Source organism: Acidocella sp. MX-AZ03, assembly GCF_027626035.1.
In the GTDB taxonomy this organism is placed as follows: domain Bacteria; phylum Pseudomonadota; class Alphaproteobacteria; order Acetobacterales; family Acetobacteraceae; genus Acidocella; species Acidocella facilis.
In genome coordinates, this window is sequence record NZ_CP110774.1 from 1,281,413 (window position 1) to 1,387,247 (window position 105,835).

At 64.2% G+C, this 105,835-nt stretch carries 142 protein-coding genes, 3 tRNA genes and 7 pseudogenes (2 of these 152 cut by a window edge); 48 read left to right on the plus strand and 104 right to left on the minus strand.

What is annotated here, in order from left to right; translation table 11 throughout:
• The 29 genes from GT370_RS07155 to GT370_RS07285 form a co-directional block, all read right to left on the minus strand.
• On the minus strand, positions 1-1,168 hold the 5' portion of the coding sequence (locus tag GT370_RS07155; protein WP_008492471.1) for a hypothetical protein. It extends 953 nt beyond the left edge of the window; only the first 1,168 of its 2,121 coding nucleotides appear in the window; it begins with the start codon at positions 1,166-1,168; its stop codon lies beyond the left edge, outside the window.
• A 120-nt stretch (positions 1,169-1,288) separates the two neighbouring features.
• Positions 1,289-1,606: a phage tail assembly protein gene (locus GT370_RS07160; RefSeq protein ID WP_240376488.1), complete on the minus strand. Its 318-nt coding sequence runs from the start codon at positions 1,604-1,606 to the stop codon at positions 1,289-1,291.
• Positions 1,607-1,617: 11 nt separating this feature from the next.
• Positions 1,618-2,124, minus strand: a complete 507-nt coding sequence (locus GT370_RS07165) for a phage major tail tube protein (protein WP_008492469.1) — start codon at positions 2,122-2,124, stop codon at positions 1,618-1,620.
• 11 nt (positions 2,125-2,135) lie between these two features.
• On the minus strand, positions 2,136-3,557 hold the full coding sequence (locus tag GT370_RS07170) for a phage tail sheath subtilisin-like domain-containing protein (RefSeq protein ID WP_008492468.1): 1,422 nt from the start codon (positions 3,555-3,557) through the stop codon (positions 2,136-2,138).
• A 78-nt stretch (positions 3,558-3,635) separates the two neighbouring features.
• The gene (locus tag GT370_RS07175) at positions 3,636-4,565 is read right to left on the minus strand and encodes a hypothetical protein (RefSeq protein ID WP_008492467.1); all 930 of its coding nucleotides are present in this window, start codon (positions 4,563-4,565) and stop codon (positions 3,636-3,638) included.
• Position 4,566: 1 nt separating this feature from the next.
• Positions 4,567-5,142: a phage tail protein I gene (locus GT370_RS07180; RefSeq protein ID WP_008492466.1), complete on the minus strand. Its 576-nt coding sequence runs from the start codon at positions 5,140-5,142 to the stop codon at positions 4,567-4,569.
• The gene (locus GT370_RS07185; RefSeq protein WP_270184124.1) at positions 5,132-6,037 is read right to left on the minus strand and encodes a baseplate assembly protein; all 906 of its coding nucleotides are present in this window, start codon (positions 6,035-6,037) and stop codon (positions 5,132-5,134) included. Before GT370_RS07185 ends, GT370_RS07180 begins: the two co-directional genes overlap by 11 nt.
• Positions 6,037-6,375 (minus strand): GPW/gp25 family protein, encoded by a 339-nt coding sequence (locus GT370_RS07190; RefSeq protein WP_008492464.1) that lies wholly within the window; start codon positions 6,373-6,375, stop codon positions 6,037-6,039. The genes GT370_RS07185 and GT370_RS07190 overlap by 1 nt, the downstream gene beginning before the upstream one ends.
• A 109-nt stretch (positions 6,376-6,484) precedes the next feature.
• Positions 6,485-8,173, minus strand: a complete 1,689-nt coding sequence (locus tag GT370_RS07195; protein WP_144052621.1) for a hypothetical protein — start codon at positions 8,171-8,173, stop codon at positions 6,485-6,487.
• A 1-nt stretch (position 8,174) separates the two neighbouring features.
• Complete coding sequence (locus tag GT370_RS07200; RefSeq protein WP_270184125.1) at positions 8,175-9,752, minus strand: hypothetical protein; 1,578 nt, start codon at positions 9,750-9,752, stop codon at positions 8,175-8,177.
• On the minus strand, positions 9,745-10,110 hold the full coding sequence (locus tag GT370_RS07205) for a hypothetical protein (RefSeq protein WP_008492462.1): 366 nt from the start codon (positions 10,108-10,110) through the stop codon (positions 9,745-9,747). Before GT370_RS07205 ends, GT370_RS07200 begins: the two co-directional genes overlap by 8 nt.
• Before the next feature lie 42 nt (positions 10,111-10,152).
• Positions 10,153-10,206 (minus strand): hypothetical protein, encoded by a 54-nt coding sequence (locus GT370_RS21335; protein ID WP_442865535.1) that lies wholly within the window; start codon positions 10,204-10,206, stop codon positions 10,153-10,155.
• Between the two features lie 8 nt (positions 10,207-10,214).
• Positions 10,215-10,574: a phage baseplate assembly protein V gene (locus tag GT370_RS07210; protein WP_270184126.1), complete on the minus strand. Its 360-nt coding sequence runs from the start codon at positions 10,572-10,574 to the stop codon at positions 10,215-10,217.
• 115 nt (positions 10,575-10,689) lie between these two features.
• A complete protein-coding gene (locus tag GT370_RS07215) occupies positions 10,690-11,250 on the minus strand; it encodes a hypothetical protein (protein WP_008492459.1) in 561 nt (186 codons plus the stop codon).
• Entirely contained in the window at positions 11,226-11,792 is a 567-nt protein-coding gene (locus GT370_RS07220; RefSeq protein WP_008492458.1) for a prophage LambdaW5, minor tail protein Z-like protein, read from the minus strand. The genes GT370_RS07215 and GT370_RS07220 overlap by 25 nt, the downstream gene beginning before the upstream one ends.
• The gene (locus GT370_RS21340) at positions 11,789-11,908 is read right to left on the minus strand and encodes a hypothetical protein (protein WP_442865506.1); all 120 of its coding nucleotides are present in this window, start codon (positions 11,906-11,908) and stop codon (positions 11,789-11,791) included. The genes GT370_RS07220 and GT370_RS21340 overlap by 4 nt, the downstream gene beginning before the upstream one ends.
• Positions 11,905-12,120, minus strand: a complete 216-nt coding sequence (locus GT370_RS07225; RefSeq protein WP_270184127.1) for a hypothetical protein — start codon at positions 12,118-12,120, stop codon at positions 11,905-11,907. The genes GT370_RS21340 and GT370_RS07225 overlap by 4 nt, the downstream gene beginning before the upstream one ends.
• On the minus strand, positions 12,120-12,479 hold the full coding sequence (locus GT370_RS07230) for a hypothetical protein (protein ID WP_008492456.1): 360 nt from the start codon (positions 12,477-12,479) through the stop codon (positions 12,120-12,122). The genes GT370_RS07225 and GT370_RS07230 overlap by 1 nt, the downstream gene beginning before the upstream one ends.
• Positions 12,476-12,655, minus strand: a complete 180-nt coding sequence (locus GT370_RS07235) for a hypothetical protein (protein WP_039884666.1) — start codon at positions 12,653-12,655, stop codon at positions 12,476-12,478. The genes GT370_RS07230 and GT370_RS07235 overlap by 4 nt, the downstream gene beginning before the upstream one ends.
• Before the next feature lie 52 nt (positions 12,656-12,707).
• Entirely contained in the window at positions 12,708-14,027 is a 1,320-nt protein-coding gene (locus tag GT370_RS07240; RefSeq protein ID WP_270184128.1) for a phage major capsid protein, read from the minus strand.
• Between the two features lie 47 nt (positions 14,028-14,074).
• Complete coding sequence (locus tag GT370_RS07245) at positions 14,075-14,674, minus strand: HK97 family phage prohead protease (protein WP_270184129.1); 600 nt, start codon at positions 14,672-14,674, stop codon at positions 14,075-14,077.
• Complete coding sequence (locus tag GT370_RS07250) at positions 14,671-16,137, minus strand: phage portal protein (RefSeq protein WP_008492454.1); 1,467 nt, start codon at positions 16,135-16,137, stop codon at positions 14,671-14,673. The genes GT370_RS07245 and GT370_RS07250 overlap by 4 nt, the downstream gene beginning before the upstream one ends.
• Positions 16,138-16,259: 122 nt before the next feature.
• Positions 16,260-16,823 (minus strand): hypothetical protein, encoded by a 564-nt coding sequence (locus tag GT370_RS07255; protein WP_008492452.1) that lies wholly within the window; start codon positions 16,821-16,823, stop codon positions 16,260-16,262.
• Positions 16,801-18,693, minus strand: coding sequence for a phage terminase large subunit family protein (locus tag GT370_RS07260; RefSeq protein ID WP_270184130.1), 1,893 nt, complete (start codon positions 18,691-18,693; stop codon positions 16,801-16,803). Before GT370_RS07260 ends, GT370_RS07255 begins: the two co-directional genes overlap by 23 nt.
• A gap of 157 nt (positions 18,694-18,850) precedes the next feature.
• Complete coding sequence (locus tag GT370_RS07265; RefSeq protein ID WP_008492450.1) at positions 18,851-19,384, minus strand: terminase small subunit; 534 nt, start codon at positions 19,382-19,384, stop codon at positions 18,851-18,853.
• A 268-nt stretch (positions 19,385-19,652) separates the two neighbouring features.
• A complete protein-coding gene (locus GT370_RS07270) occupies positions 19,653-20,171 on the minus strand; it encodes a glycoside hydrolase family 108 protein (RefSeq protein ID WP_008492449.1) in 519 nt (172 codons plus the stop codon).
• Between the two features lie 7 nt (positions 20,172-20,178).
• Positions 20,179-20,502 carry a hypothetical protein gene (locus tag GT370_RS07275; RefSeq protein WP_008492448.1) on the minus strand — a complete coding sequence of 108 codons (324 nt, stop codon included), beginning with the start codon at positions 20,500-20,502 and terminating at the stop codon, positions 20,179-20,181.
• Between the two features lie 60 nt (positions 20,503-20,562).
• Positions 20,563-20,880: a hypothetical protein gene (locus GT370_RS07280; RefSeq protein ID WP_008492447.1), complete on the minus strand. Its 318-nt coding sequence runs from the start codon at positions 20,878-20,880 to the stop codon at positions 20,563-20,565.
• Positions 20,877-21,152, minus strand: a complete 276-nt coding sequence (locus GT370_RS07285; protein ID WP_144052619.1) for a hypothetical protein — start codon at positions 21,150-21,152, stop codon at positions 20,877-20,879. The genes GT370_RS07280 and GT370_RS07285 overlap by 4 nt, the downstream gene beginning before the upstream one ends.
• A gap of 115 nt (positions 21,153-21,267) precedes the next feature.
• On the opposite strand from GT370_RS07285, the gene GT370_RS07290 reads away from it, so the two are divergent.
• The 3 genes from GT370_RS07290 to GT370_RS07300 all read left to right on the plus strand — a co-directional run bounded on the left by GT370_RS07290 (position 21,268) and on the right by GT370_RS07300 (position 22,525).
• Entirely contained in the window at positions 21,268-21,585 is a 318-nt protein-coding gene (locus GT370_RS07290) for a hypothetical protein (RefSeq protein WP_008492443.1), read from the plus strand.
• Positions 21,582-22,142 carry an arabinofuranosidase catalytic domain-containing protein gene (locus tag GT370_RS07295; protein ID WP_270184131.1) on the plus strand — a complete coding sequence of 187 codons (561 nt, stop codon included), beginning with the start codon at positions 21,582-21,584 and terminating at the stop codon, positions 22,140-22,142. Before GT370_RS07290 ends, GT370_RS07295 begins: the two co-directional genes overlap by 4 nt.
• A 161-nt stretch (positions 22,143-22,303) precedes the next feature.
• Positions 22,304-22,525 (plus strand): hypothetical protein, encoded by a 222-nt coding sequence (locus GT370_RS07300; RefSeq protein ID WP_270184132.1) that lies wholly within the window; start codon positions 22,304-22,306, stop codon positions 22,523-22,525.
• A gap of 37 nt (positions 22,526-22,562) precedes the next feature.
• On the opposite strand, the gene GT370_RS07305 is transcribed toward GT370_RS07300, so the two are convergent.
• The 4 genes from GT370_RS07305 to GT370_RS07320 are packed head-to-tail and all read right to left on the minus strand — an operon-like array spanning position 22,563 to position 24,035.
• Positions 22,563-23,057, minus strand: coding sequence for a hypothetical protein (locus GT370_RS07305; RefSeq protein WP_008492441.1), 495 nt, complete (start codon positions 23,055-23,057; stop codon positions 22,563-22,565).
• Positions 23,045-23,407: a hypothetical protein gene (locus GT370_RS07310; RefSeq protein ID WP_270184133.1), complete on the minus strand. Its 363-nt coding sequence runs from the start codon at positions 23,405-23,407 to the stop codon at positions 23,045-23,047. Before GT370_RS07310 ends, GT370_RS07305 begins: the two co-directional genes overlap by 13 nt.
• Positions 23,404-23,721: a hypothetical protein gene (locus GT370_RS07315; RefSeq protein WP_270184134.1), complete on the minus strand. Its 318-nt coding sequence runs from the start codon at positions 23,719-23,721 to the stop codon at positions 23,404-23,406. The genes GT370_RS07310 and GT370_RS07315 overlap by 4 nt, the downstream gene beginning before the upstream one ends.
• Entirely contained in the window at positions 23,718-24,035 is a 318-nt protein-coding gene (locus GT370_RS07320; protein ID WP_270184135.1) for a hypothetical protein, read from the minus strand. Before GT370_RS07320 ends, GT370_RS07315 begins: the two co-directional genes overlap by 4 nt.
• 362 nt (positions 24,036-24,397) lie before the next feature.
• Between GT370_RS07320 and GT370_RS07325 the strand changes: the two genes are divergently transcribed.
• Positions 24,398-24,922 (plus strand): hypothetical protein, encoded by a 525-nt coding sequence (locus GT370_RS07325; RefSeq protein ID WP_270184136.1) that lies wholly within the window; start codon positions 24,398-24,400, stop codon positions 24,920-24,922.
• 326 nt (positions 24,923-25,248) lie between these two features.
• Here the strand turns inward: GT370_RS07325 and GT370_RS07330 are convergent, their stop codons facing one another.
• From GT370_RS07330 to GT370_RS07375, 10 genes are all read right to left on the minus strand, one after another.
• Positions 25,249-25,674 (minus strand): hypothetical protein, encoded by a 426-nt coding sequence (locus tag GT370_RS07330; RefSeq protein WP_270184137.1) that lies wholly within the window; start codon positions 25,672-25,674, stop codon positions 25,249-25,251.
• Positions 25,674-26,345 carry a YfbR-like 5'-deoxynucleotidase gene (locus GT370_RS07335; protein ID WP_270184138.1) on the minus strand — a complete coding sequence of 224 codons (672 nt, stop codon included), beginning with the start codon at positions 26,343-26,345 and terminating at the stop codon, positions 25,674-25,676. Before GT370_RS07335 ends, GT370_RS07330 begins: the two co-directional genes overlap by 1 nt.
• 3 nt (positions 26,346-26,348) lie before the next feature.
• Complete coding sequence (locus tag GT370_RS07340) at positions 26,349-26,606, minus strand: DUF2312 domain-containing protein (RefSeq protein ID WP_008492435.1); 258 nt, start codon at positions 26,604-26,606, stop codon at positions 26,349-26,351.
• Between the two features lie 195 nt (positions 26,607-26,801).
• Positions 26,802-27,032, minus strand: a complete 231-nt coding sequence (locus tag GT370_RS07345) for a hypothetical protein (protein ID WP_008492432.1) — start codon at positions 27,030-27,032, stop codon at positions 26,802-26,804.
• Entirely contained in the window at positions 27,029-27,229 is a 201-nt protein-coding gene (locus GT370_RS07350) for a hypothetical protein (RefSeq protein WP_008492431.1), read from the minus strand. The genes GT370_RS07345 and GT370_RS07350 overlap by 4 nt, the downstream gene beginning before the upstream one ends.
• Positions 27,226-27,363, minus strand: a complete 138-nt coding sequence (locus GT370_RS07355; protein WP_168118372.1) for a hypothetical protein — start codon at positions 27,361-27,363, stop codon at positions 27,226-27,228. Before GT370_RS07355 ends, GT370_RS07350 begins: the two co-directional genes overlap by 4 nt.
• On the minus strand, positions 27,363-27,566 hold the full coding sequence (locus GT370_RS07360) for a hypothetical protein (RefSeq protein WP_008492430.1): 204 nt from the start codon (positions 27,564-27,566) through the stop codon (positions 27,363-27,365). The genes GT370_RS07355 and GT370_RS07360 overlap by 1 nt, the downstream gene beginning before the upstream one ends.
• Before the next feature lie 2 nt (positions 27,567-27,568).
• Complete coding sequence (locus tag GT370_RS07365; protein ID WP_008492429.1) at positions 27,569-27,784, minus strand: hypothetical protein; 216 nt, start codon at positions 27,782-27,784, stop codon at positions 27,569-27,571.
• 436 nt (positions 27,785-28,220) lie between these two features.
• The gene (locus GT370_RS07370) at positions 28,221-28,604 is read right to left on the minus strand and encodes an NUMOD3 domain-containing DNA-binding protein (protein ID WP_008492428.1); all 384 of its coding nucleotides are present in this window, start codon (positions 28,602-28,604) and stop codon (positions 28,221-28,223) included.
• Entirely contained in the window at positions 28,604-28,834 is a 231-nt protein-coding gene (locus GT370_RS07375; protein ID WP_205619721.1) for a helix-turn-helix transcriptional regulator, read from the minus strand. The genes GT370_RS07370 and GT370_RS07375 overlap by 1 nt, the downstream gene beginning before the upstream one ends.
• Positions 28,835-28,884: 50 nt before the next feature.
• Here GT370_RS07375 and GT370_RS07380 point away from each other — a divergent pair, with 50 nt between their 5' ends.
• From GT370_RS07380 to GT370_RS07430, 11 genes are all read left to right on the plus strand, one after another.
• Positions 28,885-29,340: a hypothetical protein gene (locus GT370_RS07380; protein WP_008492427.1), complete on the plus strand. Its 456-nt coding sequence runs from the start codon at positions 28,885-28,887 to the stop codon at positions 29,338-29,340.
• A gap of 100 nt (positions 29,341-29,440) precedes the next feature.
• A complete protein-coding gene (locus GT370_RS07385) occupies positions 29,441-29,944 on the plus strand; it encodes a hypothetical protein (protein ID WP_008492426.1) in 504 nt (167 codons plus the stop codon).
• Positions 29,945-30,049: 105 nt separating this feature from the next.
• Complete coding sequence (locus GT370_RS07390) at positions 30,050-30,292, plus strand: hypothetical protein (protein WP_039884664.1); 243 nt, start codon at positions 30,050-30,052, stop codon at positions 30,290-30,292.
• Positions 30,289-30,981 (plus strand): hypothetical protein, encoded by a 693-nt coding sequence (locus GT370_RS07395; RefSeq protein WP_144052617.1) that lies wholly within the window; start codon positions 30,289-30,291, stop codon positions 30,979-30,981. Before GT370_RS07390 ends, GT370_RS07395 begins: the two co-directional genes overlap by 4 nt.
• The gene (locus GT370_RS07400; RefSeq protein WP_008492424.1) at positions 30,981-31,208 is read left to right on the plus strand and encodes a hypothetical protein; all 228 of its coding nucleotides are present in this window, start codon (positions 30,981-30,983) and stop codon (positions 31,206-31,208) included. Before GT370_RS07395 ends, GT370_RS07400 begins: the two co-directional genes overlap by 1 nt.
• Positions 31,209-31,251: 43 nt before the next feature.
• A complete protein-coding gene (locus GT370_RS07405; protein ID WP_008492422.1) occupies positions 31,252-31,548 on the plus strand; it encodes a MarR family transcriptional regulator in 297 nt (98 codons plus the stop codon).
• A gap of 12 nt (positions 31,549-31,560) precedes the next feature.
• Positions 31,561-31,800: a hypothetical protein gene (locus GT370_RS07410; protein WP_008492421.1), complete on the plus strand. Its 240-nt coding sequence runs from the start codon at positions 31,561-31,563 to the stop codon at positions 31,798-31,800.
• Positions 31,797-32,048 carry a hypothetical protein gene (locus tag GT370_RS07415; protein ID WP_008492420.1) on the plus strand — a complete coding sequence of 84 codons (252 nt, stop codon included), beginning with the start codon at positions 31,797-31,799 and terminating at the stop codon, positions 32,046-32,048. The genes GT370_RS07410 and GT370_RS07415 overlap by 4 nt, the downstream gene beginning before the upstream one ends.
• Positions 32,045-32,794, plus strand: a complete 750-nt coding sequence (locus GT370_RS07420; protein WP_270184139.1) for a DNA polymerase III subunit beta family protein — start codon at positions 32,045-32,047, stop codon at positions 32,792-32,794. Before GT370_RS07415 ends, GT370_RS07420 begins: the two co-directional genes overlap by 4 nt.
• 29 nt (positions 32,795-32,823) lie before the next feature.
• Positions 32,824-33,195, plus strand: a complete 372-nt coding sequence (locus tag GT370_RS07425; RefSeq protein ID WP_270184140.1) for a hypothetical protein — start codon at positions 32,824-32,826, stop codon at positions 33,193-33,195.
• 3 nt (positions 33,196-33,198) lie between these two features.
• The gene (locus GT370_RS07430; protein ID WP_008492418.1) at positions 33,199-33,426 is read left to right on the plus strand and encodes a hypothetical protein; all 228 of its coding nucleotides are present in this window, start codon (positions 33,199-33,201) and stop codon (positions 33,424-33,426) included.
• 26 nt (positions 33,427-33,452) lie between these two features.
• Here the strand turns inward: GT370_RS07430 and GT370_RS07435 are convergent, their stop codons facing one another.
• Positions 33,453-33,584 carry a hypothetical protein gene (locus tag GT370_RS07435; protein WP_270184141.1) on the minus strand — a complete coding sequence of 44 codons (132 nt, stop codon included), beginning with the start codon at positions 33,582-33,584 and terminating at the stop codon, positions 33,453-33,455.
• Positions 33,585-33,709: 125 nt separating this feature from the next.
• Between GT370_RS07435 and GT370_RS07440 the strand changes: the two genes are divergently transcribed.
• Positions 33,710-34,840 (plus strand): DNA cytosine methyltransferase, encoded by a 1,131-nt coding sequence (locus GT370_RS07440; RefSeq protein ID WP_270184142.1) that lies wholly within the window; start codon positions 33,710-33,712, stop codon positions 34,838-34,840.
• Positions 34,841-34,964: 124 nt separating this feature from the next.
• On the plus strand, positions 34,965-35,201 hold the full coding sequence (locus GT370_RS07445; protein ID WP_008492414.1) for a helix-turn-helix transcriptional regulator: 237 nt from the start codon (positions 34,965-34,967) through the stop codon (positions 35,199-35,201).
• 308 nt (positions 35,202-35,509) lie between these two features.
• Here GT370_RS07445 and GT370_RS07450 read toward each other — a convergent pair whose 3' ends face one another.
• The 11 genes and pseudogenes from GT370_RS07450 to GT370_RS07505 all read right to left on the minus strand — a co-directional run bounded on the left by GT370_RS07450 (position 35,510) and on the right by GT370_RS07505 (position 42,022).
• Entirely contained in the window at positions 35,510-36,730 is a 1,221-nt protein-coding gene (locus GT370_RS07450) for a tyrosine-type recombinase/integrase (protein WP_008492413.1), read from the minus strand.
• A gap of 168 nt (positions 36,731-36,898) precedes the next feature.
• Positions 36,899-36,991 (minus strand) — tRNA-Ser (locus GT370_RS07455).
• A gap of 313 nt (positions 36,992-37,304) precedes the next feature.
• The gene (locus tag GT370_RS07460; RefSeq protein ID WP_144052616.1) at positions 37,305-38,177 is read right to left on the minus strand and encodes an N-formylglutamate amidohydrolase; all 873 of its coding nucleotides are present in this window, start codon (positions 38,175-38,177) and stop codon (positions 37,305-37,307) included.
• 12 nt (positions 38,178-38,189) lie between these two features.
• Positions 38,190-39,649: pseudogene (locus tag GT370_RS21345) on the minus strand (oligosaccharide flippase family protein).
• 57 nt (positions 39,650-39,706) lie between these two features.
• Complete coding sequence (locus GT370_RS07475) at positions 39,707-39,880, minus strand: ArsB/NhaD family transporter (protein WP_270184144.1); 174 nt, start codon at positions 39,878-39,880, stop codon at positions 39,707-39,709.
• Positions 39,881-39,885: 5 nt separating this feature from the next.
• The gene (locus tag GT370_RS07480; protein ID WP_270184145.1) at positions 39,886-40,200 is read right to left on the minus strand and encodes an SLC13 family permease; all 315 of its coding nucleotides are present in this window, start codon (positions 40,198-40,200) and stop codon (positions 39,886-39,888) included.
• 26 nt (positions 40,201-40,226) lie between these two features.
• Positions 40,227-40,439 (minus strand): hypothetical protein, encoded by a 213-nt coding sequence (locus GT370_RS07485; protein ID WP_270184146.1) that lies wholly within the window; start codon positions 40,437-40,439, stop codon positions 40,227-40,229.
• A 62-nt stretch (positions 40,440-40,501) separates the two neighbouring features.
• A complete protein-coding gene (locus GT370_RS07490; protein ID WP_270184147.1) occupies positions 40,502-40,732 on the minus strand; it encodes an SLC13 family permease in 231 nt (76 codons plus the stop codon).
• Entirely contained in the window at positions 40,729-40,923 is a 195-nt protein-coding gene (locus GT370_RS07495; protein WP_270184148.1) for a hypothetical protein, read from the minus strand. The genes GT370_RS07490 and GT370_RS07495 overlap by 4 nt, the downstream gene beginning before the upstream one ends.
• Entirely contained in the window at positions 40,920-41,066 is a 147-nt protein-coding gene (locus GT370_RS07500) for a hypothetical protein (RefSeq protein WP_270184149.1), read from the minus strand. Before GT370_RS07500 ends, GT370_RS07495 begins: the two co-directional genes overlap by 4 nt.
• 11 nt (positions 41,067-41,077) lie before the next feature.
• Complete coding sequence (locus GT370_RS07505) at positions 41,078-42,022, minus strand: MFS transporter (RefSeq protein ID WP_270184150.1); 945 nt, start codon at positions 42,020-42,022, stop codon at positions 41,078-41,080.
• 152 nt (positions 42,023-42,174) lie between these two features.
• Between GT370_RS07505 and GT370_RS07510 the strand changes: the two are divergent.
• Positions 42,175-43,007, plus strand: a pseudogene (locus GT370_RS07510) (undecaprenyl-diphosphate phosphatase).
• Positions 43,004-43,765 carry a GDSL-type esterase/lipase family protein gene (locus GT370_RS07515; protein ID WP_008492407.1) on the plus strand — a complete coding sequence of 254 codons (762 nt, stop codon included), beginning with the start codon at positions 43,004-43,006 and terminating at the stop codon, positions 43,763-43,765. Before GT370_RS07510 ends, GT370_RS07515 begins: the two are co-directional and overlap by 4 nt.
• A 90-nt stretch (positions 43,766-43,855) precedes the next feature.
• Here GT370_RS07515 and atpC read toward each other — a convergent pair whose 3' ends face one another.
• The 6 genes from atpC to GT370_RS07545 all read right to left on the minus strand — a co-directional run bounded on the left by atpC (position 43,856) and on the right by GT370_RS07545 (position 49,442).
• Positions 43,856-44,272, minus strand: a complete 417-nt coding sequence (atpC, locus tag GT370_RS07520) for an ATP synthase F1 subunit epsilon (protein WP_026439990.1) — start codon at positions 44,270-44,272, stop codon at positions 43,856-43,858.
• A gap of 3 nt (positions 44,273-44,275) precedes the next feature.
• Complete coding sequence (gene atpD, locus GT370_RS07525) at positions 44,276-45,709, minus strand: F0F1 ATP synthase subunit beta (RefSeq protein ID WP_008492404.1); 1,434 nt, start codon at positions 45,707-45,709, stop codon at positions 44,276-44,278.
• A 10-nt stretch (positions 45,710-45,719) separates the two neighbouring features.
• On the minus strand, positions 45,720-46,595 hold the full coding sequence (locus GT370_RS07530) for a F0F1 ATP synthase subunit gamma (RefSeq protein WP_008492403.1): 876 nt from the start codon (positions 46,593-46,595) through the stop codon (positions 45,720-45,722).
• A gap of 4 nt (positions 46,596-46,599) precedes the next feature.
• A complete protein-coding gene (gene atpA / locus GT370_RS07535) occupies positions 46,600-48,132 on the minus strand; it encodes a F0F1 ATP synthase subunit alpha (protein WP_008492401.1) in 1,533 nt (510 codons plus the stop codon).
• 1 nt (position 48,133) lies between these two features.
• Positions 48,134-48,697, minus strand: a complete 564-nt coding sequence (atpH, locus tag GT370_RS07540) for an ATP synthase F1 subunit delta (RefSeq protein WP_008492399.1) — start codon at positions 48,695-48,697, stop codon at positions 48,134-48,136.
• Between the two features lie 220 nt (positions 48,698-48,917).
• Complete coding sequence (locus GT370_RS07545) at positions 48,918-49,442, minus strand: DUF2889 domain-containing protein (RefSeq protein ID WP_270184151.1); 525 nt, start codon at positions 49,440-49,442, stop codon at positions 48,918-48,920.
• A gap of 63 nt (positions 49,443-49,505) precedes the next feature.
• Here GT370_RS07545 and GT370_RS07550 point away from each other — a divergent pair, with 63 nt between their 5' ends.
• From GT370_RS07550 to GT370_RS07560, 3 genes are all read left to right on the plus strand, one after another.
• Positions 49,506-50,288 carry an MFS transporter gene (locus GT370_RS07550; RefSeq protein ID WP_270184152.1) on the plus strand — a complete coding sequence of 261 codons (783 nt, stop codon included), beginning with the start codon at positions 49,506-49,508 and terminating at the stop codon, positions 50,286-50,288.
• A complete protein-coding gene (locus tag GT370_RS07555; protein WP_270184153.1) occupies positions 50,288-50,557 on the plus strand; it encodes a hypothetical protein in 270 nt (89 codons plus the stop codon). Before GT370_RS07550 ends, GT370_RS07555 begins: the two co-directional genes overlap by 1 nt.
• A 61-nt stretch (positions 50,558-50,618) precedes the next feature.
• The gene (locus GT370_RS07560; protein WP_270184154.1) at positions 50,619-50,879 is read left to right on the plus strand and encodes a hypothetical protein; all 261 of its coding nucleotides are present in this window, start codon (positions 50,619-50,621) and stop codon (positions 50,877-50,879) included.
• A gap of 31 nt (positions 50,880-50,910) precedes the next feature.
• Here GT370_RS07560 and GT370_RS07565 read toward each other — a convergent pair whose 3' ends face one another.
• Positions 50,911-51,177 carry a hypothetical protein gene (locus GT370_RS07565; RefSeq protein ID WP_008492396.1) on the minus strand — a complete coding sequence of 89 codons (267 nt, stop codon included), beginning with the start codon at positions 51,175-51,177 and terminating at the stop codon, positions 50,911-50,913.
• Between the two features lie 400 nt (positions 51,178-51,577).
• On the opposite strand from GT370_RS07565, the pseudogene GT370_RS07570 reads away from it, so the two are divergent.
• Positions 51,578-52,608 (plus strand): annotated as a pseudogene (locus tag GT370_RS07570) (aspartate-semialdehyde dehydrogenase).
• Positions 52,609-52,718: 110 nt separating this feature from the next.
• Here the strand turns inward: GT370_RS07570 and GT370_RS07575 are convergent.
• Entirely contained in the window at positions 52,719-52,943 is a 225-nt protein-coding gene (locus GT370_RS07575) for a DUF1127 domain-containing protein (protein ID WP_039884660.1), read from the minus strand.
• Positions 52,944-53,046: 103 nt separating this feature from the next.
• Between GT370_RS07575 and GT370_RS07580 the strand changes: the two genes are divergently transcribed.
• Positions 53,047-53,946 (plus strand): LysR substrate-binding domain-containing protein, encoded by a 900-nt coding sequence (locus tag GT370_RS07580; RefSeq protein ID WP_008492393.1) that lies wholly within the window; start codon positions 53,047-53,049, stop codon positions 53,944-53,946.
• Between the two features lie 21 nt (positions 53,947-53,967).
• Here GT370_RS07580 and GT370_RS20775 read toward each other — a convergent pair.
• Positions 53,968-54,677: pseudogene (locus tag GT370_RS20775) on the minus strand (SIMPL domain-containing protein).
• Between the two features lie 157 nt (positions 54,678-54,834).
• Here GT370_RS20775 and GT370_RS07595 point away from each other — a divergent pair.
• Positions 54,835-55,542 (plus strand): hypothetical protein, encoded by a 708-nt coding sequence (locus GT370_RS07595; RefSeq protein ID WP_008492390.1) that lies wholly within the window; start codon positions 54,835-54,837, stop codon positions 55,540-55,542.
• Between the two features lie 9 nt (positions 55,543-55,551).
• Here GT370_RS07595 and ispD read toward each other — a convergent pair whose 3' ends face one another.
• Both ispD and rph read right to left on the minus strand, forming a co-directional pair.
• Positions 55,552-56,229: a 2-C-methyl-D-erythritol 4-phosphate cytidylyltransferase gene (gene ispD / locus GT370_RS07600; RefSeq protein ID WP_008492389.1), complete on the minus strand. Its 678-nt coding sequence runs from the start codon at positions 56,227-56,229 to the stop codon at positions 55,552-55,554.
• Positions 56,230-56,392: 163 nt separating this feature from the next.
• Entirely contained in the window at positions 56,393-57,106 is a 714-nt protein-coding gene (gene rph, locus GT370_RS07605) for a ribonuclease PH (protein ID WP_008492388.1), read from the minus strand.
• Between the two features lie 51 nt (positions 57,107-57,157).
• Between rph and hrcA the strand changes: the two genes are divergently transcribed.
• Entirely contained in the window at positions 57,158-58,225 is a 1,068-nt protein-coding gene (hrcA, locus tag GT370_RS07610; protein WP_008492387.1) for a heat-inducible transcriptional repressor HrcA, read from the plus strand.
• A 79-nt stretch (positions 58,226-58,304) separates the two neighbouring features.
• On the opposite strand, the gene GT370_RS07615 is transcribed toward hrcA, so the two are convergent.
• The 11 genes from GT370_RS07615 to GT370_RS07665 form a co-directional block, all read right to left on the minus strand.
• Positions 58,305-59,450, minus strand: coding sequence for a trypsin-like peptidase domain-containing protein (locus GT370_RS07615; RefSeq protein WP_333490029.1), 1,146 nt, complete (start codon positions 59,448-59,450; stop codon positions 58,305-58,307).
• The gene (locus GT370_RS07620; RefSeq protein ID WP_270184158.1) at positions 59,444-59,863 is read right to left on the minus strand and encodes a hypothetical protein; all 420 of its coding nucleotides are present in this window, start codon (positions 59,861-59,863) and stop codon (positions 59,444-59,446) included. The genes GT370_RS07615 and GT370_RS07620 overlap by 7 nt, the downstream gene beginning before the upstream one ends.
• A gap of 200 nt (positions 59,864-60,063) precedes the next feature.
• Positions 60,064-60,933: a universal stress protein gene (locus tag GT370_RS07625; RefSeq protein WP_008492384.1), complete on the minus strand. Its 870-nt coding sequence runs from the start codon at positions 60,931-60,933 to the stop codon at positions 60,064-60,066.
• Between the two features lie 67 nt (positions 60,934-61,000).
• Positions 61,001-61,594 (minus strand): NAD(P)/FAD-dependent oxidoreductase, encoded by a 594-nt coding sequence (locus tag GT370_RS07630; protein WP_270184159.1) that lies wholly within the window; start codon positions 61,592-61,594, stop codon positions 61,001-61,003.
• On the minus strand, positions 61,498-62,256 hold the full coding sequence (locus tag GT370_RS07635; protein ID WP_270184160.1) for an NAD(P)/FAD-dependent oxidoreductase: 759 nt from the start codon (positions 62,254-62,256) through the stop codon (positions 61,498-61,500). Before GT370_RS07635 ends, GT370_RS07630 begins: the two co-directional genes overlap by 97 nt.
• Positions 62,257-62,402: 146 nt before the next feature.
• Complete coding sequence (locus GT370_RS07640) at positions 62,403-63,752, minus strand: glutamine synthetase family protein (RefSeq protein WP_008492382.1); 1,350 nt, start codon at positions 63,750-63,752, stop codon at positions 62,403-62,405.
• A gap of 53 nt (positions 63,753-63,805) precedes the next feature.
• On the minus strand, positions 63,806-64,396 hold the full coding sequence (locus GT370_RS07645) for an extracellular solute-binding protein (protein WP_270184161.1): 591 nt from the start codon (positions 64,394-64,396) through the stop codon (positions 63,806-63,808).
• A complete protein-coding gene (locus GT370_RS07650; protein WP_270184162.1) occupies positions 64,350-64,865 on the minus strand; it encodes an extracellular solute-binding protein in 516 nt (171 codons plus the stop codon). The genes GT370_RS07645 and GT370_RS07650 overlap by 47 nt, the downstream gene beginning before the upstream one ends.
• A complete protein-coding gene (locus GT370_RS07655) occupies positions 64,865-65,701 on the minus strand; it encodes an ABC transporter permease (RefSeq protein WP_008492380.1) in 837 nt (278 codons plus the stop codon). Before GT370_RS07655 ends, GT370_RS07650 begins: the two co-directional genes overlap by 1 nt.
• On the minus strand, positions 65,698-66,612 hold the full coding sequence (locus tag GT370_RS07660) for an ABC transporter permease (RefSeq protein ID WP_008492378.1): 915 nt from the start codon (positions 66,610-66,612) through the stop codon (positions 65,698-65,700). The genes GT370_RS07655 and GT370_RS07660 overlap by 4 nt, the downstream gene beginning before the upstream one ends.
• 33 nt (positions 66,613-66,645) lie before the next feature.
• Positions 66,646-67,716 (minus strand): ABC transporter ATP-binding protein, encoded by a 1,071-nt coding sequence (locus GT370_RS07665; RefSeq protein WP_270184163.1) that lies wholly within the window; start codon positions 67,714-67,716, stop codon positions 66,646-66,648.
• A 227-nt stretch (positions 67,717-67,943) separates the two neighbouring features.
• Here GT370_RS07665 and GT370_RS07670 point away from each other — a divergent pair, with 227 nt between their 5' ends.
• Together GT370_RS07670 and GT370_RS07675 are read left to right on the plus strand one after the other, a co-directional pair.
• On the plus strand, positions 67,944-68,522 hold the full coding sequence (locus tag GT370_RS07670; RefSeq protein ID WP_008492376.1) for a cupin domain-containing protein: 579 nt from the start codon (positions 67,944-67,946) through the stop codon (positions 68,520-68,522).
• Entirely contained in the window at positions 68,522-68,929 is a 408-nt protein-coding gene (locus GT370_RS07675; RefSeq protein ID WP_008492375.1) for a GFA family protein, read from the plus strand. The genes GT370_RS07670 and GT370_RS07675 overlap by 1 nt, the downstream gene beginning before the upstream one ends.
• Positions 68,930-69,052: 123 nt before the next feature.
• Here the strand turns inward: GT370_RS07675 and GT370_RS07680 are convergent, their stop codons facing one another.
• Positions 69,053-70,495, minus strand: coding sequence for a glycoside hydrolase family 17 protein (locus tag GT370_RS07680; RefSeq protein ID WP_270184164.1), 1,443 nt, complete (start codon positions 70,493-70,495; stop codon positions 69,053-69,055).
• 193 nt (positions 70,496-70,688) lie between these two features.
• Between GT370_RS07680 and GT370_RS07685 the strand changes: the two genes are divergently transcribed.
• Complete coding sequence (locus GT370_RS07685; protein ID WP_008492373.1) at positions 70,689-71,120, plus strand: CoA-binding protein; 432 nt, start codon at positions 70,689-70,691, stop codon at positions 71,118-71,120.
• Positions 71,121-71,211: 91 nt separating this feature from the next.
• Here the strand turns inward: GT370_RS07685 and GT370_RS07690 are convergent, their stop codons facing one another.
• Complete coding sequence (locus GT370_RS07690) at positions 71,212-72,072, minus strand: EAL domain-containing protein (RefSeq protein WP_270184165.1); 861 nt, start codon at positions 72,070-72,072, stop codon at positions 71,212-71,214.
• Between the two features lie 205 nt (positions 72,073-72,277).
• A tRNA-Lys gene (locus GT370_RS07695) sits at positions 72,278-72,353 on the minus strand.
• 267 nt (positions 72,354-72,620) lie between these two features.
• Here GT370_RS07695 and GT370_RS07700 point away from each other — a divergent pair.
• From GT370_RS07700 to GT370_RS07725, 6 genes and pseudogenes are all read left to right on the plus strand, one after another.
• Positions 72,621-73,450: pseudogene (locus GT370_RS07700) on the plus strand (ABC transporter permease subunit).
• A 2-nt stretch (positions 73,451-73,452) separates the two neighbouring features.
• Positions 73,453-74,724 carry a high-affinity branched-chain amino acid ABC transporter permease LivM gene (gene livM / locus GT370_RS07705; protein WP_008492368.1) on the plus strand — a complete coding sequence of 424 codons (1,272 nt, stop codon included), beginning with the start codon at positions 73,453-73,455 and terminating at the stop codon, positions 74,722-74,724.
• Between the two features lie 3 nt (positions 74,725-74,727).
• Positions 74,728-75,555: an ABC transporter ATP-binding protein gene (locus GT370_RS07710; protein WP_008492367.1), complete on the plus strand. Its 828-nt coding sequence runs from the start codon at positions 74,728-74,730 to the stop codon at positions 75,553-75,555.
• Entirely contained in the window at positions 75,552-76,271 is a 720-nt protein-coding gene (locus tag GT370_RS07715; RefSeq protein WP_008492366.1) for an ABC transporter ATP-binding protein, read from the plus strand. The genes GT370_RS07710 and GT370_RS07715 overlap by 4 nt, the downstream gene beginning before the upstream one ends.
• Before the next feature lie 75 nt (positions 76,272-76,346).
• Positions 76,347-77,201 carry a branched-chain amino acid ABC transporter substrate-binding protein gene (locus GT370_RS07720; protein ID WP_270184166.1) on the plus strand — a complete coding sequence of 285 codons (855 nt, stop codon included), beginning with the start codon at positions 76,347-76,349 and terminating at the stop codon, positions 77,199-77,201.
• Complete coding sequence (locus tag GT370_RS07725) at positions 77,198-77,452, plus strand: ABC transporter substrate-binding protein (RefSeq protein WP_270184366.1); 255 nt, start codon at positions 77,198-77,200, stop codon at positions 77,450-77,452. Before GT370_RS07720 ends, GT370_RS07725 begins: the two co-directional genes overlap by 4 nt.
• 110 nt (positions 77,453-77,562) lie before the next feature.
• Here the strand turns inward: GT370_RS07725 and GT370_RS07730 are convergent, their stop codons facing one another.
• The gene (locus tag GT370_RS07730; protein ID WP_008492364.1) at positions 77,563-78,702 is read right to left on the minus strand and encodes a GNAT family N-acetyltransferase; all 1,140 of its coding nucleotides are present in this window, start codon (positions 78,700-78,702) and stop codon (positions 77,563-77,565) included.
• A 58-nt stretch (positions 78,703-78,760) separates the two neighbouring features.
• Here GT370_RS07730 and pepN point away from each other — a divergent pair, with 58 nt between their 5' ends.
• The 3 genes from pepN to GT370_RS07745 are packed head-to-tail and all read left to right on the plus strand — an operon-like array spanning position 78,761 to position 82,724.
• Positions 78,761-81,346, plus strand: coding sequence for an aminopeptidase N (gene pepN / locus GT370_RS07735; RefSeq protein WP_008492363.1), 2,586 nt, complete (start codon positions 78,761-78,763; stop codon positions 81,344-81,346).
• An 11-nt stretch (positions 81,347-81,357) separates the two neighbouring features.
• Complete coding sequence (locus tag GT370_RS07740) at positions 81,358-82,044, plus strand: glutathione binding-like protein (protein WP_008492362.1); 687 nt, start codon at positions 81,358-81,360, stop codon at positions 82,042-82,044.
• Positions 82,041-82,724 carry a glutathione S-transferase N-terminal domain-containing protein gene (locus GT370_RS07745; RefSeq protein WP_008492361.1) on the plus strand — a complete coding sequence of 228 codons (684 nt, stop codon included), beginning with the start codon at positions 82,041-82,043 and terminating at the stop codon, positions 82,722-82,724. Before GT370_RS07740 ends, GT370_RS07745 begins: the two co-directional genes overlap by 4 nt.
• A 163-nt stretch (positions 82,725-82,887) precedes the next feature.
• Here GT370_RS07745 and GT370_RS07750 read toward each other — a convergent pair whose 3' ends face one another.
• The 9 genes and pseudogenes from GT370_RS07750 to GT370_RS07790 form a co-directional block, all read right to left on the minus strand.
• Positions 82,888-83,223: a hypothetical protein gene (locus GT370_RS07750; protein WP_008492360.1), complete on the minus strand. Its 336-nt coding sequence runs from the start codon at positions 83,221-83,223 to the stop codon at positions 82,888-82,890.
• The gene (locus GT370_RS07755) at positions 83,220-83,663 is read right to left on the minus strand and encodes a GNAT family N-acetyltransferase (RefSeq protein WP_008492359.1); all 444 of its coding nucleotides are present in this window, start codon (positions 83,661-83,663) and stop codon (positions 83,220-83,222) included. Before GT370_RS07755 ends, GT370_RS07750 begins: the two co-directional genes overlap by 4 nt.
• Positions 83,660-84,226: a glycosyltransferase gene (locus GT370_RS07760; RefSeq protein ID WP_270184167.1), complete on the minus strand. Its 567-nt coding sequence runs from the start codon at positions 84,224-84,226 to the stop codon at positions 83,660-83,662. The genes GT370_RS07755 and GT370_RS07760 overlap by 4 nt, the downstream gene beginning before the upstream one ends.
• Positions 84,130-84,675, minus strand: coding sequence for a glycosyltransferase (locus GT370_RS07765; RefSeq protein ID WP_270184168.1), 546 nt, complete (start codon positions 84,673-84,675; stop codon positions 84,130-84,132). Before GT370_RS07765 ends, GT370_RS07760 begins: the two co-directional genes overlap by 97 nt.
• 7 nt (positions 84,676-84,682) lie before the next feature.
• Positions 84,683-87,333, minus strand: a pseudogene (locus GT370_RS07770) (valine--tRNA ligase).
• A 132-nt stretch (positions 87,334-87,465) separates the two neighbouring features.
• Positions 87,466-87,729, minus strand: a complete 264-nt coding sequence (locus GT370_RS07775) for a DUF2497 domain-containing protein (RefSeq protein ID WP_270184169.1) — start codon at positions 87,727-87,729, stop codon at positions 87,466-87,468.
• A 4-nt stretch (positions 87,730-87,733) separates the two neighbouring features.
• Positions 87,734-88,354, minus strand: coding sequence for a hypothetical protein (locus GT370_RS07780; protein WP_270184170.1), 621 nt, complete (start codon positions 88,352-88,354; stop codon positions 87,734-87,736).
• Between the two features lie 103 nt (positions 88,355-88,457).
• Positions 88,458-89,960: a TolC family outer membrane protein gene (locus tag GT370_RS07785; protein WP_008492355.1), complete on the minus strand. Its 1,503-nt coding sequence runs from the start codon at positions 89,958-89,960 to the stop codon at positions 88,458-88,460.
• A 117-nt stretch (positions 89,961-90,077) separates the two neighbouring features.
• Positions 90,078-90,647, minus strand: a complete 570-nt coding sequence (locus GT370_RS07790; protein WP_270184171.1) for a protein-L-isoaspartate O-methyltransferase family protein — start codon at positions 90,645-90,647, stop codon at positions 90,078-90,080.
• Positions 90,648-90,806: 159 nt separating this feature from the next.
• Here GT370_RS07790 and GT370_RS07795 point away from each other — a divergent pair.
• The 9 genes from GT370_RS07795 to GT370_RS20790 all read left to right on the plus strand — a co-directional run bounded on the left by GT370_RS07795 (position 90,807) and on the right by GT370_RS20790 (position 93,982).
• A tRNA-Cys gene (locus tag GT370_RS07795) sits at positions 90,807-90,880 on the plus strand.
• Between the two features lie 102 nt (positions 90,881-90,982).
• Positions 90,983-91,408, plus strand: a complete 426-nt coding sequence (locus GT370_RS07800; RefSeq protein ID WP_270184172.1) for a hypothetical protein — start codon at positions 90,983-90,985, stop codon at positions 91,406-91,408.
• Between the two features lie 66 nt (positions 91,409-91,474).
• A complete protein-coding gene (locus tag GT370_RS07805) occupies positions 91,475-91,627 on the plus strand; it encodes a hypothetical protein (protein WP_270184173.1) in 153 nt (50 codons plus the stop codon).
• The gene (locus tag GT370_RS07810) at positions 91,624-91,890 is read left to right on the plus strand and encodes a hypothetical protein (RefSeq protein WP_270184174.1); all 267 of its coding nucleotides are present in this window, start codon (positions 91,624-91,626) and stop codon (positions 91,888-91,890) included. Before GT370_RS07805 ends, GT370_RS07810 begins: the two co-directional genes overlap by 4 nt.
• Positions 91,887-92,369, plus strand: a complete 483-nt coding sequence (locus GT370_RS07815; RefSeq protein WP_270184175.1) for a hypothetical protein — start codon at positions 91,887-91,889, stop codon at positions 92,367-92,369. Before GT370_RS07810 ends, GT370_RS07815 begins: the two co-directional genes overlap by 4 nt.
• Positions 92,370-92,481: 112 nt before the next feature.
• Complete coding sequence (locus GT370_RS07820) at positions 92,482-92,664, plus strand: hypothetical protein (RefSeq protein WP_008492350.1); 183 nt, start codon at positions 92,482-92,484, stop codon at positions 92,662-92,664.
• 72 nt (positions 92,665-92,736) lie between these two features.
• Positions 92,737-93,033 carry an MFS transporter gene (locus GT370_RS20780; RefSeq protein WP_333490030.1) on the plus strand — a complete coding sequence of 99 codons (297 nt, stop codon included), beginning with the start codon at positions 92,737-92,739 and terminating at the stop codon, positions 93,031-93,033.
• A 32-nt stretch (positions 93,034-93,065) separates the two neighbouring features.
• Entirely contained in the window at positions 93,066-93,302 is a 237-nt protein-coding gene (locus GT370_RS20785; RefSeq protein ID WP_333490031.1) for a hypothetical protein, read from the plus strand.
• Positions 93,257-93,982, plus strand: a complete 726-nt coding sequence (locus tag GT370_RS20790; protein WP_333490032.1) for an MFS transporter — start codon at positions 93,257-93,259, stop codon at positions 93,980-93,982. Before GT370_RS20785 ends, GT370_RS20790 begins: the two co-directional genes overlap by 46 nt.
• A 189-nt stretch (positions 93,983-94,171) precedes the next feature.
• On the opposite strand, the gene GT370_RS07830 is transcribed toward GT370_RS20790, so the two are convergent.
• Genes GT370_RS07830 through GT370_RS07850 form a run of 5 tightly spaced genes read right to left on the minus strand, consistent with a single transcriptional unit; the run spans position 94,172 to position 98,303 of the window.
• Positions 94,172-95,107 (minus strand): hypothetical protein, encoded by a 936-nt coding sequence (locus GT370_RS07830; protein WP_270184176.1) that lies wholly within the window; start codon positions 95,105-95,107, stop codon positions 94,172-94,174.
• Between the two features lie 10 nt (positions 95,108-95,117).
• Complete coding sequence (locus GT370_RS07835) at positions 95,118-95,912, minus strand: glycosyltransferase family 9 protein (RefSeq protein WP_270184177.1); 795 nt, start codon at positions 95,910-95,912, stop codon at positions 95,118-95,120.
• The gene (locus GT370_RS07840; RefSeq protein WP_270184178.1) at positions 95,876-96,490 is read right to left on the minus strand and encodes a tetratricopeptide repeat protein; all 615 of its coding nucleotides are present in this window, start codon (positions 96,488-96,490) and stop codon (positions 95,876-95,878) included. Before GT370_RS07840 ends, GT370_RS07835 begins: the two co-directional genes overlap by 37 nt.
• Positions 96,487-97,908: a tetratricopeptide repeat-containing sulfotransferase family protein gene (locus GT370_RS07845; protein ID WP_270184367.1), complete on the minus strand. Its 1,422-nt coding sequence runs from the start codon at positions 97,906-97,908 to the stop codon at positions 96,487-96,489. Before GT370_RS07845 ends, GT370_RS07840 begins: the two co-directional genes overlap by 4 nt.
• A gap of 44 nt (positions 97,909-97,952) precedes the next feature.
• Positions 97,953-98,303: a hypothetical protein gene (locus GT370_RS07850; protein ID WP_270184179.1), complete on the minus strand. Its 351-nt coding sequence runs from the start codon at positions 98,301-98,303 to the stop codon at positions 97,953-97,955.
• A 196-nt stretch (positions 98,304-98,499) separates the two neighbouring features.
• On the opposite strand from GT370_RS07850, the gene mbfA reads away from it, so the two are divergent.
• Positions 98,500-99,456, plus strand: a complete 957-nt coding sequence (mbfA, locus tag GT370_RS07855; protein ID WP_008492343.1) for an iron exporter MbfA — start codon at positions 98,500-98,502, stop codon at positions 99,454-99,456.
• 96 nt (positions 99,457-99,552) lie between these two features.
• Here mbfA and tenA read toward each other — a convergent pair whose 3' ends face one another.
• From tenA to GT370_RS20805, 9 genes and pseudogenes are all read right to left on the minus strand, one after another.
• Positions 99,553-100,212, minus strand: coding sequence for a thiaminase II (gene tenA, locus GT370_RS07860; protein ID WP_008492342.1), 660 nt, complete (start codon positions 100,210-100,212; stop codon positions 99,553-99,555).
• A 2-nt stretch (positions 100,213-100,214) separates the two neighbouring features.
• Positions 100,215-100,928, minus strand: a complete 714-nt coding sequence (locus GT370_RS07865) for a helix-turn-helix domain-containing protein (RefSeq protein WP_008492341.1) — start codon at positions 100,926-100,928, stop codon at positions 100,215-100,217.
• 58 nt (positions 100,929-100,986) lie between these two features.
• Positions 100,987-101,886 (minus strand): bifunctional methylenetetrahydrofolate dehydrogenase/methenyltetrahydrofolate cyclohydrolase FolD, encoded by a 900-nt coding sequence (folD, locus tag GT370_RS07870; protein WP_442865536.1) that lies wholly within the window; start codon positions 101,884-101,886, stop codon positions 100,987-100,989.
• Between the two features lie 33 nt (positions 101,887-101,919).
• Positions 101,920-102,779 (minus strand): annotated as a pseudogene (purU, locus tag GT370_RS07875) (formyltetrahydrofolate deformylase).
• Positions 102,780-102,831: 52 nt separating this feature from the next.
• The gene (locus GT370_RS07880) at positions 102,832-103,020 is read right to left on the minus strand and encodes a hypothetical protein (RefSeq protein WP_270184180.1); all 189 of its coding nucleotides are present in this window, start codon (positions 103,018-103,020) and stop codon (positions 102,832-102,834) included.
• Complete coding sequence (locus GT370_RS07885) at positions 103,017-103,322, minus strand: hypothetical protein (RefSeq protein ID WP_270184181.1); 306 nt, start codon at positions 103,320-103,322, stop codon at positions 103,017-103,019. Before GT370_RS07885 ends, GT370_RS07880 begins: the two co-directional genes overlap by 4 nt.
• Positions 103,315-103,752, minus strand: a complete 438-nt coding sequence (locus GT370_RS20795) for a glycine cleavage T C-terminal barrel domain-containing protein (protein WP_333490033.1) — start codon at positions 103,750-103,752, stop codon at positions 103,315-103,317. The genes GT370_RS07885 and GT370_RS20795 overlap by 8 nt, the downstream gene beginning before the upstream one ends.
• Positions 103,713-104,438 carry an aminomethyltransferase family protein gene (locus tag GT370_RS20800; protein ID WP_333490034.1) on the minus strand — a complete coding sequence of 242 codons (726 nt, stop codon included), beginning with the start codon at positions 104,436-104,438 and terminating at the stop codon, positions 103,713-103,715. Before GT370_RS20800 ends, GT370_RS20795 begins: the two co-directional genes overlap by 40 nt.
• Positions 104,357-105,835, minus strand: the 3' portion of a protein-coding gene (locus tag GT370_RS20805; RefSeq protein WP_333490035.1) for a 2Fe-2S iron-sulfur cluster-binding protein. The gene runs 267 nt beyond the window's last position; only the last 1,479 of its 1,746 coding nucleotides appear in the window; its start codon lies off the right edge, out of view; it ends in the stop codon at positions 104,357-104,359. Before GT370_RS20805 ends, GT370_RS20800 begins: the two co-directional genes overlap by 82 nt.

Genomic DNA, 105,835 nt, shown 5'->3' on the forward strand with positions numbered 1-105,835 from the left:
CTGCGGTGCGGCCCATGATCGACCCGATGGCATCTTGGATGGCCTGCGGAGAGGTGATGCCGTGCGCCGCGAGGTTCGGCAGCAGCACATCCTTCATCCACTGGTAGGGGTTGCTCAGATATTCCGCAGACCCTTTCAGCGCCCCGGGATTGAGGTATGCGGCCTGGCCGACCTTGTCGAATTTGACCTTCGACCGGTCGCCGATCAAGCCGTATTTCAGCATGTTCTCTGCTGCGCGCTTCGTGGTGTGCCCCTGGTACATCTCGCTGTAGGCGGTCATGAGCGCGGTGCCGACGCGGTGGCCGCCCATCTCCTGGATCAGCGGTTCCATGCCGTAATAAAACGCCTGATCAGTCATCCCTTTAACGGCGATGCCGCCCGTGGCGATGGCATCACGCCATTGATCGGCCGTGACCTTGCCGCCGGTGGCATTGATCACCTGCTGGATCATGTTGGCTTGGCGGTTAAATTCGCCCTGGTCTTTCGTGCCGCCGCGGAGCTCGATCACCTTCAGCATATTCATGAAGGCATCTTCGTTCTGGCCGGCCTGCTCCGAGCCGAAAAGTGCACCATTGGCAAACTTCATCTTGGCCAACATGGGCAGAACCATCTTGGCATCACCCAGGTCTCCGAATACCGACAATGCGTCCGTAATCAGGCCGAGGCGGTCCGACTTGCTGGTGCCGAAGATATTCTGCCGGGCCGAAAAGGCGGCGGCCTGGGAATTGACGCCAGGGCCCATACCCAGCGCTGCCAGGCGCGCCTGCTGCTGCTGGTAGGCCTTCGCAGCGTTAACGGTGGAAAACACCGGCACGCCGATGGCGGCCGCGCCGATGCCGGCCTTAACGCCGAGGCCGGCGATGTTGCTGCCGATATTGTTCAGCCGCTGATAGCGCTCCTGCGCTTCATTCAGTTTGGTCTGTGCCCGCCGCGCGTTCTCGAGCTGAGCGGTGAGGCGCTGGTAAGAGCTCTTCAGGCCTTCGACATCACCCCCGGAAAGAGCGGTTTTCTTGATTTCCTGATTTAGCTTCTTTTGCTCGCGCGACAGCTTATCGACAACCTTGCCGATCGACGAGAGCCCTTCCTTCGTGCTGCCCAGGGCCAGGCGCAAGCTGGAGGAGATCGCGCCTCCGATGACCAACTTGGCTTTAAATTCACGCTCGGCCATTTATCGGCAGCCCTTCCAGCCACCAGACAAACCGGCTGGCGCGCATCTTCACGATTTCCGCTTCTGCCCATCCCGTGAAATGGGCCAGTGCCAACACCCCGTCGCGGATGGTCTCGGGTGTTAGTCGGTAAAAACCCCGAGCGAGGCCTGCAGGCGCGCGTAGTCACGAAGCGGAAGCTTGGCGATATCAGCGGGCGAAACCTCGCAGAGGTTGGCGAAGAGGCTGATCTCCTTGCGCGCCTCGCTGCCCTTCATCTCTTCCACCGTCAGCTGATCGTCTACGGTCACCTCGCGTACCCGCAGCACCGTGGTCTTCGAGCCCGACAGATCCAGTGCGCGGGAGAGCACCACATCGACAAAGCCGTCGCCTGGCTTGAGCCAAGCAGGCAGATCCTTCTTATCTTCGTCAGCCCCTGCCGGTTTCGTTATCTTCGCCACCACTCACCTCCTCACATGCCGAGCGCGGAGCGCATGGCGCTCAGCACGTCTTTGCCGTTGATCACCTGGATCATGTTCAACACGTCGATTTCGTGAATCACCGAAGTGCCGTGCTGCAGCTTGTAATAGCTGGCGGACACCTGCACCTTCAGCTCGGCCACTCTGCCGGGCTTGCTGGTACCCGGGTCGATCTCCTTGATCTTGCCGCGGATGGTGTGAACCACCGGCGTGACGGTGCCGTCGTAAGACTCCAGCACCTCACGAATGATGAACGGCACCGCGGCGCCCTCGGTAATGCCGAAGCTGCCCAGGACATTCGGGTCATAGGAGACCATGGTGAAATCCATCATCAGCTTTTCCATGCCCATGGTCAGCTCGACGGGCGCCTCCATGCCGCCGCCACGGAAATCCTCCGTCTGCTGGGTCAGCTTAGGCGCGTTGACTTCCGTCACCTGCCCGGCATAACCCTTGCCGGACACGAACAGATTAAAGTTTTTCCGAATATCACTCGCGGCCATCCGCCAGCTCCTTAGAAGATGTTGGACTCGTAATCATCCGTCAGATGACTGGTGAAGGTCACGCGCTCGGCCGGGCTCGGCACGGTCTGGTCATAGTCAAACTTGATCTGGCCCGCCGCGATCTGCGCATTCGAGTTTTCGTCCGGGTCCAGCCAGAAGCTGCCACCCAGCACCGCACCCAGCGAGATCAGGGTGCGCATGAAATTGTTGCCTTCCTCGAGGACCGTATCGACGAAGCCCTTTGTGATGGGCTGATCGACCGCCCAGAGATTGGCGGCGGCGATGCTGTCATTGATGATGTCGCGCGACCGAACCACGGCCAGGAACGCCAGCGCGCTGTCGGTGGACAGGGTGCGGTTGCCCCAGGTCCGGAAGCCGTTCATCCGGATGATGGTCGCCACATTGGCCGCGTTCAGCAGGTTCGCGCCGCTGCTCGCATCGCCCATGGTGAAGTCGATGGGGCGCCCCAGCGCCAGCACCGGCGAGAGCGGCTTGTTCGACGGCGAGTACCAGAACCCATAGGTGCTATCGGTCCAGGCGATGATGCCCGCGATGGTGGGGCTGGCGGGACGGGTGATATTCTGCGCCGTCGCCTGATCCAGCTTCGTCACCCAGGGGTCGACCAGATAGACGCGCTCGCTGTCGAAGTCGCCCGCCATCGCAATCGCATCAGCGTCGGTGGTGTTCGGGCCGTCCTGCACGATGATGGCGCGCAGGCGCGCCGCGATGGAAATCATCTCCGCCACCACGGCATTACCGACCGTGCCCACGGTCGCCGTGAACACGGCTGCCGTGGTGGGGGTGCCGGCGGCAGCGGGGAGCTTGAAGGTCGGCGCAGCGGTATAGCCGGAGCCCTCGGCCGTGGTACCGACCTGGGTGACGACGCCAGCGACGACGGTGGCTGTGGCGGCCGCGCCGGCACCGGTCGTATCGCCGGTGGCGTTCGTCACCGTGAGCGGATAGGTGCCGTCGGTATAGCCGGCGCCCGCATTGGACGCGACCAGCGAGGCGATGCCGGCGCTGGTGCGCTGATGGGTAAAGCCGGGGGCGATAAGGATGCGCGGCTTCTGGCCGAGCGCGGCGTTGGCATAGACGAACTGCTGCGCGCCGGCGATGATGTTGGCCTGGGTCTGGGCATCGGTGGTGCCGACATCCACCCGCACCACCACCACCACCGCGCCGATGATATCGAAAATATCCTGCAGGGCGCCGGGCAGCGTGCCGTTATCGGCGCTGACGCTCTTCGAGTAGAGCGATTTGGTCAGGCTGGCCGAGCCGTTATTCAGCACCGGTGTGTTGAGCGGGTAGACCGTCGGGTCCGCGTTCGGGGCGGTTCCCACCACGCCGATCACGTTCGAGCTCACGATGGTGATCGTCTTGGTGGTGCTGGTATCGTCGACCACTTCGACGCCGTGAAGGAAATTCGTACCCATGCGGTCTCGCCCCGGTTATTGCATCCGAGACAGCATCATCCGCCGCGCGCGTCCGTTCCTCCCGGGGGCGGCGCCAGATTAGTCGTGAGGGATAAACAACCCCCAGAACCCTACGCCCACGTCAGAATTCGTGGTGCCGTTGTTGGCCGTGAGCGTTCCCTTTAGCTGAACTCCGGCTGTCACGGAAATGATCGCCGTGCCCACTCCCATATTGCTGGATGTCCAGAAGCTGCCCGCCCCAGGGCCCAAATTATTACCCATGATTGTGCCGCCGCTCGTAATCCCCAGCGAAAGGGAGTTAAGCACGGTCGTGCTGGAGACCGCCTGACAATTCAGCATAATCGTCCCGTTCTGCGGGGGCGTGAAGCTGATGTTCAAGGAGCGGGACCCGCTCGCGCCCGGCACCATATAGCCAACCAATTGTCCAGATTGGCTGAAGTCAGATAGGAGCGCCGCAATAAACCTGACCCAGTTGGTCGTAGCGACGGCGGAAGAATCATCAGGAGCGGGCGGCGTTATCGAGCGTTGAATGCCCCCTGGATTTTCCACCAACACATAGCCGCCGTTCCCGCCATTGACCTTGGTGCTATACCGCAGCCGCGCTTGGCCTGTGATCTCGCCCCCGGCCAGCGCATTCATATCCGCCCCAAAAATGGGCAGCGGCGGGATTGCGGTGGTGCCCGCGACAGAGCCGTCGCACGGCGTGAAAGTCGCCGGGCCTGTATTGGCGGCTGTGGCGCGGAAAGCAAAGCAGGCACCATCATTAATCGGCGCGGTAGCAGCTGGGGTGTAGTTCGCGATGATCGCGTTTGCTTTCCCTGCCGCCGTGGCGTATTGGCTGGTGAAGCCAAGCAGCGCGATTACCCGATTGTAAAGCCACCGGGTTCTATTTGCAAAGCTCTTGCCCTGTGTGTTCATCACACCGTTGACGCCGCCGAGGGCGGCGTCCGTGGTCTCGAGCTGGTATATGCCCGCATCAAAGCTGTCGGATTCGGAGAGGTTCGCCATGTTATCCTGCCACGCCTAAATTGTAGGAGCCGTCGAGCAGCACCGTGCCGTTGAGAATGAAAGCCGCCTGGGTGAAATCGAGGCCCAACAGGTAGCAGCGCGCTGGCTGCGTTGCGGCGAGTATCCGCTTAACCTGATCCGCTTGGCTGTTGGCGATCGGTGCAGACAGGATCACGCGGTAGTATGGCCAGTTCGCCGGGTTGCCGAGGTCATGGGAGCCGTCAAGCATCACTGTTCCATCAAGGTTCCACACTGGATCGCCCTCAATGATCTGCGCATTCGGGTATCCGGCGACGGCCAGCGCGGTCTCCATCGAGGCGAGCGTGCCTTTGATCTTGTGGTTCGCGATGCTCGCCGCCACCACCGCGCGCTTGACCGCCTCCGGCCATGTGCTGTCCCACTCATCGACGCGCCAGGCCCATGCCAGCCAGGGCAGCAGTTCGAGCGGGCAGGTCTGGGCATTCCAGAGCGCGCCCGCGACCACCGGCACAGCCCCGACGCGCGCCGTCGCCTGCTCGAGCGCGCGCTCGCCCGCAGTGGCGTTGGGCGGCAGCAGGGTGGCAACGTCAGACACCATAGCCCCCGAAGGTCAGAGTGATGCCGGTGCAATAGCTGGCCTGAAGATCGGTGATGGCCAAGTCGGTCGTGATGCCAGGCGCCGCCAGCACCGCATCGACCACGCCGGTCACCATCAGGGCGGAGATCACGCCGACGACATAAACCGGCAGACCCACCTTGTGCCGGGCCGTGGCGTAGGCCTGGGCAGCAGCCTGGGCGTTCGCCAGCACAGTCGCCTGGTCGGCCGTTGACGCCAGCGTGAGCGTTGCGACGATCGAGTATGAGACGATGCTGGCGCTCTGCACCTGCACGGTATCGCAGAGCGGCCGCACGCTGGTGGAGTTGAGCGCGGCGCTGACGGCGTCGAGCGTGGCCTGCGGGGCGCCCCCGGTGCCCGTCTGTGATAGGACGGTCACCAGCACCGTGCCCGGCTGTGGACTGGTCACGCTGGCATCGAGGACATCGCCGGATGCCGACTTGGCAAAATAGAGATAGGCCCCGCTCGGCCCGGCCGAGGAATAGCCCTCAAGCGAAAGCTGAATGCGCGCCCGGAAAGCGCTATCGGTTTCCATGACAGCAGCGGTCGGCGGGATGGTGGTGTTATTCGCCGGCGTGATCGTCAGGCGCGTTACGCCATAATTCACGCCGATTTGATCGAGGTCACCACCCTCTGCGTAGGCCAACATCAGCCCCACCGAGGCGTCATTCATCTGCTGGCGCAGCAGCGTTTCCCGATAGGCCACGACCTCGAGGATCTTATAAGCCGGGTCGGATTCAAGCAGCGCGGTGAAAGTCGGATCGCGCGCCTGCAGGTCAGCGAGCATGGCTGCCAGGACGGTCTCGAAATCGATCTGCTGGACCACCTGGGGTGCCGGCAGCGCCGAAAGGTCGATGGCCGAAAGGGTGACCGCCATTAGGTTGTCACGCTGATGCCGGGCAGCGCGATCTGCTGCCCATTGGGCAGATACTGCCCGTAGAGATCGAGGGTGAGCACGCCAGGCGCAGCGGTAGCCTGCACCTTCAGCACGAGGATACGGGGCTCCCAGGTTTGCAACGCGCCGACCGTCGCTGAATAAATTTGCGCCAGCGTCGAGCGGTTCAGAGGCGCGTCGATCAGTTTATAGAGATCGCTCCCGTAGGTCCGGCGCTTCACCCGGCTGCCCAGCGGGGTGCTGAGAATATCACGAATGGACTGGCGCAGATGCGCAATATCCCCGAGGGCCTTGCCCGTGTTCGCGTCCGTGCCGATCATGCCTCACAATCGGCACGCTGCCCCCGACTATCCTCCCGGGGCTATAGCGCGTGGCGTGTGGGGATCGAATTAAAAACCTTCTTGCTCAATGAAAAAATCCATTCACGTCCTATTGCAAAGGTATCGCCGAAATAACGGGAGCAGTTCCCGACCAAGTAATCGTCAATGTGTCACTTTTCACTACATTGATGTTCGCAGTCGGCACTCCGGCCAAGGTATTGACCACCGGCACGTTCACGGTAGTCCCGTTCCTGGTAATGGTCACGGCAGTCAGACCGGCCCCTTCAATTAAAATTTGCGCAGGAGAGTTTATCGAAAAACTATCCGGAGATGATCCGGCAGCAGTCTGTTCGATGTTTTCCCCTCCTCCCCCAATGTGAATATATTGGCAAGATCCACCAGCAGGATCAAAAACACTAATGCCGGTGTTATAGGGCGCGCCCCCTGCCGGAGCATCCAGGGTGTAATAAATGCGCCCGTTTAGATCGAGCTGCCCGGCTCCGGTTCCCAGGTTGTACGCGAAGCCCTGATACTGGAATGCATCAGATGATGCCACGGTAATCTCTGTATCCAGCCAACCCATTACTGTAGCGCTTGGATTAGGGCCTGGGTCATTTGCATTTCTGCCGATAATATATCTGCAGTTTTGTGCTAGGTTTTTGGGCCAATGCTGAACGTGATCTCCGCAAAAAATGGAGTACGCAATTACGCAATTTTGCACGTAATTACCATCAAGAATCGAATGCACGCCGGGCGTGATTCCGTTGTATAGACCCTGCGCGTAGCATTGCCTGGCCACCGACATGCAGCTATTGCCCCCAAGCGAAATCGCGGTCTCGTTTGCATTTGTCGGCAGGGGGGACAAATCGCTGATAGTAGGCGTATAAACAGAAATACGATCGTAGATCGTATTTTGCACGCCCTGGCCTCCGATTACGATATATCCGGATAGCGAGGGGACTTCAAACGCAAGGTCCTGCATAATCAGATTTATGGCGGTTATATTTGCAGTATTCGAGTTGGCATAAAACTGCCCGTATCCAACGCCTTGGATGACCGATCCATTTGTCGACGCGTTGGGGCAAATGTAAGGAAAGACCAGCACGGCACCGTTCTTGGCTGGCGCAGCGCTAAGCACTTCACGGAAAAACCCGACCCCTACCGGGCCAGAAAACTTCACCGTAACATCCGACCCGAATGCTACGAGAGGAAGCGTGAGTATTGCGTTTGTGACATTTGCGTTTTGCGGCGCCCCCCCGACCAAATACACGCCGGCATCCAACATAATTTCAGCGCCGCCAATAGATACCGCGTAATTTATTGCAGCTTGAATAGCAGCCGTATCGTCGTGGGTGACGTTGGCGCCCGAAACAGATGCCGAGGCTGCCTTCGATAGGGTGAGTAAATTCGTCCCGGCTCCAGACACGATCTCCGCAATCAGGCGCGTTCCGTCCCCATCCGTACCCGCGCCGTCAACCCGAACATATTGCCCGGGTTGAAAATCAATTGGCGAAGAAAGCATCAAAACATCGCTACCAGATGCAATGCTGCCGGTGGTCGCTGCCGCTGACCCGGCTGCCCCGAATTGCGCGACATTAATCCTGGCCCTGTATATCGCCTGCCCCGCAGGACGAGATAGGGTTCCTAGGTAGGGGACGATATTTAGCGCAGACGCATTTCCATTTTCGTCCAGAACCGCCGCGCCACCAGCACCGCCTGCCGGGAGTTTTGCAGCTGCGCCAAGGCCTAGAACATTGCTAGGGTCGGACAGATCCGCGTTAAAAATTTTATTTGCCATGTCAGCCTAGAAAAGTGAGGGTTGCGCCGTCGGACAGAGTCAATTCCGCAGTAAGGGTCATCGGGCCAACCCAGAAGTTTGAGCCAGCCGGCAACGTAGTTGCTGCCGATACGGTTCCTGGAGAGGAAAAAAATCCCGCCATAAATCCGCCCGAAATACTGACGCCGTTTGCGTCCTGCTTTGAAAGGTCACCCAAATCGCCAACGGCTGCGGCTGCCGCCGTAGCGACTGAAGAGGCTTCCGCGGCCTGGGTGCTTGCTGCGCCGGCCACGGACTGTGCTGCCGCTGCCGCCACGCTGGCCGCACTCGCGACAGAGGACGCCGCACCGGCGGTAGAGATTGCCTGCGCCGCCTGCGTGCTCGCCGCACCGGCCAAGGACTGTGCTGCCACTGCCGCCACGCTGGCAGCACCTGCGGCGGACGAGGCCGAGCTCGCCGTTGAAGCCGCCTGCGCCGCCTGGGCGCTCGCTGTGGCAGCCACAGATTGCGCTGCTGACGCCGCCACAATGGCCGCGCCAGCCACCGATGATGCCGCGCCGGCCGTGGAGACCGCTTGCGCCGCCTGAGTGCTGGCCGCCCCAGCCACGGACTGCGCCGCCACCGCCGCCACGCTGGCCGCACCCGCGACAGAGGATGCCGCGCCGGCCGTGGATACCGCTTGCGCTGCCGCCACGCTGGCTGCGCCGGCGACCGAGGACGCCACCCCGGCGGTGGAGATGGCCTGCGCCGCCTGAGTGCTGGCCGCCCCAGCCACGGACTGCGCCGCCACCGCCGCCACGCTGGCCGCGCCCGCGATAGAAGAAGCCGCTCCAGCGGTGGAAATCGCCTGCGCCGCCTGAACGCTCGCAGCGCCCGCCACCGATTGTGCCGCCGCTGCCGCCACGCTGGCCGCGCCCGCAACAGAGGATGCCGCCCCGGCGGTAGAGACCGCCTGCGCCGCCTGGGTGCTCGCCGCCCCTGCCACGGATTGCGCCGCCGCCGCCGCCACGCTGGCCGCGCCAGCGACCGAGGACGCCGCCCCTGCGGTGGAGAATGCCTGCGCCGCCTGAACGCTCGCCGCCCCTGCCACGGATTGCGCCGCCGCCGCCGCCACGCTGGCCGCGCCAGCGACCGAGGACGCCGCCCCTGCGGTGGAAAATGCCTGCGCCGCCTGAACGCTCGCCGCCCCTGCCACGGATTGCGCCGCCGCCGCCGCCACGCTGGCCGCGCCAGCGACCGAGGACGCCGCCCCTGCGGTGGAGAATGCCTGCGCCGCCTGAACGCTCGCCGTGGCAGCCGCGGACTGCGCCGCTGCAGCAACCACACTCGCGCCGCCGGCCACGGAAAGGGTTGAGCCCAGAGCAGCGGCAGCCAACGACGCCTGCTGGGCGGCTGTCTGCGCATACGCTCCAGCCTGAACGGCGGCGTTCTGCGCGTTGCCGGCGGCCGCAACTGCAGCGGCGCCTACCGATGCCGTCGCTGCCGCTGCGGAGGAAACACTTTGTTGCGCAGCGGCGGCCTGGGCGGCGGCGGCCTGGGCCGCCTGCGCCGCCGCCGTGACCTGCTGCTTGCCGGTGTAGATAATTTGCACATCAGGCATCGAGCGCACCCCGTTCAATGGTGATTGCCGACATATCGAAGGTTTCTTGCGTCCCGTCCGGCCAGATGATCTGCAGGCCGGAAATCAGCTGCGGCGGCCCGGCCGGCGTCGGCTGAAGGGTCGAGGTGACGGAGCCGGGGATCGCCAGTTCAATGGTGCCATCGGTCGGGGCTGGGATAGAGATGTAGGCCGGATTATCGGTCATCTGGCATTTCACCAGCACCTCACCGGCAAGCGACGAAATGCCGAACGCCGCCTGCGCGCCAGTCAGATCCACCGGATTTCCGAGCGCGTCGGTGAGCGTCCAATAACGCTGGTAGGTGTCGCCGCGGATCAGGGCGTAAATGCCGTCGAGCATGGCCGCATTTGGCCGGGCGACGGCGCCCTGTTCCTCCGGGGGCTACCCAGTCGGCGCGTCGGTTTGGCTGCCGCCGCGCGTCACGCCGGTATGCACATGCTCTTTCAGGCTGATGCTATCGGCGATGACATCGGCACCGTTGAGAGTGACCGCGCCCTGGGTGATGATGAGGGAGGTGGTGCCAACCTGCAGCGTGATGCTGCCCCCGCCGGGACCGAGATCACCTTCTTGCTGGCTGTGCGGTCATAGCTCTCAATGCCGCCGTCTTTGTATTTCACCACCCGCTGGCCGGCCGTGGCCGCTGGCGCCGGCATCGTCATCTGGAAGATGCCGACAAGCGCCACGCCCTGGGCCGGGTCGCCGAACGGGCTGAATACCACGGCCTGCTCGCCTTGGTCGGGCGCCCAAATTTCGGCATCGCCGCCGGCGCGCGCGCTGATCCAGGGATGGCTGGCGTCAACCACGTGCCGTCGCTCACCACACAGCGCGGAGCTGTCGGGTCGCTCAGGTCTACCGATTGGATGGTGCCGAAGCGGATCATCTGCGCCATGCGGCGCGCAAGGTCGGCGAGAGCAAAGCTCATTTCGGCGTCTCGTTCCCGCCTGGCGGCAGGACCTGGTGGAACGCATCAAGCGGGGCGTTCACGCCGTTTTCGGAATAGGCCAGGAAGATCGCCTCGGCGTTCGGATCGCTGCAATCGTAGACGCTGCACCCGAAATGCCCGACCTGCTGCCACTCAACCTTCCAGACCAGATATTGATCAAGCTCGGGAGAAAACGCATCCTGATATGCACCCACCACCTGGGCGGCGAGGATCGCCTGGCCAAATTTATTCAGGTGCACAAAGCTGGCGACCGCCGCAGCCAGAGCGCGCACCTGGCGCCCAGCTTTTTCGTCCGAGGCCGGCACAATCACCCGCGCCACCATTCGCAGATTAAGCGCCTGCTGGCCGGTCCCAGGATCTTGGTCGTTTGCCTGCTCAAGCTCCTCGAGCTCGACAAAGAGCGCCGGCGTAGCGCGGGGCTTGCGGTCCTGGGGGTAATCCTCGACCGTCTTGAAGATCGCGAACTCCTGCTTCAGGGCATCGAGCACCGCATCATGGTAGGCGTCGAGGTCTACAGCGCCGTTTTGGTTCGCCATCTCAGCTCATGTTCAAAGAGTTGGAAAAATTTTGTTTCGAAATCTACGCCTTCAAAAAGCTTGTCTTCGATCCAACGCTCCGCGTCATCCGCGATGTCCAAGACCTGCTTTTCAATAGGAAGCCGCGCCTTTCCCTTCCTCAAAAACACTCTTTGCCGACCGGTTTTATCTCGAGCAAGAAAAGCATGCGCGATGAAGTGTTTTCCGACTCGAACACCCTGAGCCGTTTGTTTTGGTGTTCCAAGCTGTTCCATGGATAGCGGGTTTAGGCCATACCATAACTTTATTTCGGGCGCAGACCTGCTCCGAGACAGGCGAAAAGTTGAGAGGCGGCGACGAATAACTTTCTGCTGCACGTCCAGCTCGTGCGAGAGGCCTTTTACCGACGCGGCTTTGAGATACAGGGCCATCCGCCGCAGCGCGCTGGCGAGCGCAGCTTCGACTTGCGGGAGCGTGGCATTTACATCCAGCGCCATGGCGTCGATTTGCTGAGTGTCAAACTCAATGTTTAAGCTACCGCTAGCCCCGCCTGCGGAATTCATAGTTCCGGATCCGTTGGCGACAAGCGCACCGTGGCCATGCCGGTGCCGTCATCGATCGGCGGGCTGGCCACCATATAGGTCACTTCGTTGACCAAGACGGTATCGAAGCGGTTCACCTGCTCGACATCGCAGGCCTTGCAGATGAAGCGGGATTGCTGATGTCAGCATCGAATTCGCCGGTCTGCGCGTTGAATGTCGCATCCTCAAAGATGCCATTCACCGTTACGCCGCCGCCAAGCTTATACGAAAACACCGCGACAAAAGCGAAGCCGCCCTCGTCGTCGGTGTCAAGGAACTCATCCAGATCCTCCCAAGACGGCGCCGGCATTAGGCGCCCTGGATGTCGGCCACAGCCTCGACCGAATAGGTCACGCCCGGCGTGGTGCCGGCCAGCGTGTTTACCGCCCGGACGTATTTATGCAGCACATCGAAGCTGCCATAGATCGTCTGCAGCGACGGGCCGGAATTGGTCACGTTGGCGAAAACCAGACCTGTATCGGTCCAAGTGGTGCCATCCAGGCTATGCTGCAGCTTCACGCTGGAGGTGTTGTCCGCCCCGGTACAGGCACTGGAATTCAGGATAAAATGGCCGTTGCCGGAGAACTTCGAAAGATCGACCTGCGGGCCGTCATCGGTCGCGGTGATCGCGGCAGCCGCACGGACGGCGGCGAAATGGAAAGGTTTCATTTTCCGGTATCCTTCTTTTTCGGTTCCGCCGTCTCGGCCGTAACGCGCGCGGCGCGGCCGCTATCGGTCAGCTGCTTCGCATCGCGCGCAGGAAGCGTGACATCCATGCCGGGCTCGATCATCTTGCCGCCGGCCATAAACCCGCGCACCGCTTTAACCGTGGTCTGTGTGCTCATGTCCGCTCGCTTGCGTTGGGGCGGCGCAAGGCCGCCCCGGTTGCGGTCTGGGTTACGCCACCGGCGCGGCGTTGGCATTGGCATAGGTGAACGCCTCCTTGTGGCGGATATTCATGTCCACATCCTGGAAGAAGATGATGCGGGTGCCGCCGGAGGTGCTCAGCGCGTAGGGATCGACCATCATGTCGAGGCCCGACCACATCGCCATGATGAAGCTCGACCAGACACCGAAGAAGGTATCGCCTTCGGTTAGCTGATTGGTAACATCGGTCTGGTAGCCGTTAATGGTGTTGCCCGGCTCCCAGACGGTGCCGCCCTGCGCGATGGCGGCGGTCGGGAATTTCAGCGTGGTCTTGGCCGCGCCGCGCGCCCGGGCGCTGACCACATAGGACATGGAGCCGATATCGGCGTTCGCCGCGGCGATATCCGTTTCCATCTGCACGTACTCGGCATAGCTCGGATACTCGGCGGCCAGCTTCACAGCATGGATACCGGTCTGGTTGATCAGCCCGGTCGGCTGACCATCGGTGCCGGTGGCGTAGAGCACGGCGCTGTCCAGCGCGAGGCCCATGACGCGCAGGAGGTCATTGCGCACCAGCTGCTCCGCGTCCGGGGTGGACTGCAGCATCAGGCGCCGGGTGATGTCGGTATAGGCCGCCAGCGTCTTCGGGCTGAAGGTGATCTGATCCAGGCCCGGCTCGGACTCGGTCGGCGAGCCGCCCTCACCCACCCAATAGGCCTGCCCGGCGCTGTTCTGGCGCGGGATGTCGACGTTACCCACCAGGCCACCCATCATGGTGATCCGCTTCAGCGCCCAGGTGCGGTTGCGCAGCAGCTCAATGAACTGGTCGGCCAGCAGATTGGTGGCGATGGCATTCGCGCCCGGGCCGCCGGTCGGCGTGGTGGTGGAGAACGCGCGGTTCATCACGTCCGCCGGGATCATCAGCCCCCGGCTCTCCTTGCCGGCCTTCTGCGCCGCCGCGCGGGAACATTCGTATTCGAACGCGGCGTCTTTCTGCATCGCCGTGTTCGTCGGATTGGCCAGGGCGCGCACCGCGCGCATCAGGGAGAAACTCCGCGCTTCCTGATTGGTGAGACCGATCTCGGCATCCTTCACCTGCTCGGCCATCGGCTTCTTGGCGCGCTCGGCGGCAAACTGGCCGAGCAGCTCGCGGCGCATATCTTCGGCCGTCTTGCCTTCGCTGATGAAGCGCAGGGCCAGATCGTTCGCGCCGTAGGCATTGCCCATTTCGGTCAGCTCACGCATCCGTGCGCGCTCGGCTTCCACACCGCGCGCCTGGGCTGCGGTGCTGGCGTTGCCGGCCGGCTCGATGATTTCGATGACGCTTACGATCGCGCCGTTTTCGTCCACATGGGCGCGGACAAAGTTTCCGGAAGCATCCCGGAGGTGTTTTTCGGTCATGGTCTTTTGCACCGCTCCAATGGGTTGGTTTGCAGCGTCACCGTGCCCAGGGCCGCGCTGCGCCGCCTCCCGGGGGCTGGCGCGCCTCGGCCTACACCGACGCTATCGTCGGCGGGTACCGAGACGAACGAGATCTCGTAGGGCTGCCAGTCGGTGACGAGGTAGACATCCTCGCCATTACGCTCCTCGGTCAGCTTCATTCCGTTGACCAGATACCCGACGCTCACCTTTGTGATGATGCGGTCAAAGGCATCCTGCAGCAGCTGCTCGCCGGCGGGGGACTTGCTGATGCGCGCTACCGCCCGCCCCACCCGGTCGGCTGCGTCGATCCGCGGAGCCTCGACCACGCCGCGCTGATCGGACCAATCATGGCACCAAAGAATGGGCGCGCCGTTCGCCAGGCGCGAAAGGTCGGCGGCGCCAGGATCATGCGACAGCTTCTCGATGCCGAACCAACGCTCTACATCGGCCGCCTCGCTCGAAAACGACAGCTGAATGGTCCGGGCATCGAGGTCGACCGCGCCAACATCCGCCATGCGCTTCAGGCCGCCTTTCTCACGAATCTCGTGCAGGCGGGTTGCGATTTTGTCGATCATGCCGGCTCTGGCTCCTTGGCGACCGACTCGTCGCCCTTGAAGGTGGATGGTTCGGGTGCCGGCAGCAGGCCCATCATCACCATGATGAATTGCTCTGGGATGCCGGCGGCTTTCATCAGCTCGATGTCCTCGGCGATCTCCTCATAAACGCGGTTCGGCTCCTTGCCGCTCTCACGGATCACGTTGGATGGGCTGTTCAGCCCGGCGCGAATTTCCGTCACCTTGCCGGTCGCGTCGGATTTCGGATCGATCCAGGGCCAGCGGCGCCCCTGGAAATGAGCGTCGAGGTAATCGTTCAGCCGGTGCGCCGCCAAGGGCTTGCCGCCATTCGTAACCACCAGGCCCCGCAATAGCGCCTGAGCCAGCCACTCACGGAAAACGGGCCGGATCAGCGTTTCAATCAACCAGGCCTGAAGCTCTTTCCAATTATCCCGCTCATCCTGCTTGCCGTCGCGGATCGAGGAAAAATTCACGCCCTCGAGATCATTGGCCAAACTGTTGTAAGAAACGCCCCAGCCGGTGGCGGCGCCGCGCACCATCGCCTTCGTGAAGACAGCAAATTCGCCGCTGGGATATTGCGGGTCGAACTTGTCGAGCTCGGCCCCCTCCGGGAGCTCGTGGAAGCTGAGCGACTCAGCCTCGATGCTGCCGGCAACATCCGCATCATCATCAAGCTCTGGGCCGGTGCCCTCGCGGTATTTGATGAAGCCCATCTTCGTCGCGGAGGCCCGGGCATTCTGGACTGCCGCGTCCTCGAAACCCTGCAGGTGGTGCATCCGAAACAGGCCGGTGGAGGTCCAGGGAATGCCCCGCCGCTGCCCGGCCATCTCCGTCACGAAGCCATGGATGATCTCGTCGGCAGGCACGCGGATAAAGCCCTGGCCGGCGAAATTGTAGAAATAGTCATCCCACTCATCGACGCTGGAAAAGTGGTAGGCGATCGGCTTGCCAAAGCGGCTGAACTCGATGCCCTGTCGTACAAAATTTCCGTTTTCGCCCCAGCGGGTCTGCTCGTATTTGATCGGCAGGCGCTGGGGATCGATAACCTGAAGCGCAAACCCGAACTTTCCGCCGTTATCGCCACGAATCTTGCGGAAGATGAATTCGCCATCGCGCACAGCGTGCTCGATGGCCAGGCCTTGCAGGTGGCGCCAAGACAGCTTGCCGGTCACATCGCAGTTTCCCGGCTCCGACCACTCGGCATGCGCCGCCTCGATGGCTTTTACCGCCTGGCTGTCCGCTTTGCCGTTTTTCTTCACCACACGGCTGTGTAGCTTGACGCCGTGCTCGCCGACGATGTTCTGCCGGCAGCGCCGGACATAGCCGCGCACATAGTCATTGTTCGACCACTGCTCGCGCGACCGCGCGACAAGGATCTGCTGACGCGTCGAGATAAACACATCCGGCGAAACCGGGATTGCCGGCCAGCGGTCATTTTCCTTGACCTGGGAGGCCTTGAACATGCCGGCGGCGGCGCTAAGCCAGAACCCCCTACGGCGCTGACCGCGTCCCGGTGCAGGCGCATAATCGGCGGCCGGCGCGGCTGGCACTGCTGGAGCGCCGCGCTTGAGGAAAGGCATCCGCATCAGCCGAACCTCACATTTACGGCCCGGCCGAAGCCTCGACGGCCACTCTTCTTCGCCCGCTCGCGCGACACCTGTACGGCATAATATGCCCGCAGGGCGATCAGGTCCTTGATCGGCGTCCGAACCAGCTCACGATTGTTGATCCGGTAGCGCTCCTGGTCGCGCGTGGCACGCTTGGCGAGGATGGCGTCAATGGCGTCGAGCGCGATTTCGGCCTCAGACCGGCCATCATACGTCGCCTCGATTGCCTGGAGGTTCGGCAGGATCTGCATCTCGCCGTTACCCACCTCAACCACCGTGCCGCCATTGGTCACGCGCACGCTGAACCAATACCGCCCGGCCACCCAGGCAGCGGTGGCCTCGCTGGTCTCGGAAATCAGCCAGCTGTTGTCGGGCTGCGGCGTGCCGGCGATGTCGATCGGCTGCGGGCCGCGCAGCGCCACGCTGAGCGCCCAGGCCGAGGACGGGTAATCACGCAAAAGCACGACATCGGACACCGTCGTGCCGGCCGTCATATCCGCCAGGTTCACCCGCTTGCCGTCACCGTCGCACCAGCCGCCCATCCATCACCGCCGCTTTCCTGGCCCCCGCTGCGCGGTCGCCATTTTCGATGGCCAGAGTGTTGACGTTGGGGGCTTTCCACCTCCCGGGGGCGGGCTGATCCTGCCGGGATGCAAGCGGCGGTGCCGGCACATCTTCGGCTTCGACAGCTGCCTGTGGCGGGCGATCTGCGGCATCCTTGGCCAGGCGCTGCGCAAGCCGGAGGAGGTTGGGGTTCATGATTTTCAGCGCCGCCAGCGCGTAAACGCGGCAATCCAGCGCCTCGTTGCGCGCCTTGTCCGGCTTGCGCCACTCGCGGACCGGGAAGCCTTTCACATACCGCGTGACCAGCTTCTCGCTGGTGAGCTGGCGGAAATACTCCTCGTCTCGGCCGTCCGGGAAATGGCAATAGCCGGGCCCGGGGCGCGGCACGTTCAGCCGGCGCATCACAACCAGCTTGGCCTCGTCGACGCCTACTGTGAACAGGTCGACTTTGCGCGCGCGCTTGCCGCTTTGCCGACGGCTGGGCGCCCCGACAATCGGGCTTCCCCAGCTGCCGCCGCCCTTGATGGCAAACAAGCGGCGCCCGGTCCGGCCTTTGGCATAGTCGTAGGCGGCCTGGCTCATGCCGCCGGTGCCACCGGTATCGAGGCATGCCGCCGCGATGGGCAGCACAGCGCCGCTCTCATGCTCATAAGTCGAGGCGAGCAGATCATCGAGATCATCCCAGACATCGACCTGCAGAGGATCGCCCCACAGCACATGATAATCCACGCTCCACGACTCTTCGCCCACGCCCCACGCGACGATCTCGACCTCGAGGCGGTCCTGCTGCATGTCGATGCCGGCGGTGAGATAGACGCCACCCATAGGCACCCGCGCCAGCCAGACGCGGCGGCGGCTGATCAGCCCGGTGGCGTCGGCCTGCTCGCCCTGCTCCTCCCAGGTTTCCGAAAGCGACACGTTGACGAAGGTTTGCAGGTCATCCGTGGCTAGCTTGTCGAGGTATGACTGCACGATGTCCCGCAAGCGCCGGAACGTGCTGTAAAGCTCGTTGATGTGATAGCTGGCATGGCCCTTGAACGGCTTCTCCGCCTTCCAGCCGGCGCCCGCGGCCTCGGCGTTTCGGATCGCCGCGATCCGCTGCCCGTCATCCCACGACGCCGGGCATACCGCGCAGGAGATACGCGCCGTCTCCGGCAAATGCTCGATCCCATCCGCCTTGTCGAGCTCGGCGTCATCGATGCCGGTCGAGCGCCGCCCGCTCCAGGTGACCCGCGACCATGCAAGCACCTGGTGCTCGCCGCATGCCGGACAGCAAACATGGAAGCGCCGCTTGTCGCCCGCCTCGAAGGCGGCATCGATATAGCTGGCGCCCTTGATGGTCGGGGTGCTGATCTCGACCAGGAAGCGCTGGTCGCCGAAGGTCGCGGCGCGCTGCCAGAGCAGGCCGACCGGGTGGCCCTCCTCGGTCACCTCGTAGCCATCGACCTCATCGCACACGATCACCGGCGCCGACCGGCCGCGCATCGTTTTGGTCGACCCCGACCAGGCGAACATCATGAAGCCGCCCGGATATGACTTCATGTTTCGGTTGTTCACGCCCTTCCGGCCGCGCGGCTTAGCGATGAGGTTCCGGATGGAGGCATTCGCCTCGACCAGCGGATTGAATTTTGTCTCCAGCCAGGTTGCCAAATCGCCCTGGCTCGGTTGCATCATCATCTGGCTGCGGGGCGCCTGGGCGATGCAAAACGCCTGCTGGCAGAGCGCCATCGTGGTCTTGCCGACCTGGGCGCCCCACTTCAGGCTGATCCGGTAGCAATCCGGGTCCATAAGCATATCGAGTGGCTCGCGCTGGTACGGCGCGTTGGCCATGCGCAGCGGGCCCGGCACGGCATTCCCCTCGGGGATGCGCACATTGTTTTCGGCCCATACGGATGGAGGCAGGTCGGGGGCGGCAGGAGGTGGATCGAGGAGCGCCTGGCGGAGATAGCCACCTGAGCGTCGTTGGCGAATAGAGATTCGATATCCGCCGGGAAGACGGATGCGCTCATCCAGCCGGCGCGGGCTGCTCTTCTTCCTCTTCGCCCTCCTCGCCAGCCGCCAGATCGGTATTGGCCAGTGCCTCGAGCGTCTGCCGGACCTCGGTGAGCAGGACGGCCTTGAATTTGCGCTCGTCGGTCTCGCCGATCAGCAGGGGCGTGACCCGGCCGGGCAGGTTGAGGAAGCCGGCGCGCACCGCAGCGAAAGCCCGGCTCATCGTCGTTTCCATCTGCTCGATCGGCGCCACCAGTTCCTTGGCCTTGGCCAATTGAAGCTCGGCCAGCTGCGTTTCGGCCTCAAGCTTGCGGCGCTCGAGTTCATCCTTGGTGGCTTTGGCTTTTCCTGCTGCCTGCTCCGCAGCGCGGTCGGTCTGCCAGCGTACGACATCGGCCGTGGAGAAGATCCATTCCCGGCCCCGGGCACCGCGCTGGATTACCGGGCAGCCGTTGCGCACCATCGTGTCGATGGTGGGCAGACTGACGCCGAGGAAGTCGGCGAGAACAACCCGGTTTACACGCTGGCCGGCGCCGGTATATGCCACGGGAAAGCCCTCACTTTACTTCGAAAACGACGACAAACCGCAGAAATCAGCGGTTTTTCAGCACGGCCTGAAACATAAAACCGGATTTCAAAAACCACCCTCACATCAAAAAAAGCGGGTTTCCCCGCCCCGCTCTTGGCCACCCTCCGGAAGGACCCATTTTCCCACGGGACTGATAGACATTGCTGCATTTGTACGTCGCGGCACCGCTGCTTTCATGTGATTTTTGGCTGATTTCTGCGGGTTTCTGAGCATCGCGCGGCGGCGTTCACGGCGCTATGACGGCTTGATGCAGCGACAGCACACGCCGCATCCAGCCCAACCCGAACACGCCCCATGTGGGCAAGCCGGATAGATAGATCGCACGATAGCAAAGCGCATCTGTCGCCAACCGCACCGCATCGCCCTTCACCAGTGCAGCCATGGTTTTCGTACCGAACACCCCATCCACATAGATGGCAGCAGCCTGCTGTAGATATATCGTCGATCGTCTTACGCCACTGTTCACAGCGGCATCGAAAGCGACACGCGCAAGAGGCAGAGGCAGATCATCACCGTGAATGCCCGGCCAATAATCGGCGCGATAGATGCGCTCGGCATCTGCTGCTGTAAGGTTTTTAATGTCCAGATTGGGATAGGAAGCCGCACTGATACCGTATTTCGTGCCGCGCAGAATGCCGGCGCCGACCGCGCCTCCCGTCCAGTTGCCGTCATCGCTGGGGTCGGCGGTGTAGCCACCCTCGACGCCGACCGTGAAGGCAAAACAGGTGGAAAAATTGTCGGTCATGATGGGATCAGCCCATGTGAAAAAAGAAATGAGGAGCGAGCGCGATAAGGCCGGTCAGGCTTCCAACCATCGCCGCCAGCGCCATGATTTTCGTCCAGGTCAATTCAACCTGAAAATGTTGATTGGCGACGGACGCGCCTGCCTCACGGTCCCAGCGCGCTTGCAGCTTGTCTCTTGCGGCGCGGCCGCCTTCTTCGCGGTCCATGTAGGCGAGGACGCGCTTCATGTCGCCCTTCAACTCCTTGACGTCATCCTTGACCTCTTCGATGTCGTCCGTGAGGGCTTCGACCTTTCCCGACAACGCGCCAATTTCCCTATCGTATTCAGTCATGTCGATTTGCCGCGCAGCCCCCTGCTTAAAAACAGGCGGGGCCTAAGCCCCGCCAATAAATTACAGGCCGAAGATGGACTTCAGGTCCGCCAGGATGGTCGCCAGCAAACCCAGGCTGGCGGTGGCCTTGGACTGATCCTCGGCGGGCAGCGTGGCGATGACCGGCGCCGCAGCGGTCGCCAGGGTGGTGACGGCGGAAGACGCCGTATCCAGCGCGCTGGCGTGAGCGGCGGTGCTGGCCTCGATGGAGGAGGCAACGCTTTCGGCGGCAGCGACGCCTTTGGCAACCTCGGTGGCGATCGGAGAGCCGGTGACGGCGCCGGCAATGCTGGCGGCCTCAGCGGCATCGGTGAGGGCGGTATCGACGATGGAAGTCATGGCTTGTCCTTTTCGGAAGAGGCGTCAGGTGAAGAATTGCCGCGCGCCTCGGTCGCAGCTGAAGAAACGCCGCGCCAGTCGCCTCGGGCAGCGCGGTAAAGCGGGATCAGCGCGCAAATTGCCGCGGCGAATTCGCCCAGCGGGAATTGGCGTCCGAACGATTCAAGAAACGCACCCGCCACCAGCGTGGCCGTCGCGACGAAAAACACGACATTCGCCTCATCGGGAATGCCGGCTTCGTCGCAGCAAAGCGCGCGCAGAAATGCCTTCATGCCGCTACCATTGCGCGTGGGCAGCGGCCCATCCTCCCGGGGGAGCAGGATCACCCGGGAGGATGCCGCAAGACGGGTGCGCCAGGCTGTGCGCCTAACCAGATCGAGGCCTACAATGAAATTTCTGGCTTTTCTGGCGATCGCGCTGCTTCCTTTCGGCGCTGCTGCCCAAACCGCATCCGAACTGTATGGCACCACCAGCGCCACCGCGAACACGTGGACCGCCGTCCTTCCCGCCTCTTCCAGCCGCGTTGGCGGATATATCCAGGATGCCGGGACTGGATCGATCGATATCGGGGTGGGCCCGACCACGCCGACCAATCCGGTCGCCACGATCCAGCCCGGCGGCAGCTATCCGTTCTTCAGCAGCAAGCAGATCTGGCTGCGCAGCCCCGTGGCGTCTGTCACCTACCAGGGCCAGTACGCGCAATGATCAGGGCAACGCGCTTCGCGCTTCTGGTGGTTGCTGCGCTTGGATTGGCTGGCATCGCGTCGATGGCCATAGCGCAGCCAGCGCCGCCGGGCGCGATCTACCAGACCTCAACCGCTCGGCTGATCGGTCCACAGCCTCCGCAATGCTGCGTCACCAACTGGATGACGACAAAACCGATAGCCGAGTACAGTTTCCGCCGGCTGAACGCCTCGTACAATGGCCCTGACATCTTGGTGCGCCGAGCTTCAGACAACGCCCAGCAGGCAATCTATTTCTGGCATGACTGGGTAAACCTGAAGGCGCTGATGTCATTTTGCTCTGCTACCTCTTGCTATCTCGTTACTTGGTATGACCAGAGCGGGAACGGCTATGACGCCACGCAAACGACGGCAGCGGATCAGGGGATCGTCGTGAATAATGGATCGCTGGTGACGCGCGTAGGAAAGCCCGCTCTCGACGCAAGCAATGCGTCGGCCGGCTTGGCCATACCTGCATCCGCCAGCGCAACTGGGTCAGCCCCTCGACTTACGTCGCGGTCGCAACGGTACCTAACCTAGCCGCGGCGTTTAATCCGGGCATCATAGGGTTTGGCTCGTTCAGCTCCACCGCCGCAACTTGGCGTGCTCTGATAAGTTCCGAAAACAGCAATTATTTAGATATGCATGTCGGATCCGGAAATTCGATTTACGCAAGCATGCTTCGCCAAGACGTTCTTTTCGTGGCGACCGCGCTTTGGCAATCTGGCGCGCTTGACCTCTACTATAACGGGTCATCTGTCGGCTCCTCAAACGCGATTCTGAATACCAGTTCCGGCGCAGGGTATATCGGAGGCGGCTCTGTTATCATGGAGCTGATGATATTCTCGACCGCCCTTTCTGACGCACAGCGCCAGCAGATCGAACATAGCGATGGGCTTGTTTACGGGATCGCTGGCCAATGATCTTGGCAACCACTGAGAAGCGCTCAATGGTTGCTCATCACTCACGCTCTTCAGCGGTCATCCGCCGCCACCCCTGTTGAGCGAGCGCAGCTTCAACGCGCTCGCTGACAACGCCATAAGGGCCGGAGCAATACCAATCCATATAGTCGCCGCGTCCTATGATCGCGGCGATCATGTCGCCCGCCGCGCGGAAGCTGTATGACGCGGTGTCGCCGACATCATTGCACCAATCCACGTTGGACAGTGCGGACCATACTTCGACGCAAAGCGTCTTGTCGCGGCGCATCTGATCGCCAAGCACCGCACTCACCGCCATCTCGAAATCGTCATCGGTATTCAACGGCCGGCCGCCTGGCACGCCACCAATCCCACCAAAATCAACCACGGCTATCTCCCACCATCCAGCACGGAATGCCATGAACCAAGCCGCCCGTGCCGCATCCACCCGGGCCATCCCCGCCGCGCGCCACCCGCGATAGCTGCGCAGCAGGCGCACCAGGAACGGGCGGCGCTTCAAGATCAATTTCTGCATTCCAAAGTCCTCCTCAGTTCCCGCACCACCTGCGCCTCACTGAACCCCAGCGCCTCGGCGATATCAGGCACCTGCATGCCGCTCGCCGCCAGCACGGGGATGGAGCGGCGCCAAAAATCCCGGATGACGTGTTGGCAGGTGGCGGGCTTCAGGATCTCCCCACCGAACGCATCCACCAGCTTAAGGGCATCCTCCAGCCCGATCAGCTGCGCCAGGCGGTGGCTCTCATCCAGCGCCTTCGGCACGTAGAGGATCACCTCCTGCCGTTTGGCATTGGGATACCGGCTGTCCTTCGACACGAAGCGCGGCAGGCCGCCAATCAACCGCAGGGTCTGCTCTCGACCGATCACGTCAGCGATCTCCTGGGCGGATTGCGGCAGCGGGGCGGTGTCGGCAGGCGCCAGGTGTCGAGAGAACATCTCCGGCCGGAATTCCGGATATACCCGCGCGGCGGGCGCGTGGATGGCGCCCGGGCCAGCGGGCGGGACATGGCGGGGCGCCAGTCGGCGAACAGGTCCATCTGCCCCCGCACCAGCCCGTTGCCCGTGATGGCCCGGCGTACCGCGCCCAGCTTGGCCTGCAGCGCCACGGCGATCTCGCGCACCTCCGCCCCAGCATGCAGCAGCTCGCGCAGCATCGGAAAGGCGGTGGCGCAGATCGTCATACGGGCAGGCTCTCCCCCTGCTCGGTGCCGGCGGGCTCATGCGCGAGCAGGAAGCGGGCCACCAGCGGCCGATACCCTTCAATCTTGTCCCACAGGGCGAGGCGGCGCTCATCTTCCGGCATGGCGTTATGCGCGGCGCTGCGTGTGCGCCAGGCGTTCGCCCGCGCCTCGCGCCACTGGCCAAGCGCCATGTGGTCCTCGATGCCGAACCCGGCCAGCCGGGCATCGCTCGCCACCGGCGCCGCAGCGCGCGGCGGCTCATCGGCCGCCATGCGCCATGAGCCGCCCTTCAGCCAAGCGGCCGGCGCCAGCATGCCCCGGGCGCCGCAGCGGGCTGCCTCACGGGCGAGGGCGCTGAGGATGGCCGCAGGGGTGGCGCCGAGCTGGCGGGCCTTGGCGTAGGCCCGGCGGGCGTAATCCGGGGCTGTGCGTGCCTCGGTTGGGTAAGCGGCCCAGAACGCCTGGAAATCGCCATCCTCGGGTTGATTGCTCGAAGAGCCCTCCCCACGGGCGCCGCAGGCGTCCCGGTGGCGCTCTCGCGCGGAGGGGGTGAACGAAGTGAACCCTCTACCTTCCTCCCTTCCTCCCTTCCTCCCTTCTGACGCGGGATTTCCCCACCGGTTCGGAACCGGTTCTCCACTGGTGGGGCGTCTACCGGCGGAGCGCCAACTTCGTCATGATCCTCATCATCGCCAGGCGCCGGCGGCGCAGGCTGGTCAACGCCATAGACCTTGCCAGCCGACTCGCCGGGCTTGAGGCCGATATAGGCGAGGAGGTGATCGGGCAGCACGCCGGATGCCATCGGCTTCTTCGGCTTCTGCCATTTCCGGAAATTACGGATCACGGCGAACTCTTTGCCGCCGGCATCCAGATGCATGATGAACTTCTCACGCACCAGCTCGGCCAGCAGCGCCTCGACATCGACGGTATCGAGCGGGAAGATGCGCATCTTCAGGCGCATCGGGCGCCACTCGACGACGCCATCATCCCAAGCTTCGCACCACAGGCCTTTGAGGAGCTCGCGGGCATAGATGCTCAAAGAGGCGTAATGCTCATCCGTGAAGATGCGCGGGTGAATACTGCGGATGCGGGACATTATGCCTCCTGTGGCGCTGGCAGCGGCGCGGGTGGGGATGGAAGACGAAACACGCCCGGCGCGATGCGCTTCACCGCGCCCTCCCGGATGAGACGGGCCATGTGATAGTCGACGGCGTTGCTGTTCATCGTGAAGTGCTTGGCGAGGTTCATCCGCGGCGGCCAGGGCTTGTTATGCCGATGGCACCAGCTGACCAGCGCCAGCAGCTCTACGCGGATCTGCACGCCTCGTGCGTCTCTTTCTGACCTCTTCATGGGCTCTCTCAAAGGTAAGCGGGGAAATGCGTTTGCGATCCTTAGCCAAATCGTTTTTTTTGGCAGACTGGCTTTGCCCACCCCACGCCGGTAACACTCTACAGGCCGTCGTGGTTAGGGAGGATCGCCTTCGCAGCCCGACGCGGACGGGCTGTCAGAGGGTCTGCCACCTGAAACTTATGCTGCCGCCAGCGCCTTCGCCGAGGCATCCTTGTCTAACCCCAGCGGGGCGCCATGAACACCGATGAGGCTTGCAGCCTGCTCCGCCTCCTTGGCGACAGCGGCGCGCACGGCATCGATCTCGGCCGCGTCGATCTCGGTGATGATGACGCGCGTCATCTGCTGGGTGCTGTGCTTGGCATGCACATGGTGGATGCGCAGATCGCACCGGCCCGGCTTGTCATTCTCGATCACGCCCAAGCCATAGCTGCGCTTCGCGGTGGAGGGCTGCAGCACATCGAGCAGGCCCTTGCACGCGGCGTTGAAATTATCCCGGTCCGGCTCCTGGCCCGTGCTGTGACGGAACACCCACACCCGGGCGTATTGGATGGGCTCGACCGGGCGGATGCCGGCGAGCAGCGCAGCGATTTCCATCGCCATCATCACGCGCTCTTTCTTGATTGCGGCCGCGGCCGCCGCGCGGTTGGCGGGCAGACCGCGCCGGTTTGGCAGCAGCAGGGATATGGGAGGGTAAAGGTCAGCTTTTTCATGCAGTCACCTTCACGGACAGGGGAGGAGATCGAGCGGGGCGTGTTTTTCGAACGCCTCGAGGAACAGCCGCGCCGCGGTGCGGGGCGACATGGGGTGATGCGCGCCGGCAGCGGGTCGATGCCGGAAAGCGTCACTTCCCACTCGCCATTATCGGCAGCGGGCATCAGGTCACGCCGCTCGGTGGCCAGCAGCGCTAGGTCGGCGGCCTTCACCAGCTCGTGGTGGATCTGGTGGCAACCGAAGCGCGCCTCGATCGCATCCTCGATCCGGCGCTCAACCTCGCGGAATTCCGGCACCAGGCGCTTCAGAGGCGTCGGGATGTCGCCGAGATAGGCCTCGGCCGCGTCATGCATCAGGGCATCGAACTTCAGCCAGCTGGGCACGCGGCTGCACAGGGCCACACGCACGCTATGCTCGGCCACGGAATAGAATGGCTGGCAGTGGCCCGCGAAGCGGCATGTGTTCGCCAGCGCGTGGGCAATGTCCTCGATGCGGATGTCATCGGGGTCGGGGCGGACGAGGCTGAAATAGACGCCGGTTGCGGTGAGGATCTCGGGGCGCATGGCCTACATCCCAATCGCGCGGCGATAGATATCGAGCAGCGTCTCCTGCTCCTCGACATCGGCGGGCTCCTGCTTCCGGATCTTGATCACCTGGCGCACGATCCGCACATCGAACCCGGCGGACTTGGCCTCGGAGAAGATATCCTTGATGTCGCCTGCCAGCGCCTTCCGCTCCTCTTCGAGCCGCTCGACGCGCTCGATGATGCTGCGCAACCGCTCGCCGGCAATGTTCGTCGGCTTTTCCTCTGTCGACTGGCTCATTTGATATCCTCGTAGATGGTCCGCTGGCGAAGGCCCGCTTCGCGCAGCAGTGCGTCGGAGATCGGCTTAAGGCCGTTAACCATTTGGTTTACGTATGGCCGCGTCACCCGATGCGCCGCGCAATCTCCGCCTGCCCAACCGCGGCAACGTGCGCGTTGATCCGACGGTAGACATCAGCCAGGGCGATGGTCTCGCTCACTGGACAGCCTCAAGCCGGTCCCGGCCACCGCTTCCATGCTTGATCTCCTCAAGCCGGTCAGCGTGCTGAACGGCCGCCTCGTAAGCAGCGGCCTGATTGCGCTGATTGACGTGCGTCTTGATGACGACGGCCGAGGATGGCTCGTTCTTCAGAACCGAGTATTTCCCTCTGCCGTCGCGCAGGACGAAGAAGCTTTTACTCGCGGTCTCGTAGGCGACGTGATTCATTGCGCCTCTCCAAAAAGATCCTGCTGCCCGCGCTGGCCGAACTGGTGCAGCCAGTGGCGCATGCACCACGCTTCGCTCGGCTCGCCCCGGGACGTGATGATGCCCACCACCATCTGCGGCGCGGTGCCAGGGCGCAGGGCGACTGCCGGCGCGGCGCAGGTGGTGCAGGTGAAGATCGATGGCGGCGCGCCGGTCATGATCCGCCCACCAGGCCGGCGATGCCGGCGCTCAGCGTGGCCGCCACCGCCGACGGCGGTACGCCCATCCCCCACAGCGTGGCGATGCACACCAGCAGGGCGACCAGCAGCACGGCGGGGAGATCGCGGAACATCAGCGCCCACGCTCCATGCGGAACGGGCCGCGCCCGTCTTTGATCAGCTGCTGGGTGATCGCATCCTTGATCGACCCAAGGCCGTAGGAGATGCAGATGACGCCAAGATTGCGTTGACGGGGGAACGTCGGCACGGCCGGGCGGCTCCAGCCGAAACGGCCAAACTCGATGGTGAAATAAAACCAACGATCACGTGCGGACATTTTTAGGTGCGCTCCTCGAGCCAGGCGATGAAATCGGCACGAAAAGCCGGATTGTTCTTTGCGATAGACATGATGCAGCTGATCTGCGGATCGTTCTTGCCAAGCAGCCAATTCTCAGCCGTGCGGTCGCTCACACCCGCGTCACGCGCGAGCAGCTTCCGCTTGCTGGCGAGCTGGCCGTAGTGGTCCAGGATCAAGCTGTTCAGACAGCAGCCCATGCTTCGACCTCCGCGAAAATTTCGCGGCGATTGTCCGCTACTTTTTCCAACCATTTTCGTGTTCCTTTCTGTTCAGCGACGAACGGTGAAAGGAACACACGAATGGTCGAGACGACGGGCCACCATGGAAAAGACCGGCGGAGCGCGAAGCCCCGCCGGCAAGGTCAAGGAGGAAACGTCCAAGATAGCCCTGCCCCGCGCGCGAACGCGGAGCTACATACCGGGGCGGGCCAGTTTCCGGCAGAGCTGAGAAATGAAGGCGGCGGGGATGGCGTTAGAACCACCACCATCCCCGCCTACGGCGCGCGCCATCGGGTTCCGGGGGAACCGGCACGCGGCGATTGGGCGTGAATTCGGAATTCGAGACAGCCGGAGCAGACCGGGCCGCGCGTGGCGCGGCCGCAGGGGCAGATCGGGCCGAGGAAGCAAGCGCGGGTCACAGCCGACCACCCTGAACGAGCTTGAGCGCTTCGGCGCGCGTGAACCCCTTGGCACGGAAGCATCGAAAATCATGGTAGTCAGCATCGCTCAACCCTCGGACATCAGTGCCGCGCCGCGCCTCGGAGATCTTCGCCCGTGTCTCGGCGGAGTGGGCCTTGCCGCGCTGCGCCTCGGACATCTTCGCCCGCGTCTCGGCGGAGTGGGCCTTGCCGCGCTGCGCCTCGGACATCTTCGCCCGCGTCTCGGCGGAGTGGGCCTTGCCGCGCTGCGCCTCGGACATCTTCGCCCGCGTCTCGGCGGAGTGGGCCTTGCCGCGCTTCGCCTCGGACATCTTCGCCCGCGTCTCGGCGGAGTGGGTCTTGCCCTTTGGCCACGCCATCACGTGGCCTCCGATCCGGGCGCGCCCCGCTTCCTTGAAGCGACAGAGTAAACGCGCTCGTAAATGCGCAGCGTCATGCCGTTTGCCCCCTTTTTCCAGCGAGCAAAATTCGAAGGAGATACCTTTGCCTCACGACAAAGCGCTGCGAGTGACCAGCCATTATTGCGGCCGAGCTTCTCAAGCTCCGTGGCGGATAAATATGTCATGGACATTTGCGCAATATTGCGCATTATCCCGCCGGCGTAAAGCGCAAAATTGCGCCGAGACGAAATAAGCTCACATGTGCAAAATTGCGCACATGCTAGACCGCCGAAAAATCCGTGAAGAGCACCAACAACTCATTAAGGAGGTGGCGAAAGAGGCAGGCCTAAAACCTTCGGCTCTTGCGACACAAATTGGCGTGCGCCCGTCAACGCTGAACAAAGTGATGGACGAAAAGCACACCCACCTCTTGTCGGCTTCCACGGTAAGTCTTTTGAAAACATTTCGGGACGCCATCCGCGAGCAGCGGGAAGCGGAGTCACCCTTCTTCGAGCTTACTGCAACGCCCTACGGGACTACGCCTCAACTTGAAGGGGCGGTCGACGTCGATACCGAGGTTCTCAGCAATTTGCTCGATTCGCCTGAGAATAAGAAGCTTCTCGGCCTCTGGATCGAGATGGACACTGCCACGAAGCTTGCAACCCTTGATATCCTTGAAGCTGTGACGAGGATTGCGCGCCGCAAAGCTGGATAAACAAACAACCTCTCCCATTTCACTCACCACAAACGAAGAACATAACCGGAACATTGCTGACCTAAAACGCAGAGTCAACACGAAATAGGAATTTTAACCCATGCTCCGTCTTGCTGCGATTATCACGTTTGCGTTCGTCCCTGTGGCGGCAGCAGCAGGCGGCTTGAAGATCTGCGCTGCAAACGAAGACCCAGCAGACTGGGCGGCTGAATGGTCGCGTGGTCCAATCATTGTTCCTGCTGGAGCGATCTTCACGTATGGCGGCGACTTAGCCGGCGCAAAGCTAGAGAACCCACCAAGCGCGGCAAGATACGACGCCAAAAGCCATCAAGCCGCCGCTACACTTCATGCCCTCACCCTAACTAAAAAGCACCCCTGCGGAACGGTCCAGGCTGATGTAGTTATTAGCCCCTCCTGGAGCTGGTCGGTGTCGCCGATCATCGGAGACAATCAAGATTATTACTATATCTACGGAACGATACAGACAGGAAAAGTCAGCACTCTTTTTGATGACAGCACCGCATTCGGCAACATCGCCCAGTTTGGCAGGATTTACGCATCCGTTGATGGTGTGCTTACCCACGAAATCTACATTGCTGATTAGACCGCCCGACAACAAACAGGGGTAAAAATAAATGCGCAAAATTGCGCTTGACTGATTGCGCAATAATGCGCATTTTGGCTCCATCATCCCAGATGGAGCCGCACAATGCCTTTTGCGCCCACGTCCCCACAGAGCGCGCCCAGTCGTTTCTTTAACGATCCCGGCCGTTTCGACCCAGCCGCCGCGCGTGACACGCGCAACGACTTCCTGCAGCCGCACGATGAAATGTCGGCTTGGGATGATTTCCGCGATGCCGCTGGCGGCCTGACGCTCGACGAGATCGGCGCCGGCATCGCCTTCATGCTCTGCATCGCCCTCGCCTTCCTCGCACTCGTGGTGTTCGGATGAGCGCGCTCGAACCGGGCATGCGCGCCGTTAATCTGGTGTTTCACTTTAAGGCCATTGCCGGCGACCCTCGAACCGCCAGCGAGCGCGCTATGGATTGGTGCATCTATCACGGCATGTCCGTGGGTCGACTGCAGAGGGACGAGCCGCGCGGCATCCTCTTCGGCGATTTCGATATCCAGAAATGGCGCAACCTGAGGCCGGCCGAGCGCGCGGCTTTGCACGGCACATTCCGGCGCGTGAGTGATCTCGTCGTGCAGGTCGAGCTGCACGCCGTCCCGGTTGATCTTGTCATCCGCCATCCGGACGCGCCCCCGCCGCGCGAGGGTGATACGCCCTATATGCCGCCCGCCGCACAAGGGACGCCCCCTGCGCCCAGCAGCGCCACACCGCATATGCCTCAGATTGACAGCGCGGATCGCCTGGATGCCCGGCGCCTGGCCGCGGCGCGGGTGCTGTTCGGCCTCGTCACCTCCATCCGGGCCGAGCACGGCAAGCGGGCGACGGACCTGCACGAATGCCATCTGGCGCTGGGGCTGGGCAAAGCGCTGCTCGAGCTCTCAGACGCCAACGGCATGCTGCCGGCCTGGAAAGCCCGGATGGAAGCCGCGCTCCCGCAGATGGTGGAGGGCCTGTTCCAGCGCGTCGAAGCCATCATGGAAAGCGCCGCCGCCGGCGCACCGCCGTCCTGATGGCCCTGCATAATCCCACCCTGGAGGCCGCGGCGCGGATCAAGTTCGCGACTGGTGAAAGCTGGGCCTCTCTGTATTTCTGCCGCACCTGGGCCGCGAACAACCAGGATGCCGCCCGCGCGTTGCTCAAGGTCGCCGCGGATCACATCGATTTCCTGCGCAGCATCGATGCACTGCCCCCTGCGCCGGCCGCGCCTTCGGATCCGCCCAGCGGCGCCGGCCAGTAGCGCCGCCTGCTTCCCACTTTCGTTAACCAAAAAGGAACACCCTATGTCCGGTTCGGTCGAACCATTCCCAATTTCCGGCGCGCTGGCCTTCCTGCTGCGCACGGGCAAAGACAGCCTGACCACCCGCCAGCTCAGCGTCATCATGGCGTGCCGTGACAGCACACAGACCGAGCGCGGCCTGGCGTCTGAGCTCGGCGTCTCCAAGCCCGCCATTACCCGCGCTGCGGACCGGCTGACCGAGGAAGGCCTCCTGCACCGCGAGCTCGATATGAACGATCGCCGCTCGGTGAATCTTGTCCTCAGTGCGGCCGGGCGGAAATTCGCCGCCAACTTCGTCTGAGGAGGCGCGCGCATGTTCAACAAGATCGCTTCGTCCGTTCAGTCGAAGATGGCCTCCCTGCTGGCCAAGAAGGAGGAAGCGCGCCGGCTCCGCAACCTGCGCAACCGCCGCCGCAAATCTGCACACACGCCCGCCAGCCCCACCTACATGGCCTGGCGCAACCGCGACCAGGTGGATCCGAACAGCCGGCCAGCCATGCGCCGCAGCGGCCGCCTGCGCTCCGGCGAGCGCCTGCCAGAGGTGACGCCATGATCAACCGCGAGACATCAAAGCGCATCGAGAGCGCTTACCTCGAGATCGCGGCGGCTGAGGCGCAGATTGCTGCCATTGAGGGGCGATGCTTTGATATGCTCCAGGAAGCGGCGGATGCGCGCTCGTTAATCCGAAGCAAAGAGGAAGAGATCAAGCTCATCTCCGAACGGGCGGTGAGGAATTGGTTCAACGGCGTCACTAAAGACGCGCCCATAGAGCCGGCCCCACGCGAGGCGGTGACACCATGATCGCCCTCAACATCGCTGAGACCCGCCGCGCGTTGCGGCTGATGCGTGGGGCGTATCCGAAGCGCTACGGCGTCCAGCCCTGCCTGAGCCTGGTTAACCACGGCGGCGCGTCGGCCCTGCGCGCCGTCGACCCCTGCGGCATCGAGATCACCATGGCCCTGCCGCTCTCCCAGATCGTGAGCGGGCGCGATGAGATCCATGACATCCCGTTCTTCGCGCTGGGCGCCATGCTCCGGCCCAAGGCGGACAGCCCGGATGTGGAGATCGCCGCGCCTGAGGCCGGGCGGGTGAGCATGGGCGTGGATGGCATGCTCGCGAGCTTCATCGTCCGCAAAACCGAGGACGTGGCCAGCCTTTTCGAATACAGCCGCAAGCTGCGCGAACCGGGCGAGCCTTGCCCGTCTCTGACCATCGGCGCTAAGCCGCTGGCCAAGGCCCTGGCGCTCTGCGCCCGGTCGATGAGCGTCGAGGAGACGCGCTATTACCTCAACGGCGTCTACCTCAGTCCGCACCCAACCGACGACACGGCGGTGGTCTTCGTCAGCAATGACGGACACCGCATGATCAAGCATGCGCTCGCGGGCGTGAAACACGATCTGGCGGAGGGGATGATCATCCCGCGCGAGACCGTGGCTGCCCTGCAGACGCTTCTCGCCGCCTTCCCGGAGGATACGCTCGACCTGGTGCGGGTGGGCCCAACCCAGCTGCTGGCGCGCGGGCCGAACTTGATGCTTCGCACCCCCTGATCGATGGCACATTCCCGGATTACGAGCGAGTGATCCCCAAAGAGCAGCCCCTACGCTTCACGCTGGATGCTGACATCCTCGACCGCTTCGTTAAGCGCGTTGCGGCCATCGGGCGCCCACGGGGCGGTGTGGCGATCTCGGGCATGGCTGGGCTCGATGTTGTCAACGTCAGGTGCCTGCTTGAAGATGGAGGCTATATCCAAGCCGAGATCCCTGGCCAGTCAGAGGACACGTTCGAGATCGGCTTTCAGGCTCGCTACCTAATCGACGCCATGGCCACGCTGCGGGCGCAGCAGATCCAGTTTTTCGCGGACAGCCAGTCCGCCCCGACCATCATCAGCGGCGCGGCCGAGCTGGCCGACCCGAGCACCACCATCGTAATCATGCCAATGAGGATCTAGGCCATGGCCCGTGGATACGCCAAGGGGACAGTGAACGGCCGCGCTAAACTTTCCGAGGCGCAGGTCAAGGAGATTTTCGTTTCGCGCGGCTCAGATGGCGAAGCTGCCAGGCGCTTCGGGGTGTGCCGAAAATCAATTCGGAACATCCGCTCGGGCCGCAATTGGCGCCATGTCACCGACGGCCTGCACGTCGTTTTCGAGCGGAATGATGCTCAAGGGAGCGCCGCATGATCGGCCCCAACGAGATCATTGTTGACCTATTCGCCGGCGGCGGCGGAGCCAGTCAGGGCATTTTCCAGGCCACCGGCCGGCACCCCGACATCGCCGTGAATCACGACGCTATCGCCATCGCCGTTCACACCCGCAACCACCCTGAAGCGACACACCATTGCGCCAGCGTGTGGGAGGTCGAGCCTGTTGAAGCATGCGCGGGGCGCCCGGTTGGGCTGCTATGGGCATCCCCTGACTGCCGGCACTTTTCGCGGGCCGCTGGGGGCGCCCGAGATGGAAGAGCGTGCGCAGCCTGCCCGGCGTGGTGCTGACCTGGGCGAAGCGTGTGAGGCCGCGCAAGATCGTGGTGGAGAACGTCCGCGAAATGCTGGGCTGGGGTCCCCTGCTCGAGGACGGCACGCCATGCCCGGCCCGGGTCGGGCGCAGCTTCAATGTCTGGGTCGGCCGGCTGCGCGGCCTTGGCTATCGCGTCGAATGGCGCGAGCTGTGCGCGGCCGATTTTGGCGCCCCCACCATCCGCACCCGCTTGGTGATCGTGGCCTCGCTTGACGGCCCGGTGGCCTGGCCAAAGGCAACCCACGCGAAATGGCCGTCCTTCCTCGAGCAGCCTTGGCGCTCTGCTGGCGAGGTCATTGACTGGTCTATCCCATGCCGTTCCATCTTCGACCGGTCGCGCCCGCTGAAGGACGCCACGCTGCGCCGAATCGCAGAGGGTGTGATGCGCTATGTCATCAAAGCGGATAACCCCTACATCGTGCCTGGCGTCATCACCGGATGCGGCGGCAGGACCGGCCAGAGCGCGCCAAGGCCGCTATCCGGGCCGATGGGCACGATCACCACGAAGGCCGACCAGATCCTTGTGGTGCCTCACACGGTGGAACTGCGTGGCACCGGCACCGCGCGGGACATGCGCGCGCCGCTGTCCAGCATCACCGCTCAGGGCACGCACCACGGCCTGGTGGCGGCGCATCTGGCGCCGATCACCCATACGGGGCGCAACAGGGGCAGCTCGCTGCATGACCCGGTACCGACGGTCACCTGTGGCCACCGGGGCGAGCAGGCGCTCGTGAGCGCCTTCCTGGCCCAGCACAATACCGGCGTGGTCGGCAGGCCTGCTGGGGCGCCCCTCAGCACCATCACCACCTCTGGCACCCAGCAAGGGCTCGTACTGGCCGACATGACGCCTGATGACATCGCCGGCGCTGAGAGGGTCGCCGCTTTCCTGATCCAGTATTACGGCCAGGGCGGCCAGCATGGATCGCTTGCCGCGCCGTTGGGGGCGATCACCACGCGCGACCGCTTCGCCCTGGTGACCGTGCATGGCGTGCCGACGCCCATCACTGATATCCGCATGCGCATGCTCGCGCCGGCTGAGTTGGCCCGGGCCAGGGTTTCCCGTCCGACTATGACCTGACCGATGGCGGGCGGCTCACCAAAACCGACGAGGTGCGCCTCATCGGCAACTCTGTCTGCCCAGACATGGCCGAGGCCGTGATCCGGTCGATCTTTGGATATAGCTATGAAGAAAGGGCCGCAGCATGAGCGAGCACCAGCCACCACCACCGGACGCCCTTGTCCTGCTCGATGTCCACCAGGTGCGCGAGAAGGTGTGCCTTGGCGTCAGCACGATTTACCGCATGGTGAACGATGGCACCTTCCCCAAGCCCGTCCCACTCGCACCACGCACTGTGCGCTGGGTCTCGGCTGAGATCGATGCCTGGATCGCCGAAAAGATGGCAGCGCGCCAGGCCGCTGGCGGAAAGGCCGCAGCATGACAGGTGCTGAAATGCAGCTTGAACGCGACATGCTCGAGGGCGCCAAGCTAAACAAATACCAACCTGCCCCATCGATGATATTCAGCATCGCTCGGCATTTGCATAGGTTGGGTTACCGAAATAGCATCGTCCCTCCCCAGCTCAGGGTAGCTATTGAGAATTTGATTGCGTCATACAATCCTGGGACGTTTCAAGCTGTTTCTGCTCGCCAGCATGCCGCCGTTGTGTGCCCGATCTGCGGAACAGTCCAAAGTCTCGCTTCCTTGATAAAGGCCGGAGTTCCAGAAGACTAAAGGAGGCTGACGACTTCATCTCTGCGGCAGCCCCAGAAGCTCCTCCGGCGCCGTGAGGCCATCCATCAGCATATCGGCCCAGGCCTGCGCCAGCTCGCGCCGGCGCGCGGCGTGCGTTGCCCGGTTATAGGCGCCCTCGACCTCGTTCTTCGGCGCATGGGCCAGCATCAGGTCGATGACCTGCCGGTCAGCCCGAAAATTCTCGTTCATGATGCTGCTGAACGCCGCCCGGAAGCCGTGGGGCACATGGTGGCCATGATACCCGGCCCGGTTGAGCGCATACCCGAGGGCGTTTTCGCTCATCGGGTGGTGCTGCTGCCGCGGGCTGGGGAACACGAATTGCGCGCTGCCGGTCAGTTTCTGCACCGCCCTGATCGTCTCGACGGCCTGGGCCGATAGCGGAACGGCGTGCGGAACCTTCATCTTCATGCGTGGCCCCGGGATCTCCCAGACCGGGCTGCCTCCGTCCAGACCCACGAATTCCGGCCACTGCGCGCCGCGTAGCTCTCCTGGCCGCACAGCGGTGAGCGCCAGCAGCCGCATGGCCAGGCGCGTCACCGGGTGGGCCGGGTGATCGTCCACCGCCCTCATCATCTCCTGCAGTTTGGCGAGGTCGGTGATTGCGGGCTGGCGCCCCTTCTTCATCGGCGCCAGCGCTGCCCGGGCCAGGTGGGCAGGGTCAATCTTCGCCAGCCCCATGGCCACCGCATAGACGAACACGGCGGATAGGCGTTGGCGCACCCGCCGCGCGGTCTCTGGCGCCCCGTTCTTCTCGATCGCCAGCAGCACGGCCACCACTGCCGGCGTCTCGATCTCGGCCACCGGCAGCTTTCCGATTCGCGGGAAGACGTATTTCTTCAGGCTGTCCATGACATCCTTGGCATGATGCTCGGTCCAGGTCGGTGCCTGCCGGGCATGCCACAGCTCCGCCACTGCCTGGAATGTGTTGTCGGCCGCCAGGTCACCCGCCGCGCGCTGCAGCTTCCGCGCAAGCCCAGGGTCGCGTCCGTCGCGCATAACGGCCTTGGCGGCCTCGCGTTTTTCCCGGGCTTCGCTCAAGCCGATAGCCGGGTACGGGCCCAGGGTGAGCAGCTTTTCTTTTCCGCGGTACTCGTAGCGCAGGCGCCATATCTTGCTGCCGGCCGGGGTCACCCACAGGAACAGGCCGCCGGCGTCGGTCAGACGATAGCCTTTCTCCGCTGGTTTGGCGGTCCGAATCTTGGTATCAGTAAGCATGCTGCTCCCGTCCGTACCCGGGTATATTCTAAACCGATACCCGGAAAAGCACCCGGTTTTTTTAGAGCTTGAGCGGGATGTTTGGCAAGGTCCGGGAGCCGATAAACGGCATCTCTCCGCCACTTTAAGCCATATTGGGCAGGTCCGGGAAAAGCTGGAAAGCCGTGCTGGCGGAGGAGATGGGATTCGAACCCACGATACGCCTTGACAGCGTATAACGGTTTAGCAAACCGCCGCCTTCAGCCTCTCGGCCACCCCTCCGGTGCACAGCGTCGCCTGAACGGCACCAGCCCGACGCTCATAATCGGCGGGCGCGCGAAGGTAAAGCCCAGGATGAAGAATAATCGTCGCGATTCAGCCGGATCTCGCACGGCATGGCCTGCCGGGCCAGCGCCCCGAGGAAAAAGCCGGTCTGGCATGAGGTGGCCGGGGAGCGGATTTATGCTGCGCCGCAAAATTTCTCTTGCACTGCAACATGAGTTTAGGTAAAACGATTTTACAGGGTGAGTTTTCTCCCCTGTTTCTTGGACGTTTCCTCCCTAAACTTGGCGGTGCTTTATGCACCGCCTTTTTTTTACTCTGCCGCTTGCTTGAAGTCCGGACCAGGCAGGCCGCCTTGCCGCAGGGTCTGGATCACCTCCGCCAGAATCGCGGAAAGCCGCGCCTGCACCGCCTCGAAGCCGGGTTTGCGTGTATATTGGCGCTCATTCATGTAAAGCCCGCGCGCCAGCTCGATCTGCATCACCTGCACCGCCTCATGCGGGCGGCCATAATGGCGGGTGATGAAGCCGCCAGCGTAAGGGTCGTTGCGGCGTACCGAAAATCCCTGCCTAAGAAATTGCCCTTCGATGAAGTTCGACCAGGCCGGGCGGCAGCTGGCGCCGTGCGCGTCGCCCAGAATAATGTCCGGGCGCGGGCTCAACCGGCTGAACGGGGTGGGCATGGAATGGCAGTCCAGCACCAGGCAATAGCCGAACCGCTCCAGATTTTCCTCGATCAGCCCGGCCAGCGCCTCGTGAAAAGGCCGCCAGCAGCTCTCGATTCGCGCCCGCGCCTCCTCGAAGAACAGCTTGCGGGCATAGATCGGCTCGCCAGTGCCGACGATCCGCGCCAGCGTGCCCAGCCCGCAGGCCACACGCGGGCTGGCGATATTCACGTAATCGGGCAACCGGTCCGCGAACATGTTGGGGTCCAGCTCCCAGGGTTCGCGATTCACATCGCACCACGCGCGGGGAAACTCCGCCGCCAGCAGCGGCACACCCAAGGCCGGGCCGGCGGCGAACAGCTCCTCGACGAAACTATCCTCCGAGCCGCGGATCGCCTCTGGCGTCAGCCGCGAGGCCTGCAGGAACGCCTCCGGATAGACCCGGCCGGAATGCGGCGAGGTCAGCACAAGGCCGGCCAGCTGCTGCGCCGGGCGGTGGAGGGTGATCGGCGGTGCGTCCATGGGTGCCGCCATTCAACCAGCATGGGGCCGGTTGGGCAAGGGAAACAGTGCCAGCCGCAGCCGTCGCGCCAAGGCCCGCAGCCGCACCGGCGCCAAAACCAGCACGATGCCGATGAAAGCCAACGCCGCAATGCCCGCCTGCAGGATCAGCGCCTGCCCCAACGCCGCCGGCAAAAGCGGCGTGACCACCCAGCCCGCCAGCCGCGCGCCAAGCAGCCCGGCCAGCGGCACCAGCAGCAGCCGGAAGAGCGGCCAGGCCAGATCGCGCTGGCCCTGGCGCAGCGCCAGCAGAAACAGCAAGGAGGAAGCCGCCCCGCGCGCCGCCAGCGCCCAGGCCAGCGCCGCCAACCCGAACGGTGCGGCCAGCCAGCAGGTCGCCAACATGCTCAGCGCATTCACCCAGGCATACCAGGAGACGAGCCCCACCCGCCCCAGCGCGGTGAGCAACGGGTTGATGATGCCGTAGAGGGCGAGGCTCGGCGCCACCAGGCTGAGAATGGCGAAGACCGGCACCGCCCTTGCCCAGCCCGACCCGAACATCAGCAGCACCAAAGGCCGCGCCGCCGCCCCGCTCACCGCGCTGACGAAGAAGATCAGCAGGCACAGCGCATCGAGAATATGGCGCAACACCAAAGCCCGGCGCGGCGGGTCGTCACGCACCGCCACCAGTACCGGCAGCACCAGCTTGCGGGCGGGCAGAAACGCCACCTCCTGCAGCACCTCCAGCAGCCGCTGGGCGATGCGAAACTGCGCCAGCGCCACCAGCGGCAGCATCAACCCCAGCAGCAACACATAGCCGGTGAGGGCGATGAAATCGACAAAGGCCGCCTCCATCAGCGGTCGCGAAAAGGCGAAGCCGGCGCGCAGCACCGCCCAGCCAGGCGGGCGCGGCGGCACCCAGCGCGCGCAGGCGCTGGCCACCAGCGCATAGAAGCCCACCCCGACCAGACGCTGCGCCACCAGGGCCGCGACGCCCTGCCCGGCATAGGCCAGAGGCAGCGCGCACAGGCCCCGAGCAGCGTGCTGCCGAGCGAGATCAGCCCGATGGTACGAAACCGGAATTGTGAGCTGAGCCGCGCCGAGGGGACGATGAGACAGCAGGTCATCACCACGCTCAACGCCATCACCCGCAGCACCGCCCGCAGCAACGGCAGATGATAGAGCCGCGCCGCCCACGGCGCGAGCAGCCACAACCCGGCCATGAACAACAGCGCGGTGAGCAGCTGGCTCCAGAACGCCCCGGCCTCCACCGCGCGGTCGCCAGGGCTGGCCTGCACCTGTTCGCCGGCGCCGGAATTGGCCACTATTTTGGCCAGCTCGGACATCGCCGAGGCAATCGCGATCAGCCCGACATCACGCGCCGGCACCACCCGCAGCAGCAAGGCCAGGATGGCAAACCCGGCTGCGCGCTCGGCCAGCACGGTCGCGAAATTCCAGGCCGCCCCGTGCGCGGTGCGCCGTGCCAGGCTCATCCCCGCCTCCGTTACAGAAACGGTATGAAACCAGCACAATCAGACGCTGTCAAAGGGTCAGAGACTCGCCCACAAGCCGAGCAGCGCGAGTGCCAAAGCAGGCGGCATCATCACCGCGCCCAGCGCCAGGAACCGCCAGGCGCTCATCGCCAGCCCCTCGCGGCGCAGCGCATTCAGCCAGAGGATCGTCGCCAGCGAGCCGGTGACGGAGAGGTTTGGCCCCAGATCCACCCCGATCAGCGCCGCCGCCTTCGCCCCTTCCGGGCCTGGGCGAAGAGATGCGCCGCCAGCAGCCCGACCGGCAGGTTATTGGCGAGATTGCTGAGCAGCCCCAGCCCCGCCCCCACCGGCCCAATCCCGGCATGCGCGAAGCCGGAAAGCACCCGCACCAGCCCGGCCTGGTCCAACGCTGCCACCATCACGAACAGCCCGGCCACCAGCGGCAGCACGCTCCAAGAGACGCCGCGCAGGGCCTGCCAGGGTGGGGTGCGCGTCAGCAGGCTGACCAGCACCAGGCACCCGGCCCCGAGCAGGAAGGTCAGCGTGCCCAAGGCCCAGCCAAAGGCCGCCGCGGCGATCAGCAGCAGCGCCGCCCCCCGAGCCCGGCCAACGTCCAGCGCCCGCCGGTGCGCAGTGGCACGCTCTCATCCGGAACCTGCAACCTCTCGCGCAGATGCGCCTTCTGGGTCAGCCACAAGGTCGCGTAACTCGCCAGGATCGCCAGCACCGAGGCCAGGCCGAACAATCGCAGCCATTCCCCCAGGCGCGGCATATGCCCGTCGAACAGCACCAGATTGGCCGGATTTGAAATCGGCAGCAGGAACGAGGCGGCATTGGCGACGAAAGCGCAGATCAGCAGATAGGGCAGCTTGTCCCGCGCCCCGCCGCCCCGGCCATGGCGGCAACGGCCGGGGTGAACACCACCGCCGTCGCATCATTGGAGAGCAAGGCCGTAATCACCACCGCCAGCGCGTAAACCAGCGTGAACAGCGCCAGCGCCGAGCCCCCGGCCCAGCGCGCCAGATGCGCCGCCGCCCAGTCGAACACGCCTTCCAGCACCGCCAGCTCGGCCAGCAGCATCATGCCGATGAGAAACAGATAAACCTGCCCCCCCTGCCCACCGCCGCCAGCGCGCCACGCGGCGAGAGCGCGCTTAGGCCCACCAGCAGCAATGCCCCGGCCAGCGCCGGCCAGGCCTCCTTCACCCCGAAGGGCCGCGCCATGATGCAGCCCAGGCTGACCGCGACGATCAGCAACACAAGACCAAGGCTCATCTCCGGCGCACGCTGAGAAAATAACCCAGCCCCACCAGCCCCAAAGCCCCGCCGGCGATGCACAGCCCAATCCAGCCACCTTGCGCCAACAGCACGCCGCACGCGGCCGAGCCCGCCGCGCCGCCGAGAAAAAACCCGGCCATGAACACGCCATTCAGCCGCGAACGCAGTTCAGGGCGAGAATATAGATCGAGCGCTGGCTGAGCACGAGATTGGTCTGCACCGCCGAATCCAGCACGATGCCGGCCAGCGCCAGCACCAGCACCGAATGGATCTGTGCCCCCAAAGCCGCGATGAGAAAGGCCAGCATCACGCCCAGCAGCGCCAGGATGGTGCCGGCGCGCGTATGGCCGCGATCCGCCATATGCCCGGCCCAGGGCGCCACCAGCGCCCCCGCCGCGCCCACCAGCGCGAACACCGCGATACCGCGCTGGGTGAAGCCGAACTGTGCGGCCAGATAAAGCGGCACCCCGGTCCAGAACAGCGAGAACCCGGCAAAGCACGCGGCATGCACCAAGGCGCGCTGGCGCAGCACCGCGAAGCGCAGCGGCAGCGTGAACAAGGAGCCCAGCAGCTCGAAATAATGATGGTTCGCCGCCGGCTGCCGATGCGGCAATTTGCGGCTCAGCAGCACCGCCATCCCGGCCATCGCCGCGGCGGAGAGAAAGAACACCATCCGCCAGGAGGAGAACGCCGCGATGGTCGAGGCGACAGGCCGCGACAGCAGGATGCCGAACAGCAACCCGGAGGTCACCATCCCCACCACCTTGCCGCGCTGATGTTCAGGTGTCAGGTGCGCCGCCAGCGGGATCAGCATCTGCACCGCCACCGAGGTCACCCCGATCAAGGCCGAGACCACCAGCATCACCCGCGCATCCCAGGCGAATCCAGCCAGCAGCAGCGGGATGATCGCCGCCGCGATGGTCAGCACCACCAGGCGCCGATTCTCCACCAGATCCCCCAGCGGCACCAGGAACAGCAGCCCCGCCGCATAGCCGAGCTGGGTCAGGGTCACGATCAAGCTTTCCGCCTGCCCGCCCATATGCAGCGCCGGGCCGATCAACCCGATCAGCGGCTGCGCATAATAAATATTCGCCACGACAATCCCGCAGGAGGCGGCAAGCAACCCAACCATTTGTCGGGACGGAGATGATTCAGACATGGGCCTCGACTTAACGGCGCGGGAAAATTCTGCGAAGCAGCAAATGGGGCGTCCGGCTTGACCGCGCCATAGCTGAGGGGATGATTTTCATGGATTTATTGCATGCCGTGCTGTTTGCCATCCTGCAGGGGGCGACGGAACTCTTCCCCGTCAGCTCGCTGGGCCATGCGGTGGTGGTGCCGGCCCTGCTGCATTGGCATGTGGACCAGGCGGCGCCGAGCTTCCTGCCTTTCCTGGTGATGCTGCATCTGGGCACCGCCTTCGGGCTGATCGCCTATTTCTATGTGGAATGGCTGGTGATGGCGCGCGGCGTGCTGGGGCTGGGCTATGAGGCCGAAAACGCCTCCGCCCGGGCGCTGCTGGGCAAGCTGATCGTCGCCACCATCCCGGCGGTGATCATCGGCGCGCTGCTGAAGAAACATATCGCCCATCTCTTCGCCAGCCCGATGATCGCGGCCGGGTTTCTCATCCTCAACGCCATCGTGCTGCTGGCCGGCGAGCGCCGGCGCGGCCAGCCTTTGCGCGGCACCACCATCGGCTATGTGGACGCGCTGATCATCGGCATCTTCCAGTGCCTGGCCTTCCTGCCGGGGATTTCGCGCTCGGGGCGGCCATCGTCGGCGGGTTGCAGCGCGGCATCTCCTATGCCGGGGCGGCGAAATTCTCCTTCCTGATGGGCACGCCGGTGATCCTCGCCGCCGCCGCCGCCGAAGTGCCGAAGCTGATCAAGGCGCATGAGCTGCATGCGCTGTTCGGCATCTCGCTGGTCGCCGCCATCGTCTCCGGCATCGTCGCCTATGCCAGCACCGCCTTCCTGATGCGCTATTTCAAGGATCATGATGAGTGGGCGATGAAGCCGTTCGCGATCTATTGCGCGCTGGCCGGCGTGGCCTCGCTGGCGCTGCTGTGGGGCGGGCTGTGAGGCGCGCTCTGCTGGCGGCCGCCCTGCTGCTCGCCCCTGCCTTCGCCCCCACCGCCGCCCAAGCCAAGGTCAATCTCGCCGAGGCGCCGATCGGCCGCACCGACCTGCCCTGGTGGAATGCCCGCTGGCACGCCACGCTGGTCGAGAAGGCCGCGCATCCCAACGCCAGGCTGGTCTGGCTGGGCGATTCGATCACCTATTACTGGCAGCGCCAGGGCGGGCATGGCTATGACGACATCAAGCCGGTCTGGGACAAATATTACGGCGCCTACGACACGCTGGATTTCGGCTTCATCGGCGACACCACCGCCTCGCTGATCTGGCGGCTCGACCATGGCCAGGTGGCAGGGCTGCACCCGAAGCTCGCCATCATCCTGATCGGCGCCAATAATTTCGGCCGGGTACATTGGGACGCCGCGATGACGGTGCCCGGCATCGAATCCGTGGTGGCGAACACCCAGAAGCGCCTGCCCGGGGCGCATATCCTGCTGCTGGGCGTGCTGCCCTGCATTCGCGGCCCCTGGGTGGATGCGCAGACCATCGCCACCAACGCCGATCTCGCCAAGCACTATGAGGGGAATGAAGGCGTCACCTTCGTCGATCTGCGGCATCTGTTCATCAAGGACGGCAAGGTCGACGCCTCGCTCTTTGTCGACCCGCATCTCACCCCACCGGAGCCGGCCTTGCATCCTGACCGTGAGGGCATGACGATGATCGCCCAGGCCATCGCCCCGATCGTGAAAAAATACGAGAACTGACAGCGCTCGGAGTCCACCGCTGCGCCGGCCCATAAAAAAGGCGCCCCGCGAGGGGCGCCTTAAGGTTACTCAGGGAGCAACGTAAAAATTTCAGGCCGCGGGCGCGAGCGCCACGCTATCCACCATCGCCTGGGCGGAGATCAGCGTATCTGAGGCTTCGCGATAGGCGTCGGCATCCTGCAGGTTCACCGCCGCGAAGGCCGCCTCGGCCTCCGCCAGCTTCGCCTGCGCCGCCGCCGGATCGAGATCAGCCTGGCGGATGATCTCGTCCGCCAGCACCGAGCAGCGGCCTTCCGTCACCTCGGCGAAACCGCCGGTGACAAAAAAGCGGTCGGTGATCTTCCCGGCCTCGTAGATATCGACCAGCCCGCCGCGCAGGCTGGTGACCAGCTTGGAATGGCCCGGCAGGATGCCGAGATCGCCTTCCGTCCCCGGAACCACGACCATGTCGACCTCACGGGCCAGCAGCAGCCGCTCCGGGCTGATGATTTCCAGGGCCAAGGGCATGGATCAGGCCTTCGCCGCCAGGGCTTCGGCCTTGGCGATCGCCTCGTCGATGCCGCCGACCATGTAGAAGGCCGCTTCCGGCATATGGTCGTAATCGCCATTCACCAGGCCCTTGAAGGAGCGGATGGTGTCCTCGATGCCGACGAACACGCCCGGCGAACCGGTGAAGACTTCGGCGACATGGAACGGCTGCGACAGGAAGCGCTCGATCTTGCGGGCGCGGGCCACAACCAGCTTGTCATCCTCGGAGAGCTCGTCCATGCCCAGGATGGCGATGATGTCCTGCAGGCCCTTATAGGTCTGCAGAATGCGCTGCACGTCGCGCGCCACCTTGTAGTGCTCCTCGCCCACAATGCGCGGGTCGAGCGAGCGGGAGGTGGAGTCCAACGGATCCACGGCCGGGTAGATGCCCTTTTCGGCGATCGCGCGGTTCAGCACGGTCGTCGCATCCAGATGCGCGAAGGTGTTGGCCGGGGCCGGGTCGGTCAGATCGTCGGCGGGCACGTACACGGCCTGCACGGAGGTGATGGACCCCTTCTTGGTGGAGGTGATGCGCTCCTGCAGGGCGCCCATATCCGTCGCCAGGGTCGGCTGATAGCCCACCGCGGAGGGGATGCGGCCCAGCAGCGCGGACATTTCCGCACCCGCCTGAGTGAAGCGGAAGATGTTGTCCACGAAGAACAGCACGTCCTGGCCTTCCTGGTCGCGGAAATACTCGGCCATCGTCACGCCGGAGAGGGCGACGCGGGCGCGCGCACCCGGCGGCTCGTTCATCTGGCCATAGACCAGCGCGACCTTGGAACCGTCGGTGGTGCCGTCCTCGTTCAGCTTGATGACGCCGGCATCGATCATTTCATGGTACAGATCGTTACCCTCACGGGTCCGCTCGCCAACGCCCGCGAACACGGACACACCGCCATGGCCCTTGGCGATGTTGTTGATCAGCTCCTGGATGAGCACGGTCTTGCCCACGCCGGCGCCGCCGAACAGGCCGACCTTGCCGCCCTTCAGATATGGAGCCAGCAGATCCACCACCTTGATGCCGGTGACCAGGATCTCGGCGGAACCGGCCTGCTCCTCGAAGGAGGGGGCATCGTTATGGATCGGCGCGCGGGCGGTCGCCACGATCGGGCCGCGCTCATCGATCGGCTCGCCGATCACGTTCAGGATGCGGCCCAGCACGCCCGGGCCGACCGGCACGGAGATGGCGGCCCCGGTATCGGTCACGGACTGGCCGCGGACCATGCCGTCGGTGCTGTCCATGGCGATGCAGCGCACGGTGCGCTCGCCGATTTCCTGCGCCACTTCGAGCACCAGACGGCGCTCGCCGATCTGGGTCTCCAGGGCGTTCTGAATGAAAGGCAGCGCGCCGTCGAACTGAACGTCGACAACAGCGCCATTGATCTGGGTCACACGGCCGGTGTTGTTGCTTGTCATGTCTATGTCCTCAAACGGCTTCCGCGCCGGAAATGATTTCAATCAGCTCTCTGGTGATGTTCGCCTGACGGGCCCGGTTATAGCTCAGCGTCAGCTTCTTGATCATCTGGCCGGCATTGCGGGTGGCGCTGTCCATCGCGGTCATCTGCGCGGCGTAGAAGCCGGCGGCGTTTTCCAACAGGGCCGCGTAGATCTGCACCGCCAGATTGCGCGGCAGCAGACGGTCCAGCAGCGTGCCGTCATCCGGCTCCACCTCGTAATTATGCTCCATCGCGTTATCGTTCGCGTTGGGCGCCGCGGCGGGGATCAGCGGCTGCTCGACCGGCTTCTGCGTCATCACATTATGGAAGCGGTTGAAGATCAGCGTCACGGTATCGTACTCGCCGGCCTTGAAGCCGCGAATGATCTCCTGCGCCACCTCTTCCGCATCCGCGAAGGTCACGACCTTCTTGCCGACGAAGTTCTTGGTGCCGGTGATGCTGCCCCCCATGTCGCGGCGCAAACTGTCATTGCCCTTGCGGCCGAGCGCGAAGATTTTCACTGTTTTGCCTTCGGCCGTGAGCTGCGCCGCCTTCTGGCGCACCTGCTTGGCGATATTGGCGTTGAAGCCACCGGCCAGACCGCGATCCGCCGTCACCGCCAGCAACAAATGGGTCTGGCGCTTGCCATTGCCCACCAGCAGCTTGGAGGCGTTCGGGTTGCCCGCCTCGGAGGCGGCCAGGGCCGCCAGCATCTCCGCCATGCGCACGGCATAGGGGCGCGAGGCCTCGGCCTGGGCCTGCGCGCGACGGAGCTTGGCCGCCGCCACCATCTTCATGGCGCTCGTGATCTTCTGCGTCGATTTGACGCTGTTGATCCGGTTGCGCAGGGTTTTCAGCGAGGGCATGGGCTTATCCGAAGGTGCGGAGCAGGGTCTCGATGAACGCGATCAGCGCCTTTTCCGTCTCGGGCTTGATCTGCTGGTCGGCCTCGATCGCGTTCACGATCTCGGGCGCGTTCACCTTGATGTCGGAAAGCAGCTGCATCTCGAACTGGCCGATCTTGTCCACCGCGACGCCGTCCAAATAGCCACGGGTGCCGGCAAACACGGAGATCACCTGCTCGGCAACCGAGAGCGGCTTGAACTGCGGCTGCTTCAAAAGCTCGGTCAGGCGCGCGCCGCGGGCCAGCAGCTTCTGGGTGGCGGGGTCGAGATCGGAGGAGAACTGGGCGAAGGCCGCCATTTCGCGGTACTGCGCCAGGTCCAGCTTGATCTTGCCGGCCACCTGCTTCATCGCCTTGATCTGCGCGGCGGAACCGACGCGCGAGACCGAGAGGCCGACGTTAATGGCCGGGCGGATGCCCTTGAAGAACAGCTCGGTCTCCAGGAAGATCTGGCCGTCGGTGATCGAGATCACGTTGGTCGGGATGTAGGCGCCCACGTCGCCGGCCTGGGTTTCGATGACCGGCAGCGCCGTCAGCGAGCCCGCGCCATACTCGTCGGACATCTTGGCGGCGCGCTCGAGCAGGCGCGAATGCAGGTAGAACACGTCGCCCGGATAGGCTTCGCGGCCCGGCGGGCGGCGCAGCAGCAGGGACATCTGGCGATAGGCGACCGCCTGCTTGGACAGATCGTCATAGCCGATCAGCGCATGCATGCCGTTATCGCGGAAATACTCGCCCATGGCGCAGCCAGTATACGGGGCCAGATACTGCATCGGCGCCGGGTCGGAGGCGGTGGCGGCGACGACGATGGAGTATTCCATCACGCCGTATTCCTCCAGCGTGCGCACCAGCTGGGCGACGGTGGAGCGCTTCTGCCCGACCGCGACATAGATGCAGTACAGCTTCTTGCTCTCATCGCCAGAGGCGTTGACCGCCTTCTGGTTGATGATGGTGTCGACGATCAGCGCGGTCTTGCCGGTCTGGCGGTCGCCGATGATCAGCTCGCGCTGGCCACGGCCGACGGGCACCAGCACGTCGATCGCCTTGATGCCGGTCTGCATCGGCTCATGCACGGATTTGCGGGGGATGATGCCCGGCGCCTTGGTCTCGACCAGGCGGCGCTCGGCGTACATCACCGGGCCCTTGCCGTCGATCGGGTTGCCCAGCGCGTCAACGACGCGGCCCAGCAGCCCCTTGCCCACCGGCACGTCGACGATCTGGCCGGTGCGGGTGACGGTGTCGCCCTCGCGGATGGTCTTGTCGTCGCCGAAGATCACCACGCCGACATTGTCGGCTTCCAGGTTCAGCGCCATGCCCTTTAGGCCGGAGCCGGGGAAATCCACCAGCTCGCCGGCCTGCACATTGGCGAGACCGAACACGCGCGCGATGCCATCCCCCACGGAGAGGACCTGGCCGGTCTCGGCCACATTGGCTTCGGTGTCGAAATCCGCGATCTGACGCTTCAGAATCTCGGAGATTTCGGCGGGACGGATCTCCATATCAGGCAGCTCCCTTGAGAGAATAATTCAGCCGGTTAAGGCGCGATTTGAGGGTGGTGTCGTAGAGCTTGTCGCCGATCTGCAGGCGCAGACCGCCGAGCAGCCCGGCATCGAGCTTTTCAATCAGCCGCACGGTGCCATGGCCAGCTTCGGCCAGGCGGGCGGTGAGCTGGGCGCGCTGGGTATCGGACAAGGCATGGGCGGAGGTGACCACCGCGACGGCCTCGCCACGCTTGGCGGCGGCATAGGCGGCGAAGCCCTCGATCAGCATCGGCAGGTCGCGCAGGCGGCGATTCGCGGCGACGACGCCGACAAAATGCCGCACCAACGTGGACACGCCCTGCGCCGCCAGCGCCTCATCCAGCGCCTTGCCGGCCTTGCCGGCATCGGTCAGCGGGTTGGCGATCAGCGCGGCGAGAGGCTTGCTCTCCTTGATCAGGCGGCCCAGCGCCGCGATCTGCTCGATGGTCTGGTCCAGCGCGCCTTGCTCATGCGCCAGCGCGTACAGCGCCGCAGCATAACGCCCGGCCAGGCCAGTGACACGATTATCCGTGATATCGACCAAAGTTTATCCTGCCTTGTTGCCGTGCTCTGAAATATAATGCCTCTTGCAAGGCTTGGCGGGGCAGTAACATAGGGTTTCCGCCGCAGCAAGGCCATAAGTGCCCCGCCCCCGCAAACGGCGCTTCAAGCCCTTGGTTTGTGTCAGTTTGGCGCAGAGAGTTCCGCCTCCGCGCGCAGCCTCGCCACCACCGGCCCGGTTTCATTGTAAGAGTGGCACGTATTCAGCAGCGCCGGCGCGAGGCCCGGCTTGTCCTTGCCCTCCCCCCGTCCGGCCCGTGATTGAGCACGGAATAGCGGGTCTGGTAGGCGGTGGTGGCCACCGGCTGCAGCAATTCGCGCAGATGTGTGCAGCCCTCAACCCCGCCCACGCGCTGCGCGGCGGCGCGCAAAAACCCCTTGCCGATCTTCAACCCGACCAACCGCGCCATATTCGGCGCGGTTTGCGGGCATATATTATAGGGTGTCGAATCCATCGCCGCCTCGCAGGCGACGATTTCCATCTCCTCGACGGTCAGGGTCATGCGAATCCACATATCATGCAGCGGCACCCCGGCGGGGATGCCGGCGCGGTCGATATTGGCCATGCTGTAGCTCTTCACATCGGTCATCCGCGCCTCGACCTCGATCAGCCCGTCCTCGCGCAGATAGCCTTGCAGCGTCACCTCGCGGGTGTGCAGCAGGCGGCGGGGGCGGTGGCGGCGGAGAGAGGCATACTTGTTTCCTATGGCTGGGCCCGGCGCGGGCAATCTTGCCAAAATCCATGCCATGGCCAAAAGGGTCAGCACAATTGCCGATAAGGATGATCAGCCATGGACGGGCAGGCAGAGCCGCGCCGCTATAGCCACGCCGAGCGCCTGCGCGTCGTCCAGGGGGTGATGCTGTGCATGCTCCTGGCCGCGCTGGACCAGACCGTGGTGCTGCCCGCCATCCCGCAAATGGCGCAAAGCCTGCACGGCCAGACGCATCTCTCCTGGGTGGTCTCGGCCTATCTGCTCGCCTCCACCGCCACCACCCCGCTTTATGGCAAGCTCTCGGATCAGTTCGGCCGCGCCAAGGTGCTGGGCCCGGCTCTCGTCGCCTTCGTGCTCACCAGCCTCTTCTGCGCCATGGCCTGGTCGGTGCCGGCCTTGCTGCTGGGCCGGGCCTTGCAGGGGCTGGCCGGCGGCGCGCTGATCACCGTCTCCCAGGCGGCGGTGGCGGATGCGGTGCCGCCGCGCGAGCGCGGGCGCTACCAGGCCTATTTCGCCTCGATGTGGGCGCTGGCCTCCGGCGCGGGGCCGGTGGTGGGCGGCTGGCTCGCGCAAAACCTCTCCTGGCGTTATATTTTCTGGGTCAATCTGCCGCTGGGGCTGTGCGCCCTGGCGCTATGCATACGCGGGCTGAAGGATCTGCCGATCAATGGCCGTCGCGGCCGGTTCGATCTCAGCGGCGCCGGGCTGCTGATCGGCGCCAGCACATTGCTGCTGATGGCGATCAGCCTGGGCGGGTGGATCTGCGCTGGCTCTCCTGGCCGGAAGCGGGGCTGGTGCTGGCCGGCCTGCTCGGACTCCTCGCCCTGCGCGTCCAGCAGCGGCGCAGCCCGCACCCGCTGATGCCCTCCGGCCTGCTGATCCGGCTGCGCGGCACCATCGCCCTCGCGGCGCTGAATAATTTCGCCCTGTTCGGCGCCATCTTCATGTTCCCGCTGCTGCTGCAGCGTTTCTTTCATGACAAGCCGGCCCAGGCCGGCATCGAGCTGGTGCCCTTCCTGCTCACCGGCGTCGCGGGGCCTATACGGCCGGACAGATCGCCCGGCGGACGGGCAAGCTGCGGGCGATGTTCGTCACCGGCACCAGCCTCGCCTCCACGGCATTTCTGGTGATGACGCTCAACCCGCTCTTCGCCCCGGTGCCGGTCTCGGCACTGATTGGCTTCGGGTGGGGATGCTGCAGCCCACCACCATCCTTGCGGTGCAGGCGCTGACCGATCTGCCGGAAATCGGCATCGCCACCGGCATGCTGCTGCTGTTGCGGGCGATTGGCGGGGTGTTCGGCGCCACCTTGGCCGGCGCCGCCCTGGATGGCGGCTTTGCCGACCCGGTCAGCGGCTACCGGCTGGGCTTCGGGCTTTGCCTGGCGATGGCACTGGGCGGGCTGGCTTTGAGCTGGCGGATGCGCGAGATCACGCTGCATAACGGCCCCTGAGACAGCCAGGCGCCGCACACCGCCCGGGCGCTCAGTGGCCCAGCGCCGGAAACACGAAATGCACCAGCAGCACCGCGGAGAAAATCAGGGTCAGCCAGCCGAGAAACGCCCCGAGCACGCGCATTACCATCATCACGGCCAGCGCCACGATGAAAATCAGAATACAGACCTGCCATTGCGGCTGATAGATCCCAAGGCCCTGCATGCCGGCCAGCAGAATATTATCGATGCTCGCCGCGATACCCAGCACCAGCCCGATTATGCCCCAGAACATGCCATTGACCGCGCCGCCGCCCATTGCACCCCTCTCCTGGTATGGTTCTGCCATCTCGAATGCCTAAAAAGCCACTCAAGTTTTAGTGATTCGTTCCAGATTTTTAACTTTTTTGGGCGCCGGCAACCGCTTGATCCAAAGCAGCCACGGCGATGGCGCCGATGCCACCCAGCCCAGCGCCATTGCCGCACAGGGCCAGCCGGGTGGGTAATACCGGAAAAACGGCCCAGGGCGGCGCAGTGCGGTGTGAGCGTTCGCGTTCAAGTCAGATGTCCAGGCGTTCATATGCGCCTAAAATGGGGCGCTGTGCCCCACACTTATGCTATTCACGCATCCCCCCTCGCACTCTGGCGTGAAACGCTTGCGCGCAAGCACATTTCGCCGTAACCCCGGTGCCCGAACTTTTATTTTTGGAGTAAGCGTCATGTCCTACAGGGTTGCGGTCGTCGGTGCCACCGGTGCGGTGGGGCGCGAGATCCTGAAAACCCTTGCCCAGCGCGACTTCCCCGTCTCCGAGGTGGCCGCCCTGGCCTCCGGCCGTTCCGCCGGCCAGGAAGTCTCCTTCGGCGAGGATAAGGTGCTGAAGGTGCAGAATCTGGAAACCTTCGATTTCACCGGCTGGGACATCGCTTTGTTCTCCCCCGGCGCCTCCGTCTCCGCCATTCACGCGCCGCGCGCGGGGCGGCCGGCTGCGTGGTGATCGACAACACCTCCCAGTTCCGCATGGACCCGGACGTGCCGCTGGTGGTGCCCGAGGTGAACCCGCAGGATATCGCCCTGCACACCAAGCGCAACATCATCGCCAACCCGAACTGCTCGACCATCCAGATGGTGGTGGCGCTCAAGCCCCTGCATGACCGCTTCAAGATCAAGCGCGTGGTGGTGAGCACCTACCAGTCCGTCTCCGGCGCCGGCAAAGAGGGCATGGACGAACTCTACAACAACACCAAGGTCTCCTTCGTGAACGAGAAGGGACGCGCCCAGGTGTTCCAGAAGGATATCGCCTTCAACGTCATCCCCCAGATCGACGTGTTCATGGATGACGGCGCCACCAAGGAAGAGTGGAAAATGGCGGTCGAGACCAGGAAGATCCTCGACCCCAACGTGCCGGTGATCGCCACCTGCGTGCGCGTGCCGGTGTTCATCGGCCATTCCGAGGCGGTGTTCGTCGAATTCGAAAACCCGGTCTCGGTGAAGGAAGCCCGCGAGGCGCTGGCCAAGGCGCCGGGCATCGTCGTCGAGGATAAGCGCGAGCCGGGCGGCTATATCACCCCGATCGAGTGCCAGGGCGAGGACGCGACCTTCGTCTCGCGCCTGCGCAAGGACCCGACGGTGGAGAACGGCCTGGCCTTCTGGTGCGTCTCCGACAATCTGCGCAAGGGCGCGGCGCTGAACGCGGTGCAGATCGCCGAGGTGCTGATCAAGCAGAAGCTGCTGAAGAAGCAGGCGGCGTAAGGGCGCACTGCACGACGAAAAAGAGCGGCCTCGGGCCGCTCTTTTTTTGGCAAAGACTCTGGGGGCTTTTTGAAAAAAGCGCCCCAGACCCCCCAAAAATTTTTGATTTTTTAGCGCGGGCGGGGCGTGTCGTCCCAGGGTTTGCGGTTGACCTCTTCCAACGCTTCGGCGTGGGAGAGGCCGATATCGCCAAGCATGCGCGCATCCATGCGCATGATCGCCCGCCGCCCCACGATCACATTGCGCATCCGCATGATCCGCGCCCAGAGCCCGTTCGGCCGCGTCACCGGGTGCGGCGATGCCGCCGCCTTCACCCGCTCGGCAATGCTCAGCATGGTCTTCACTCCGTGTGTTGTTTCACTGACGGAAAATCTAGGCGCACGGGTTGAATAAGAAAAACGAATTGTTTTTATCATAAAAATCACATAATCTTATCCTATGCCCCTCCCCGCCGGTCTCGACCCCGATTTGTTGCGCGCCTTCATCTATGTGGCGGAGGAGCATAACTTCACCCGTGCGGGTACGCGCGTGGGCCGCACCCAGGCGGCGATTTCCATGCAGATGCGCAAGCTGGAGGAGATTCTGGGCAAGACGCTGCTCAAGCGCGGCCGGGGCGAAGGCATCGAGCTGACGCCGCACGGGCAATATCTGCTCTCCCGCGCGCGCGAGCTGCTGGTGCTCAATGATTCCATCTGGTCCGCCTTCCAGGCGCCGGAGATCAGCGGCAAGGTGCGTCTGGGCACCCCGGATGATTACGCCCTGCAATTCCTCCCCGGCGCGCTGCGTCGCTTCGCCCAGACCCATCCGGCGGTGGAGGTGGAGGTGGTCTGCCTGCCCTCAACCGAGCTGATGGGCCGGCTGAAGGCCGGGCAGCTGGATCTGTCGCTGATTTCCGAAGGGCATGAGACGCGCAACTGGCCGGCACAAGAGCTGATTCGTGGCCCGCTGGCCTGGATCACCTCCACCCGCTTCGCCCCGCACAAGCTGGACCCGCTGCCTCTGGCGCTGGCCGAGCATGATTGCAGCTGGCGGCGCGCCGCCTTGCGCGGGCTGGATGAGGCCCACCTGCCCTATCGCATCGCCTATGTCTCGGGCAGCGCCATCGGCTCGCTGGTGCCGGTTCTGGCCGGGTTAGCGGTGACCTGCGGCATTCCCAACCGGCTGCCGGAAGGCACCCGCGCCTTACGCCCGGGCGAGGACGGGCTGCCGAAACTGCCGGATTTCTGCGTGCTGATGCTGAAGGGCAAAAACGCCCCGCAGCCGGTGACCGACCGGCTGGCCGAGCATATCGAGGACGAAGCAACACGCGAGGCGCAAACCGCCGGCTGGGCGGCTTAGCCTCGCATGAAGCGCGAAGCTCTAATTCCCGGTGCTGGTCAGCTCGATCTGCGCCGACACGCTGGCGCTGATGGTCACCTTGTCAGGCGCCAATTGCGGCGCCGCGGCGGCGGCCTTCATCATCATCACCCTGGGACCGGGCGGCAACGGCGCGGAGGCGCCATTCACGCTCAGCTGCTTCAGCGCGCCGACCTTTTTATGCAGCGTATCGGCAATATCCGCCGCCTCGGCGCGCAGATGCGCCAACGCGTCGCGGATCGCATCGCGCTGCGCGCTCTGCCGCCCGGCATCGGAGAGTTCGCCGCTGAGCCCGTTCAGCAGCAGCCCATCCGCCTGCAACTGGCCGAGCAGATCGGTAAACGCCTTGTCCGGCACGCCGCCTTTATCCGGCTGGGTCAGGGTCAGGCTCTGCGTCGCGGTGAATTGCGGCCGGGTTTGGCCGTTCGGGTGCTGGCGTAGCTGTTATAGCCGCCGGTGGTGGCCACCACATTCGGCAAGGCCTTTGCCGCGGCCAGCGCCTTGCTCATCGCCTGGTTCACCTTGGCCTGGGCGGCGGCGGCGTTCGGCGCATCCGCCTGCACATTGAACTGCGCCACCGCCTCATCCGGCTCGACCTTGACGCTGCCTTCGGCACTCAGCGACAGATTGGTCTGCGCGGACGCGGTCTGCGCCGCGGCGGGCAGCGCCAGCGCGCTGAGAACCGGAACCAGATAGATGATTTTCGGTGCCATATGTCGCTCCTCCAGCAAAGCGACTCGAATTTAGGCGCAAACCCCAGCCCGCGCCAGAACGCGCCTTGCACCAAGCCTGGCTAAAATTATTTCGAATTGCTATATATTGCGATAAAAGAATGCCGAAACCATCAAAAAGGCCTCGTCGGAGCGTTTCATGCGGGTTTATCAATGTCCTTTCAATGTTGCCGATCTTCTGGATCAGAATAAAGCCCACCACATCATCGATACCTTTGCGAGCGTTTCCCCGCCCCTGGTCGAGAACAGGGAACGCTACTCCCCCATGCTGATCGATTTCACCGGCGACAAAGGCTTGGCGCTCTACGCCAGGACCATGACCACGTTGATCGACGGCCTCGCCAGCTGCACCGGAAGGCTCTTCGAAAGGCCGATTTCCGGGCAGGTCTTCGTCTGGGCCATGCGGGTCGGTGACAGCAGCAAGCATAAGAGCACCACGCTCAGCGGCGTGCGTGGCGGCATGCAACAGCTCAGCAACAACACCGTCAAATTTGGGCTGGTCAAGGCGACGAGCGGGGTGGAGGGGCTGACGAACTGGCTGAGGGGCACGTCAAAGAAGCCCCTCACGAATAAGGTAATCAGCGGTCTCGATTACGACCAGTATCTCCAGCGCGATGGCGGCGGCGTGAGCCGCGGAGTCCTTAATCAACGGCAAATGAACATGGCGGAAGGCCATGCCACCGCGCTGGTCATCCCGGCCAAATTCAGAAATGAATTCAGCATGGATGTCATCTCGCCGATCGATAACGGGAAGGTCACGATGGCCTCCATCGCCAAGCTGGTGCGGGTGATGAAGACCAAGCTCGACAAGGCCGGGCCCAGCCGGGAAGGCGGGATTTACGACTGAGCCGTGCCTTCAGCCGGCCAGCATGGCCTCGGCCCGAAGCAGATCGGCGGCGGTGGTGATCTTGAAATTATCCTCCGCCCCGAGCACCATCTCCACCCGCAGCCCGGCATGCTCGGCGATCATCGCATCGTCGGTGAAATCCGTCTCCGGCGCGGTCTGCACCGCGTGGCGGTGGGCCTTATAGATATCCTGGAAGCGAAAGCCCTGCGGGGTTTGCGCGCGCCAGAGCCCGGCCCGGCTCACCGTGCCGGCAACCACCCCGTCCTGCACGCGCTTGAGCGTATCGGCGAGCGGCACGCCGACGATGGCCGAGGCGCCGCGCCCGAGCACCTCCAGCACCGCCGAGATGGTCTCCAGCGCGATGAAGGGGCGCACCGCGTCGTGGATCAGCACATTATCCGGCTTCAACACAGCGATCGCTTCCAGCCCCAGCCGCACGCTATCCTGCCGTTCCTTGCCGCCGAAGCGCACCGCCAGCAACTTCTCCAGCCCGTCGGTGGCCTCGTCATACAAAGCCTGGTCGTCCGGGTGGATCAGCACCTGCACCGCGTCGATTTCCGGATGGCGGGTGAGGGCCTGGATGGTGTGGCGCAGAATCGGCGCCCCTTTAAGCGGCAGATATTGCTTCGGCAGCGGCCCGCCAACGCGATAGCCCCGCCCCGCCGCCACAATCAGCCCGATATTCATAGCCCCTGCCCTTCTCACCCAAATTTGCAAAAGTTTTTGGGGGTGTGGGACTTTTTTCAAAAAGTCCCCACAAACGTTCGGGGTGTTGACGACGGCGTTGTCACCGCCCCAGACGTTTTCGCCGCTTTTTTGAAAAAAAGCGGCACCAAAAAACTTTTATACCTTAACCCAACGCCGCTTTCTGGGCCTTGAACAACTCCGCCGTCCCCTGCCGGGCCAGGCCCAGCAGCTTGTTGAAGGCCGCTTCGTCAAAGCTGGATTTCTCCGCCGTCGCCTGGATTTCCACAATCCCGCCCGCGGCCGTCAGGATGAAATTCGCATCCGCATCCGCCGCCGAATCCTCGGCATAATCCAGATCCAGGACCGGATGGCCCTGATAAATCCCGCAGGACACCGCCGCCACCTGCCCCAGCATCGGCATGGATTTGATCACGTTCTTCGCCTTCAACTGCCGGAAAGCCAGCACCATCGCCACATAGGCGCCGCTGATCGCCGCACAGCGCGTGCCGCCATCGGCATTCAGCACGTCGCAATCCAGCGTCACGGTGATCTCGCCCATCGCCTTGCGGTCGATCACGGCGCGCAAGCTGCGCCCGATCAGCCGCTGGATCTCCTGGGTGCGGCCGGATTGCTTGCCCCGCGCCGCCTCGCGCTCGCCGCGCGTATGGGTGGCGCGCGGCAGCATGCCGTATTCGGCCGTCACCCAGCCCTCGCCCTGGCCGCGCATGAACGGCGGCACCCGGCCCTCGACGCTGGCGGTGCACAGCACCTCGGTGCGCCCCATGCGGATCAGCGCCGAGCCCTCGGCATGATGGGAAAACCCGGTCTCGATGGAGACCTGGCGCAGGGCGTTGAATTCTCTGCCGGAGGGCCGCATGATCTGACTCCTTACATCTGCTGCGCCGTGCTATTATCCGAGCCTAGCCCGATGGACCATAGACAGAAATCCCCTCCGCCCCGGCTCCCGCCCGGGCTCGACATCCGCTCCGCCGCCGTGCTGCGCGAAATCGTCGAACAATATGTCGAAACCGGCGAGCCGGTGGGCAGCCGCACCCTTTCGCGCCTGCTTCCGCACAAGCTTTCGCCCGCCACCATCCGCAACGTGATGGCGGACCTCACCGATGCCGGACTGCTCTTCTCCCCCCACACCTCCGCCGGCCGGCTGCCGACGGATCGCGGCCTGCGGCTGTTCGTGGACGGGCTGCTGCAATTCGGCGAGCTTTCGGAGGAGGAGCGGACCAATATCAACCTCGCCCTCGCCGGCTCCGGCCGCTCGATGCAGGATACGCTGGCCCAGGCCTCCACCTTGCTCTCCGGCCTGTCCGCCGCCGCCGGGCTGGTGCTGGCCCCGAAGGGCGAAGGGCCGGTGAAACATATCGAATTCGTGCCGCTCTCGCCGGGGCGCGCGCTGGTGGTGCTGGTCTCCGCCGATGGCCAGGTGGAAAACCGCATCATCGAAACCCCGCCCGGCCTGCCGCCCTCGGCCCTGCAGCAGGCCAGCAATTTCCTCAACGCCCAGCTCGCCGGCCTCACCCTCACCGAGCTGCGCGGCCGGGTACGCGCCGAGCTGACCGCCGACCGCAGTGCGCTGGACGAGCTGACCAGCGCCGTCATCGAAGCCGGGCTCGCCACCTGGGGCCAGGAAGGGCGCTCCGGCTCGCTGATTCTGCGCGGCCAGGGGCGGCTTTTGGAGGATATCGACCAGCTCGAAAAACTATCCGCCATCCAGGCTCTGTTCGAGCGGCTGGAAACCGAGGAGACGCTGCTGAAGCTGCTGGATCTGGCCGAGGAATCGGACGGGGTGCGGATTTTCATCGGCGCCGAATCGGGGCTGTTTGGCTCCGCCGGCGTCTCGATGATCGTCGCCCCGGCGCGCAACGCGCAGGACCGGATCGTGGGCGCGATCGGGGTGATCGGGCCGACGCGGATCAATTACGGGAAGATCATTCCGGTGGTTGACTATACCGCGCGGGTGATCGGGCGGTTGCTGGGGTAATAAAAAAGGCCGGTGCCCTGGCACCGGCCCGTGCGGGGAACTTTTTGGAAAAAGTTCCCCGCACCCTCAAAAACTTTTGTCAGTTTCCGTTTTTGCCGTCGCCCAGGGCGATGCCGACGAACAGAGCCTGGCCCTGGCGGACGATGCGCAGCGCCACCGCATCCGCCCCGCCCTTGCGCGCGGCCTTGATCGCGTTCACCGCCTCATCCGGGCTGTTCACATCCGTGGCGCCGACGCCGACCAGCAGATCGCCCTGCTGCAGCCCGGCCTGATCCGCCGGCGAGTTCGGCTTCACATTCACGATCACCGCGCCCGAGGCATCATCCGGCAGGTTGAGCTGGTTGCGCAGATCCGGCGTCAGCGGCGCCAAGGTCACGCCCAGCGCCGCCGGCGAGGCATTCTGCTGGCTTCCGCCATTGCCGCCATTGCCGTGCTCGAAGCTGGCATCCGGGTTGCTCGGCATCTCTTCCACCGCAACGCTGACATCCTGCGACTTGCCACCATGCAGATAGGTGATGTCGGCCTTGCCGCTCGGGTCGATATTGGCGATGTCCTCGGCCAGATCGCCCGGATTGGTCACGGCCTGGCCGTTCACGGCGGTGATCACGTCGCCCGCCTTCAGCCCCGCCTTGGCGGCCGGGCTGTTCGGCGCCACGGCGGCGATCAGCGCGCCATCCTTGTTCGGGTTGCTCATCGGCAGCTTCAGCGCCTGCGCCATCTGCGGCGAGATCATCTGCGCGGAAACGCCGAGGAAGCCGCGCGTCACCTTGCCATGCGCCACCAGCTGGGTGACCACGCGCTTGATCATATCGGAGGGGATGGAGAAGCCGATGCCGACCGAGCCGCCGGAGGGCGACAGGATGGCGGTATTGATGCCGATCACCTGGCCCTTCTGGTTGAAGAGCGGCCCACCGGAATTGCCTTCATTGATCGGCGCATCGGTCTGGATGAAACGGTCATACGGGCCATCGCCGATATCGCGGCCCAGGGCGGAGACCACACCGGTCGTCACCGTATTGCCCAGCCCGAACGGGTTGCCCATCGCGATCACCCACTGGCCGGGCTCGACATCCTTGGAATCGCCCAGCTCGACATAGGGCAGCGGCTTCTTCGCGTCGATCTTCAACACCGCCAGATCGGTCTTGGGATCGGTGCCGAGGATCTTCGCCGGGTAGGTATCGCCATTGGAGAGCGTTACCGTCACGGTCTTCGCGCCCTTCACCACATGGTTATTGGTGACGATGGTGCCGTTGGCATCGATGATGAAGCCCGAGCCCTTGGCCTCAACCGCCTGCGGCTGCTGCTGCGGGCCACTGAAGCCAAAAGGAAAGCCGGGGGAAAGCCAGGGATCTGCGGGAAGCCCGGCGGCAAGCCGTTCTGCGCCTGGGGCCCGGAGCTGCTGTCATCGGCGGCCTGGTCCAGCTTCAGCTTCACATCGACGGAGACCACCGCCGGCATCACCGCTTTCACCAGGGGCGAGAAATCTGGCACCGGGGTGAAATTCTTCTGCACCACCTGGGTCGCGTCCATGGACGGGTCGGCGGCCCTCGCCGGCACAACGCTGACAGCAGCCAGGGCCGTGGCGCCCAGCAGGGCAAAAGCGGAAGCCGTGGCACGCGTCCGGTATTGTTTGATCATGATCTATCTCCTGCGTCTGACTGGACAATGGGGCCGCTGAACGGCGATGTGTGACTTAAATGCCACTAGGGGGCGCGATCTCAATTGTAACAGCCCGGGGGTTACATTTCTTCACCCCCCATGCGCGCTCGTTTCAATCCGCGGGGAGATTGTTTCAGATCAGCGCCAGATTTGCCGCGAAATGCCCGGAAAACCCGGCTTCAGCGGTTCATCAGCACCGAGAGATGCGCGTTTTCCAGCACATGCCGGGTAATCCCGCCCAGGATCAGCTGGCGCAGGCGTGAGGAGGTGGAATAGGCCCCCATGGTCAGCAGATCCGCATTGAAGGCGCGCGCCGCCGCCAGCAGCCCGGCGCCGATATTGCGCTCCACCGACGTGAACATGGCGATGTCGGCCTCGACGCCGTGATGCGAGATGTAGTCGCGCACCTCCTGCGCGCTGGGGCCGGGGCGGGTATAATCCTCGCACACCAGAATCCGCACCGCTTCCGCCTGGCGCACGAAGGGCATGGCGGAGGCGAGGGCCGAGGCCGCATAGGAGGTGCCGTTCCAGGCGATGGCGATGCGCTTGCCGATGCTGGCGGGCGGCGCCACCGGTGCCAGCAGCACCGGGCGGCCGGAATCGAACAGCACCGCATGCAGCGCCTCGGCGGCGGAGACATCCTCGCCGGAGAGCGGGTGCGGCACGATGGTCAGGTCCGCCAGACGCGCTTTATGCGCCACCAGCTGCTCCTCGCGCCCGGTGAGGGTGGTGAAGCTGGCACTCGGCTCATTGGTGCCACGATGCGCGGCGGCAATCGGCACCACGGCGGCTTCCGTCGCCTCCGCGAAAAGCGCCTGCAGCCCGCGCACACGCACCCCGCCCTCGCGTTCGGTCGCACTCATCATGTCCTCGATCAGCGCGCCCGACAGCCCTTCCCCCGCGAAAGGGGCGATCTCACGCGTGTCGGACTGGATATGCAGCACCTCCAGATGCGCATTCCACATGCGGGCCAGCAGCAGCCCGGCCTGCAGCGCCGCCGCGGCGGACTCCATGCTGCTGACAGGAAGAAGGAATTTGCGAACCGACATGCTTTCAAGCCTTCAAGAACAGAACCGTAACCGGATTATACTGCACTTAAGGCCTCAAGTGGCAAACTCAAAGCAAATCGCGCAGGCGGAACCAACTCGTGGCCAGCACCAGAGCCGGGGTGCGCAGCGCCTCGCCACCGGGGAAACGCGCATGCGGGATGCGGGCGAAGACGTCAAACCGCTCCGCCTGCCCCGCCACCGCCTCCGCCGCCAGCTTGCCGGCCAGGCCGGTGAGGGCCAGCCCATGCCCGGAGAAGCCTTCCAGGAACAGGATATTGCGCCCCAGCCGGCCGAAATGCGGGGCGCGGTTGCGGGTGATGTCGACGAACCCGCCCCAGGCGAACTCCACCTTGGCATCTTTGAGCTGCGGGAACACCTTCACCGCCCGCGCCAGCATCGCCGCCCCCAGATTACGCGGCGGGCGCTTTGAATAAGAGACGCGGCCGCCGAAGAGCATGCGGTCATCCGCCGAGCGGCGATAATAATCCAGCACGAAATTCAGATCCGCCACTGCCTCGTTGCCGGGAATGAGCGCGCGCACATCGGCCCGCGGCTCGGTCGCCATCACATAGGTGCCGACCGGCATGACATAGCCGCGCAGGCGCTTTTCCAGCCCCTCCAGATAGGCCCCGCCGGCGATGATGAGATGCTTCGCCCGCACCCGGCGGGGCCGACATGCAAGGTGACAATATCGCCCTCCTCGATGCGCGCAACCGGGCTGCCCGCAAACATCCGCGCCCCGGCCGCCTGCGCCGCGTTGGCCAGGCCCAGCGTGTAGTTCAGCGGATGCACATGCCCGGCGAGCTTATCCTCCAGCGCCGCAATATAGCGCGGGCTGGCGAGACGGGCGCGCAATGCCGCCCCTTCCAGCAGCGCCCCGACGGGCGCACCGAGTTTCGCCAGCGCCTCCTGCTCCTCGCGCAGCTCCCGCACATGGCGGGGCTTCAGGGCGGCATGCAGATAGCCGTGGCGCGGATCGCAGGGGATATCATGCTGGGCGATGCGGGCATAAAGCAGATCCACCGCCTCCACCGACATGTCCCACAGCTTGCGCGCCTCCTGGGCGCCGACGAGCTGGGTGATTTTATGCTGCCCGGCACCAAAGCCCGGCAGCACCTGGCCACCATTGCGCCCGGACGCGCCCCAGCCGATCTGTTTGGCTTCCAGCAGCACCGGCCGAAAGCCGCGCTCGGCCAGATGCAGCGCTGCGGAAACGCCCGAGATGCCGCCGCCGATAATGGCGACATCCGTCTCGATATCCTGATCCAACGCCGGCGCGGCAAAATCCACACGCCGCGTGGCATGGTAATAATTGTTATCCATCCGAGGGCCTAAAGTTTTAGAAGTTTTTGGGGATGTGGGGATTTTTTTCAAAAAGTCCCCACAGACGTTCGGGGTAGTGGCACCGTCGTCGCCACCGCCCCAACGTTTTCGCTGCTTTTTTGTAAAAAAGCGGCACCAAAAAACTTTTAGACGTTCAGCAACAGATGCTCACGCTCCCAGGACGAGATCACCCGCAGATAGGTCTCGTATTCCAGCCGCTTCACCGCCACCAGTACATCGACAATCTGGTCGCCCAACACCTCGCGGATTTCCGCCGAGCGGTCCATCAGATCCAGCGCATGGGACAACTCGCGCGGCAGCGTGTACTCACCCGCGTAGGCGGAGCCGATCTGCTCAGGCGTGCCCTGCAATTCCTGCACCATGCCGAGATAGCCGCAGGCCAGCGTCGCCGCGAAAGCCAGATATGGATTCGCATCCGCCCCCGGCACCCGGTTTTCCACGCGCATCGCCGCCGCATCGCCAAAGGGCACGCGCAAGCCACAGGTGCGATTGTCATAGCCCCATTGCAGATTGATCGGCGCGTTGGAAAAACGCGTGAGCCGGCGATAGGAATTCACATTCGGCGCGAAAATCGGCATGGTCGCGGGAATATATTTCTGCAGGCCGGCGAGATAGCTCTTGAACAAGGGGCTGGCCTTACCGTCGGCACCAGCGAAGAGGTTCTTGCCGGTCTTCGGATCGACGATGCTCTGATGCACATGCATCGCACTGCCCGGCTCATTGCTCATCGGCTTGGCCATGAAGGTGGCGTAGATATTATGCCGCAACGCCACCTCGCGCACCGTGCGCTTGAACAGGAACACCTGGTCTGCACGGTGCAGCGGGTCGCCATGCAGCAGGTTGATCTCCACCTGCGCCGCCCCTTCCTCATGGATCAGCGTGTCGAGATCCATCTCCTGCAGGTCGCAGAAATCATACATTTCCTCGAACAGCGGATCGAACTCGTTCACCGCGTCGATCGAGTAGGCTTGCCGTCCGCTCTCCTGGCGGCCGGAGCGGCCAACCGGTGGCACCAGCGGGTAATCAGGATCGGTATTGCGCCCGACCAGATAAAATTCCAGCTCCGGCGCCAGCACCGGCTGCCAGCCGCGCTCTTCGTAAAGCTTGAGCACACGCTGCAGGACTTGCCGAGGCGCGATCGGCACCGGCGTGCCGTTCGCGTATTGGCAATCATGGATGATCTGCGCGGTCGGCTCATGCGCCCAGGGCACCAGACGCACCGTGGAGGTATCCGGCACCAGCTTGATGTCGATGATCGCGGGATCGGTCAGCTTGTCGGTCGGGTCATCCGGATATTCGCCGGTGACGGACTGGATGAAAATCGCCTCCGGCAGACGCGGCGCGCCACCTTTGATGAATTTCTCCGCCGGCATGATCTTGCCGCGGGGAATGCCGGTAATGTCGGGCACCAGGCACTCGACTTCGGTGATCCGATGTTCCTCGAACCAGTCTTTCAGATTGATCTGTTCACTCATGTTATCCTCATGAAAAGGCGCGGCACCTAACAAGAAGATGCCGCGCGCGCGGGTTATTGCAGGACGCTGGTCCAGATCTGGTTGAACAGCTTGTACTTGGCGCCGGTGAGCGGAGCCAGGAACTGCAGATTCTTCATCTGTTCAGCGGTGGGCGTGATCAGCTCAGAGCTCATGATACCAGAGAGCTGCGGCTGCGCTGCCGCATTCGGGCTGGCATATTGGTTGAAGTTGGAGAGCGAGGCGCCGACGCTGGCATCCAGTATGTAGTTGATGAACTCGTTGGCGAGATCAGGATGCGGGGCATGGGCGGGAATGGCCATGGTATCCACCCAGATTTCGGAGCCCTGCTTGGGCAGGTAGAATTTCAGCTTCAGGCAGGTGCCATCGGCCTTGCAGCCCGCGATGTCGCCATTATAGGCCATGGAGGCGGCGATGAGCCCGTGCTTCATCTGGTCGCGCGCCGGGGTTTCATCGACGAAGCCGGCGAAATTCGGCCGCGCCTTGGTCGCCTTGATCAGCTTCGCCGCCTCGATCCATTGTTTCGGATCAGAGCAGTTGAAGCCATAGCCGAGATAGGCGCAGGCGGCACCGATCTGGTCACGTCCCTCGCCTTTCGGAATCACGAACGGATAGTTCGGGTTCACCTTGGGGTCGAAGAGAATCCCCAGCCATCGCCAGGATCCTTGATCTTGGACGGGTCATAGACAATGCCGGTGGTCCCCACTGGTAGGGGATGGAATATTTGTCGCCCGGGTCGTAGGTCGGGTTCTGGAAGCGGGCGGCGAGGTTCTTGAAATTGGTCAGCGCCGCATGATCGACCGGCTGCAGCAAGCCCTCATCGACCATTTCCGGCACGTAGTAGGAGGACGGCACCACCACGTCATATTGCGAATCACCGCCGGCGCGCAGCTTCGCCTCCATCTCGGCGTTGCTCTCGTAATCCGTCTCGACGACTTTGCAGTTACATTGCAGCTCGAACCCGTCGATGATCGATTCCGAAATATAATCGGACCAGATGAACAGATTCAAAGTCGGCTGGTCGGCCTTCGCCATTTGCGGCGCGACCAGCCCCAGCGCCAACGCGCCGGCGGCGAGGAGGGAGAGGCGTTTCATCAGATGGTTCCTTTTGCTGCGAGTTCGGCGCCGCGGGCGCGGTGCCTGGTGATGATGAAATGAAGCACGGCGAGAAGAATGACGGCACCGATCATCAACGTGCCGATGGCGTTGATCTCGGGTGTAACACCCTTGCGGGCGATGGCGCCGTAAATATAGATTGGCAAGGTCACGCTGCCGGGGCCGGCGGTGAAGAAGCTGATGGTGAAATCATCGATCGACAAGGTGATGCCAAGCAGGAAACCGCCGATGATCGCCGGCTGCACCACCGGCACGATCAGGTGCCAGAAGCTCTTCAACCCGTTGGCATAGAGATCATGCGCGGCATCGAACAGATTCTGGTCCAGCCCGGCCAGGCGCGCGAACACGGTCAGGGTCACGTAGGGGACCTGGAAGGTGATATGCGCGATCATCATCGTGCCCAGCCCTGCTCCCAGCAGGCCGGTGAAGCGATGCACGAAATTGAAGAAAATCAGTTCGGAAATGCCAAACACCAGGCTCGGCATGATGATCGGCGTGTAGATGATCAGGCTGGGCATATTCGCCAGCACGCCCTTCGCGCCGGGCGTGCGGAAGCGCGAGAGCCCATAGCCCAGCAACACCCCCAGCACGGTGGAGATGATCGCCGAGCCGATCGCCAATATCAGCGAACGGCGCAGGGCGGCGAAGACGCTATGGTCGTGCAGCATCACCCCGTAGGCATAGACCGAAAGCCCCTGCGTATGCGGCGCCGGGGCGAAGGAATACCAGGCCACCAGCGCCAGGGGCGTGTAGAGCAGCACATAGATCGGCCAGGAAAAGCCGGCCAGCGCGCGGCGGACATTGCGCGGGATCATATCGACGCCTCCTCGGCCCCGCCCAGCCTGCGGCTGAGCACCCGGAAGGCGACAAGCCCAAGCCCGGTGACGACGAGCATGATCAAGGTCAGCGCCGCACCATAGGGCCAGTCCGGCGTTTCAGTGAATTGGTTGGCGATCAGCGAGCCGATCATCAACGCCTTGTCGCCACCCAGCAGTTGCGGCACCACGTAATCGCCGAAAGCGGGGATGGCCACGAAGATGACACCCGACAAAAGCCCCGGCAGAGTCTGGGGAAATACGGTATGGAAAAACAGCTTGGCCCCGGAGGCGTAAAGATCCCGCCCGGCTTCCACCAGCGTCCAGTCCAGCTTCTCCGCCGAGGCGTAGAGCGGCACGATCATGTAGGGCAGGTAATTATAGGCAAGCCCGGTGGTCACCGCGAAACTGCCCGGGGCGATGCCCAGATCAGGTGCTACCAGATGCAGATGATGCGCCACCCAGGTCAGCGGCGCGTTCGGCCCCAACAGTTCCAGCCAGGCATAGGTGCGCACCACCTGGTTGGTCCAGCTCGGCAGCACGATGAACAAAAGCAGCAGCGGCCTGATGGGTTCAGGACGTGACAGGATGAAGAACACCAGCGGGTAGGACAACACCGCCGAGACCAGCGTGGCGATGCCCGCCTGCTGCAGCGAACGCAGCAGGATGGAGATATTGCCCGCATCCCAACCCAGCAGCGAAAACCCCGCCACCTGCTGGAACGGCTGCAGCGACAGCGGCAGGATCGGCGCGCCGTAATCATCGGCGCTCATGAAGGCGATGCCCAGCAGCACCAGGCTCGGGATCAACAGAAACAGAACGATCCAGAATAATCCTGGGCCGGATGTCATCCACAGACGCCTTCGCTGGCGCGCCTGCTCCAGCGCCACTTCGGTGACAGCGCCGCTCATGGCTCGATCAACATGATGTTCTCCGGCTTCAGCTCAACGACGATCTTCTCCCCGGCCGCCAGCTGCGCTCGGCCGCCTGGTTGTTGGTGTCGTAAGCGAGCACGAATTTGTTCTCACCGACCTCGACGCGATATTGCGTCGCCGCCCCATATAGATCGCTTCGCGGATGATGCCGAAAAACTGGTTGGGCCGGCCATAAGGCGCGGCGTCCTCGCTATAGAGCCAGATCTTTTCCGGCCGGATCATCGCCATGCGCGCCGCCGGCAACATTTCGGAAATGGTGAGCCGCCCCAAAGGCGTTTCCGCCTCATGGTCGCTGATCGGGGTGATCTGCCAGATATTGGAGAGCCCCAGAAACTCCGCGACAAAGACATTGCGCGGCCGCTCATACACATCCAGCACCGGGCCGATCTGCTGGATCCTGCCCTTGCTCATCACCGCCATCCGGTCGGACATCACCAGCGCCTCGTGCTGGTCATGGGTGACAAAGATGAAGGTCATGCCAAGGCGTTTCTGCATGCGCAGCAGCTCGATCTGCAATTCCGCGCGCAGCTTCGCATCCAAAGCGGAAAGCGGCTCGTCCAGCAGCACCACTTCCGGTTCATTCACCAGCGCGCGCGCCAACGCCACACGCTGGCGTTGGCCGCCAGAGAGCTGTGCGGCCTTGCGCTTGGCGAAAGCGCCGATCTGCATCATCTCCATGATCGCATCGACGCGCTGCTTGCGCTCGGCCGATTTCACCCCGCGCATGCGCAGGCCAAAGCCGATATTCTGCTCGACATCGAGATGCGGAAACAGCGCGTAGGACTGGAACACCGTATTCACCGGGCGTTCATGCGCCGGCACGGACTGCATCTCCCGCCCGGAAATCAAAATCCGCCCCTCATCGGGCGTCTCGAAACCCGCGATCATCCGCAAGAGCGTGGTCTTGCCGCAACCCGAGGGGCCGAGAAGGGTGAAGAATTCGCCGGCCTTGATCTCAAGGTCGATATGATCGACAGCCGGAATCGTGCCGGCGAAAATGCGCGTAATCCCGCTCAGCGAGATTGCACCGCGCGCCCCCGTCTGGGCTTCGGTACCTGCGATGGCTAACGTGGAGGACATCAGCCTTTCCTCCGCCAACAGCCTGAAATTTGATTATTCTTATACGGCTTTCTGGTCCACAGCACGCAAACCCTCAAGTTTTGTTAATGCCGCACTCTCGCTTAACTGCCTGAGAGGCGTCAAGAATATTCGGTAGGACTTTTCGCCGAACGGACGGCTTTTTGTTGCAACAGGCCGAGGTTTATAGGTAAATTGTTGAAAATACTAAACGCAAGGATCGAAGTTTTATGTCAGTGCCCCTCCCGGCCGAAACCAGTACGGACGATATCGGCACGCGCTTGAAGCTGGTCCGGCAGATTTTCGGGCTGACCCAGCGCGAACTTGCGCGCCGCGCCGGGGTGACCAACGGGGCGATTTCGCTGATCGAACAGAACCGGGTCAGCCCCTCGATTTCCTCGCTGAAGAAAATTCTCGATGGCATTCCGCTGACCCTGGCGGATTTCTTCACATTGGATTTCTCGCCTTCGGACGAGGTGTTCTTCACCGCCGCGGAGCTGACCGAGATCGCCTACCAGCCGGAAATGTCGATGCGGCTGGTCGGGCGCAAGGCCAAGGGCCGGGCGCTGGGCATGCTGCGCGAAACCTACCAGCCGGGGGCCGATACTGGCGATACGATGCTGCGCCATGAGGGCGAGGAATGCGGAATCATCGTCTCGGGCAGCCTGACGGTGACGGTGGGGGTGCAGGAGCGCGTACTCAATCCGGGCGACGCCTATTATTTCCGCTCCGATATTCCGCACCGCTTCCGCAACCAGGGCGAGGAGCCTTGCGTGCTGATCAGCGCCAACTCGCCGCCGACCTTCTGATGGCGCTCCTCACCGGCGGCTGTCTGTGCGGGGCTGTGGCCTATCGGCTGGAGCATCTGCCCGGCGATGTGGCGGATATATGTTTCTGCCGGGAATGCCGGAAAGCCTCCGGCGCGGCGGGGCTGCCCTGGGTGCAGGTGCCCCCTGCCCGCTTTGCGGTAACCAAGGGCACGGCGCGCGGCTTTGCGTTTTCCAAGGCGGCGACGCGTTGGTTCTGCGGCGATTGCGGCACACCGCTTTACATGACGGACCCGGAGGGGCGCTCGGTAGGGGTGACGCTGGGCTCGCTGGACGAGCCGGAGGCAATCCGCCCGACCACGCAGGGCTGGGTGTGCGAGCGCGTGTCCTGGCAGGGATTGGATGCGGGGCTGCCAGCGTTCGAAAAATCCCCGCCTTATGATTTATAGAAGTTTTTGGTGCCGCTTTTTTCAAAAAGCGGCGAAAAGCGTTTGGGGTGGTGGCAGCAGCGGTGCCAACATCCCAGACGTTTCGTGGCCCTTTTTGAAAAAAGGGCCACACCCCAAAAACTTTTATTTTTTGCGCTGCGCGTAGGCGAGCAGCACCGGGGCCGCCAGCACCAACGCCGCGACATTCCACATCACGAAATCCAGATTGGCCAGCCCCTCGATCGCCACATCCACCACCCCCAGCACCGCCAGCGCGCCACCAGCCAGGCATTCCTCCCAGCCCAACGCCGGCCGGTCCTTGGTCCAGAGCCGCAGCACCGAGGCCATCGCCGGCACGATGAACACCGCCATCGGCGCATCCCGATAGCGCCCATCGAACACCAGCAGCGCCTCAAAAACCGCCGCCGAGGCCAGGAACAAGAACCAGAGCCCGCCATAATCCAGCCCCGGACGCAGGTGCCGCCAGCCCGCCAGCGCCTGCGCCCCGCTGCGCGCCGGAGCCACCGGGCGGCGCGCCAGAATCGCATCCGCCCGGCGCAACGCCAGCACCGCCAGCAGCGCCTGCAGCGGCAAATTCACCAGCGCATCCAGCCGCAGCCAGTTATCATAGAGCATCGGCAGCGTGCCCATGCAGGCAATGGCAAAGCCGTTCCCCAACGCAAAGGCCGGCACCGCCAGCCGCAGATTGCGAAACCCGACCGCGGCGAACAGCAGGCAGCCCGAAAGTGCTGCCAGCGCCGCATACCAGGGCCAGGAGGGATGCTCGACCACCGGGCCATTCAGCGGGAATTTCTGCACCCGGTCGGCGTTCCAGATGCCCCAATTGGCCCCGGCCACGCCCTCATCCTCATATTTCCAGTTCTGGTCGAACGCCTCGATCAGGTTGTAATCCACCCCCTCCTTGGCCGCGAGCCCGACGAAGCGGCGCAGAAACACTGCCTCATTCACCCGCGAAGGTGCGGCCGGCCCGCGCCAGCGCCCGCGCGAGGGCCAGCCGGTCTCGCCGATGGAAATCTGCTTGCCCGGGAACAGCCGCTTGAAATGCGCCGTGGTGGAGTCGATCTCCGCCAGCGCGTCATCCACCGAAAGCGGGGTATTTTCCCAATAGGGGAGGAAATGGATCATCACGATATCCACATGCGGCGCCACTTGCGGGAATTGCTCCCAGAAATCCGTGACATCCGCATAGGCCACCGGCTGCTTCACCTGGGCGCGGACGCTGTCGATATCCTTGATCAGATCATCCACCGAGAGATCCCGGCGCAGCAGCACCTCATTGCCGACAATCACCCGGGTGACGGTATCCGGATAGGCCTTCGCCTCGGCGATGCCGATGGCCATTTCCTTGGCGTTATCGGCCGGGTTGGCGCTGAGCCAGATGCCCAGCCACATTTTCAAGCCGGCCTTCTTCGCCAGCCCGGCAATATCGGTCCCGGCCTTGATCCGCGCCAGCGTCTCCGCCGGCGTGCCCTCGATGGCCGAATAGGTCCGGATGCCATCCGCCTGGCCTTTGATCAGGTTGAGGTCGCGTGAAATTTCCGCAGGGGTGGGAAAATCCTTGTCCATCGGCGTCTGCCAGGACTGGTAGGGGCATAGGACAAGGAGTTGAACTTGCCGGCCGGCATGGTCACATCTCCAGCCTGAGGCTGATTCGGCCCCCGCCAGAGCAGAATGGTGAGCAGGCTGAGCAGCACGCAGGTGGAAAGACCTTTGATCATGGCCAATGGCTTAGCCAATGGCCCGGTTTTGGAAAAGAGACATGACCGACGAGACGAATGACCAGGACCTCACCCGCATCCTCACCGGCACCAGGCGCATCGCCCTGGTCGGCGCCTCCGCCAAGCCGGACCGGCCTTCTTATGGGGTGATGCGCTTTCTGCTCAACCATGGCTATGACGTGGTGCCGGTGAACCCGGCGCTGGCGGGGGCGGAGATCCATGGCCGCAAAGTGGTGGCCACGCTGGCGGAAGCCGCGCCGTTCGACATGCTGGACGTGTTCCGCCGCCCCTCGGAAGCGCTGGCGCCGGTGCGCGAGGCGATTGGCCTGCACGCCAAGACGGTATGGATGCAATTGGGCGTGATCAACCAGAAAGCCGCCGAGGAGGCGCGGGCCGCCGGGCTGAATGTGGTGATGAATCGCTGCCCGGCGATGGAAATGCCACGTCTTGGCGTCGCCGGCCCCCTAACCTGAATTCTCAAAAGTTTTTTGGTGCCGCTTTTTTCCAAAAAAAGCGGCAAAAACGTCTGGGGTTCTGGCAACGCCGATAACCCACCCAAAACCTTTATAAACTTTCCTGCCGGCTGAACCTCAGGCCGGCAGCGCCAGCGCCGGCTTCGCCCATTCGCGCAGCCACGGCAGCACATCCTCCCCGCCATCGGCCGGGCGATGGAATAGCCCTGGGCGATTCGGCAGCCGAGCCCGAGCAGGGTCGGCCAATCATCCCGGCGCTCAACGCCCTCGGCGACGAAATCCGCCCCAGCGCCTCGCAGAACATCGCCAGGCTGCGCACCAGCGAGGCGTTGAAGCGATTCACCTCCAGATCTGTCACGAACGCGCAATCCAGCTTGATTTCCGGCACCATGAATTCACGCAGATAAGTAAAAGAGGTATATCCCGCGCCGAAATCATCGATCGAGAGGCTCACCCCATGGTCGCGCAGCTGATGGACCATGGCCTGCCCCTTGGCGAGATTGACCAGCAGCGCAGTCTCGGTCAGCTCCAGCGAAATGCGCGCGGCCGGCACCTCGTAAAACGCCAGCTGACGCAGCAGCCGGGGCACGAACTCGTCATCCTCCAGCATCCGCGCGGAGATATTGATCGCGATTTTGAGGAAATGGCCGCGCGCCTGCCATAAAGCGCATTGCCCCAGCGCCAGCTCGATCGTCTTGTCGGTAAAGGCGGCGAGCAGCGGCGAGCTTTCAACCGCCGGCACGAAATGATACGGGCCAATCAGCCCTTTGCGCCCATGCTGCCAGCGCACCAGCGCCTCGAAACCAACCACTTCGCGCGTATCCAGCCGGATTTTCGGTTGATAATGCATGATCAACTCGTTGCGGCGGATCGCCTGCGCCATTTCGGCCAGCATCCCGTCCTGGCCGGGCAAGGCGGCAGCACATTCCCCGCCCTCTCCACGTCCACCCATGGAAGGGGACGCGTACGGGCAAATTGCGTGTTGAGCCTGATAAAGCCCGGTATCCGCTGACACTTGAGCCTTCCCTTCACCGCCGCCACTGAAATACCAGCCCCCGCAACGGGACTGACGAACAGACGCGAAGTTTCGCAGGAAAAGCTTAAGCCCCGGTAATCATTCCAGCGCTTGGCGGTATGTCTAGAAAAATTTGGAAGGTTGGTGGGTGCACAAGGATTCGAACCTTGGACCTACTGATTAAGAGTCAGCTGCTCTACCAACTGAGCTATGCACCCAACCTGTGCGGCACCGTGAGGCGCTGCGGTGGGCGGCTCTATAACGGCTGATTTTGAGCTTGAAAAGCCCCGGGGGAAAGTTTTTGTCGATCGGGTCCAGCCCGCCCAAAATGCCCCGGGCATTGACCTTAACGCATTGGTCATATCCAATAGGCGCATGATTACGGCTTTTTTAAGGAACACGTGCACATGGCCTATGCACTGCAGCAACTGATCAACGGCCTGACGCTAGGCATGATCTATGGCCTGATCGCCATTGGCTATACAATGGTCTACGGCATCATCGGCATGATCAATTTCGCGCATGGTGATGTTTTTATGATCGGCGCCTTCGTCGGCATCATCATCTTGACAGCCTTGTCCACCGTCACCTCCCTGCCCGTGGCCCTCGCCGCGGCCTTCGTCATTTCAGCCTTCATCTGCGCTGTGTACGGCTTCTCCATCGAGCGCGTGGCCTACCGGCCGCTGCGCGGCTCCTTTCGCCTGGCGCCGCTGATCTCGGCCATCGGGATGTCGATCGTGCTGGAAAATTACGTGCAGGTGAGCCAAGGTGCGCTGGAGCGGGCGATTCCCAACCTGCTGCCCGGCGGCATCGTGCTGCTGAAGCAGGGCGATTTCGTTGTGCAGCTGACCTGGATGCAGCTCGCCATCATCATCGTCACCCTCGTGCTGCTGGCGGCCTTCACCTATCTGGTCACCAAAACCCGCTGGGCCGGGCGATGCGCGCGGTTGAGCAGGATGCGAAAATGGCCGCCCTCTTGGGCGTCAACACCAACCGCACGATCAGCCTCACCTTCGTCATCGGCTCGGCCCTGGCCGCCTTCGCCGGGGTGATGTTCCTGCTCTATTACGGGGTGATCGATTTCTATATCGGCTTCAATGCCGGCATCAAAGCCTTCACCGCGGCGGTGCTGGGCGGCATCGGCTCGCTGCCGGGCGCGGTGCTGGGCGGGCTGTTGATCGGGCTGATCGAGGCGTTCTGGTCCGGCTATGCCACCGTCGCCTATAAGGACGCGGCGGTCTATTCGATCCTGGCCATCGTGCTGATGTTCATGCCCTCCGGCCTGCTCGGCCGCCACGAGATCGAGAAGGTCTGATCATGCTGGAAGATCTCAAAGATGCGGGCCTCTGCGCATTTTTCGCGCTGCTGATTTTCGCCCCCTTCCTCGGCGTGCATCTGGGGGACGGCACCTCCGGCAATCTCACGCTCGGCCCAACGCCGGAGCGGCTGGCGCTGGCGGTGGCCGCCACCTTCATCGCCCGCATGGCGATGCTGGCCTGGCACAGGCTACGCGGCAAGCGCACCGCCAAGCCCAGCAATGGCGCCGCCGCCGCCCGGGCGGCAAAATATATCGGCCCGGTGCTGCTGGCGGTGGCGATCATCTTCCCGCTGCTGCCCGGCATGCCCAACGCCTATATCGATCTCGGCGTGCTCATCCTCACTTACGTGATGCTGGGCTGGGGGCTGAACATCGTCGTCGGCCTCGCCGGCCTGCTCGATCTCGGCTACGTCGCCTTCTATGCCGTCGGCGCCTATTCCTTCGCGCTGCTGGCCTCGAATTTCGGGCTCGGCTTCTGGGAGTGCCTGCCGCTGGCCGGCATCCTCGCCGCCTTCTGGGGCGTGTGCCTGGGCTTTCCGGTGCTGCGGCTGCGTGGCGACTATCTGGCCATCGTCACCCTCGCTTTCGGGGAAATCATCCGGCTGGTCATCACCAACTGGGTCTCGCTCACCGGCGGGCCCAACGGTCTGCTCGGCATGCCAGCCCCTAGCCTGTTCGGGCTGAAATTCTCCATGGCCGGCGGCCCGGGCACCTTCGCCGGCTTCTTCGGCGTCGACCCGATGCCCTGGCAGAAAACCGCCTATCTTTTCTATGTGATCCTGGCGCTGGCGCTGCTCACCAACTGGGTGACGCTGCGGCTGCGCAAACAGCCCCTGGGCCGCGCCTGGGAGGCGCTGCGCGAGGATGAGATCGCCTGCCGCTCGCTTGGCATCAATGTGCGCAACACCAAACTCACCGCCTTCGCCATCGGCGCGATGTTCGGTGGCTTCGCCGGCTGCTTCTTCGCCGCACGGCAGAGCTTCATCAGCCCGGATAGCTTCACCTTCATCGAATCCGCCACCGTGCTCGCCATCGTGGTGCTGGGTGGAGCTGGCAGCCAGCTCGGCGTGGTGCTGGCCGCCTGCGTGATGATCGGCATTCCCGAATTGCTGCAATCGCTGCAGATCTACCGCATGCTGATCTTCGGCCTGGCGCTGGTGACCATCATGGTGGTGCGCCCGCGCGGCTTCATCTCCATCCGCCGCCCCTCGGTCTCGTTGGGCAAAGCGAAAATGATCGGCGCGGAATTGCGCGCCGAAGGCAAGGGCTGAGCCATGACCATTCTCTCCGTCTCCAACCTGACGATGCGTTTTGGCGGCCTCACCGCGGTCAATAACGTGTCCTTCGCCGCTGAGCGCGGCCATATCACCGCCGTCATCGGCCCCAACGGTGCGGGCAAGACCACGCTCTTCAACTGCATCACCGGCTTCTACAAGCCGACCGAAGGCAGCATCGCGATGTCGCCCAGCCTGGGCAAAATCGTGCGGCTGGAGAAGCTGGCCGGCCACCAGGTCGCCTCCAAGGGCAAGGTGGCGCGCACCTTCCAGAATATCCGCCTGTTCGGCGGCATGACGGCGCTGGAAAACCTGCTGATCGCGCAGCATAACAAGCTGCAATCGGCAACCGGCTTCGGCGTGCTCGGCGTGCTCGGGCTGGGCGGCTATCGCAAGGCCGAGAAACAGGCGATCGAGCTGGCCAAGCACTGGCTGGACCAGACCGGGCTGATGGCCCGCGCCGACGATCCCGCCGGCGCCCTGCCTTATGGCGACCAGCGCCGCCTGGAAATCGCCCGCGCCATGTGCACCGAGCCCGCCTTGCTCTGCCTGGACGAGCCGGCCGCCGGCCTCAACCCGCGCGAATCCGCCGGGCTCAACCAGCTGCTTCTGAAAATCCGCGATGAAGGCTGCTCGCTGCTGCTCATCGAACATGACATGGGCGTCGTGATGAAGATTTCCGACCATATTATCGTGCTCGACCACGGCAAGAAGATCGCCGATGGCAGCCCGACCGAGATCCGCAACGACCCCGCCGTCATCGCCGCCTATCTCGGCGAGGGCGACGAGGACGACCCCGACGCGCCGGTGGCGGAGAGCGTGGCATGAGCAATGTTCTCGAACTCCAGGGGGTGAGCAGCTTTTACGGCCCAATCCAGGCGCTGCGCGATGTCTCCATCGAGGTGCCGGAAGGCGAGATCGTCACCCTGATCGGCGCCAATGGCGCCGGCAAATCCACGCTGATGATGACCATTTTCGGCATGCCCAAGGCCAAGACCGGCCGAGTGCTGTATTATGGCGAGGACATCACCACCCTTCCCGCCTTCCAGATCGCCCGCAAGGGCATCGCCCAGTCGCCGGAAGGGCGGCGAATTTTCCCGCGCATGAGTGTCGAGGAAAACCTGCTGATGGGCGCGCAGGTGATCGATTACGAAGATTACGACGTGAACCTGAAAAAGATGTTCGCGTTGTTCCCCAGGCTGCAGGAGCGCTTCGCGCAACGCGCCGGCACGCTCTCTGGCGGCGAACAACAAATGCTGGCCATTGCCCGCGCGCTGATGAGCAAGCCGAAGCTGCTGCTGCTGGACGAGCCCTCGCTGGGCCTGGCTCCGCTGGTGATCAAGCAGATTTTCGGTGCCATCCGCGACCTCAACCGGGAAACCGGGCTCACCGTTCTGCTGGTCGAGCAGAATGCCAACCAGGCGCTGCGCCTGGCGCACCGCGCCTATGTTCTGGTCAATGGTCAGCTGACCATGCAGGGCACTGGCGCGGAACTGCTCGCCAAGCCCGAAATCAGGGCCGCCTATCTCGAAGGCAGCCATTGATACGGCCCATTTTTTGGGCTCATACTCGTTTTGCACCTTGTCTAAGATCGTCACCATAAACAACAGGAGCAGACTTTGCGTAACATCCTTTTTGGCACCGCCGCGCTGCTGGCGCTCGGCACCGGCCTCGCCCATGCGCAGATCAAGATCGGCATGGCCGGTCCCCTCACCGGCTCCAACGCCGCCTTCGGCGTGCAGATGAAGACCGGCTTCGACCTCGCGATCTCCGACATCAACAAGGCCGGCGGCGTGCTCGGCAAGCAGCTGGTGCCGGTGCCGGTGGACGATGCCTGCGATCCGAAGCAGGCCGTCTCCGCCGCCAACACGCTGGTCTCCGATGGCGTGGTGATGGTGGACGGGCATTTCTGCTCCGCCTCCTCGATCCCGGCCAGCAAGGTCTATGAGGATGCCGGCATCCTGCAGATCTCCCCGGCCTCGACCAACCCGGCCTACACCGATGATGGCAGCCCCTACACCTTCCGCACCTGCGGCCGTGACGACCAGCAGGGCAAGGTGGCCGCGGAATATATCGCCAAGCACTTCCCCAAGGCGAAGATCGCGGTGCTGGACGATAACTCCACCTACGGCAAGGGCATTGCCGACCAGGTGCGGCTGAACCTGAAGAAGCTGGGCGTGAAGGTGGCCTACAACACCTCCTACACCGCCGGCGACAAGGACTACTCCGCGCTGATCTCGCGCATGAAGGAGCAGGGCATCACCCTGGTCTATATGGGCGGCTATTATTCCGATATGGGCCTGATCATGCGCGAAGGCGTCACCCAGGGCTTCACGCCGCAATATTTCTCGGAAGACGCGGCCGTGACCTCCGCCCTGTGGCAGGTGGCCGGCAGCGCCGCTGAAGGCATGCTGATGACCTTCCGCCGCCGGCCGAGAAGGACCCGGCCGCCGCCAAGGTCGTCGCCGAACTGACCGCCGCGAAGGAAGACCCGTCCGGCTATGTGCTGTACTCCTACGCCACCGTGCAGGTCTGGGCGGAAGCCGCCAAGAAGGCCGGCACCACCAACCCCACCAAGGTCGCGAAAGAGCTGAAGGCGGGCGGGCCGTGGAACACCGTGCTCGGGCCGATCAAGTTCGACTCCAAGGGCGACGTCGTCAACGCCGCCTACGCCATCTACAAGTGGCATGACGGCAATTACGCCATGTACGCGCTGAAGCCGTAAGGCCTGCGCCCAGAAAACGGAAAAGCCCGGCATTATGCAGGGCTTTTTTATGTCGGGCGGAATCTGGCCGCCCCGCAGGCTGTCGACCGGATTAACCCAAGATTTTTAGCCTAACTCTCCCCATCCCGCCGATACGGCCCCTCGGCCGCCATCGCCTCCATCGCGCTCAGCATTTCCTCGCGCTCGGCCGCGACAAATTCCGCCACCGCCGCGCGCAGGCCGGGATGTTCGATATAATGCGCCGAGTAGGTGGGCTTGGGCAGGTAGCCGCGCTGGATCTTATGCTGCCCCTGCGCCCCGGCCTCCACCCGCTTCAGCCCGTGCGCGATGGCGTAGTCGATCGCCTGGTAATAGCAGAGCTCGAAATGCAGGAAGGGCACATCCTCCAGCGCCCCCCAATTGCGCCCGTACAGCACGCCGTCGCCGCGCAGATTAAGCGCCCCGGCGATCGGCTTGCCGTTCCGCTCCGCCAGCATCAGCACCACGCGCTCCCCCAGGCGTTGGCCCAGCAGCGGGAAGAATTCCGGGGTCAGATACGCCCCGCCCCATTTGCGCTCGACTGTGGAGAGATAGAATTCATAGAATATCGCCCAGATCGCCGGCGTCAGCTCTGGCCCGCTCAGCGCCCGGAAGGTCAGCCCCGCCTGGGCGTCGCGCCGCTCACGGCGAATGGCTTTGCGCTTGCGCGAGGAGAGCGCGCCGAGAAATTCCTCGAAGCTCTCATAGCCTGGATTTTCCCAGTGAAACTGCATGCCCAGCCGCTGCAGCCAGCCGGCCCGGCCCAGCCCCTCCCACTCCGCCTCGGTGCAGAAGGTCACATGCGCGGAGGAGGTTTTGGTGGCGTTGCAACTCGCCTCCAGCGCCGCCGCCATCACCTCCGGCGTCGCCCCCAGCAGCCTTGGCCCCGGCACCGGGGAGAAAGGCGATGCCACCTGCAATTTCGGATAATAGCGCCCGCCGGCGCGCTCGAAAGCATTGGCCCAGCCCTGGTCGAACACATATTCGCCGTAGGAATGGGTTTTCGCATAGGCCGGCGCCACCGCCTGCAGCCCGCCCGCCGCGTCGCGCAACGCCAGATGCCGGGGATGCCAACCGCTACGCCCGCCGACAGAGCCGCTTTCCTCCAGGCTTGAGAGAAACGCATAGGAGATAAACGGGTTATCCTCCCTGAAGCACCCGTCCCATGCCTCTTGCCCGATCTCGGCAATCGTCGGAAAAATCTCAAGCTGTAGAGATGTCTCACCGTCCATGCCCTACCATATGCGGTGGCGGCGGCATTTCGCTAGCAGGAACAGGAAGCACAGACGCATGGCTGATGGACAGACCCCGACCCGCACCCCGGTGAACCTCGCGGATTACCGCCCGCCCGCCTTCCTGGTGGACAAGGTTTCGCTGGATTTCGAGCTGGCGCCGGAGGCGACCATCGTGCATGCGCGCTTGCAGCTGCGCCGCAACGCCCCGGGCCCGCTGAAGCTCGATGGCCGCAAGCTGGAGCTGCTCTCCATCGCGCTGAATGGCGAGGCGCTGGGCGATAATCGCTACACGCTGGATGCGAACAGCCTGACCCTGCCCGAGCTGCCCGACGAGGCGGTGCTGGAGACCAGCGTGCGCATCGATCCCGCCGCCAATACCGAGCTTTCCGGCCTCTATATGTCTGGCTCCGGCTTCTTCACCCAATGCGAGCCGGAGGGGTTCCGCAAGATCACCTTCTTCCCGGACCGGCCGGACGTGATGGCGCGCTACCATGTGCGCATGCGCGCCGATGCGGATAAATTCCCCATCCTGCTCTCCAACGGCAACAAGCTGGCAAGCGGCGTGGAAAACGGCAAGGCCTATGCGGAGTGGGAAGACCCGCACCCGAAACCCTCTTATCTCTTCGCGCTGGTGGCGGCGGATCTGGTGGCGGTGAAGGATGAGTTCACCACCGCCTCCGGCCGCAAGGTGGAGCTGGGCGTGTGGGTCGAGCGCGGCGACGAGACGCGCTGCGATCACGCCATGGGCGCGCTGAAGCGCTCGATGAAATGGGACGAGGAGGTTTTCGGCCTCGAATATGATCTCGATATTTTCAACATCGCCGCGGTTTCGGATTTCAATGCCGGGGCGATGGAGAATAAGGGCCTCAACATCTTCAACACCGCCTATGTGCTGGCCGATTCCAAAACCGCCACCGATGCGGATTTCCAGAATGTCGAGCGCGTCATCGCGCATGAATATTTCCATAACTGGACCGGCGATCGCGTCACCTGCCGGGACTGGTTCCAGCTCTCGCTGAAAGAGGGCCTCACCGTCTTCCGCGACCAGCAATATATGTCGGACCAGTTCTCGGCGGCGGTGAAGCGCATCGCCGATGTCCGGCTGCTGCGCGCCACCCAGTTCCGCGACGATGCCGGCCCGCTGGCGCATCCGGTCCGCCCGGCCAGCTATCTGGAAATCAACAATTTCTATACCACGACGATTTACGAAAAAGGTGCGGAGATCGTGCGGATGTACCGCACCATCATCGGGCCGGAGGCATTCCGGCGCGGCATGGATGAATATATCGCCAAGAACGACAACTCCGCCGCGACGGTGGAGGATTTCTGGGCGGCGATGCAATCCGCCACCGACATCGACCTGAAGCAGCTAATGCTCTGGTACGGCCAGGCCGGCACGCCTGAGGTGAGTTTTGAAGAGAGCTGGGACGAATCCTCCAACACCTTCACCCTGACCCTGCATCAGCACACCGCCCCCACACCCGGCCAGCCGGAGAAGCAGGCGCTGCTGATCCCGGTCGCCATGGCGCTGCTGGAGGAGAAAGGCGCCGAGCTGCATGCCGAAACCCTGCTGTTGCGCGAAAAATCGCAGCGCTTCGATTTCGAACTGAAACAGGCGCCGAAGGCCGTCTCGCTATTCCGGCATTTCTCCGCCCCGGTGAAGCTGAAAGGCCAGAGCTGCGAGCGTCTGGCCTTCCTGGCGGCGCATGACGGGGATCTGTTCAACCGCTGGGATGCGTTGCAGCGCTATGCCAGCGCGGTGCTGCTGGACGCTGTGGCCGCCCATCAACAGGGCAAGGGCTTCAGCCTGGATGCCGGGCTGAAAGACGCCATCGCCGCGATTCTGGCCGACGCCAAACGCGACCCCGCCTTTGCCGCCGAGGCGCTGGTGCTGCCGATGGAAAGCCTGCTCGCCGACGATATGGAGGTGGTGGACCCGGATGCCATCCATGCCGTGCGCCAGGCCGCCCGCAAGGCGCTGGGGATGGCGCTGAAGGCGGAATTCCAGGCCGTGTATGACGGGTTTGCCGGCGCCGCGCCGGAGGATGTCTCCGGGGTCGCCATGGGCGCGCGGGCGCTGCGCAATGCGGCTCTGGGCTATCTCACCGCCGCCGGCGAGAGCGGCCCAGCCGCCACCCAGTTCGCGAAGGCCGGCAACATGACCGAGCGCCTGGCCGCCCTCGCCTGCCTGGTGGACACGCAAGGCGCGGCCCGTGACCAGGCACTGGCGGCCTTCTTCGAAGAATGGCAATCCACCCCGCTGGTGCTGGATAAATGGTTCGCCGTGCAGGCCCGCAGCAATGCGCCGGATACGCTGGCCCGGGTGCAGGCCCTGGCCACGCACGAGGCGATGGATCTGCGCAACCCCAACCGGGTGCGCGCCCTCATCGGCGCCTTTACCGGCAATCCGGCGGTGTTCCACGACGCATCCGGCACCGGCTACAAGCTGCTGGCGGATTTCGTGCTGCGGCTGGATGAGACCAACCCGCAGATCGCCGCGCGGCTGGTCACCGCCCTTGGCCATTGGCGGCGTTTCGATGCTGGCCGCCAGGGGCTGATGAAGGCTGAGCTTGAACGCATCCTGGCGCGTGAACATCTCAGCCCCAACACATATGAGCTGGCCGCGAAGGCGCTGGCGTAAGGAGTGACGCAATGATCGAGCTTTATTACTGGACCACGCCGAACGGCCATAAGGTCAGCATCTTCCTCGAAGAGGCCGGGCTGGAGTACAAGATCTTCCCCGTGAACATCTCCAAAGGCGAGCAGTTCAACCCGGATTTCCTGGCCTTCGCGCCAAATAACCGCATCCCGGCGATCCGCGACATGGCCCCCGCCGATGGCGGCGCGCCGCTCGGTATTTTCGAGAGCGGCGCCATTCTGGAATATCTGGCCGACAAGACCGGCCAGTTCCTCCCCAAGGCCCCGCGCCCGCGCTTCGAGGTGCTGCAATGGCTGTACTGGCAGATGGGCGGGCTGGGGCCGATGGCCGGGCAGAACCATCATTTCGTGCAATACGCGCCCGAGCGCATTCCTTACGCGATGGAACGCTATGTGAAGGAGACCAACCGTCTCTACGGCGTGCTCAACAAGCAGCTGGAAGGGCGTGATTATATCGCTGGCGAGTACTCGATCGCGGATATGGCGAGCTATCCCTGGATCGTCCCCTATGAGCGCCAGCAGCAGAAGCTTGAGGATTTCCCGCATCTGCAAGCCTGGTTCGCGCGCATGAGCGCGCGCCCGGCGGTGCAGCGCGCTTATGAGAAGGCCAAGGCGATCAACAGCGCGCCAACCGTGACCCAGGATGCCAACAAGATCTTGTTCGGCCAGACGGCGCGATGAACCGCACCCTCTACGATCTCACCGCCGCCGACGGCACCCGCTTCTCCCCCTATTGCTGGCGGGTGAAGCTGGCGCTGGCGCACAAGAACCTCGCTTACGAAACCATTCCCTGGCATTTCACCGAAAAGGAGGCGCTTGCCGCATCCGGCCAGGGCAAGGTGCCGGTGCTGCTGGATGGCGCCAACATCGTCTCCGACAGCCAGATCATCGCCGATTACCTGGAGCGCACCTACCCGAACGAGGCCTCCTTGTTCGGCGAGCCGCCAGCCCGGGCGCTGAGCATGTTCGTCAAGCAATGGGCGGAGATGTCGCTGCATCCTGCCCTGGCGCAGGTGGTGGTGGCGGATATTCATCGCCGGCTGCACCCGAAGGATCAGGAGTATTTCCGCCTGACCCGCGAGGCGATGCTGGGGCGCCGGCTGGAGGAGTTCGACGCCACCCGGCATCTGGCGCTGGAACGGCTCGACCTGGTGCTGCGGCCATTACGCAAGCTGCTGACCGACCAGGCCTTCCTCGCCGGCGAAGCGCCGAACTGGGCGGACCATATCGTCTTCGGCGCGCTGCAATGGGGGCGGCTGATGTCCTCCACACCGCTATTTCAGCCGGGCGACGCGCTCCTGGGCTGGATGGAGCGGGTGCTGGGGACGTATGGGCTGGAAGACGCCACACCCGCCGCCTGAAATTTGCGGAAGGTTTTGGGGCGTCGGCGCCGAAGGTTCCAACGCTGCACAGCAGCGTTGGAAAGGCGCCGAAGGGATGGGGAGTTTTTTCAAAAACTCCCCATGAATGTCCGGGGGATGACGACAGCGTCGCCAAGCATGCCGGTCTTTCGCCCGAAAACTTTTATTTATTCCAAAACGTCATCAGCAGCCCGCCGGCCAGGATCAGCACCCCGCCCGCCAGCACCGGCAGGCCAGGGCGCACGCCGAAAGCGAACAGATTGATCAGCTGCGCCACCACGAAAAACAGCGCCACATAAACGCCCAGCAGCCGCCCGAAATCCCAGGGCGGCAAATTCACCGTCACCCCATAGATGAACAGCACCAACGCCGCCGCGCTGAAAAACCCCAGCCGGACGGGCAGCGCATGGGCGTGGAGCGCCGTCCGGGCCAGCGCATCGCCGCCGGCTTCCAGGCAGGCCGCCAGGATCAGCAGCCCCAGAGCGGCAATATGACTCACAGGCTTTTCCGGTACTGGATGAAATCCGCCCGCTCGGCGAGCTTTTCATAAAGCGCCTGGGCGGTCTTGTTGCCCTCCTGCGTCACCCAATAGACCCGGCCCACGCCGCGCCCGCGCGCCAGCTCATACACCGCCTCGATCAGCGCCCGCCCCACCCCCTGGCCGCGCGCCGCCGGCGCGGTGAAGAGGTCTTCCAGATAGCAGACATCGCTCACCGACCAGGTGCCGCGATGAAACACGCAATGCACCAGCCCCAGCAAGGCGCCCTCACCCTCGGCAACCAAGGCAACCATCGGCTCGGCCGGGTCGAGCAGGCGCTGAAAGACGATCTCGGTCACCTCGCCGGGCAAATCTTCCTCATAGAACCGCAAATAGCCCTGCCACAGCGCCTCCCAGCCGGCGCGGTCTTCAGCCTCCAGCGGGCGGATGCGCAGGCTCATGCCGCCAGCCCGGCGATTACCGCCTCGAATTGCAGAAAGAACCGTGCCGCGGTGAAGCCGCGCACCGCCTGCGCCGCCGCCTGCCCCAGCTGCGCACGCAAGCCGGGATTACCGGCCAGCAGCGCCAGATTGGCGGCCAGCAGCGCCACATGCCCGACCGGCGCCATCAACGCGCTCTGCCCATGGGTGAATATGCCGCGATAGATCCCAAGATCGGACAGCAGCAAAGGTCTGCCGAACCGCGCTGCCTCCATCACCGAAACCGGCTGTGACTCGCTCTCCGAAACCAGAGCACTGATATCGGCGGACTTGATCCAGGCCAGAGCGGTTTCCGGCGGCACCTCGCCGGTGAGGATGAAGCGTGAAGGCTCGGCCTCGGCCAGGCGCCGCGCCGCCTCATCCAGCTCATAAACCCGCCCGCACAGCACGCATTCCATATCCAGCCCGGCGGCGGCCACGGCGCGGATCAGATCACCGCCGCGCTTGCGCGGCTCCACGCTACCCACCTGCACCAGCCGCAAGGGCCGGGCTTTCGGCCGCACCGCCGGCAGGCTCTCCGGCAAGGGGGCAGCCCGTTCGGGATGATGTGAAATTTCCGCGGTGGCAGCGCGTAGGTGAAGGAGCGATAGATTTCCGCCTGATAGGCGGTCTGGTACACCACCGCCGCCGCGATGCCGAACGCCTGCCCGAGCGCCGGATTTTTGAGCAGGATGCGCAGCCCCACCTCCGCCTCGTGCAGAAACCAGATGGTCGGCACCCGGCCCGCAATATCGATCACCGCCTGGGTGGTGCCGATGCCGTTGGCGATGGCGATATCGAACGCGCTCAACGCCGCCCCGGTGGCGATGCCGATCCCAAGCGCCTCATAGGCGGCCTTGATCGGCCCGTCTTCCGGGTTGGCGGGCAGCACGGTCAGGCTATGGCCGCGCGCCTGCAAATGCGCCGCCAGCCGCAGCAGCACCGTGCTGGCCCCCGTGATGGTGAATTCATGGTTGACCAGCAGGATGCGCATGCGGCCCTCAGGCGAGGCGGGAGAGCGCCGCCGAAAGGCGCGTCACCTCATTGCCGAAACTCTGCTCGCGCTCGCGATGCTCTTCGAGGATCGCTTCCGGGGCGCGGGAGGTGAAATCGGCATTGCCGAGCTTGGCCTGCACCTTTTTCAACTCGCTCTCGGCCTTCGCCAACGCGGCGGCGAGGCGCTTCTTCTCGGCTTCGAGGTCGATCAGCCCTTCCAGCGGCAGGATGATCGTGGCCTCGCCCAGCACCGCCTGGGCGGCATTCTTCGGCACCGGACCGTCGAGCGGGCCGATTTTTGACACGCGGGCGAGGCGGGAGATCGCTTCAAAATATGTCTCTGCCCACTCCAATGATTTGGGCGACGCATCCTGCAGCAACACCTCGGACTTTACCGACGGGGAACATTGATCTCGGATCGCACGGACCTAATTTCCGAAATAATCGCCTTAAGCCAATCTATCTCTCGGGGCCAACCGGTCGATCGCCGCTGTGAAGTACGCTTTCCTCTTGCGGCCAACGAGCAGTGATCAGCGCTCCGGACGAGCCGTAACCAAAATGGTCCCACAGCTCTTCAGTGACAAAAGGCATTAGGGGATGCAACAATCGCAGCATAACCCGAGCACGTAAGCAGCCGTATTGCGAACCTCTTCGGCATCGCCCGTTGAAAAGCTTGGTTTTGCGAGTTCGACAAACCAATCGCAAAATTCGTCCCAAACAAAATGGTAGCAAACTTTGGCATAATCGTCGGGTCGAAAATTTTCGAGACCCGCAGTCGCCGCATTACACGCCGACGCCGCACACTCCAAAATCCAGCGGCAGAGCGGCAATTTCGCGTTCTCCGGCTTGAAATCCGGGTTCGGCTTCACCCCGTTCATTTCCAGGAAGCGCGCCGCGTTCCAGATCTTGGTGATGAAGCCACGATTGGTTTCGACGATCTTCGCCCCCAGCTTCACATCCCGCCCCTGCCCCGCCGCAGCGGCGACGGAGTAGCGCAGCGCATCGGCGCCGTATTCGTCGATCAGGGTCAGGGGTCCAGCACATTGCCCTTGGATTTGGACATTTTCTGGCCCTTCTCGTCGCGGACCAGCCCATGGATATAGATGGTGCGGAACGGCACATCCCCCATGAAATGCAGCCCCATCATCATCATCCGGGCGACCCAGAAGAAGATGATGTCAAAGCCGGTCACCAGCGTATCGGTCGGGTAATATTTCGCCAGTTCCGGCGTCTGTTCCGGCCAGCCCAGGGTCGAGAACGGCCACAGGGCGGAGGAGAACCAGGTATCCAGCACGTCCTCATCCTGGGTCAGCGTCACACCGCCCCCGGCCTTGGCCTGTGCCTCTTCCGCAGTGCGCGCCACGTACACCTTGCCCGCCTCGTCATACCAGGCCGGGATGCGATGGCCCCACCAGAGCTGACGGGAAATGCACCAGGGCTGGATGTCGCGCATCCAGGCGAAGAAGGTGTTTTCCCATTGCTTGGGCACGAAATTGATCCGCCCCTCTTCCACCGCCTTGATCGCCGGCTGCGCCAGCACATGGGCGTTGCAATACCATTGGGTGGTGAGGAACGGCTCAATCACGGTGCCGGAGCGGTCGCCATAGGGGACCATATGCGGGTGCGGCTTCACCTCCACCAGCAGCTCCTGCGCCTCCAGCTCGGCGACGATCAGTTTTCGCGCGGCAAACCGGTCCAGCCCTTCGAGCGAGCGTACGAAATCCGGCATCTCGCCAAGTTCAGCCAGCGTGATGCGGCCCTGCTTGTCGAGCATCGAGGGCATCTCCAGCCCGTGCCGCTTGCCGACCTCGAAATCGTTGAAATCATGCGCCGGGGTGATCTTCACCGCACCCGTGCCTTTCTCCGGGTCGGCATACTCATCGGCGACCACCGGGATCTTCCGGCCGGTCAGCGGCAAAGTGACGATCTTGCCGATCAGATGCTTGTACGTCTCGTTCTCGGGATGCACCGCCACGGCGGTATCCGCCAGCATCGTCTCCGGGCGGGTGGTGGCGACGATGATCTCCTCGTCCCCCTCAACCGGATAGCGAATATACCACATATGGCCTTTCACATCCCGGCTCTCGACCTCAAGGTCCGAGATCGCGGTCTGCAAGGCGGTGTCCCAGTTCACCAGGCGTTTATCCTGGTAGATCAGCCCTTCCTCGAACAGCCGCACGAACACTTCGCGCACGGCGACGGAGAGCCCCTCATCCATGGTGAAACGCTCACGCGCCCAGTCCGGCGAGGCGCCGAGGCGGCGCAGCTGGCGGGTGATGTTGCCGCCGGATTCCGCCTTCCACTGCCAGACCCGGGAGAGGAAAGTCTCACGGCCGAGTTCCTTGCGGGAGACCCCTTCCTTATCCAGCAGCCGCTCCACCACCATCTGGGTGGCGATGCCGGCATGGTCGGTGCCCGGCTGCCAGAGCACGTCGCGCCCCTGCATGCGCCGGTAGCGGACCAGAATATCCTGCAGCGTCATCGTCAGCGCGTGGCCCACATGCAGGCTGCCGGTGACGTTCGGCGGCGGGATCATGATCGTGTAGGGTTCGGCGTCGCGGCCCGGCTGGGCGGCGAAGGCGCCGGAAGCTTCCCAACCGGCATAAAGCCGCGCCTCGCAGGAGGCCGGCTCGAAACTCTTATCCAATGTCGTCACGTCAAAACCTCAACGCCCGGGCCTGGGCGAACTTACTGGGAAAACAAAAACCGGCGGGGCGCGCCGGGGCGGGCTTGGGGGGGCGCCTTACGGCCGTTCCCCCGTCTTTGAAAAGGCTAGTCTGGGAGGGGATCAGCGCTGCGCCTGTTCGATCACACGATTGATCTCGGCGCGGACCATGCGCTCCACCAGGCTCGGCAGATGCGTATCCAGCCAGGCCTTCAGCACCGGCTTCATCTCCTCGCGGACGATATCCTCGATGGTGACACCGGCGCGGCCGACGCCAGCGGCGCGCTCGGCGCTGACACTGCGCACCAGCGCGCCGATCGAGTTGCTGATATCGGACACGGCCTGATCGCCGACCAGCCCTTCCGGGCCCTGAAACTGCTCGTCCATGGTCTCATCCTTCTGGCTGGGCTGGGGTCGAAATAAGAGGGCTCGGCCTGCATCGGAAACAGCGTCTCGGATGCGGGCTGGGCCGAGAAAATCGAGGGCGGTTGAGGAGATTGATAAATCGGCTCATGCGGCGGCGGATAGGCCGGCTGCGCGGGCGCGGCGTCATGGAACGGTGCCGCCGGTTCCTGGGGTAGGCCGGCGCCGCCGGTTGTTGATAATAAGCCGGCGGGGCCTGCTCGTCAGCGGGCGGAAACGGCGTTTGCTGCCAGACCGGGGTCGGCACCGGCTCGGGCTCGACATGGATGGTGATCGGCGCGGGTTCCAGGGCAGGCGGCGGCTCGAAGCTCGGCGCCTGGGCGAAATGCCCGGGCTGCGGCAAGGACGGCTCTTCCGGCGAAATGACCGGGTCCGGTGTGCGCGGCGGCTCGGTGGCGGAGGCGGGCAGTTCGGGCGAGAGTACGCGCATGCTGGCCCGCAGCACCAGCTCGTCAGAGGCCGCCTGGCGCTTGCCGCCGCTCTCTTCTTCGGACAGAATCCGCCGGATAGAGGCGAGGATCTCCTCCATCGAAGGTTCCGCCGCGCTGGCCGGGCCGGGGCGGTTGGAAATGCCGTCGCCGTCGCTCATCCTGCCTCCTTCTAGGGCAACATCCGATCAAACCGACTCGTTCGACCGGATAAATTTGCTCGCTAATATCAACTCTAGAGCCTCGCGCGAAAAGCGTGAGGCTCTAGGGCGCGGTCTGCGCCGAATCAGATACCGGTACCACCGGCGGAACAGGCGGGGCATTCAGCAGCTCGCCATCTGGCGCGATGCCCGCCCGCCGATCCGCCGCCGCACCCGTTCCGAATCCGGCATACTTAACTGCGTCGTAATATTTCTGATCATCATACGCATGTACAGGCAAATTCAAGTCCCGCGCGGTCAATCGGCCGATCGCGGCGGCGATGGCGTAGGAATAATTCACCATCTGCGCGATATTCTGCACCTGCTGCACCTGGGAGGTGAGCACCGCCTGCTGGGCATTGAGCACATCCAGCGTGGTGCGGGTGCCAACCAGCTCCTCGCGCTCCGTCCCGTCCAGGGCGATCGCGTCGGCCTTGATCTGCGCATTGCTGGCCAGCACCGCGGCGCGCGATGAGACCATCCCCTCCCAGCTCTGGGTCGCCTGCGAATAGGCCTTGCGCTGCGCCACCAGCACGGCGGCGAAAGCCTGTTGCTCCTTGGCCTTGGCCTGGCGGATGGCGGCATATTCCGAGCCGCCCTGATAGAGCGGCACCGTCAGCTGGCCGATGAAGGAGGCGCCGCTGGTATAGGTGTTCTGGCCGGAACTGCCGGATTGCTTATAGGCCGAGGCCTGCAACGAAAGCTGCGGCATCAGCGCCGAGAAGGCGACATCCACCGCATCCTTCTGCGAGGCATCGTTGAATTCCGCGGCCACCACGTCCGGATTATTGGCCACCGCCACCTTGCCGGCATCCGCCTTGCCGCTGACCGGCAACACCAGAGGCTGCGGCGGCGCCAGCGCATCGGCCGGATATTCACCCACCAGCTGCCGGAAATTCTCCCGGGCGATGCGCAGATTGCCCTGCGCCACCTGCACCTGCTCCTGGGCCTGCGCCAGCGAGGCCTGAGCCTGGGCCACCGAGGTCATGGTGATTTCGCCGAGATTGAACTGGGTCTGGGTATCGTGCAGCTGCTTGGTCAGCACGTCCTGGTTGCTCTGCTGCAAGGCGAGCAGCTTCTGGTCGGCCACCACCGCGACATAATCCTGCACGACATTCTGGAAGATCGTCTGCTCCTGGGAGAGCAGCTGCGCGCGGGCGGCGGCGACATCGTTCTTCGATTGCCGAGTCTGGGCGATGGTTTTGCCGCCCTTATAGATCGGTTGCGTCACCGTGACCTGGGCGGTCTTCTCCGTCCCGTTTTCCGGCACCTTGCTGGAGGTGGTCACGTATTTTTGGGTCAGCGGATCGAAGGAGGTGGTGTTGTATTTCTCGGCGCCGGTGACACGACCAAACTGCCCCTGCAACTCCACCGTCGGCTTCCAGCCGGCCAGCGCGGTTGGCACCTCTTCATCCGCCTGGCGCAGCGCCGCGCGCTGCTCCTGCAGGGTGGGGTTGTTATAATAGGCCGCGACCAGCGCATCGGTGAGATTGGCGGGCGGGGCGGCGCAGGCGGCGGCGGGCAGCATCGCCAGCGCCACGCCGGACAGCCAGAACAGGCGCGGCAAGGCTCTGCCCTCCCGGTTCAAAATACGAAGGCGGGGCTGGCGCGAATTGCGGCAGCAGCCGGGCCGCGCAATCGAACACCGGCAGGCTGGTATAGCCACCCGGTACCGCTTCGGCGATCACCGCGCGCCCGATCGCGCCGGGGCGGCGTCATCCGCCAGAATCGTCACCACCCGCCCCTGCGGAGTGAGCTGCGCGGCCAGAATGGCGGGGATCTCGGTGACCGCGCCTTCGATGACGATGACATCGTAAGGGCCGGCGGCCGGCCAGCCGGCGGCCAGTGGGCCGCTCACCGCCTGCACCAGCGGCGCGTGCGCGGCCAGGGCGCCATTATTCAGGCGCGGCTCTTCTTCCAGCGCCACCACATCGGCCCCGGCGAGGCTCAGCAGCGCCGCGAGATAGCCGCGGCCGGCGCCGATCACCAGAATATGCAGCTTCTGCTGGGTGGAAGCGGACGGCGCCAGGGCCATCTGCGCCAGCCGCGCCGTGACCATCGGCTTGAGCATATACCGCCCCTCGCCCAGCTTCAGATCGGCATCTGAATAGGCCTGGGCGGCCACCGGGGCGAAGGCTTCGCGCGGCAGCACGCGCATGGTGCCGATCACCCGCAGATCATGCACATGGTTGGGGCGGACCTGCGAATCCACCATATTGCCGCGCGCCGTCGCAAATTCATCGGTATGAGCCATGGTACCTTTCCGCTTCGCAAGTGCGAACCTTATAGCGGCGGGGCGGTGGCAAACTCAACTGCGGCGGTTCCACCCGGCCGCCTGCGCAGATTTTTGGCAAAGCCGTGAAACCCGGCTTGACCGACGCCCCCGCCCGAGGATATAGGCCCACACCAAGCCGGTCCGGTGGCAGAGTGGTGATGCAGCGGACTGCAAATCCGCGAATGTGGGTTCGATTCCCGCCCGGACCTCCATTTATCGGTGCCCCGACAGCGTCCCTCCGCCACAAGCCGGGATGCGCGCCCCGCCGCCGGCCAACGCGGCTTGTTCTATACAATCCCCACCGAGGCTCTAAGATGGGCCATGCTCGAAGCCCCGCGACTCTGGAAATCTCCTCTCTGTCTGGGACTGCTCGCCGCTCTTTCGGGGTGCGGGACAGCGCCAACGCCGCCGGCGCCGGTCTTATCCCCCCTGTCGCGGAGCCTTTTTCGCTGCAAACGCCGATCGACCAGATCGCGGCGGATCCGCGCGGCAAGGCGGTGCTGGAGCGCGATCTGCCGGGGATGATGGCCAGCCCCCATTATCAGATGTTCAACAGCATGAGCCTGTCGGATCTGGCCCCGCTCTCCGGCGGCCGGCTGACCCCGGAGAAGCTGAAAAAAGTCCAGGACGATTTGCTGTCCCTGCCCCCAAGGCTGTCACCCCATCGCCATGACTTTCCGCAAACCACCGGTATTTCAACGATAAAATTTGACTTGCGCGGCCCGGACGAGACAATTTGAGGGCTTAGACTGCGGATTCGTCATGCCCGAGACTTTTAGTGTTTTTCGTCCCCCTTGGCTGCCGCTTTGATCGCGCTCGCCCTCGCGGCGGCTGGCCCGGCGCGGGCGCAACCCGTGACCACCATCGCCCCGGCGCCCCAGCAGGCGGGCAGAATGCTCAGCCCGCTGTCTCGCCCGCCGACCCGGCGGCGCAGGCCCTCCACCTCGCCGACGAGATGAAGCTGGCCCTCGGCACCCAGGATGTGGCGGTGCCGCAGGCGGAACGCGACCGCGCCATCGCCCTCGCCCGCAAGGCGCTGCAGACCCGCAATGTGCCGATCGATCATCCGCAGCTGGTGATGGTGGTGGACCGCGCGGTGAAGGTGCAGCGCCTGCTGGTGGTGTTCGCCCAGCCCGGCGCCGCATGGGAAGTACTGGGGGCGGTAAAAGTGAGCACCGGCCGCCCAGGCCAGGCCGAGCATTTCAAGACCCCGGTGGGGTGATGATCAATGATGGCAGCATCCCCGGCTACCGCGCCCAGGGCACGGTGAACCAGAACGGCATTCGCGGCATCGGCGCCAAGGGCTTGCGGGTTTATGATTTCGGCTGGTCCACCACCGCCGATTGGCGCCATCCCGGCCAGGTGGCGGTGGTGCGGCTGGAAATGCACGCGACCGATCCGGTCTATCTGGAGCCCAAGCTGGGCACGCCGGAGTCCGAGGCCTGCATCCATATTCCCACCAAGTTCAATGTCTTCATCGACCATCACGGGCTGCTCGACGCGGACCTGGCGCCGAAGGCAGCAAGCGATCCGGAAATTGCCTGGCTGTTCGGACCGGACCATGTGCAATCGCCGCTGGCCGGGGACAAGCTGGTGGTAGTCGACAGCTCCGAGCCCGACGCGCCGCTGTCCGACCCGCAGGAGGCGCAGCAGATCGAGCAGAACTGGGCGAATTACATGAAGAGCATCAATCACAGCTGAGCCGGGGCGGCGGTGATTATCGGGCTCCGCCCCGGCGCCCGCGGCGGGAGATCGTGACGGGCTCCTCATTCAGAGGTCAGGATTGCCCCGGCGCGGTTTGCTAGAAGGGGGCATGAAAAATCATAATCCCCGCCAGGAACCCGCCAAGAGTACACCAGCCCCGCGCCCGCAGACCAGCCCGCCGACGGGCGGGGAAGATTTGAACGCCAAGCCGCAGCGCAAGCGGATCACCCAGCCGGCGGAGATCGAGACCGAGGATACGGCGCAGAATCCCGCCAGCTTCGCCGGGTTCTGAGCCATTCGCCGGATCACCACCGATATCCCGGCGCGACTCGACCGGCTGCGCTGGAGCCGCTTTCACGCGCTGGTGCTGGCAGGGCTCGGGGCGAGCTGGATGCTGGACGGGCTGGAGGTTACCATCATCGGCGCGCTGGGCGCGGTGCTGACCAGCCCGCACACGCTGAATCTCAGCCCGCAGGCGGTGGGGGCGATCGGCTCCTGCTATCTCGCCGGGGCCGTGGCCGGGGCCTTGCTGTTCGGGGCGGCGACAGACCGGTTCGGCCGGCGGCGGATTTTCTTCCTCACGCTGGGTTGCTATCTGGCCGGGGTGGCGCTGAGCGCTTTTGCCTGGAACGGCGCCGCGCTGGGGCCTTCCGGCTGCTGACGGGGCTGGGCATCGGCGGGGAATATGCCGCGGTGAATTCGGCGGTGGATGAGCTGATCCCGGCCCGGCTGCGCGGGCGCGTCGCCCTCGGCCTCAACGGCACCTATTGGCTGGGGGCGGTGATCGGCGCGGGGATGAGCCTGGTCCTGCTCAATCCGCATTGGCTGCCGGAAGATCTCGGCTGGCGGTTGGGATTTGGCATTGGCGCGGTGATCGGGCTGGGGTGCTGGCACTGCGGCGGATCATCCCTGAGAGCCCGCGCTGGCTGATCACCCATGGGCGCGCGCAGGAGGCCGAGGCGCTGATGCGCGAGATCGAGGCACGGACGGACAGTGACGTGCCAGACGATCTGCCGAAACTGACGCTGCAGCCGCGCAAGAGCTTCGGGCTGGGCGTGATCCTGCCGGTGCTGCTGCGCACCTACCGCGCCCGCACCATTCTGGTGCTGGCGCTGATGGCGGCGCAGGCGTTTTTATATAATGCGCTGTTCTTCACCTACGCGCTGATGCTCACGCGCTTCTATCACGTCCCACAGGGGCGCGCCGGCTTGTATCTGTTGCCGCTGGCGGCAGGGAATTTTCTCGGGCCGCTATGGCTGGGCTGGCTCTTTGATACGCTGGGGCGGCGGATCATGCTGGCCGCCACCTATATCCTCTCCGGCGTGCTGCTCGCCGCCACCGGCTACGGGTTTCTGCACGGATGGTTCGACGCGACGACGCAGACCCTGGCCTGGGCGGCGATCTTCTTCATTGCCTCCTCCGCCGCCAGCGCCGCCTATCTCACCGCGAGCGAGCTGTTTCCGCTGGAAATCCGGGCCCTGGCGATCGCTTTGTTCTACGCCTTCGGCACCGCGCTGGGGGCGTGCTGGCACCTCTGGTCTTTGGCCGGCTCATCGGCGACGGCTCGCCGCTGGCCATTTGCGGGGGCTATCTCTTCGCCGGGGCGCTGATGGCCGGGGCGGGCGTGCTGGCGGCATTCCTGGCGGTTCCCGCCGAGGGGCAATCGCTGGAGGCGCTCTCAACACCGCTCTCCGCCACGGCTGCCGACTGAGCTTCTTGGCAGGAGGCTCCCCCCTGCGTTCAGGCCTCGGCGCCCATCAGACGGCATTGGGTCTCGAAGGAGAACATATCCTCCAGCGTCATCCCCGGCCGCGTCTCTGCCTTCGGCACCGCCCAATCGCGCCCGACGCCGAAGCGGCGCAAGGACCGCCGGGCCGGGCCGAAGCGCGCCGCCAGCTTGGCGAGGCTGGCCGCAGAAAGCCCGGGCGCCTGTTCGCCCAGAGCGGCGGCGAGCGCCGCGATCTGCGCCAGCTGCGCGGGGTGAGCGGCAAGGCCAGCCGCGCCGCGTAGAAATCCCGCAGCGCATCGCCCGGCGCCCGCGCGATGTTCAGCCGCTTATCATCGAATTCATCCAGCCTCAGCCCGGTGACATGCCGGAAATCCGCAAGGCTGGAGCCGCCGACCAGCGCCTGATAGTCGCGCAGCACCACCCGGCCGGGAAAGCCGCGTCGCAGCCTGGCGGCGAGGCGGGCATAGTCGAACTGAAACCGCCATTCCCGCAGATCGAAATGCCCGGCGGCGAGGATCTGTGCGATCACCAGCCTTGCCTCCTCGGCGATGCCGGCCTGGGTAAGTTCGAGATAGAGCGAGCGCAGATAGGCGCAGGGTTCGCGCAGATAGACCAGCAGCGCGATCTCATGCCCGGCCAAGGCGGGATGGCGCGTGAGCGGCGCGAATATCTCAGGCCGGTCCAGGAAGGTTTCAAAATCCTCCGCCGAGATGATGGCGTGGCCGCCATGCGCGGCAATCTCGCGCGCCGCCTCGTCGATGGTGCCCCAGGCGCTGTGATAGCGCCTGTCGCGCATCAGCTGCCAAGCGAGATTATGCTGCCCGGCCGCACTCACCGGCCGGCCGGCGCGCACGAACAGCACGCCCTGGCCCAGCAGCGCCTGTTGCTGCACCGCCAGCGCCTCCTGCAAGGCGGTGGTGCCGGTTTTATGCAGCCCGGCATGGAGCAGCAGCAGCGGCCGGCGCGCGGCGGTGAAAAGCGGCGCCGCGCGGCGTGGTCCGAACATCAGCGCCGCCTTACAGATCCGCCGCGACGCGGGCGATCACATCGTCCCACTGGAAGGGCACGCGCTGCCGGTAGAGCCGCATGTTCGGATACCAGGGCGTGTCCTCGCGGTGCAGCAGCCAACGCCAATCCGGCGCGTAGGGCAACACGATCGAGGTCGGCACGTTGCTGGCCCCGGCGATATGCGCGACCGAGGTATCGATCGTCACCAGCCGGTCGACATGCTGCAGGATCGCCATCGTATCGAGAAAATCCTCGATCTCCGGGCCGAGATTGACCAGCGGCGCGCGGCCGAAATAGCCGCCGGCCTGGGCGATCTGGTCGCCCTTCTGCACGGTGAGGATCACCACATCATCGCGCGCGAACAGCGGCGCGAATTGCGAAAGCTTCAGGCTGCGCTTCTTGTCGTTCTTATGGGTCGGCCGCCCGGCCCAGACCAAAGCGATGCGCTTCTTGCCCTTCGGCGCCAGCCGGTCCAGCCGCGCGCGCCACTCTTCCACCAGCGCCGGCTTGGCCGCCAGATAGCCCGAGGGCGGAATATTCTCGGTGGTGGTGCCGGCCAGGCGTGGCAGGCCGGAGAGCGGGATATAGGCGTCGTAATCCCCGGCATCGTCCCAGCGCGTCACCACCTTGCCGATATGCGGCAGCTGGCTGAGCAGCGGCAGCAGCTCGCCCGAGCAGGCGATAATCGGCTGCGGCGCCAGCATCGCCGCCCAGGGGATGTAGCGGCCAAACTGGATGCAATCGCCAAAGCCCTGATCGCCGATGATCAGCAGCTTGCCGGGGCGAGCGGCTGGCCATCCCATTGCGGCTTCTCGGTCTTGGGCAGCATGCCTTCGGCCTGTTTCAGCTTGAAGCGCCATTCATAGCTCTCCCAGCCTTCCTTCAGCTTGCCGCCGAGCAGCAGCGCCTCGGCCTTCTCAAAATGCGCCTCGGCGAATTCAGGGTCGAGCGCGATCGCCTTGTCAGAGACCGCGACGGCCTCATCCAGCTCAAGCCGTTCATAATGGATCAGCGCGCAGTTGAAATAGCTGCGCGAATCCTCGGGCGATAGCTCGATGGCGCGTTTGGCGGCGGCCAGCGCATCGTCCAGCCGCCCGGCGCCGCGATAAATCTCGCAGATATTGCGCGGATAGAGGGCGACATCCGGCGCCAGCGCCTGGGATTTCTCCATGCGCTCGATCGCCTCCTGCACCCGCCCGCTGCGATAGGCGACGATGCCGGCGAGCTGCAGAATATGCGGATGCTCCGGCATCGCCGCCAGCATGCGCCTGGCGAGATCATCGGCCTCGGGCAGCTTGTTGGCCTGTTCCAGCTTGGCGAGCTTGTCCAGCGCATCCGCCAGCTTCATCACCACTTTGCCGTTTTCCTGCGCAGCACTCATGGCGTCGGCTCCTCATAGCCAAGCTCTCGCACCCAGAGATCAAGGATCGCCGCCACCTCGCTGAAGAGTTTCGGCAGCGCCTGCTGATAGGCCTGGTAGCGGCCGGCGGCGTTGGGATGCACCGGGCGGCGCAGCGCGAAATGCGCCGGCCAGGGTTCGGGGACAGCGCCGTTATTCAGCCCGAAGCCGCCGGGCAGATCGCTCTCGGCGCCGATGAAATCGAGGATCTTGCGCACCTCGCCATCCGGGTCGCGCACCAGTTCTTCGTAGCGCACCGGCAGATAGCGCAGCGTCAGCTCGCCGCGATAATGTTTGAGCATCTGCGCCTGCATGTCGAAATAGCGCGCCAGGGCGGGCAGCCCGGCATGGGCGTTGGTCTCCAGCCTGCGGTCCTGGGCAGCGTTGGCGAGCACGAGGTCGTAAGGATGGCGCAGCACATGGATGATCGGCGCCTCGGGATAGAGCAGCTTGATCAGCCCGAGATGCCAGACATTGCCCGGGGCGCGGTCGGTGATGAAGCGCACGCCGGGGCGGGCCAGGGCGCTGCGCGGCGCCTCATACAGCGCCCGCAGCCGGTCAGGCACCTGCGCCGCGTCGCCCACCAGCATATTGTCCAGGGCCTCCGGATAAGGCTGGTTGCCGAGCATGCCGGAAATCGCGTCGATCAGCCGGGAGATGGGTGCAAGCTCGTCCCCCGCCGCGAATTGCGGAAGCTGGGCGAGCAGCTGTTCCAGCAGCGAACTTCCCGCGCGCGGGAAGCCGAGCAGAAACACCGGCATGAACGCCCCCGGCCCGGCCTTGGGCAAAGGCCGCAGCCGGTCGCCGGTGAAATAGGCCTTGTCGCGCGCGATCTGCGCTTGCAGCGCCTCGGGCTGGAAGCTGAGCCCGCCGCGCTCGCGCTGGATGTTGCGGGCGGCGGCGATGGCGTTGATCGCCTCCTGCGGCTGGCCGAGCTGCATGTAAGCGCGCCCCCGGGCGAGGATCTCGGGCGGCACCATCGGCTCGGCCGGGTTCAGCCGGTCCAGCACCGCTTGCGGGCGGTCCTGCGCCAGATCCGCCATCACCCGCAACAGGCGCAGCATCTTATCCTCGGGCCAGCGCGCCAGGGCGCCATCCAGCACCGCCTCGGCCTCGCCCCGCGCGCCCAAGGCGAATAGCACCTGCGCCTTGCCGCCGGTGCCGCGCATATTATCCGGGCGCAGCGCCAGGGCCTGTTCATACAGCGCCAGTGACTCGGTGAGCCGGCCCTGCTGTTTCAGGTTCCAGGCCAGATTGCCCAGCACCATGCCATCCTCGACCGGGGACAAAGCGGCCGCCTTGCGATAATGCCGCTCCCCGGCCTCCAGCGCGCCGGTTTCGGTGAACACCACCCCCATCACGTGATGCGCCTGGGCGGCGCGCGGCGTGGCTTTCAACACTTCGGCCGCGAACGGAATCGCCGCCTCATACCGCGCCTGGCCGATCAGATATTGCGCATAATGGCCATTGGCCTGGGCCCGCTGGCCGGCATTGCCGGGCAGGCCGGCCAGCCTGGCCCCCAGCGCATCCGCCGCCTTGCCGCGCTTCTGCGCATTGCGGATTTCAAACAGCACGCGCAGCGCGATGCGCTGATTGGGGCCGCATCCAGCACCGCCAGCGCCAGCGCCTCCGCCTCTTCATATTTCTTTTCGTTGAAGAGCTTGGTCGCTTCCTCGGCCTTGGGGGTGAGCAGCGCCAGCGCCGCCTCGCCCGGCCATTCTGCAGAGTCCGACTGGCAGCAGCGCAAAGCGCGCAATCCACTTTCGCATGGGCAAAGCCCGTTCTGATCCCGCACCCTGCCCACCGCCTCAAAGCTGTTCCTTGCCCCTTCATTTTACAGGCTTTCCACCCTGCCGCAACGCCGCTCCGGACTGTAAAAAAACTGTCTTTTCAACGATCTATGCAACAGCCATTCATTCTCAAATGTGATAAATTTCTTGACGCGCGGCGCCGTGCGCGTCAGATGAGCGGTTGCTAAACGGAGTGTTTCAATGCGTGAATTTTCCCAGCTCTCGGAGCGCGAGATCCTCGCGCTCGCGATCAGCAATGAAGAAGAGGATGGGCGCATCTATCTCGACATCGCTGAGCGCATGCGGGAGGATTTTCCCAGCACGGCCAACATCTTCAAGGAGATGGCGGCGGAGGAGAGCGAGCATCGGCGCATGCTGCTGGATCTGTTCCAGGAAAAATTCGGCGAACATATCCCGCTGATCCGCCGCCAGGATGTGCGCGGGTTTTTGAGCCGCCCTTCGATCTGGCAGTTTCCGAAGCCGAACATCAATGATGTGCGCAAGCTGGCCGAGGGCATGGAGCACGAGGCGCAGCGCTTCTACCGCAACGCCGCGGCGCGCACGAGCGATGTGTCGATCCGCAAGCTGCTGGGCGATCTGGCCGATGCGGAAGCCGAGCACGAGCACCGCGCCGACGAGCTTTCCGCCCAGAACCTCACCGCCGATACCCGCAAGAGCGAGGATGAGGAAGCCAAGCAGCAATTCATGCTGCAATATGTGCAGCCCGGGCTGGTCGGGCTGATGGATGGCTCGGTCTCGACACTGGCGCCGATTTTCGCCGCGGCGTTCTCGACGCATAATCCGTTCTCGGCCTTTCTGGTCGGCGCGGCGGCCTCGCTCGGGGCGGGCATCTCGATGGGCTTCGCCGAGGCGCTCTCGGATGACGGCTCGCTGACCGGGCGCGGCACGCCCTATGTGCGCGGCATCGTCACCGGCCTGATGACGACGCTGGGCGGTCTGGGCCATACGCTGCCCTTCTTGATCCCGAACCTGCATCTGGCGCTGATCGTGGCGATCATCGTGGTGGCGGTGGAGCTGGCCACGATCTCCTGGATCCGCTGGCGCTTCATGGAGACCTCGCCGATCCGCGCGACACTGCAAGTCGCGCTGGGCGGCGTGCTGGTGTTCGCGACCGGCGTGCTGATCGGCGCGGGGTGAACGTTTTTGGAGGGGTGGTGGCAACGCGGTTGCCACCACCCCAAACGGTTTTGCCGCTTTTTTTGAAAAAAAGCGGCACCAAAAAACGTTTGGTTTTTAAAGCTGCAATACCCAGCCGGTGTTCCAGAACGCCGCTTCCAGCTTCGTCGCCTGGGTGAAAATCCCCTGCAACTGCGCCGCCCGGCCCTGCGCCCCGCAGGCAGCCCCCACCCGGTCGATCATCGCCAAGGATGACGCCACCGCTTCGAGATAGTCCGCGCCGGTATAGGTCTCGATCCAGGGGCGGTAAGGATTATCCGCCTTGGCCCGCGCCGCCGCCTCGGCGCCAACCTCGGCATAGCCGGCGATGCAGGGCGCCAGGGCCGCCAGCAACGCCAGCGCGTCACCGCTATAGCCCACCTCCAGCACGTAGCGCGTATAGGCCAGCATCTCCAAGGACGGTTCGGCGGCGCGCATCTGCGCCTCCGTAATCCCCCAGCCTTCGCAATATTTCACATGCAACGGCATTTCGGTTTCGATCAGCGCCTGGGCAGTGGCGAGGGCCGCCTTGATATCCTCCAGCGCCTCCAGCTTCGCCGCCAGCAGCGCGTAGGCGCGGCCATATTGGATCAGGAACAGATAATCCTGGATCAGGAAATTCCGGAAGGCCTCGGGTTTCAGCCTGCCCTCGGCCAAAGCCTGCACGAAAGGATGGCGCACATACGCCCCCCAGGCCGCACCAGCCCCGGCGCGCCATTGCGCGAACAGCCGCGCCATGTTCAGGCCGGCTCGCGCGCGTAGGTGATGATGGAGAGATAGGTCATCGGCTTCACCAGCAGTTTTTCCGGCCCGTGCGGGGCGGCGCTGTCGAACAGCAGCGCGTCGCCGGGGGTGAGATGGTAGGATTGATCGCCATGGCGATACAGCACCTCGCCGGTGAGCATATAGATGAATTCCGTGCCCTCATGCTGGAAGGCGGGATAAGGGGCGGCGTCACCGCTCAGCGTGATCAGATAGGGCTCCACCACCACATTGCCGCCCAGCGCGTGGCCGAGCAGCGCGTATTGATGCCCGGCCTTGGAGCCGCGCCGCTCGATCACCACGCCGGTGCCGGCTTTCACGAAGGAGCAGTCCCGCTTTTCCTCGAAGGTGGAAAAGAAGGTGGTGATCGGCACATTCAGCGCCAGCGCCAGCGATTGCAGCGAGGCGAGTGAAGGCGAGATCTGCCCGTTTTCGATTTTGGAGAGCATGCCGCCGGAAAGATTGGCGGCGGCGGCGAGTTCGGAGACGGTGATGCCGACACGCCGGCGCAGCTGGCGCACCTGCACGCCGATCGCCTGTTCCAGCGTCAGATCCGAGACGGCGGCGGCGTTGCTGCCGGTGCTGTAAGGCTCGGCGATGTCGGCGGGCAGACCGGCCTGCGCCAGCGCCTCCGGCAAGGGAGCCTTGATGATCTGGGCCTTTCGGGCGCTGGGCTTGGCCTGGCTTCGCATCTTCTCCCCCTCCTGCACCTGTTTGTCTTAGGGGGCGGGGCGAAAAAGGCCAGACGCATCAAGCTTCCAGCCGCTTCGCCGCCGTCAGCGTGTTGCGCAGCAGGCAGGCGATGGTCATCGGCCCGACCCCGCCCGGCACCGGGGTGATCATCCCCGCCACCTTGTCCGCCCAGCCGAACTCGACATCGCCGACCAGCTTGGTCTTGCCCTCGGCGGCCGCCGACACGCGGTTGATGCCGACATCGATCACCACGGCACCCGGCTTGATCCAGTCGCCCTTCACCATCTCCGGCCGGCCCACCGCCGCCACCAGAATATCCGCGCTGCGGCACAGCCCCGGCAGGTCCTTGGTCTTGGAATGCGCCATGGTCACGGTGCAGTTCTTCTGCAGCAGCAGCTGCGCGATCGGCTTGCCGACCAAATTGGAGCGGCCGATCACCACCGCGTGCAGCCCGGTCATGTCCTCGATCCTGTCTTCCAGCAGCAGGATGCAGCCCAGCGGCGTGCAGGGCACCAGCCCCGGCAGCCCGGCGGCCAGCCTCCCGGCATTCACCACCGTCAGCCCGTCCACATCCTTCTCCGGGGAGATCGCGGCGATCACCTCATCCGCGTTCAGATGCTTGGGCAGCGGCAGCTGCACCAGGATGCCGTGTACCTTCGGGTCGTCGTTCAATTTTCGCACCAGCGCCAGCAGCTCGGCCTGGGCGGTGTCGGCCGGCAGCTTATGCTCGAAGGAGGCCATGCCGACCTCCACCGTCTGCTTCGCCTTGTTGGCGACATAGACTTTCGAGGCCGGGTCCTCTCCCACCAGCACCACGGCGAGGCCGGGCTGATAAGGCAGCGTGGCGACCTCCGCCGCGATCTGGGCGCGCAAATTGGCCGCGAAGGCCTTACCGTCGATGATCTCAGCCAATTTACTTGTCCTCTCGGGTTGGGGCGGTGCTGCGCGCCCTTCTATCGGAAACGCGCAGCCACCGCCAAGCCAGGGCGCTCAGCTCCCAAACACCACCGTCTTGCTGCCATTCAGGATCACCCGGTCCTGCAGATGGTAGCGCACGGCGCGGGCCAGCACCCGGCGCTCAATATCGCGCCCCTTGCGCACCAGATCATCCGGCGTGTCGGCATGGGAGATGCGCTCCACATCCTGCTCGATGATCGGGCCTTCATCCAAATCCGCGGTAACGTAATGCGCGGTGGCGCCAATCAGTTTCACCCCGCGCTTATGCGCCTGATGGTAGGGCTTCGCCCCCTTGAAGCCGGGCAGGAAGGAATGGTGGATATTGATGCAGCGCCCGGAGAGCTTCTGCGCCAGCGCGTCCGAGAGGATTTGCATATAGCGCGCCAGCACCACCAGCTCCGCCCCGCTCTCCTTCACGATGGACCAGATCTGCCCTTCCTGTTCCATCTTGGTCTCCTTGGTGATCGGCAGATGGTGGAAGGGGATGCCGCCGAAATCCAGCCCGTTATAGGCCTCGCGCGGATGGTTGGAGATGATGCCGACCGGCTGCATCTCCATCTCGCCGATGCGCCAGCGATAGAGCAGATCCTCCAGGCAATGGTCGAATTTCGAGACCATCAGCAGCACCTTGCGCGGGTGGAATGGTCGGAGAAGCGCCAGGCCATCTTGAAGCTTTCGGCAACCGCGCCGAAGCCCTCGCGCAAGGGCAAAATATCCGCCCCGTCCACCAAGGTGAAAGCGATGCGGGCGAAGAATTTGCCAGTCTCGACATCGTCGAATTGCTGGGCCTCGCGGATATCCGCGCCCTTTTCGAACAGATAGGTGGAGACGGCGGCGACGATTCCCGGGCGATTGACGCAAGAGAGGGTCAGCACGAACTGCGATTTGGACATGTTGGATTCCTGAATGAGGGGAAGGGCGAGGGAGGCGCGCGCCGCGCTGCCCTCAACCTCGCCCTGAATGCTCTGCCGCTTGCATGAGGGCGTGATGTAGCGCCCCGGCGTAGGAACGCAAACAGGCCAGGATGAAATGCTCCCCCTCCCGCCAGACTCGCACGCCGATATGGGCAGCCAGGGTAATGGCGACATCATCCGGGGCAAAGCGGGCAATATCGATCGGCAGGAGTTTTTTCAAAATCTCGATCTGGTGCGGGCCGGAGAGGCTGAGCAGGCAGAGCCCGTCCGATTGCGCGGTAATGGCGGCAAGGCCGGAGGGAGGTCCAGCTCGCCCAGCACCAGCCATTGGCCGGGGCCGTTCCAGATTATGTCCGCGCCCTGGTGCGAAAGGCGCTTGGGCGTGGCCGGAAGGCTCACCCCCAAGGCCGCTTCCAGCGCCGCCGGGCCGGATTTGAAGGCGGCCAGGCTGCGCACCCGCCGTTGCGGGGCCAAGGCGATGAAAGGGTGCGCCGGCAAGGCCGGATCGAGCGCGTCAAGCATGCAAACGGTGGCCTTCCGGGTCGAGATGCACGGGATGGGTGACGATGGCGGTGAAATCCCCGCCGCGCAGCGGATCATAGACGCGGATGGTCTCGCCATGCCGCGCCGGGCCGTTTTCCAGCAGCGCCAAAGCGATGGAGCCGAGTGTCGGGCTGCGCGCGGCGGAGGTGACATGGCCCTGATCGCTGGCCGCCACGGCCGGCGCGCCCACGGGCAGCAGATGGCTGCCGGCGCGGATGATGTCCTGCGGGTTGACCGGGCGTAAGCCCACCAGGGTCTGGCGGGTTGGGGCGGTTAAAGCCGGGCGCGCGGCCATGGCGCGGCCGATGAACTCTTTCTTCTTCGAAAGCAGCTTGCCCATGCCCAGATCATGCGCGCTGGTCTGGCCGTTCAGCTCCGGCCCGGCCGGGTGGCCTTTTTCGATGCGCATGATGCCCAGCGCCTCGGTGCCGTAGGGGCGATGCCGAATTCCTCGCCCGCCTGCATCAGCGCCCTGGCCAGCGCATCGGCCTGGCGGGAGGGCACCGCAAGCTCATATGCGCGCTCGCCGGAGAAGGAGATGCGGAACAGCCGCGCCGGCACGCCCCCGCACACCGTGAGCTCCATGCAGGCCATGTAGGGAAAGGCCTCGTCCGAAAGATCGAAGGGCGCATCGACGATCTTCGCCAGTGTCGCGGCGGATTTCGGACCCGCCACGGCGATCTGTCCCCATTGGTCGGTGACCGAGATCAGCGAGACATCCAGCTCCTTCCAGATCACCTGGGCGCAGAATTCCAGATGCTGCATCACCCGCGCCGCGTTGGCGGTGGTGGTGGTCATCACGAAATGCGTCTCGCCGAGGCGCGCGGTGGTGCCGTCATCCATCACGAACCCATCTTCGCGCAGCATCAGCCCGTAGCGTACCTTGCCGATGGGCAGAGTGGCCCAGCTATTGGTATAGACGCGCTCCAGGAAAATCGCGGCGTCCGGGCCTTGAATGTCGATTTTGCCGAGTGTGGTGACATCGCAGATGCCAACAGCGTTGCGCACCGCGTTCACCTCGCGCTGCGCGGCTTCCAGCCAATCCTCGCCGGGTTTGGGGAAATATTGCGCGCGCAGCCAAAGGCCGGTTTCCACAAAGGCCGCCCCCAGCCCGGCCGCCCATTCATGGGTGGGGTAAGGCGGGTCGGCTTGAACTCCTTGCCAGTATGCGCCCCGGCCAGCGCGCCGATGGCAACCGGCACGTAAGGCGGGCGAAAGCGCGTGGTGCCGGTCTCGCCAATGCCCTTGCCCAGCGTCTGCGCCAACACGCCGATGGCATTCACATTGCTGGTCTTGCCCTGGTCGGTCGCCATGCCCAAAGTGGTGTAGCGCTTGAGATGCTCGACGGCGGCGAAGCCTTCCTGCTCGGCCAGCTTCACATCCTTCACCGTCACGTCGTTCTGCAGATCCAGGAAGGATTTGCCCGGGAAGAAGCCAGAGTGAAACACCGGCTGGATATTGGCATTCAGCCCCTGCCCCGCCGCCTTGCCGACGACGCTCATGCAAGGCGGCAGGCTGCCCGGCACGAAAGCGGCGATCGCCCCATCCCACACCGGCTTGCCGTCGAAATGCGAGGTCAGCGCCAGATTGGGGTTGAAGCCGCCGGAGACGGCGATGATGTCGCAAGGCAGCGCCAGATCCCCACCTTTGGCGAGACGGATTTTGGCACCGGACACACCCTGCCAGCCGGTGGCGCGGATGATCGCCGCCCCGGCATAGACCGGCGCATTGGCGGCACGGGCGGCTTCATGCACGACATCGGAGCTGGCAGGGCGCGCATCCACCACGCCGGCGATGTTCACCCCGGCCTGATGCAGCACCGGGATCAGCCCGGCCGCGTCATCATTATTGAGATAGAGCAGGATGTTGCGGCCCGGGGCGACGCCATAGCGGGTGACGTAATCCCCCACCGCGCGGCTCAGCATCACGCCGGGCAGATCATTATGGCCAAAGGCGATCGGCCGCTCCAGCGCGCCGGTGGCCAGCACGCTGCGCCCGGCGACGATGCGCACCAGGCGCTGGCGCGGGGCGTTGGAGGATGGCAGATGGTCGGTGAGGCGCTGCAAGGCGGCATAGGTGCCGCCATCATAAACCCCAAACACCGTGGTGCGGGCGAGGAATTCCACGCCGGACGGCAGATCAATCGGTACTAGCGGGGCGTTTTCATCGCATAGGATCACGCGCTGGCCGGTGGCGGCGGCCTGCGTGGCGGCGGCAATTCCCTCCGCCCCGGCACCGATCACCAGCACATCGCAAAATTCCGTGGTCTTTTCGTAAATATCCGGGTCCGGCAGGCCGGCATTGCGGCCCAGCCCCGCCGCGCGGCGGATCATCGGCTCGTAGAGTTTCTCCCAAAAACTCGCCGGCCACATGAAGGTCTTGTAGTAGAACCCGGCCGAGAGGAAGGGCGAGAGCAGATTGTTCACCGCCAGCGGATCATATTTCAGCGAGGGGCCGCGATTCTGGCTGGCGGCTTCCAGCCCTTCGAAAAT

Coding starts and splice junctions, on each gene's coding strand:
- GT370_RS07165 (WP_008492469.1), bottom strand. CDS start 2,124: ATGGCCGCGAGTGATATTCGGAAAAACTTTAATCTGTTCGTGTCCGGC.
- GT370_RS07170 (WP_008492468.1), bottom strand. CDS start 3,557: ATGGGTACGAATTTCCTTCACGGCGTCGAAGTGGTCGACGATACCAGC.
- GT370_RS07175 (WP_008492467.1), bottom strand. CDS start 4,565: ATGGCGAACCTCTCCGAATCCGACAGCTTTGATGCGGGCATATACCAG.
- GT370_RS07180 (WP_008492466.1), bottom strand. CDS start 5,142: ATGGTGTCTGACGTTGCCACCCTGCTGCCGCCCAACGCCACTGCGGGC.
- GT370_RS07185 (WP_270184124.1), bottom strand. CDS start 6,037: ATGGCGGTCACCCTTTCGGCCATCGACCTTTCGGCGCTGCCGGCACCC.
- GT370_RS07190 (WP_008492464.1), bottom strand. CDS start 6,375: ATGATCGGCACGGACGCGAACACGGGCAAGGCCCTCGGGGATATTGCG.
- GT370_RS07195 (WP_144052621.1), bottom strand. CDS start 8,173: ATGGCAAATAAAATTTTTAACGCGGATCTGTCCGACCCTAGCAATGTT.
- GT370_RS07200 (WP_270184125.1), bottom strand. CDS start 9,752: ATGCCTGATGTGCAAATTATCTACACCGGCAAGCAGCAGGTCACGGCG.
- GT370_RS07205 (WP_008492462.1), bottom strand. CDS start 10,110: ATGCTCGACGGCATTTACGCCCTGATCCGCGGCGACACCTACCAGCGT.
- GT370_RS07215 (WP_008492459.1), bottom strand. CDS start 11,250: ATGGCGAACCAAAACGGCGCTGTAGACCTCGACGCCTACCATGATGCG.
- GT370_RS07220 (WP_008492458.1), bottom strand. CDS start 11,792: ATGAATTCCGCAGGCGGGGCTAGCGGTAGCTTAAACATTGAGTTTGAC.
- GT370_RS07225 (WP_270184127.1), bottom strand. CDS start 12,120: ATGCCGGCGCCGTCTTGGGAGGATCTGGATGAGTTCCTTGACACCGAC.
- GT370_RS07230 (WP_008492456.1), bottom strand. CDS start 12,479: ATGAAACCTTTCCATTTCGCCGCCGTCCGTGCGGCTGCCGCGATCACC.
- GT370_RS07235 (WP_039884666.1), bottom strand. CDS start 12,655: ATGAGCACACAGACCACGGTTAAAGCGGTGCGCGGGTTTATGGCCGGC.
- GT370_RS07245 (WP_270184129.1), bottom strand. CDS start 14,674: ATGATCGACAAAATCGCAACCCGCCTGCACGAGATTCGTGAGAAAGGC.
- GT370_RS07250 (WP_008492454.1), bottom strand. CDS start 16,137: ATGTTCAAGGCCTCCCAGGTCAAGGAAAATGACCGCTGGCCGGCAATC.
- GT370_RS07255 (WP_008492452.1), bottom strand. CDS start 16,823: ATGGGCGGCTGGTGCGACGGTGACGGCAAGCGGGTGAACCTGGCGGAT.
- GT370_RS07270 (WP_008492449.1), bottom strand. CDS start 20,171: ATGACCGACAATTTTTCCACCTGTTTTGCCTTCACGGTCGGCGTCGAG.
- GT370_RS07275 (WP_008492448.1), bottom strand. CDS start 20,502: ATGACTGAATACGATAGGGAAATTGGCGCGTTGTCGGGAAAGGTCGAA.
- GT370_RS07280 (WP_008492447.1), bottom strand. CDS start 20,880: ATGACTTCCATCGTCGATACCGCCCTCACCGATGCCGCTGAGGCCGCC.
- GT370_RS07285 (WP_144052619.1), bottom strand. CDS start 21,152: ATGAAGGCATTTCTGCGCGCGCTTTGCTGCGACGAAGCCGGCATTCCC.
- GT370_RS07290 (WP_008492443.1), top strand. CDS start 21,268: ATGAAATTTCTGGCTTTTCTGGCGATCGCGCTGCTTCCTTTCGGCGCT.
- GT370_RS07295 (WP_270184131.1), top strand. CDS start 21,582: ATGATCAGGGCAACGCGCTTCGCGCTTCTGGTGGTTGCTGCGCTTGGA.
- GT370_RS07305 (WP_008492441.1), bottom strand. CDS start 23,057: ATGCAGAAATTGATCTTGAAGCGCCGCCCGTTCCTGGTGCGCCTGCTG.
- GT370_RS07315 (WP_270184134.1), bottom strand. CDS start 23,721: ATGACGATCTGCGCCACCGCCTTTCCGATGCTGCGCGAGCTGCTGCAT.
- GT370_RS07320 (WP_270184135.1), bottom strand. CDS start 24,035: ATGCTGGCGCCGGCCGCTTGGCTGAAGGGCGGCTCATGGCGCATGGCG.
- GT370_RS07325 (WP_270184136.1), top strand. CDS start 24,398: ATGATCCTCATCATCGCCAGGCGCCGGCGGCGCAGGCTGGTCAACGCC.
- GT370_RS07330 (WP_270184137.1), bottom strand. CDS start 25,674: ATGATGGCGATGGAAATCGCTGCGCTGCTCGCCGGCATCCGCCCGGTC.
- GT370_RS07335 (WP_270184138.1), bottom strand. CDS start 26,345: ATGCGCCCCGAGATCCTCACCGCAACCGGCGTCTATTTCAGCCTCGTC.
- GT370_RS07340 (WP_008492435.1), bottom strand. CDS start 26,606: ATGAGCCAGTCGACAGAGGAAAAGCCGACGAACATTGCCGGCGAGCGG.
- GT370_RS07345 (WP_008492432.1), bottom strand. CDS start 27,032: ATGAATCACGTCGCCTACGAGACCGCGAGTAAAAGCTTCTTCGTCCTG.
- GT370_RS07350 (WP_008492431.1), bottom strand. CDS start 27,229: ATGACCGGCGCGCCGCCATCGATCTTCACCTGCACCACCTGCGCCGCG.
- GT370_RS07355 (WP_168118372.1), bottom strand. CDS start 27,363: ATGTTCCGCGATCTCCCCGCCGTGCTGCTGGTCGCCCTGCTGGTGTGC.
- GT370_RS07360 (WP_008492430.1), bottom strand. CDS start 27,566: ATGTCCGCACGTGATCGTTGGTTTTATTTCACCATCGAGTTTGGCCGT.
- GT370_RS07365 (WP_008492429.1), bottom strand. CDS start 27,784: ATGGGCTGCTGTCTGAACAGCTTGATCCTGGACCACTACGGCCAGCTC.
- GT370_RS07370 (WP_008492428.1), bottom strand. CDS start 28,604: ATGGCGTGGCCAAAGGGCAAGACCCACTCCGCCGAGACGCGGGCGAAG.
- GT370_RS07375 (WP_205619721.1), bottom strand. CDS start 28,834: ATGCGCAATATTGCGCAAATGTCCATGACATATTTATCCGCCACGGAG.
- GT370_RS07380 (WP_008492427.1), top strand. CDS start 28,885: ATGTGCAAAATTGCGCACATGCTAGACCGCCGAAAAATCCGTGAAGAG.
- GT370_RS07385 (WP_008492426.1), top strand. CDS start 29,441: ATGCTCCGTCTTGCTGCGATTATCACGTTTGCGTTCGTCCCTGTGGCG.
- GT370_RS07390 (WP_039884664.1), top strand. CDS start 30,050: ATGCCTTTTGCGCCCACGTCCCCACAGAGCGCGCCCAGTCGTTTCTTT.
- GT370_RS07395 (WP_144052617.1), top strand. CDS start 30,289: ATGAGCGCGCTCGAACCGGGCATGCGCGCCGTTAATCTGGTGTTTCAC.
- GT370_RS07400 (WP_008492424.1), top strand. CDS start 30,981: ATGGCCCTGCATAATCCCACCCTGGAGGCCGCGGCGCGGATCAAGTTC.
- GT370_RS07405 (WP_008492422.1), top strand. CDS start 31,252: ATGTCCGGTTCGGTCGAACCATTCCCAATTTCCGGCGCGCTGGCCTTC.
- GT370_RS07410 (WP_008492421.1), top strand. CDS start 31,561: ATGTTCAACAAGATCGCTTCGTCCGTTCAGTCGAAGATGGCCTCCCTG.
- GT370_RS07415 (WP_008492420.1), top strand. CDS start 31,797: ATGATCAACCGCGAGACATCAAAGCGCATCGAGAGCGCTTACCTCGAG.
- GT370_RS07420 (WP_270184139.1), top strand. CDS start 32,045: ATGATCGCCCTCAACATCGCTGAGACCCGCCGCGCGTTGCGGCTGATG.
- GT370_RS07430 (WP_008492418.1), top strand. CDS start 33,199: ATGGCCCGTGGATACGCCAAGGGGACAGTGAACGGCCGCGCTAAACTT.
- GT370_RS07435 (WP_270184141.1), bottom strand. CDS start 33,584: ATGGTGTGTCGCTTCAGGGTGGTTGCGGGTGTGAACGGCGATGGCGAT.
- GT370_RS07445 (WP_008492414.1), top strand. CDS start 34,965: ATGAGCGAGCACCAGCCACCACCACCGGACGCCCTTGTCCTGCTCGAT.
- GT370_RS07450 (WP_008492413.1), bottom strand. CDS start 36,730: ATGCTTACTGATACCAAGATTCGGACCGCCAAACCAGCGGAGAAAGGC.
- GT370_RS07460 (WP_144052616.1), bottom strand. CDS start 38,177: ATGGACGCACCGCCGATCACCCTCCACCGCCCGGCGCAGCAGCTGGCC.
- GT370_RS07490 (WP_270184147.1), bottom strand. CDS start 40,732: ATGATGCTGCTGGCCGAGCTGGCGGTGCTGGAAGGCGTGTTCGACTGG.
- GT370_RS07495 (WP_270184148.1), bottom strand. CDS start 40,923: ATGAGCCTTGGTCTTGTGTTGCTGATCGTCGCGGTCAGCCTGGGCTGC.
- GT370_RS07500 (WP_270184149.1), bottom strand. CDS start 41,066: ATGGCCGGGTTTTTTCTCGGCGGCGCGGCGGGCTCGGCCGCGTGCGGC.
- atpC (WP_026439990.1), bottom strand. CDS start 44,272: ATGCCCTTGGCCCTGGAAATCATCAGCCCGGAGCGGCTGCTGCTGGCC.
- atpD (WP_008492404.1), bottom strand. CDS start 45,709: ATGACAAGCAACAACACCGGCCGTGTGACCCAGATCAATGGCGCTGTT.
- GT370_RS07530 (WP_008492403.1), bottom strand. CDS start 46,595: ATGCCCTCGCTGAAAACCCTGCGCAACCGGATCAACAGCGTCAAATCG.
- atpA (WP_008492401.1), bottom strand. CDS start 48,132: ATGGAGATCCGTCCCGCCGAAATCTCCGAGATTCTGAAGCGTCAGATC.
- GT370_RS07550 (WP_270184152.1), top strand. CDS start 49,506: ATGGACGGGCAGGCAGAGCCGCGCCGCTATAGCCACGCCGAGCGCCTG.
- GT370_RS07555 (WP_270184153.1), top strand. CDS start 50,288: ATGCCCTCCGGCCTGCTGATCCGGCTGCGCGGCACCATCGCCCTCGCG.
- GT370_RS07560 (WP_270184154.1), top strand. CDS start 50,619: ATGCTGCAGCCCACCACCATCCTTGCGGTGCAGGCGCTGACCGATCTG.
- GT370_RS07565 (WP_008492396.1), bottom strand. CDS start 51,177: ATGGGCGGCGGCGCGGTCAATGGCATGTTCTGGGGCATAATCGGGCTG.
- GT370_RS07575 (WP_039884660.1), bottom strand. CDS start 52,943: ATGCTGAGCATTGCCGAGCGGGTGAAGGCGGCGGCATCGCCGCACCCG.
- GT370_RS07580 (WP_008492393.1), top strand. CDS start 53,047: ATGCCCCTCCCCGCCGGTCTCGACCCCGATTTGTTGCGCGCCTTCATC.
- GT370_RS07595 (WP_008492390.1), top strand. CDS start 54,835: ATGCGGGTTTATCAATGTCCTTTCAATGTTGCCGATCTTCTGGATCAG.
- ispD (WP_008492389.1), bottom strand. CDS start 56,229: ATGAATATCGGGCTGATTGTGGCGGCGGGGCGGGGCTATCGCGTTGGC.
- rph (WP_008492388.1), bottom strand. CDS start 57,106: ATGCGGCCCTCCGGCAGAGAATTCAACGCCCTGCGCCAGGTCTCCATC.
- hrcA (WP_008492387.1), top strand. CDS start 57,158: ATGGACCATAGACAGAAATCCCCTCCGCCCCGGCTCCCGCCCGGGCTC.
- GT370_RS07620 (WP_270184158.1), bottom strand. CDS start 59,863: ATGATCAAACAATACCGGACGCGTGCCACGGCTTCCGCTTTTGCCCTG.
- GT370_RS07625 (WP_008492384.1), bottom strand. CDS start 60,933: ATGTCGGTTCGCAAATTCCTTCTTCCTGTCAGCAGCATGGAGTCCGCC.
- GT370_RS07635 (WP_270184160.1), bottom strand. CDS start 62,256: ATGGATAACAATTATTACCATGCCACGCGGCGTGTGGATTTTGCCGCG.
- GT370_RS07640 (WP_008492382.1), bottom strand. CDS start 63,752: ATGAGTGAACAGATCAATCTGAAAGACTGGTTCGAGGAACATCGGATC.
- GT370_RS07650 (WP_270184162.1), bottom strand. CDS start 64,865: ATGAAACGCCTCTCCCTCCTCGCCGCCGGCGCGTTGGCGCTGGGGCTG.
- GT370_RS07655 (WP_008492380.1), bottom strand. CDS start 65,701: ATGATCCCGCGCAATGTCCGCCGCGCGCTGGCCGGCTTTTCCTGGCCG.
- GT370_RS07660 (WP_008492378.1), bottom strand. CDS start 66,612: ATGAGCGGCGCTGTCACCGAAGTGGCGCTGGAGCAGGCGCGCCAGCGA.
- GT370_RS07665 (WP_270184163.1), bottom strand. CDS start 67,716: ATGTCCTCCACGTTAGCCATCGCAGGTACCGAAGCCCAGACGGGGGCG.
- GT370_RS07670 (WP_008492376.1), top strand. CDS start 67,944: ATGTCAGTGCCCCTCCCGGCCGAAACCAGTACGGACGATATCGGCACG.
- GT370_RS07675 (WP_008492375.1), top strand. CDS start 68,522: ATGGCGCTCCTCACCGGCGGCTGTCTGTGCGGGGCTGTGGCCTATCGG.
- GT370_RS07680 (WP_270184164.1), bottom strand. CDS start 70,495: ATGGACAAGGATTTTCCCACCCCTGCGGAAATTTCACGCGACCTCAAC.
- GT370_RS07685 (WP_008492373.1), top strand. CDS start 70,689: ATGACCGACGAGACGAATGACCAGGACCTCACCCGCATCCTCACCGGC.
- GT370_RS07690 (WP_270184165.1), bottom strand. CDS start 72,072: ATGGGTGGACGTGGAGAGGGCGGGGAATGTGCTGCCGCCTTGCCCGGC.
- livM (WP_008492368.1), top strand. CDS start 73,453: ATGCTGGAAGATCTCAAAGATGCGGGCCTCTGCGCATTTTTCGCGCTG.
- GT370_RS07710 (WP_008492367.1), top strand. CDS start 74,728: ATGACCATTCTCTCCGTCTCCAACCTGACGATGCGTTTTGGCGGCCTC.
- GT370_RS07715 (WP_008492366.1), top strand. CDS start 75,552: ATGAGCAATGTTCTCGAACTCCAGGGGGTGAGCAGCTTTTACGGCCCA.
- GT370_RS07730 (WP_008492364.1), bottom strand. CDS start 78,702: ATGGACGGTGAGACATCTCTACAGCTTGAGATTTTTCCGACGATTGCC.
- pepN (WP_008492363.1), top strand. CDS start 78,761: ATGGCTGATGGACAGACCCCGACCCGCACCCCGGTGAACCTCGCGGAT.
- GT370_RS07740 (WP_008492362.1), top strand. CDS start 81,358: ATGATCGAGCTTTATTACTGGACCACGCCGAACGGCCATAAGGTCAGC.
- GT370_RS07745 (WP_008492361.1), top strand. CDS start 82,041: ATGAACCGCACCCTCTACGATCTCACCGCCGCCGACGGCACCCGCTTC.
- GT370_RS07755 (WP_008492359.1), bottom strand. CDS start 83,663: ATGAGCCTGCGCATCCGCCCGCTGGAGGCTGAAGACCGCGCCGGCTGG.
- GT370_RS07765 (WP_270184168.1), bottom strand. CDS start 84,675: ATGCGCATCCTGCTGGTCAACCATGAATTCACCATCACGGGGGCCAGC.
- GT370_RS07775 (WP_270184169.1), bottom strand. CDS start 87,729: ATGGACGAGCAGTTTCAGGGCCCGGAAGGGCTGGTCGGCGATCAGGCC.
- GT370_RS07780 (WP_270184170.1), bottom strand. CDS start 88,354: ATGAGCGACGGCGACGGCATTTCCAACCGCCCCGGCCCGGCCAGCGCG.
- GT370_RS07790 (WP_270184171.1), bottom strand. CDS start 90,647: ATGGCTCATACCGATGAATTTGCGACGGCGCGCGGCAATATGGTGGAT.
- GT370_RS07800 (WP_270184172.1), top strand. CDS start 90,983: ATGGGCCATGCTCGAAGCCCCGCGACTCTGGAAATCTCCTCTCTGTCT.
- GT370_RS07810 (WP_270184174.1), top strand. CDS start 91,624: ATGAAGCTGGCCCTCGGCACCCAGGATGTGGCGGTGCCGCAGGCGGAA.
- GT370_RS07820 (WP_008492350.1), top strand. CDS start 92,482: ATGAAAAATCATAATCCCCGCCAGGAACCCGCCAAGAGTACACCAGCC.
- GT370_RS07830 (WP_270184176.1), bottom strand. CDS start 95,107: ATGTTCGGACCACGCCGCGCGGCGCCGCTTTTCACCGCCGCGCGCCGG.
- GT370_RS07835 (WP_270184177.1), bottom strand. CDS start 95,912: ATGGGATGGCCAGCCGCTCGCCCCGGCAAGCTGCTGATCATCGGCGAT.
- GT370_RS07840 (WP_270184178.1), bottom strand. CDS start 96,490: ATGAGTGCTGCGCAGGAAAACGGCAAAGTGGTGATGAAGCTGGCGGAT.
- mbfA (WP_008492343.1), top strand. CDS start 98,500: ATGCGTGAATTTTCCCAGCTCTCGGAGCGCGAGATCCTCGCGCTCGCG.
- tenA (WP_008492342.1), bottom strand. CDS start 100,212: ATGGCGCGGCTGTTCGCGCAATGGCGCGCCGGGGCTGGTGCGGCCTGG.
- GT370_RS07865 (WP_008492341.1), bottom strand. CDS start 100,928: ATGCGAAGCCAGGCCAAGCCCAGCGCCCGAAAGGCCCAGATCATCAAG.
- GT370_RS07885 (WP_270184181.1), bottom strand. CDS start 103,322: ATGCTTGACGCGCTCGATCCGGCCTTGCCGGCGCACCCTTTCATCGCC.
- GT370_RS20795 (WP_333490033.1), bottom strand. CDS start 103,752: ATGCGCATCGAAAAAGGCCACCCGGCCGGGCCGGAGCTGAACGGCCAG.